Genomic DNA, 110,657 nt, shown 5'->3' with positions numbered 1-110,657 from the left:
TCACCCATCCACTACGTGCCATGGGAAAAGATTAACACATCATGAATCTAAGTAAACGGTATTGGGTCTAGGCCCGGGTCCTCAGCGCTGTACGTCGGACGCGTAGAGCCGCTGCGGGTGCTCGTCGCTGAAGAGCGCCGCGCGCAGCTGCTGGGCCTTGGCCGCGCGGTCCTCGACGGGGACGCGGTGGCGCAGCTGGCGGTAGAGCTCGTCGTCCCAATACCTCGGGAAGACATGCTGGTGGTAGTGCCAGACATGCTGGTTCCCGGCCGGCTCATTGTGCTGGCGGGTGCTGGTGCCATCGGGCTTCCACGCCAGCTTCATCGCCAAAGCGACGCGGCGGGTCTCGCGCATGATCGCTGCGCCGATCTGCTCATCAAGGTCGTACAGGGATTCCAGATGGGCGGTCGGGATGATCATGACATGCCCGCCGAAGTTCCCGAAACCGTCGCAGGCCATGATCGCAGCGACCTGGTCGGTCTGGTAGATCAGGTCCGTGGGCGCACACAGGTTGTCCTCGCTGAAGGGCAGGTCGTTGACCAGCTCGCAGAAGGGACACTGGTAGCCCAGCGGTTCGTGGGAACGGTAGAGCACTAGTCCTCCAGCTCGGCGGCTAATTCCTCGAAGACCCAGGCGAACATGTCCAGGGTGAACTCGCTGAAGGTGCCTTCCTCGCTGACCCAGTTGCCCTTGGCGTTGCTCCGGCGGTAGACAATGGGATCCGGGACCTCCAGCTGGGACTGCTTGAAGCCCCAAACGAACTTCTCCTCCTCGTCTTCGAGGAACAACAGGTAGCCGTCGTCGATTTCGAGTTCCTCGGGATCGAAGAAGTAGTGGTAGGCCTCCATGAAATCGTCATTGTTGCCCAGGGCGAGATAAAACTCTTCCAGGACAAAGGGGATCTGGACCTTGGACTCCGCCAAGCCGTCAGCCAATTCCCCGGCGGTCAGGCCATCGGCTTCGTTCCACTGGTCCTCAAGGTATTTCGGGACGAGGGAACGGAACTTCTCTAGAAACATGTCAGCCATGGTTCAATCCTATCCAGAACTAGCGCAGCTCAAGTGCACTGAGCGCAATCCACAACTGGACCCTGTCGCTGGTCACGTTCGGGTCGTAGCCGGACAGTTCAGCGATCTGCTGCATGCGGTAGCGCACGGTATTGCGGTGCAGTCCCAGCGATTCGGCCACCGCTCCGACCGAGCCGTCGCGGTTCAGATATTCTCGCAGGGTGCGCATCAGCCCCGAGTCGTGTGACGAGTCGAAATCCTGGATGGGGCCCAGCGCCTCCGCTGCAAGATCCTGCAGCGGCACGTCGCGGGCCGCCAGCAGCAGCGAGGTCAGCGAGAGCTTGGTGGGGACGTTCACCCGTTCGCCGTGGCGCAGGGATTCCAACGCCTCGAAATAGCTCCACCGGATGCCGGTGGTGTTCGAGTAGCGTCCTCCGTAGCCGACCTTGGCCGGGATTCCCGCCGTGGCCAGATACGCGTCCAGCCGGTCGATAGACAGCTGCACCTGCCTATAGGCCACGATGACCACCAGACGGTCCTCGACGATGGCGGTGACCTGCGAGGCGAGATCCGCAGGCAGGGGCAGGGTCTGCAGCCGCTCGGACTGGCCGCTGGCCTGCACCAGCACCACCGAGTGCTCCCGCTGGGATTCCAGGCCCAGCGCGCCCAGGCGCACCGCGGCGTCCGAACCGGAAAGCACGCCGGAGGCGAGGTCCGCCAGCACCTGCCCGTTGGCCAGCCGTTGGGAAGCGCGCAACCGCGACTTATTGGTCAATTCCAAGCCGATCAGCGATTGCGCGTATTCGACAATCGGGTCGTGGGTGTAGGGCTCTGCGATGTGCAGCGTGCAACGGTCGCGCAGCCCGGTGGCCACGGGCAGTTCATGCCAGGAGCGCTCCGGTTCGAAGTCGCCGCTGATCATCTCCCCATGCAGGCTCAGCGCGACGTCCGTATGCAGCATCTTCGACAGTTCGGCGAGCATGCGGTCCAGGTCCGAGGAGAGCAACGACTGGGCCAGCTTCTGGTGGGCGCGCAGCAGATTCTCGACACGCTTGACGTGGTCGGCGTTCAGGGCTTCGGCAATCAGGCGGGAGACGGCGGCGAAAGGGGTTTTGTAGGGCACCTCGATCACTGGAAGGCCAACCTCGCGGGCGGTTTCCAGGACCGGTTCGGGCACGCTTTCGTGCTCAAGGCCAATACCGAATCCCAGCGCCACCACATCGTTTGCCGCCAAGGTGCGGACGAAGTCAATCTGCGCCGGCGCCGACTTCTGACGGACCCCGGTGGTCAGCACGATCTCCCGGCCGGTAAGGAACTTGGAAGGGTCCAGCAGCTCCGTCACCGCACCCCACGTGATCGCGGTCTCCAAAGCATGTGTAGGATCAGTTAAAGCTCTCAGCCCGAGCTCGTCATGTTCCAGTAGTCCGCGTAAACTAATTGCCATAAGTTCATTCTATGGTGCGACCGCTGCTGCAACGATTTGCGCAAAATGCTCAAAGAAGTGAGCGAAAGATGCCGAAAAGTGACCACATTGCGAAATTTTTGCGCTAGCTTAGTGACATGAGCTCTCCATCATCTACTCAGGGCGCTCCGCTCGCATCAGACAAGCGTGAGACATTCTCCTCACGCAAGCTCTTCATTCTCTCCGCGATCGGTTCGGCCGTTGGTCTGGGAAACATTTGGCGTTTCCCCTACGTCGCCTACGAAAACGGCGGCGGTGCATTCCTCATCCCTTACCTGGTAGCCATCCTGTGTGCCGGTATCCCGCTACTTTTCCTGGACTACGCCGTCGGCCACCGCTACCGGGGTTCGGCGCCGCTGTCGTACCGCCGCGCGAACCGCAAGGCCGAAGTGCTCGGCTGGTGGCAGGTGCTGATCTGCTTTATCATCGCCATCTACTACGCGGCCATCATCGCGTGGGCCGCCATGTACTGCTGGTTCTCCATCACGAAGGCCTGGGACAAGAACCCCGACGGTGCCGGCGGATTCTTCATGAACGACTTCCTGAAGGTCCAGGATGAGGTCACCGTCGGCTTCGACTTTGTCGGTCCGGTACTGATCCCGATGTTCGCCGTCTGGCTGATCGCCATCGTGATCATGGTTGCCGGCGTGAACAAGGGCATCTCCCGCGCCAACGCGATCTTCATGCCGCTGCTGATCGTCATGTTCCTGATCCTCGTGGTCCAGTCGGTCTTCCTGCCCGGCGCCATCGACGGCCTGAACACCTTCTTCACCCCGAACTTCGAAGCGCTGAAGGACCCGAGCGTCTGGGCCGCGGCCTTCGGGCACATCTTCTTCTCGCTGTCCGTGGCCTTCGGCATCATGGTCACCTACTCCTCCTACATGAAGCGCAAGAGCGACCTGACCGGTTCGGGCTACGTGGTGGCCTTCGCGAACTCCAGCTTCGAGCTGCTGGCCGGCATCGGTGTGTTCGCCGCACTGGGCTTCATGGCCTACAATGCGAACTCCAGCGTGGACGAGGTCGCCGTCAGCGGCATCGGGCTGGCGTTCATCGCCTTCCCTACGATTGTGTCGCAGGCGCCGTTGGGCTCGGTGATCGGCGTGCTGTTCTTCGGGTCGCTGGTCTTCGCCGGCTTGACCTCGCTGATCTCGATCCTCGAAGTAATCGTGGCGGCGTTCCAGGACAAGCTCGGCTGGCGCCGTGCTCCGGCAACCCTGAGCGTGACCATCCCGGTAGCGTTGATTTCGCTGGCGCTGTTCCCGACCACCACGGGCTTGTTCCTGCTGGACACCATGGACGCGTTCGTCAACCAGTTCGGCATCCTCGCCTGCGCCCTGGTCATCGTGATCGTCCTCGGCGCCGGCCTGGGCATGCTGCCGAAGCTGGCCAAGCACCTGAACCGCCACAGCTCCATCAAGGTGGGCACCGGCTGGAAGGTCTTGGTCGGTGGTGTCGGCCCGGCGGCTCTGGGCTACATGCTCATCAACGAGATCCAGACTAAAATGGCCGAGCAGTACTCCGGCTATCCGGCATGGTTCAACGGCGTCTTCGGCTGGGGCATGGCCGGTGCGCTGATTGTCGGCGCAGTCATCTTGTCGTTGATTCCGTGGAGCAAGAAATCCAAGCTCAATGATCCGGAATTCCACCAGCACAAGAAGAACGTCGAGGCCGAGGAAATTCCGGAACCTGCAGGAAAGGAGTACTAAAAATGAGTACGCTTGCCATTGTCTTCATGATCGTTTCAATGCTCACCATCTGGGGCGGCCTGGCCGTTTCCCTGATCCACCTCTCGCGTCACCCGGAGAAAACCGATGACGACGTGATCGAGCCGGCACACACGCTGTAGCCTCGAACCACGGCACCACCGGCGCGGCCCCCGTTCCCTTCGCGGAACGGGGGCCGCGCCGCGTCTGTGCACTTGCACTACCAAGCCGGTGCCCACTTGTGCTGAATCCGGTAGTGCAACGATTCGCGCCAACATATTCTGCTACTAGAACTTTGCATTCCCCGGCGAATGCAGGAGCCATAGTGAGAGGAAAAGCTGGTGGACGTTACCTACCGCATTGAACAGAAGCGCAAGCTCGAAGGCCCATTCCCAGGCCCCAAGTCGCAGGAGCTGGCCGCCCGCCGCGCCAACGCGGTGGCAGCAGGCGTCGCCTCGACCCTTCCGGTGTACGCTGCAGACGTTGACGGCGGCATCATTGTCGATGTCGACGGCAACCAGCTGATCGACCTCGGCTCCGGCATCGCCGTGACCACCGTTGGCGCGTCGAACCCGGCAGTGGCCAAGGCCGTTGCCGAGCAGGCGCAGCGCTTCACCCACACCTGCTTCATGGTGGCCCCGTACGAGGGCTACATTGCACTGGCCGAGAAGCTGGCCGCGATCACCCCCGGCACCTTCGAAAAGCGCGCCGCGTTCTTCAACTCCGGTTCCGAAGCAGTGGAGAACGCCATCAAGGTGGCCCGTGTGGCCACCGGCCGCCAGGCGGTTGTCGCCTTCGACCACGCCTACCACGGCCGCACCAACCTGACCATGGGACTGACCGCCAAGGCTGCTCCGTACAAGCGCGGCTTCGGCCCGCTGGCACCGGAAATCTACCGCATGCCGATGAGCTACCCATACCGCGAAGAGAACCCGAACATCTCGGGCAAGGAAGCCGCAGAGCGCGCCATCCTGGCCATGGAGAAGCAGATCGGCGGCGACCAGATCGCCGCGATCATCATCGAGCCGATCCAGGGCGAAGGCGGCTTCATTGTTCCCGCCGCCGGCTTCCTGCCGCGCATCGCCGAATGGGCCAAGGAAAACGGCATCGTCTTCGTTGCCGATGAAGTCCAGGCCGGCTTTGCCCGCTCGGGTGCCTGGTTCGCTTCGGACATCGAGGAAATCGAGCCGGACATCATCACCGTGGCCAAGGGCATCGCCGGCGGCATGCCGCTGTCGGGCATCGTGGGCCGCGCCGAGCTGATCGACGCAGTGCACGGCGGCGGCCTGGGCGGCACCTACGGCGGCAACCCCGTCGCCGTGGCCGCTGCGCTGGAATCCATCAAGTTCATGGAAGACCAGGACCTGCCGGGCCGCGCCCGCGAGATTGAAGAGCAGTTCTTCGCCCGCTTCATCGCGCTGCAGAAGGACGTTCCCGCACTGGGCGAGGTCCGTGGCCGCGGCGCCATGATTGCGCTGGAATTCGTCAAGGCCGGCGGCAAGCAGCCTGACGCGGCCCTGACCAAGGCCATCGCCGAAGAGTGCCTGGCCCAGGGTGTCCTGATCCTGACCTGCGGCACCTACGGCAACGTTGTTCGCCTGTTGCCACCACTGGTCATCGGCGACGAACTGCTGACCGACGCGTTCGACGTGCTGGAAGCAGCCATCCGCAAGCACGCCGCCTAAGCGGCAGCAAACGGATAAACCCACCCCAAGCGGCATCCCCGCACGGCCCACGCTGTGCGGGGATGCCGTGCGTTAACCGGAAGGCGGGATCTTGGGTGCTCCCTGCGGCCCGCGCATCCTCCAGCGGGAAGCCCTGGGCCCGGCAGAGCGCCGAGCCTCGTGCGGATGCGCAACGGCCCTGCGGAACGGGTGCGGTCCGCTGAAGGGGCCAGCTAGAGGTTGCAAAGGAAAACCCGCAGCACCGGGGACGATCCGTTGTAGGTGCTGCGGGTCTGGCCCGGCTGGGGCGCGGGGCTAGACGAGCTTCTTGGGCTCCGGCATGCTGCCGGCCTTGGGAGCCCGGAGCATGTCGACCAGCACGATGATGACCGCGACCCAGACCAGTCCGAAGCCGACCCAGCGTTCGGCAGGCATCTGCTCGCCGAAGACCAGCAGCCCCAGGACGAACTGGATCAACGGCGCCAGGAACTGCAACGAGCCGACGGTGCTCAGCGGCAGCCGCCGCGCCGCCCCTCCGAAGAGCAGCAGCGGAACCGCGGTGATGATGCCGCTGGCCGCCAGCAGCAGCAGCGTGCCGGAATCCGCCTGGAACAGGGCCGAGGAGTCGGCGAGGGCCAGCCAGCCGATGAACACGGCGGCTAGGGGCGTGAGCCACAGGGTTTCCATCGTCAGCGTCCCCAGCGCGGTGCCGCTCTGGCCCACCTGGTTCTTCACGAGGCCGTAGAAGCCGAAGGAGAATGCCAGTCCCAGGGATATCCACGGGACGCGGCCCAACCCGATGGTCAGCACGAGCACCGCGGCGGAGGCGAAGCCCACGGCCACCCATTGGAGGGGTCGTAGCCGTTCCTTGAGCACAAGCACTCCGAGCAGGATCGCTACGATCGGGTTGATGAAGTAGCCCAGCGATGCTTCCAGCACGTGTCCTGTCAGCACCGCCACCGCGTACAGGACCCAGTTCGTCGCGATCAGGAAGCTGGCCAGGGCCAGCTGCCACATGGTTTTGCCTTCCTTGAACATGGCCGCGAACTGGCGCATCTGCCGGGTCGCCAACAGAAGCAGGACGCAGAAGATCAACGAGAAGAGCACCCGGACCGCAACGAATTCAAAGGCGGAAATCTGCGGGAGCATGAGGAAGTACACCGGAAGCAGGCCCCAGATGAGGTAGGCGCTCGTTCCCTGGATCAGGCCGTAGCTGTGCTGCGAACGGATGGGTTTCACGGTGTTTGGTGTCATGCGGTGCGATGGCTTTCGAACGAAGTGGGCTGCGTGGAGCCCGGAAAACTCCCCATGGGAAGTAGATACAAGTCACACCGTATAACATCACCTCGCGCTCCGTATTCCCGCCTGCGCAGGCGGACCGGCAATGTTGCAAAGATCACCGGTCCGGCGCGCAAGTATTCGCCGGCGGGCGGAACGGTGCGGCGTATCCATACGTTGACTAGACTAGGAAGACTTAGTACGGATTCATCTTTAGGGGAGTACGCCATCGTGCATGGACACAACAACGGATTCAAGACAGCCCTTTTGCTCGGCGGCATGTTTGCGTTGCTCCTGGCGATTGGCTCTCTGATTGCCAATGGAACCGGCAACGCCAGCTTCATCTGGATCTTCGCCTTGATCGGCGTGGCCACTACGGCCTACGGCTACTGGAACAGCGACAAGATCGCGCTGCGTTCGATGCGTGCCTACCCAGTGACCGAAGAGCAGCAGCCGCAGATGTACAGGATCGTGCGCGAGCTGTCGATGAACGCCCAGCAGCCGATGCCGCGCCTGTACGTCTCGCCGACCGCTTCGCCGAACGCCTTCGCGACCGGACGTAACCCGGAGAATGCCGCGGTGTGCTGCACCGAGGGCATTATGCAGCTGCTCAATGAGCGCGAGCTGCGCGGCGTGCTGGGACACGAGCTGATGCACGTCTACAACCGCGACATCCTCACCTCCTCGGTGGCGGCTGCCATCGCCGGCGTGATCACGTCGCTGGCGCAGTTCCTGCTGTTCTTCGGCGGCGGAAACAACAACGAGAACCGCAACGTCAACCCGATCGCGCTGATCGCGCTGTCGCTGCTGGCTCCGATTGCCGCGTCGATCATCCAGATGGCGGTCAGCCGCACCCGCGAGTTCGACGCGGACGAGGACGGCGCCAAGCTGACCGGCGACCCGCTGGCCCTGGCCAGCGCACTGCGTCGGCTGGAATCAGGGATCAGCGCCGCCCCGCTGGGCGCGCAGGACCAGAAGCTGGTCAACAGCTCGCACCTGATGATCGCCAACCCGTTCGGTTCCAAGATGAAGCAGATGTTCTCCACCCACCCGCCGATGGACCAACGCATTGCACGCCTTGAGGCCATGGCAGGCGGCCGGCAGTACTAGGCTCCGGCAACGCGCCCGGAAGACAGAAATAGGCGAGGAGCCCCGGCAGGGGCTCCTCGCCAATGTCGTACCGCAGCGGTGAACGCCTAGCGGTAGTTGATGAACTGGAGGTCGGCTTCCTCGAAGTCCTTCAGCAGCGCAATGATGCTCTGCAGGTCATCGCGGGACTTGGACGAGACACGCAGCTCGTCGCCCTGGATGATGGACTTGACGCCCTTCGGCCCCTCGTCGCGGATCAGCTTGTTGATCTTCTTGGCGACATCCTGGGCGATGCCCTCCTTGATGCCCGCTTCGATGCGGTATTCCTTGCCCGAGGCGAAAGGCTCGCCTGCGTCCAGGGACTTCAGCGAGATGTTGCGCTTGACCAGCTTGGACTGGAAGACGTCCAGAACGGCCTTCACGCGCTCTTCCGACGAGGCCTTCATGAGGATCTTCTCGCCACTGAAATCGATCTCGGCGCCTACGCCCTTGAAGTCGTAGCGCTGCTGGATTTCCTTCTGGGCCTGGTGCAGCGCGTTGGCTACTTCCTGGCTGTCCACCTTGCTGACAACGTCAAAACTGGAATCGCTAGCCATGTGAATACTCCTAGATGTAACGGTTCAGATTCGAGTCCAAGACTACCGGTTTTAGACCCCGAAAACCGGCTGTGATCAGGGTTACAGCAAAAAGGCCCCTCTCGATTTCACATCATCGAAAATCTCCTGTAGAGTTATTTCTCGTTCCGACAAGAACAAATGTTCTCAAACGGAGCGGCTCGGCAGATTACCCGAGTGGCCAAAGGGGGCTGACTGTAAATCAGCTGGCAACGCCTTCACTGGTTCGAATCCAGTATCTGCCACAAATAACTCCCAGATCGAAAGATCTGGGAGTTTTTTTGATTAACCCGAAGTTATTCCCGAAATGGCCAAGGCTCGTTAAATCTCCCATTACTGGGTATTCACCGTGTGCGTCCGCTACCGTGTAAGCATGGCAACTAAAAATGTGAGCGAAAACGAATTCGCGCAGCTGATCGAAGAGAACGACATTGTCCTCGTGGATTTCTGGGCTGCGTGGTGCGGTCCTTGCCGCCAGTTCGCCCCAGTGTACGAGCAGACTTCGGAGAAGTTCACCGACGTCGTCTTCGCGAAGGTCGACACCGAGGCTGAACAGGGCCTGGCCCGCGCCGCCAACGTCACCTCCATCCCGACCATCATGGCCTTCCGTGAAAAGGTCCTCGTGTTCTCGCAGGCCGGCGCCCTGAACGCCAGCCAGCTCGAAGACCTGGTCACTGCGGTCAAGGGCATCGACATGGGCGAGGTCCACGCGCAGATCGCCCAGGAAGCCGCACAGGCGGAGTCCTGAATCCCTACGCTTCGGGTTCTAGCGCTCCCGGTGATCCAGCGGCGCATAGCGGGGCCCGAAGCTTTGCTTCCGTTCGCCCGAAAGCTGCAGCAGGCGAACCACCCGCTGGCGATGCGGAGCGAACGGAGCAAGAAGTTCCAGCATTCCGGCGTCATCCACGCGCCTGCCGGTGAGCACCTGGCCCACGAACGCCGCCAAGTGGAAATCTCCCACGGACACTAAATCCGCCGAGCCATGCGAACGCTGCAACGTCTCGGCCACGGTCCAGGGGCCAATGCCCGGCAGCGAGAGCAGTGCAGCCTCCAAGGTTCCGGGTTTTCTCGCGGACGGCTTCGCCTCCTCGATTGGACGTCCGGCCCACCACTGAAGGCTTCCGGCCGCCGCCGCCACCTGGCGCAGCGCCGAAGCCCGCTGCTGGTCAACCCTCGCTGCCTGCCAATCCCACCGGTTCATCGTCGCGATCTGCTCGGCCCCGGGGGCAATACGCAGACCTTCGGGCACCGGACCGGGTGCCGGCCGCCCCTTGTGGCGGATCAGCCACCGCCATGCGAAGTTCGCCTCGATCCCGGTGACGCGCTGCTCCAGCACTGCGCCCAGCAGATGCTCGAAAATCCGGTTGGTCCGCGGCAAGACGACATCCCGGTGCAGGGAACGGGTATGCCGCACGATCTGTGGCAGCAGCCCGTTGAATTCCGGGGCGTCGAAAGCGCTCCAGTCGTCACTGGCGCCCAGCAGATCCGGGGCGAACTCCACCGCCCACCGGGCTCCGGGGCCCCACGCCTGGAATGTTGCAGGCGAGTTAAGCGCGGATTTGAGAATTCGCAGCGAGGCATCCCCGTCGGGAGTTGCGAACACCAGCCAGGCTTCGGAGCCGGACAAGCGAATCGTTGGATCACCCAGCCCTCGGCGCAGAATCCCCAATGACTTGCCCAGAGACACCGGGCGCTGGGGATCGAAGTTCCCTGTCGCGGCATTCTGATCCAACTGCATCGGCGGCAGAATCCTCTCTTTTCGCTGGGCGCAGGCGTCTCATTCTGTTAGCACCGCGAAAGTGCTCCGGGAACTGCGTGACGTAAGACTACGGGCGGGAACGACAAGTGTGACACCCGCCGGTAAAGTTCTTGACATGAAGTATGCGCCTACCGTTCTGGACCTGATCGGCAACACGCCGCTCGTGAAACTCAACCGCGTGACTGAAGGCATCAAGGCCACGGTACTCGTGAAGCTCGAATACTTGAACCCGGGCGGTTCCATCAAGGACCGCATCGCGCTGAAGATGATCGAGCGTGCAGAGCAGAGCGGCGAGCTGAAACCGGGGGGCACCATTGTGGAGCCCACCAGCGGCAACACCGGCGTCGGCCTGGCCATGGTGGGCCAGCTCAAGGGATACCGCACCGTCTTCGTCACCCCGGACAAGGTCGGCGAGGAAAAACGCGACGTGTTGCGCGCCTACGGAGCCGAGGTCGTGGTGACCCCCACCGCGGTCGCCCCGGATTCGCCCGAGTCGTACTACGGGGTTTCGGACCGTTTGGTCACCGAGATCGACGGCGCCTACAAACCCGACCAGTTCTCCAACCCCGGGGCGCCGGACAGCCACTTTGAAACCACGGGCCCGGAAATCTGGACCGACACCGACGGCAAACTGACCCATGTGGTGATCAGCGCCGGCACCGGCGGCACCATCACCGGCACCGGCCGCTACCTCAAGCAGATCTCCGCCGACCGCGCCTCCGGCCCGGTGAAGGTCATCGCCGCGGACCCGGACGGCTCGGTCTACTCCGGCGGCACCGGCCGCCCCTACTTCGTCGAGGGCGTGGGAGAAGACATGTGGCCGGGGAACTACGACCCTGCCGTGCCCGACGAGGTCCAGGCCGTCACCGACGCCGAGGCCTTCGCCATGACCCGCCGGCTGGCCAAGGAAGAGGGACTGCTGCTGGGCGGCTCCTCGGGCATGGCGGTCGCAGCGGCCCTGCGCATCGCCAAGGACCTGGACGAGGACGACGTCATCGTCGTCATCGCCCCGGACGGGGGCCGCGGCTACCTGGCCAAGATCTACAACGAATCGTGGATGCTGACCCAGGGCTTCACCGGAGACGGCGACGCCGAGCTGCGTCGCGTGGCTACCGCGCTGGCGGCCGACCCGGTGATGACCATTCCGCTGGACACCACGCTGGCCCGGGCCGCGGCATCGCTGCGCGAATCCGGAGCGGACGCGCTGGTTGCCGCCACGGCACAGTTGCCGGCCCGCATCGGCGAGGTTCGCGGGGTCGTCGGCGCCGCGCAGCTCACCGAGGCGTTGCTGGCCGGGGCCGCGCCGGAGAGCACCCTGGCCGACCTGGACTCGCTGCCCGTCCCGCTGCTGGGAGTGGGGGAGAGCCTAGAGCGCGCCCACCAGCTGCTGGCGGATCACCCCGCTGTGCTGCTGGCCGACAACGGCGAAGTCGTCGCCGCCCTGACCGCATCAGACCTGCTGGCCTACGTCACCCGCTAGAGATTTCGCAAAGGACACACATTCAATGACTCGCAATGCCCAGGGATCCAACACCCGCTTCGTCCACGCCGGCCAGGCCTTTGAACCGGTCACCGGCGCCGTGGTGCCTCCGCTGCACTTCTCCTCGACCTATGCGCAGGAAGCCATCGGCCAGCTGCGCAGCGGCTACGAATACGGCCGCGGCGGCAATCCGACCCGCGACGCGCTGCAGGAGCAGCTGGCCTCCGCCGAGCATGGCACCCACGCCTTCTCCTTCGGCTCCGGCCTGGCCGCCGAAGATTCGCTGATCCGCGCGATCCTGCGCCCGGGGGACCACATCGTGCTGGGCAACGACGCCTACGGCGGCACCTTCCGCCTGATCGACCGCGTGCTGGGCGCCTGGGGCATCGGCAACACCCCGGTGGACATGGGCGACGAGGCGGCGCTGACCGCAGCGATCGAAAAGAACAAGGCGAAGCTGGTGTGGGTCGAGACCCCGTCGAACCCGATGATGAAGATCACCGACATCGCCAAGGCCGCGCGGATCGCCCACGCAGCCGGCGCGCTGCTGGTCGTGGACAACACGTTCGCCAGTCCCTTCCTGCAGCAGCCGCTGGCGCTGGGCGCGGACATCGTGGTGCACTCGACCACCAAGTACATCGGCGGCCACTCCGACGTGGTCGGCGGGGCGGTCATCGTCAAGGACGCCGAACTGGCGGAGAAGATCGGGTTCATCCAGTTTGCCGTGGGCGCGGTCTCCGGCCCGATGGACGCGTTCCTGACCACCCGCGGCCTGAAGACCCTGGGCGTGCGCATGCGCACCCACTCGGAAAACGCGGCGCAGGTGGCCGCCTGGTTGGGCGAGCGCAAGGAAGTGGAGCGGGTGCTGTACCCGGGCCTGGAAAACCACCCGGGCCACGAGATCGCCAAGACCCAGATGAGCGGCTTCGGCGGCATGGTCTCCGTGCAGTTCGCCGGCGGCGAGGCGGCGGCCCGCACCGTCGCGGAAAGCACCAGGCTGTTCACCCTGGCCGAGTCGCTGGGCGGCATCGAATCGCTGATGAACTACCCCTCGGAGATGACCCACGCATCGGTCAAGGGCACCGAGCTGGCCGTGCCGGTGAATCTGCTGCGCCTCTCGGTGGGCATCGAGGACGCTGCTGACCTCATTGACGACCTGGACCGGGCCTTCTCCGCGCTGTAGGAGGCAAGGACACCCGATGCCGGAGGAATAGGCAACGGACGGAAATGAAAAATGCGCGCTGACCCGTCACCGGGTTCAGCGCGCATTTGCCGTCCTGCCCGCGAACCTGCAGGTCCGGGTGCTGGGCGGCGCGGGAGTTGTCAGCGCGGGGGCAGCGGGCGGCGTTTGCGCGGCTTGGGGGAGACCACCTTGAAGTAGCGGTTGCTGGCCGGCGCCCACATCAGCGCGACGCTCAACAGCACGATGGCCGCCAGGATTGAATACCGTCCCATGCGCAGCACCATGGGCAGGGCCGCGATCAGCCCGACCCAAGTCAGCTGGGCCCGCGCCGCGCGCTGGCCGAGGAACAGCCGGTACGCCAGAATGCCGAACGCGGCCCCGGCGGCCAGCAGCAGCACGACCAGGGCCATCGCGCCGAGGTCGAAGGAACCGCGTTGGGTTTGTTCGTAAACCAGGAATGCGCCGAAGCCCAAGAAGAGCACTCCGGCCAGCACCCAGAGCAGCTGCGAGATGAGCAGCCCGCCGGGCACGGGCTCGTCCGGACGCCTTGGAAAATCACGAATATTCACGGTTCCAACCCTACTGGTTTAGCTGCGGTGCCCGATCTCACACACCCCTGACGCTGACAAACAGGCTCCGGATTCGTTAGCATTAGGTGTTCGCGAACATCAGGGTATCCCTTGCATCTGGCCCAATTTTTGAGGTTAGAGCCTTCTCGTGTTGTATCTCCGCAAAGTGTGTGCGGGTCTTTATGTCATAGGGGAGCGCTTGATGAGCGTGACTTGTTTTCTGACTGTGCAGCCTGGCGTCGTTTCTTATGGGGACGGCTAGGCCTTTCCCCTAACGATTGAGGTAATTCTTCTTGTCTTCTGACATGCCCGTAAACACTGCCGACGCCCAGACCACCGAGGAACCAACGGTTACCTTCAGCGAACTTGGTCTTGATGCCCGCGTGCTTGCAGCACTGGCCGACCTGGGCTACGAAAAGCCGTCGCCGATCCAGGCCGCCACCATCCCACTGCTGATCGAGGGCCGCGACGTTGTCGGCCTGGCCCAGACCGGTACCGGCAAGACCGCCGCGTTCGCACTGCCTGCCCTGTCCCGCATGGCAGAGCTGGCCGACCTGAACGGTCCGGCCCGCACCCCGCAGATCCTGGTGCTGGCACCGACCCGCGAGCTTGCGCTGCAGGTTGCCGAGGCTTTCACCTCCTACGCCAAGTACCTTCCTGATTTCACCGTGCTGCCGGTCTACGGCGGCTCGCCATACGGCCCTCAGCTGGCTGGCCTGCGCCGCGGCGCACAGGTTGTCGTTGGCACCCCGGGTCGCGTGATCGACCACATCAACAAGGGTTCCCTGGACCTGTCCAACCTGCAGTACATGGTGCTGGACGAGGCCGACGAAATGCTGCGCATGGGCTTCGCCGAAGAGGTCGACAAGATCTTGGAAGCCACCCCGGCGGACAAGCAGGTTGCCCTGTTCTCGGCCACCATGCCGCGCACCATCCGCCGCATCGCTTCCGAGTACCTGCGCAACCCGCAGGAAGTCGCCGTGAAGTCCAAGCAGACCACCGGCGCCAACATCACCCAGCGCTACCTGCAGGTGATGGGCGCACACAAGCTGGACGCCATGACCCGCATCCTCGAATCCGAGCCATTTGACGGCGTCATCGCCTTCGTGCGCACCAAGATGGCCACCGAGGACCTCGCCGACAAGCTGAAGGCCCGCGGCTTCACCGCTGCAGCCATCAACGGCGACATCCCGCAGCAGCAGCGTGAGCGCACCGTCGAGAACCTGCGCTCGGGCAAGATCGACATCCTGGTCGCCACCGACGTCGCCGCTCGCGGCCTGGACGTCGAGCGCATCTCGCACGTCGTGAACTTCGACATCCCGCACGACACCGAGTCCTACGTGCACCGCATTGGCCGTACCGGCCGTGCAGGCCGCACGGGTGACGCGATCCTCTTCATGACCCCGCGTGAGAAGTACCTGCTGCGCGCCATCGAGAAGGCCACCCGCCAGTCGGTGACCCAGATGCAGCTGCCTTCCCTGGATTCGGTGAACAACCGCCGCATCCAGAAGTTCACCGACCGCATCGATGCCACCATCACCGGTCAGGACCTGGGCACCTTCCGCGAAATCGTGGAGCAGTTTGCCTCGCAGCACGAGGACCTGGACCACCTGGAAATCGCTGCAGCTCTGGCCCTCATGGCCCAGGGCGGTCGTCCGCTGCTGATGACCGAACCGGTTATCCCACCTGCCAAGAAGGCCCGTCTTGAGCGCGACCGTGCAGACCGTGGCGATCGCGGAGAGCGCGGCCCTCGCCGTGGCAAGACCGCTGCCGAAGGCAACGCCATGTACCGTCTGGCTGTCGGCCGCCGCAACCGCGTGCAGCCGGGCTCCATCGTTGGCGCACTGGCCAACGAGGGCGGCTTCAACTCCTCGGAAATCGGCGGCATCGAGATCCGTTCGGACCACACCCTGGTCGAGCTGCCAGCCGAGCTGAGCAAGGACCAGTGGCGTGCGCTGTCCAACACCCGCATCGGCGGAGAGCCGATCAACCTGGAGCTGGACTCCGGCCGCAAGCAGCACGGCGACGACGATTCGGATCGTGGCGGCTACCGCGGCGGACGAGGCGGCGGCTTCAACGACCGCAAGCGCTCGGGCGGCTTCCGTGGCGATGACCGCCGCGGTGGCGGAGAAAAGCGCTTCGGCGGACGCAGCAAGGATCGCTTCAGCGATTCGGCTCGTCGCCGCGACTACTAAGCCTCCAGCGGCTTAGCCAGCGTGAACTGGGAACCCCCGGAAAGGACCACTTGGTCCTTTCCGGGGGTTCTCGTTTTCCCTGCACCTGCTTAGCAACGGTGTCCACAGAACCCGGCGGTGCACGACAGCGGACAGCAGGCGCGCATTGACAGGGAAGACCGCTCTTCTGCGGCCGCACAGCGCTTGATCTGCAGGCGCCAAGGACGGGCGGGGTCGGGATCGTGCCGTCTTGGGCGCTGCGAAGGCCTCTCACGGGCTCTGGCGGGTGGAAGCTCGGTCCACAGCCCTGCTCGGGTCTGCGGGCAAGCATGCATGTACGGGGGCATCGGAATGCTCCCGGCGGCAGCCTCTGCTCGCCGGGTCCGCCGGCCGATGCCTGGAACGCCTCCGGGGAACAGCACGTGGGGAAGAAGGACGCCTGCCGGGTGGAGAGCAGAGGCAAGTGGCCGGTTGGAATGCGGTCCAACGGCTGCAAAACCGATGACTAGTGGCATGGAGCGGCTAGGGATTACAGGACCTTGATTGTTCCCGGGCGAGGCCTGAAAAACGGCAAAGAATCCCGCAAGCAATGGAGCAGGAAATGGCGCAGGGAAACTAAAAGAGAGGCAATCTGAATTCAGATTGCCTCTCCTATTTCGAGCCCCCTGCCGGAATCGATCCGGCGACCTCGTTCTTACCAAGAACGCGCTCTACCACTGAGCTAAGGGGGCAACGAGTAATAACTTTACACAGCTTTTGAGTGATTGCAAAATTCTGCAGCAATTTGTAGCTGAGGTCACATCGCTCCTACTCAGGTCGACAATGACAGCGGTAGTCGCATGGGGGATCGGGGGTGGGTGGATCCATGGCGCCAGAATTCTTGCCGGCGTGGGAATCGCCCGGAGAAGCGGAATTGCCGGGGCCGCGTCCGCATGCGTGGCGCCTGGGTTAATCGCGGTGAATTGTGAATGGGGGCCCGCAAATATCTTCGATAGCTCGGGCATTAGCCAGCGGATCGGGTCGTCATTTAATGACTGTGCGCCAATGGCTTGTCAATTCCTGGACCCCGAAACGGCAGTGAGCATCGTCACTGTGGGTGTTTTTGTCCCGGGCATCGTTCCCTGATGCCCCGCGGCAAACATAAAACATTATCTGACTTGGGGTGATGTGTGATTTTGCGTGGCATTTCCGGGGGTAGTTGACGATTTTTGTTTCCACGGAAACCCGTGTAGAGTATTTACTCGTTGCCCCCTTAGCTCAGTGGTAGAGCGCGTTCTTGGTAAGAACGAGGTCGCCGGATCGATTCCGGCAGGGGGCTCTGAGTGAGAAGCGATCTTGGCTTCTACTGGAAAGCTTCTCACTTGTGGCGGCGTAGCTCAGCTGGTTAGAGCGCACGACTCATAATCGTGAGGTCCCGGGATCGAGTCCCGGCGCCGCTACAAGAATGGCCCCGGTTCATCCGGGGCTTTTCTCGTTAAGAGGAAAAATCCCGGGTGGATCCTGCCGCAGGCCGGGGAGCGGGATACGCGCGGGCCGGTTCGAGACCGATCCGCGCATACCCGGGTCAGTTGCGTTTCTTCTGGGACTCGGGTTGTTCCGCCGTCGCTCCCTGCTGTGCGATCATCAGCAGTTCCTGCAGCACGGAATCATCGAAACCGCGTTCGTTTTCCGACTCGGTGCTGTTGACGTCGTGACCGTGGACTTCCGTGTGCAGCCTTTGCATTTTCATGTCGAGGCTCTCAGCGACCCGTGCAGCTTCAGCAAGCTCTTCGACGAGATGCTCAGGCACCGCGCCCTCGTACTTGTAGAAGATCTTGTGCTCGAGCGTCGCCCAGAAGTCCTGCGCGATCGTTCTGATCTGGATTTCCACGGTGATGTCTACCGGCCCCTCGGACAGGAAAACAGGGACCTTCACGATGGCATGCAGGCTCTTGTATCCGTTGGGTTTTGGATTCTTGAGGTAGTCCTTGATCTGGATGACTTCCAGATCGCTTTGCGAGGTCAGCGTGTTGAGCACCTTGTAGATGTCTTTCACGAAGCTGCAGGTAATGCGAACGCCGGCGATGTCGCTGATGTTTTCGCGAATAGCCTCGAACGTTGGAGTGATGTGCCGCTGGGCAACCTTTCTCATGATGCTTTCCGGGGACTTGACCCTGGACGTGACATGCTCGATCGGGTTGTACTTGTGCAGGTACAGGAATTCCTCGCGGAGGATCGACACCTTGGTAAGGATTTCATCGACCGCAAACTGGTGCTCCATCATGAAACGCTGGAACTGGTGATGGAACGTGCGTGCCATGTTCTGGAGTTCAGGGTTGTTCATCGCTGCGGTAGGCAGTGCCACCGGGGACGGGGACGGCCGGTCTGAGCTTTGAGTTGGAATCTCGATCACCTCTGAATAATCACTGTCGCGAAGCCGGGAGCGCGCGCCTGTATGTACCTCCAGCGTAGAACGCGCTCCTAAGAAAATGGCCAGAACCCCTGGAGCGCCGCCCGAAAGCCATCGGTTTACACGGCGGCCGATACGTAGCTGGTAAGAAATCCTGGCCAGGGCCGTGAGAATGGCAACCCCGCTCGGGTCGGCAATGTTCCGCGAGGGCGGCGGCCGTTCTGGTGGGCTACGTTCTCCGAACCGGTTGGCACTGGCCTAGGCTTGAATGCGACTCTTCTCTTGAAAGGCCTCCATGGAATTCCCCAGCGAATCACGACAGCTCTGCCACGGGATTAGTTTTTCCCACTACGAGCCGGCGCCGAGCCTGAGCCTGCGCCGTGATTCACAGTGGAGCCATGAGTCGCTGTCGGTGAACCGCACCCTGCGCCTGCAGGTCAGCGACCTGAAATTCTGTCTGGGCTATATCACCATGAACCCCGATGGAAGCCGCAACAACTTCCCCTGCCCCAAGAACAAAGCCGTGCGGACCGGAAGCCAGTGCGACCGATGCCGGCGCCTGGACCACTCCAAATTCATGCACCATTTCCATACGACCGGTGAAGCGCCGGCGGGGATGCGCAAGTACCTGGAGCAGCCGCACTTCCTGTACGTGGCAAGCTTCGCCCACGGAGCCACGAAGGTCGGCACCACCTCAACCCAGAGCAAATGGAGCCGTCTTGCCCAGCAGGGGGCCGTAGTCGCCCGCTACATTGCCGGTGCGGCGGACGGTGCGGCCATCCGCGTGCTTGAAGATCTCATCACCGAACACGTGGGACTGGGCCAGCAGGTGCGGCAGAAGTCAAAGGTCAAGGGGCTGACCAGCTGGGAACTGAATTTGGCCAGCCTCGATGAAATCAACGATGCAGCGGCGGCGGAAGCCCGCAGCTTCCTGTCCGCGCAACGCGGCCTGGAGACCTACGGCATCGAGCTTCGGGACGAGCAATGGGAACAGCCCGAGTATGCGCAACGGGTGGTTGAGGCATGGGATGCGCATTCGCTGCATCCGTGGGATCAGGAGATCGCCGACAACCAGTTCAACATCAGGGTGCGCGGAGTTCTCGGGCAAACCATCATGGTCGACAGCGGCCCAGCGACAACCCTGAGGCTCATCGACGCAGCGGAACTCAAAACCCATGAATTGGACGTAGCCGATGAACGCGGGGACTTCCACGAAGAACAATCAGCCTTGTTCTAAACGATCGAGCCTACGGGGAAGAAAGCGCCACGGCTGCAACTAGCATCCACTGCGGCCCCCGAAGGAAATTTCACAGCAGGGAAGTCCCCGAACCTCTCCCCGGAATCTTCTCTGGGCCGCTGCGTGCGTTGCCTGCCCAACGCCTCGAACATGCGAACGTGCTCGGCCTCGCCGCGAGGCCATTCGTGTTCGAGGAAGCGGGCAGGGTTTTCGACCACTAATACCGGGGACGGCGAGTTCGCTTCGCCCTGCGTGGGCACTGCCATCCGTGGAGGCTAGCGCCGGCCGGCGCGTCAGAGCAACGAACGCAGCGCGAAGAAACGATCCGATGGCATGGGCGCCCCTTGTACCGACGTCACCTAGACTCGGTGAATAGGTGACGGGAAGAAATGCCAAGTCGTCTGCGGAATGCTGATCCTCAGCAAGCCGTGAACTACTGGTTCTACCGGCAACAGGATCCTGAATTGCAGCTGTCGACGGAGCGCTGCCGCCGCATACTGGGCAGTCCACTCTCGCTGGCCGGCGCCATCACCTCGGAGCACCTAGCTGGTATCCGGATAGATTTTTGAGTTGAAGGAGGAACCATGGAGCAACTCGACAGCACGGAGAACGCCGTAAGCCCGCGGGTGAACCGCTTGTCAATCATCGCCCTCTGCCTTGCCATTGCCGAAATCGCGGCCCTGATCTTCCTTGGCGGCACCGGCCTTGCCGTCTTCGCGGTAGGTGCCGGCCATGTGGCGCTGAACCAGATCAAGGCGAGGAAAGAACAGGGAGCGAAAGCAGCCATCCTGGCCCTGGCCCTCGGTTACGCGGTGGCGATCTTCGGGGTCTTCAGCACCCTGCGAGCGCTGCCATACATCTTCGCCTAAGCGTCGCGGGCGTCCGGCCCGCCGATGCGTCCTGCCGACGAGCTTGCCGGATATCCCTGAATGAACCGGCGGTTCCGGGGTGTCAGCAGAAATACCCTCGTACCGTCCGCGGTCCCTCCCGGCCCTGAACTAGACTGGTGGGTATGACCAATACGCCTTGGGAGGCGGCCTCCCAGCACTACAAGAAGATCGTCTTGATCGCGATCGGAACCATCGGTCTGGGCATCGTCCTGACAATCATCGCATCGGTCAGCCACAACCGGCCATTGGCCTACATGGCCATCGGGCTGCTGGTCATCGGCATGCTCTGCCATGTGGCCGGTCTCGTGGTTCGAGCCAAGGATGTCCGCAACTGGCGAATCGTCAACGGGCTGGCCGTTCCGCGAGCCAAGAAGAACAAGGACAACGGCGGCAATTAGCTCCGTACCCCAACGGTTTTGCGTTCCGCAGGGTCTGTAGCCCCGAGCGGCTGGGCCTTGCGCGGACAGCAATCAATACACAGTCACAAAGTTCAGGAGAACTAATGGGCATCAACCCTGATCTGGTGGGGCGCATCTACCCTGCCGGCGAGTCCTACCAGGTAGGACGAGAGAAGATCCGAGAATTCGCCGCAGCCACCAAGGCCACCTCGCCGGCCCACTACGATGTCGAATCCGCGCGCAAGCTAGGCTTCAGCGACGTGGTGGCCCCGCCGACCTTCGCCATCATCGTCGCACAGCGCGCCGACGCCCAGCTGATCGCAGACCCTGCCTCGGGGATCGACTTCTCCCGCGTGGTGCACGCCGACCAGCGCTTCACCCACCACCGTCCCATCGTCGCCGGCGACGAGCTGCTGGCCGAGCTGTACGTCGACCAGATCCGCGAAATGGGAGCCGGCGCGATGATCACCACCCGCGCCGAGATCACTACCGTCGGCGGGGAAAAGATCGCCACCACTGTTTCATCGCTACTGGTTCGAGCTGAGGACTAATCATGATCGTTTTCGACACCCTTGAAAAGGGACAGGTTCTCGGCACCCATACCGTCAAGGTCAACCGCGCCGACCTGGTGCGCTACGCCGGTGCTTCCGGGGATTTCAACCCGATCCACTGGAACGAGCGTTTCGCCAAGGAAGTTGAACTGCCCTCGGTGATCGCCCATGGCATGTTCACCATGGGTGCGGTCATCGACCTCGTCTCCACCTGGGTCGGCAACCCGGGCGCGGTCATCGACTACCAGACCCGCTTCACCAAGCCTGTTGTCGTCGAGGATCCCGAGGGGACCAACCCCTCGGACTTCGAAGGAACCACCATCGAGGTCGAGGGCAAGATCGGTGCGCTGGACGCCGAAGCCCGCACCGCACGCGTGGACCTGACAGTCTCCGCCAACGGAACCAAGGTACTGCTCAAGTGCCAGGCCGTGGTGCAGCTCTGAACCAGCAAACCGCCGCCGACGTGCCGGTCGAGGTCAGGCATTGGCGCAACGCGCTGATGGCCGCCTACATGGCCAGCGGCCTGCTGCTGGCCACCTTGGTCTCCAGGCTTCCGGCCCTGCGCGACGAGCTGGGACTGGACCACTCGCAGGTCGGGCTGCTGCTGCTCGGGATGAGCGCAGGATCCTTCCTGTCGGTGTCCCTGGCCGGGCACCTGGTCATGCGTTTCGGGGCCACCAACGTCATGCGCTACGGCGCACTGATTTCAGGCCTCGCGCTCATGGGCGTCGGCTCCACTTCGGGGTTGCTGCATTCGAGCATCCTGACCGCGACGGTGCTCTTCTGCCAGGGGCTTGGCGCCGCCTCGTGGAACGTCGCCTCCAACATCCAGGGCGCGGCCATGGAACGCGCGCTGGGACGCAGCATCATGCCGGCCCTGCACGGGTTCTTCTCCGTGGGCACCGTCCTCGGCGCGGGAATCGGGGCTGGTGCCGCAGCGGTCGCGCTGCCGCTGCCGTTGCACTACGGATTCATGGGGATCCTGATCATCGCCATGGTGCTGTACTCGACCCGCTTCTACGGAGAGGACAGGAGCCGGACCTCCAAGGATTCGAAGTCCAAGGGGCATTCGCTGCTGTCCACCTGGAAGGAACCGCAAACGGTCCTGCTGGGTGTGCTGGTGCTGGGCATGGCGCTCGCCGAAGGCGCGGCCGGGGACTGGGTGGCCTTGGCCCTCGCCGACGGCTACGGGACGACCGAGGCCACCGGGGCGCTGGGCTATGCGACCTTCGTGACCGCCATGACGCTGACCCGGCTGCTGGCAGGGGACCTCATCCTGCGCATGGGCCGGGTCTGGATGATCCGCGCCAGCGCCATTGCCGCGTTGGTGGGCCTGCTGATCTTCGCGTTCGGCGGGAACCTGCCGCTGGCCTTCGTCGCACTGGCCGTGTGGGGCATGGGCGTGGCCCTGACCTTCCCGCTGGCCATGAGCGCCGCATCGGATGATCCGGAACACGCTGCAGCCCGCGTGGCAGTGGTCTCCACCATCGGCTACGCGGCGTTCCTGGGCGGCCCGCCGCTGCTGGGCCTGCTGGCAGGGTTTATCGGTCTGCTGCCGGCCCTCGGTTGCATCTCGATCCTGGTTGTCGTGGCATTCCTGCTGGCCAAGAATGCCGCAGGCTATCCGCGCGAGCCCGAGACGGCCGGCTAGATCCGCCAGGATCACTGAAACTCCAGAGACAAATCGAAAGTTAGTAGTCCAATGCTGAAGAACATGACCACCACGGCCGTCGGCGGCGAGGCCGCCCGCACCGTGACCGCTTCCACCGAAGCCGAGCTGATTGCGGCGATCACCGCCGCGGACAACGCCGGCGAGGACATCCTGTTCATCGGCGGCGGCTCGAACCTGGTCATCTCGGACGAGGGATACCCGGGCACCGCCATCCGTATCGCCACGAGCGGCCTGGTTGCCGAGGAACAAGGCGGAGGGCTGGCGCTGTTGCGTGCCGCGGCCGGCGAGAACTGGGACGCGACGGTCGAGTACTCGCTGGCCGAAGGCCTGAGTGGACTCGAAGCCCTCTCCGGGATCCCCGGCTGTGCCGGGGCCACTCCGGTGCAGAACGTCGGAGCCTATGGGGCGGACGTCTCCCAGACCCTGGCCTGGGCCCGCGTCTGGGACCGCAGCGCGCAGGAGATCCTGCAGCTGTCGAAGGAGGACCTGGCGTTCGCCTACCGGGATTCGCTGATCAAGCGCACCAGCACCCACGGCTCTCCCCGCTATGTGGTGCTGGAAGCCGCGTTCCTGCTTCAGCAGAGCAACGAGTCGGCGCCGATCCGCTATGCGGAGCTGGCCCGCCGTCTGGGCGTCGAGGCCGGCCAGAACGCCGATGCGGCGCTGGTCCGGCAGACGGTTCTGGAGCTGCGCCGGTCCAAGGGTATGGTCTACGACCCGCAGGACACGGACTCGCATTCAACGGGCTCCTTCTTCACCAACCCGATTGTCGAGGCGGAAACGCTGGCACGGCTGCCGCAGAACGCTCCGAACTACCCGGTCGAGCAGGGCGGCATGGTCAAGCTGTCGGCCGCCTGGCTGATCGACCAGGCGGGTTTCGGCAAGGGCTACGGCCTGGAGGGGACCGACGGGTTCCACCTTGCCGGGGGACGGGCTTCGCTGTCCACCAAGCACACCTTGGCCATCACGAACCGGGGCACCGCCACCGCGGCGGACATCTTGGCCATCGCCCGCGCAGTGCGCGCCGGGGTTGCCGAGCGCTTCGGCATCACGCTGGTCAATGAGCCGCTGCTGATCGGCGTGCAGCTCTAGGCGGCAAGCCGCTGCACGAACAAAAGCGTGGGGGCGAACAGTTCAACAAACTGTTCGCCCCCAGGCTTTGAATCTTCCGGAACCGCTACAGGCGGCCCTGCGCGATGGCCAGCATGCGGCGCAGCGGCTCCGCAGCGCCCCAGAGCAGCTGGTCGCCCACGGTGAAGGCGGAAATGTACTCCGGACCCATCTCCAGTTTGCGGATGCGGCCCACCGGGATATCCAGGGTGCCGGAGGCCGCGACCGGAGTCAGCTGCTCCATGGTCGCTTCCTTCTCATTCGGCACGACCTTGGCCCACTCGTTGTCCTCGGCCAGCAGCGACTCGATCTCGGAGACCGGCAGGTCTTCCTTCAGCTTCAGGGTCAGCGCCTGCGAGTGCGAGCGCATGGCGCCGATGCGCACGCACAGTCCGTCCATGGCGATGTGGCGGCTGCCGGAGGTCTGCAGAATCTTGTTCGTCTCCGCGCCGGCCTTCCACTCCTCGCGGGACTGGCCGTTGCCCAGGTCCGAATCGATCCACGGGATCAGCGAACCGCCCAGCGGCACGCCGAACTGCGAGGCGTCCAGGCCGCCGCGCTGGGTTTCAAGCACCTTGCGGTCGATGTCCAGGATCGCGCTGGCCGGATCGGCGAGCTCGCCTTCGACCGAGGCGTTGATGTCCCCGAACTGGGTGAGCAGCTCGCGCATGTGGCGGGCGCCGCCGCCCGAGGCCGCCTGGTAGGTCATGGAGGTGCCCCACTCGACCAGGTTGTTCTTGAACAGCCCGCCCAAGCCCATGAGCATGCAGGAGACGGTGCAGTTGCCGCCCACGAAGTCCTTGACGCCGGCGACCAGCGACTGGTCGATGACATTGCGGTTGATCGGGTCCAGCACAATCACCGAGTCGTCGTTCATGCGCAGGCTTGATGCGGCGTCGATCCACAGGCCGTCCCAGCCGGCCTTGCGCAGCTCGGTATGGACCTTGGTAGTGTAGTCGCCGCCCTGGGCAGTCACGATAATCGGCAGCTTGGCCAGGGTCTGGATGTCAAAGGCGTCCTGCAACGGGCCTGCACCCTCGGCGAATGCGGGGGCCTGGCCGCCGGCGTTCGACGTCGAGAAGAAGACCGGGTCGATCTGCGCAAAGTCGCCCTCGTCGAGCATGCGCTGCATGAGCACGGAACCTACCATGCCGCGGTAACCTACAAAACCAACAGATGAAGTCATACATCAATGGTAGGGGTGAATTACGTTATTATCCCGGTTCGTTACAGCTCTTAAAGCAGAATCACACCCAAGCCCCAGAAGGGCCGGGTGTGATTCTGCGGCAGCGAAAGTTCTACTTTTCCTCAAGCAGCAGCTTGCGGTTCTTGATGGCCCAGAACGCTGCGAAGATGAAAATCTGGGTCGGCACGAAGAGCAGGACCACACCGAAGATCTTGTGTCCGCCGAGCACCATGAAGAACCCGAGCACCGCGACAACCAGTGCGAGCAGCGGGAAAAGCATGTAACCGAGGATGAACAGGGCGTCCGAATGCTGTTTGAGATCAGCGAGGTATTTTTTCATGGGATGTTACTAGTCCTTTTCGCGGATCCAGGTTTCAAAACGGTAGCGGGTGCCGGTGGTGGACTCGTGCCAGTGGTTCTCCGGTCCGTCGAGTCCCGGGTCGCTGAGCCCCAGAGTGAAATCGGCAGAAAGCTCGGGTGCGCTGGTATCTCCCTCGACCTGCAGGTCGAGCTTGGTTATCACCGCCACATCCAGCAATTCCAACGACTGGGCGTAGACCTTGCCTCCGCCGATGATCCAGATTTCCTGACTGCCCTCGCAGGTCCTGGCCAGGGCCAAGGCCTCTTCGAGGTCCGAGACCGGCAGCGCGCCGGCAGCACGCAACGCCTGGTGGGACTCGTCCCGGGTGGTCAGTACGATGTTGCTGCGTCCGGGCAGCGGACGGAACTTGGGCGGGAACGAATCCCAGGTGGCGCGCCCCATGATGACGGGGTGCCCGGCAGTGATCCGCTTGAAATGGGCGAGGTCTTCCGGGACATGCCATGGCATGGTTCCCCGATTGCCGATGACAGCGTTGTCCGCCTGGGCCCAGATGGCGCCAAGCAGCGGCGTGAGGTCGGCGGTGTGGCGCGGTTCAGACGTCATACGGCGACGGTTCCCTTGATGGTCGGGTGGTGCTTGTAGTCGTTGATCACGAAGTCTTCCAGCGTGTAATCGAAGACGGATCCGGGCTTCGAGGCGAAGTCGAGCGTCGGGTACGGGTACGGCTCGCGGGAGAGCTGTTCGCGCACCTGTTCCAGATGGTTGGTGTAGATGTGTACGTCGCCGCCGGTCCAGATGAACTCGCCCGGCTCCAGATCCAGCTGCTGAGCCAGCATCCGGGTTAGCAACGCGTAGGACGCGATGTTGAACGGCACGCCGAGGAACATGTCTGCGCTGCGCTGGTACAGCTGGCAGGACAGTTTCCCTTCTGCCACGTAGAACTGGAAGAAGACGTGGCAGGGAGGCAGCGCCATGTTCTGGATTTCGGCGACATTCCACGCCGAGACGATATGGCGGCGGGAATCCGGGTTGCTGCGCAGCGAGTCGACCAGCTGGGAGATCTGGTCGATATGCCCGCCCTCGGGTGTGGGCCATGAACGCCACTGGACGCCGTAGACCGGCCCCAGTTCGCCGTCCTCGTCAGCCCATTCATTCCAGATGCGCACGCCCTGGTCCTGAAGCCACTTCACGTTGGATTCGCCGCGCAGGAACCACAGCAATTCGGCGGCGACCGAGCGGAAATGCACGCGCTTGGTGGTGATCAGCGGGAAGGAATCGGCAAGGTCGAAACGGATCTGGCGTCCGAAGACGGACAGCGTACCGGTTCCGGTGCGGTCTTCCTTGGCGGCGCCGTTCTCCAGAACGTCGCGAAGCAGGTCTTCGTATGGGGTAGGGATGCTCACCCCATCAGTTTAGTCCACCGATGAACGGCGCCGGCGGTCGCGTGGCACAGGCCACTGGCACCGGCGTGGTGGGGGTTCAGCCCTTGACGACCATGTCCTGGTATTCCGGGTAGCGGCGCAGGTAGTCCTGCACGTAGCTGCACTCGGGAACGATCTTGGCACCCTCGTTGGCCAGCCGGTCGAGCACCAAGGTCACCAGCGCCCGGGCATAGCCGCGGCGTCCGAACTCCTCGTTGACGATGGTGTGCTGGATGGTGACTACATCGTCCTCGCGGTGGTAGCCGATGAAGCCGATGTAGGTCGACCCGTGCCACAGCGAGAAGCGACCGCGGTCTTCGTCATGGTCCAGGCGCAGACCCTGATGCACGATCTTCTCAACCGGTTGTTGGGGCTGATTTGCACTCATGGCTTGGCCTTTCTCTGGGTGACGAGAGTCACTGAGGATTCTTATTAACAGTCATAGTCGCATTTGTACGCAGATGCAACGGAGGGCACCCTCGCGGCGTCATGCACCGGGGATGCCCGTCCGCCGACCTCGCCGCAGCGATGCACGCGGAGCGGTCAGTCGTGATACGGGGTGTGGATTTCCAGCGAGATGATCCGCGGAGTCGCACCGGGAATCTGGTGCGCCACGATCACTCCTCCGGGATCGAGGTACGGGTCCTTGGCGGGGAGCACTTCTGCGATCTTCGCCGAGGTGTTGTCCTTGAGAACTTTCAGCACCGTGGGAAGCACCGGGCGGTGCGTGCACAGCACCTGGGAGCGGTTCTTGTCCAGGAGCTTCTGGACCGCCTTCGCAGCCCGCTTCGGGTGCCGCTGGGCAGCATGTTCGGTCACCGCCCGCACGGTGCTGAGCTTGAGCTGGTTCACCGTGACGTACGGCGCTACGGTCTGCACGCAGCGCATCCACGGGGAGGAGGCAACATGCCCCGGCCCCCAGGCCTCCAGCAATCGCGAGACCGTCTGGGCCTGGCGCCGTCCGGTGGCCGCCAGTGGGCGGTCGCCTTCGGCCCGGGTCCACTTGCTGCGCGGCTTGGCCTTGGCATGGCGGACCAGGATGAACGGCTTGGCTTCCAGATGGCCGTCCTTGTGGGCGGCGATCAGGTCCAATAACGGTGCGGCATCCGAAGGATTGCTCAGCATGCCCATGGCCTGCTTGGCAGAGACCCAGCGGACCTCGTCGCATTCCGAACCGTCCGGGATGACCTCCGCCTCGCTGCCCGCGGCGGCGGCCCAGTAGTAGACGACCTTGGTCCGTTGCTTGACGGAGTACGCGGTGGCAGCCAGCGGCAGGCCGAGCGTGATCCGCAGCCCGATCTCCTCGCGGACTTCGCGCACCGCGCATTCGGCAATGGCTTCGCCGTCATCCAGCTTGCCCTTGGGCCAGGACCAGTCGTCGTACTTCGGCCGGTGGATCACCAGCACGCGCAGCTTCCCGTGCTCCAGCCGCCACGGGATGGCCCCCGCGGCGATGATGTCGAAATGGCCCAGACGGATTTCCTCGGCATCGGATGAACGATGCAGTTCCAGCACCCGGTCGAGGGCGCGGTGGACATTCGATTCGGTCACTAGCTGTTTCGCCCGCTATTTCGTCGCTGGGCGTGGTCCTGGATCAGCCAGAACTGGACATCGGAGAGCGGGTTGCCGTCCTCGTCCTTGAAGTGCCGGTCCCACTTGCCGTCCGAGTGCAGGTGCCAGGAGGAGGTCCCGTCGTCCATGTAGCGTTCCAGCAGGGAGATCATCTCATCGATGTCTTCCTGCTGCCCCAGGGCGACCAGCGCCTCCACGCGGCGGTCCAGGTTGCGGTGCATCATGTCCGCCGAGCCGATGTACACGATGGGGTCCCCGGCATTGGCGAAGGTGAAGACGCGGCTGTGCTCCAGGAAGCGGCCGAGGATCGAGCGGACCCGGATGTTTTCGCTCAGCCCCGGGACGCCCGGGCGCAGGGCGCAGATGCCGCGAACGATCACATCGACCTTCACCCCGGCCTGGCTGGCGCGGTAGAGCGCGTCGATGATCGCTTCGTCGACGATCGAATTGACCTTGATGACCACCTTGGCGTCGATCCCGGCCTGGGCGTTGCGCACTTCCTGCTCGATGTGCGCCAGCAGCCCGGTGCGCACCGAGCGCGGGGCGACCAGCAGACGCTTGTAGGTGGAGCGCGGGGCGTAGCCCGAGAGCTGGTTGAACAGCTTCGTGACGTCCTCTCCCACCTCCTCGTTGCAGGTCAGCAACCCGAAGTCCTCGTAGTAGCGGGCGGTGCGCGGGTGGTAGTTGCCGGTACCGATGTGGCAGTAGCGGCGCAGCTTGTCGCCCTCGCGGCGTACCACCAGCGAGAGCTTGGAGTGGGTCTTCAGGCCCACGATGCCGTACACCACGTGCACGCCGGCCTGCTCCAGCTTGCGCGCCCAGGAGATGTTCGCCTGCTCGTCGAAGCGGGCCTTGATCTCCACCAGCGCCAGCACCTGCTTGCCTGCTTCGGCCGCGTCGATCAGGGCGTCGACGATCGGCGAGTCGCCGGAGGTGCGGTACAGGGTCTGCTTGATGGCCATGACCTTCGGATCCGCCGCGGCCTGTTCCAGGAAGGCCTGGACCGAGGTCGAGAAGGAATCGTACGGGTGGTGCAGCAGGATGTCGCGGCGGCGCACCGCGGCGAACACGTTGGCGGCCTTCGCGGTTTCCGACTCGTTCAGGAACCGCGAGGTATGCCCCATGTGCTTGGGGTAGTGCAGCTCGGTGCGGTCCAGCGAGGCGATGACGCCCAGGCCGCGCAGGTCCAGCGGGGCGGGCAGCTTGAAGACCTCGTCCTCATCCACGCCCAACTCGCGGGAGAGCAGGTCCATGATCTGCGGGTTGATGTCGTGAACCACTTCCAGGCGGACCGGTGGGCCGAAGCGGCGGCGCAGCAGCTCCTTTTCCAGGGCCTGCAGCAGGTTTTCGGCGTCGTCTTCCTCGACTTCCAGGTCCTCGTTGCGGGTGACGCGGAAGAAGTGGTGCTCCACGATTTCCATGCCCGGGAACAGCTGTTCCAGGTGCACCGCGATCAGATCCTCCAGCGCGATGAAGCGTGCGGCGCGGTGCGAGGAGTGCGCGGCGCGCGGCCCGTCGATGCTGATCAGGCGGTCGATGGTGTCCGGCACCTTGAGGCGGGCGAACAGCTCCTTGCCGGTCAGCGGGTTGCGCACCACCACGGCCAGGTTCAGCGACAGGCCCGAGATATACGGGAACGGGTGGGCGGGATCCACCGCCAGCGGGGTGAGGATCGGGAAGACCTGTGCCACGAACCACTCGGAGAGCATGTTCTGCTCGGAGGCGGACAGCTCGTCCCAGCCGGTGATGCGGATGCCGTGGGCGGCCAGGTCGGGGGAGACGGAATCCGAGTAGACCCTGGCATGGCGGGTCTGCAGCTCGTGGGCCGAATTCAGCAGCAGCTCGAGCTGGTCCACCGGGTTCATGCCGTTGGCGGCCGGCACGGCGAGGCCGGTGACGATGCGGCGCTTCAGGCCAGCGACACGCACCATGAAGAACTCGTCCAGGTTGGAAGCGAAGATCGAAAGGAAATTGACGCGTTCGAGCAGCGGCAGGTCCGCGTCCTCGGCCAGTTCCAGCACGCGCGCATTGAAGTGCAGCCAGCTCAGTTCCCGGTCGAGGAATCTCTCGTTTTCGAAACCCCCTTCCGGATGGAGGTCGGGCAGGAGTCCTGCCGGTTCGATGCGGTCTTCATTGACCTTGGAGGAAGGGACATCCCTCAGCTGTGCCGGGGGCTGTTTAGGGGTGGTTGTCATCTGCTGAACTCACTTCTTCCTGCAGGTGGAGGCCATCTTCACCGTTAGCCGGCAACATGGGGAAATCCCGGGTTGCCATGCGTTATTAGTCTATCTGTTCGGGGCCGTACATGATGTCTGCGGACCACAGCGTGAAGCCGAGCGACCGGTAGAGCTTCACCGCGGCCTCGTTCTCGGCGTCCACGTACAGCAGCACCGACCCGACGCCCTGTTCCAGGAGATAGTTGATGCCGACCGTGGTCAGCGCGCGGCCCAGTCCCAGGCCCTGCGCCTCGGGGACCACCCCGACCACGTAGACCTCGCCCATCGGGCGGATTTCGTCGACGCCGGCAGGGTGGATCTTGGTCCAGTGGTAGGCGACGAGCCGGTCGTCCGGATCGAAGGCCAGGAAGAAGCCATGCGGGTCGAACCAGTTCTCGTTCATGCGGGCATCAAGATCGGTGAGGGTCAGCGAACCCTGCTCCGGATGCTGCGCGAAGGACTTGGTGTTGGCCTCAAGCCAGTCAGACTCGTCCTCGCCGACCCGGAAGCTGCGCAGTGTCAGGCCGCGCTGCAGCGGGGTCTCTTCCAGGGAATCGGTGCCTTCGCGCCGCATCCGGTACAGCTCGCGGTTGCGCGACAGGCCGATCGACTCGGCCAGCTTGCGGGCCGCTTCGTGGTCGCCGTGCGCCCAGGTCAGGATCTGGCTCAGATCCAGCTGTTCGCCAAGGGCCTGCAGGAGCTGGCGGCCGATGCCGTGGTTGCGGAACTGGGGGTGCACCACCAGCTCGACGACCCAGCGCCGGGATGCAGGGTCGTCGATTGCGACGATGACGCCGCTGAGCTGGGCCTCGGTTCCTTCACCCGAGTAGGCCAGCAGCGTGATGACGTTTTCGCCGGATTCTTCCGCGCCCAGCGCAACCAGCGTCTGGTCGCTCAAGGGCGGATTGCCGTCGTATTGCAGGGCGGCGGCGGCGAGATCACGGACCTCGGCCAGCGAACTCTGTTCCAGCTCGCCGAGGACCTTCTGGATGGACACAGTTTTCTGGGGCAGCTCGTTCATGCTCTCAGGTTATCCGTTCGATGACCGGGCCCGCCAGAGCCCCCGTCATGTTAGGCCTCGTTGTGGAACCGGTAGCCCACGTTTCGCACGGTGCCGATTAATTGTTCGTGGTCGGTGCCCAGTTTCGCACGCAGGCGCCGAACGTGGACGTCCACGGTGCGGGTGCCGCCGTAGTAGTCGTAGCCCCAGACCTCGTGCAGCAGCTGTTCGCGGGTAAACACCCGGCCGGGGAACTGCGAGAGGTACTTGAGCAGTTCGAATTCCTTGTAGGTGAGATCCAGGATCCGCTGGTCGATTTTGGCGGTGTAGCTCAGCTCGTCGATGCGCAGCCCGGAACGGTTCTGCGGTGCTTCCGCCGGAGCGGCAGGCTCCGGAGCGGAGGAGAGGATCAGCCGGATGCGGGCCTCCAGCTCGGCGGGAACCGCAGTGGGCAGGATGAAGTCTGCCGCATGCCACTCGGAGTTCAGGATGCTCAGTGCGCCTTCACTGGCTACCAGCAGCAGCGGGAGCTTCAACGTTGAATGGATGACCTGTGCCAGTGCACGGGCCGCCACCAGCTCGGTGCGGGCATCGAGGATGACCGCGTCGCATTCGGAAATCTGGCTTAGGGACTGCGTTTGCGCCGGTAGGCACTGGATCTGATGCAGTAGTAATTCGAGCGCCGGAAGCACTTCAGCTTGGGACTGTCCGTTGTTCGTCAGGAGCAGCAGGTTCGCCACAGCGGTCTTCCTCCTGCCAGATAGATGCGAGAAAATCGTTTTTACGTGTCAAAGTATAGAGAATGGAATAGTCCAAGCTCGCATGTGAAGTCACAAGTGCGCATAAATTACCGTCAGGAATTCTGGTTTGAGGATCAAGGTATTAATAAGCGGCCTGCTGGCTTCGGCCCTGCTCATGGGGGCGGCCAGCATCCAATCCGTCGATTGGGCGATGGGTGCTGTTGCGGTCATTTTGCAGCTCGTTTTCGCTTATGCCTGGCCTCGGCTGATCCGTGCCGAAGCACCGTGGCCGTTGACGGTCATCCTGTCCGTTTGCTCCTTGGCTTCGACTGCGGCGGTGCTGTTCATGCCCGGCGTGTCGCCGATGTCCCATGGCGTTGAAGTCATCGCGGTCGGCGTCCTGCTGGTCTTCATCAGCCAAGTGCTGCGCGGGGCCGACGCCGAGGGCCGCATGGCCGGCACGGTCAGCGGCATCACCGGCGTGGTCATGGCGGTGCTGGGTTCGGCTTGGGCCGCCGCCGGAACCGTCAACTACGGGTTCGCGCTGACCTTGGTCACCGTCATCGGGCTGGCCGGCTCCGGCCTCGTGGCGATGACGCGGCTTCCCAACCGCATCACCATGTTCCTGGCTCCGCTGGTTTCCCTGGTCCTCGGCGCGATCGCCACGGCGCTGCCGCTGGGGCTGCATGTCGTCGAAGGGGTGGTCCTGGGGTTGCTGGCAGGAATCCTGGTCAGCGCCCTGCGCGCCTTGGCGCTGTCCACCCGCAGCGTCCGGAACCTGACCGGTGTACTGGGATTGGCCAGCGGCATCGTCCTGATCAGCGGCGCCGCGAGCTGGTATGCCGTGGACTTGATGGTCTTCAGCTAGCGGATTGCACCGCTGGCGGCGCCGAAACCGGGGCCGCGTCATGCATGTCGCGGTTCACCGAAAGCTCGCGCTAAGATGAAGCCATGAATGATAATTTTCTTGCACTCGAAATTTTCTTCCAGGCTCTCGTAGTCATCGCCGGACTGGGAATGGCAGCGTTTGCCGGACTGGTCGTCAAGCGTCTCTTCCAGGGCCAGAAGTAGTAAACAGCGCACACAATAGAGTGTGCGCTGTTTTATTTCACCAACGACTAAGGAGCGAGTAGTCCATGGCCTTTGAGCTACCGACTGATCTCACCCCGGAACTCGTGCCTTTGGCCTGGCTCATTGGAACCTGGGAAGGCATGGGACGCCTTGGAGAAGGCGAAGCCGAGGACGAATACTTCTGGCAGCGGGTCACCTTCCGTGACATCGGCGGCCCCTACCTCGAATACCGCAGCGAATCCTGGCTCACCGACGCCGAAGGCAACAAGCTGCGCGTGCTGACCGCAGAGACCGGATTCTGGTCCCTGGACCGCGAGCAGCTCGAAGCCGACGCCGGACCCGGCATGATTCCGGGCGACGTGTTCCCTGTCCTGCGTTCGGCGGACGACGTGCAGAAGCTGCACACCAAGGACGGATTCAAGATCCAGGCGCACATCGTCCAGCCCGGCGGCATCTCGGAGCTGTACTACGGCCTCATCGACGGTCCGCGCGTCCAGCTGGCCACCGAAGGGCTGCTGCGCAGCAAAAACGCCAAGCAATACGCTTCCTCGACCCGTATCTACGGGCTGGTCAACGGCGAGCTGTTCTGGCGTTGGGACGTGTCGCAGGGGAATCTCGAACTTAAAGCCCACGCGTCAGCCGCATTGCAGCGTGTTGCCGCCAACGAAGCAACGAAGTAGCCATGACTGAAACCTATCGTTCCCGGCTGCTGCAGCGCGAGGGCGCAGTGGAAGCCGGAGGAGTCGACGCAGGGGTTGCCGCGCACTACGGTGCGCCCACCCGCGAAGCCCGCCGGCTGTTCCAGGGCGAGGCAATTGCCGACCTGTCGCATTTCGACGTCCTGGAGATCACCGGGGCGGACAGGCAGAGCTGGCTGAACACCCTGAGCACCCAGCAGACCACGGCGCTCAAGCCCGGGGACAGCAGCCAGGCGCTGCTGCTCTCAGTCCAGGGGCGCATTGAGCACGAGATGAAGCTGCTGATCGACCGGGAGCGCCTGCTGCTGATCGTCGAACCAGGCCGTGGACCGGCGCTGGAGGAGTTCTTGAACTCCATGCGCTTCATGCTCCGCGTCGAGGTCAACGACCTGTCCGCCACCCACGGCGTGCTCGCGGCGACCCGGCGCATCCCCACCGCGGGGGATCTGGTCTGGACCGATCCGTGGCCGGGGGTTGCCGAAGGCGGCTGGGCCTACTCGCGCGCCGACCACCCGGGCGCCGAGCGTCCGTGGCTGCTGCACGTGGTCGAGCTGGACCAGCTCGTCGAGGCGGCGGGCGAGGAGCAGCTGGCCGGCATGATGTCGGTGGAAGCGCTGCGCATCGCCGCCTGGGAGCCGCGCTTCGGCGCGGAAATCGACGAAAAGACCATCCCGCACGAGCTGGACTGGCTGCGCACCTCGGTGCACCTGGACAAGGGCTGCTACAAGGGCCAGGAAACGGTCGCCCGCGTGCACAACATCGGGCACCCTCCGCGGCGCATCGTATTCCTGGACCTGGACGGCTCCATGCACACGCTGCCGTCGCCGGGTGCAGAGATCAAGCTCGGCGAGCGGACCGTCGGCCGGGTGACTTCGGCGGCGCTGCACTACGAAGCAGGACCGATCGCGCTGGGTGTCGTCAAGCGCAACGTGGATCCCGGCGAGGTGCTCAGCGTGGTGGACGGCGACAGCGTCTACCCCGCCAGCCAGGAGGTCATCGTGACCCCGGACGCCGGCCAGGTGGCCGGGCGGTTCACCGGATTCCTGCGCACCCCGCCTGCCAAGTAGGCGGCCTGCACAACGGCACGAGCCGTGAAGTCTGCAAGGACTTCACGGCTCGTGCTGCTGTTTAACGCGGTTTCCGGGCTTTGCAGGCTATCCGAACAGGATCTTCGCCTCGTTGTAGCGATCCATGGGAACCCGCTTGAGGTTGTTCAGGGCCGCGCGCATCGGCACGCGGTTGATCTTGGTGCCGTGCAGCGCCACCATGGTTCCCCACGCCCCGTCGTCCACCGAGTCCACCGAGGCCATGCCCAGCCTGGTGGCCAGCACGCGGTCGAAGGCGGTGGGCACCCCGCCGCGCTGGATATGGCCCAGCACGGTGGCCCGGGTCTCGATGCCGGTGCGCTCCTCGATCAGCGGGGCCAGCATCTCGCCGATGCCGCCCAACCTGGCCCGGCCGAAGGTGTCCACGCCGCGCACGGAGAAGGCTTCCTCCATGCCCTCGGGCACGAAGCCCTCCGCGACGACGATCAGCGGCGCGCGGCCGCGGTCGTGGGCCTCGTTGACCCATTGGCAGATCTGCTCCATGCTCGTGGAGACCTCGGGGATCAGGATGGCGTGCGCGCCGGAGGCCATGCCCGCATGCAGCGCGATCCAGCCCACGTGCCGGCCCATCACCTCGGCGACCATGCAGCGGTGGTGCGAATCTCCGGTGGTGCGCAGCCGGTCGATCGCCTCCACGGCGATCTGGTTCGCGGTGTCGAAGCCGAAGGTGTAGTCGGTGGCGTCCAGGTCGTTGTCGATGGTCTTGGGAACACCGACGATCGGCAGCCCGGCCTCGCACAGCCGTTGCGCGCCGGCCAGGGTGCCCTCGCCGCCGATGGCGATCAGTGCATCAATGTTGTTGTCCTTGAGCACGGCGGAGATGTTCTCCGGCCCGCCGTTCTCGCCTTCGAAGGCGTTGGTGCGGGAGGTGCCCAGGATGGTGCCGCCCTGCTTGGCGATGCCGCGGACCGCGGTGCGGGGCAACTCGAAGAAGTCGGCGTCCTTCACGCCGCGCCAGCCGTCGCGGAAGCCGACAAATTCATGCTCGTAGCTCTTGATGCCGTTGAGCACGGCACCGCGGATCACTGCGTTCAGGCCCGGGCAGTCTCCGCCCGAGGTCATGATTCCAATGCGCATTTACCCTCACTTGGTCATGATGGGACTGCACCTGCGGCGGAGCCTGGGCCGGGAAGTTCGCTCATCCCCGAGGGGCAGCGGTGCAGGGAATCCATCTGGATGTCATTCGATATCCGCGCGCCTTTGAGCATCGAGTTCGAAAAATAGTCTACGTGTTTAAGGCCACAAGGGCGAGTTTGCGGACCAGTGGTGATCCGCAAACCCGCCCCGGGGCGCTGTGCCGCCTCAGGCGGCGCCGGCTAGAGCTTCCTGAGCCATTTCTGCAGGATGATGGTGTCGTCCTGGGCCGGGATGAGCAGCCAGGCCACGATGTAGGCGCCGATGCCGAGCACCGGCAGCAGGAACGAGACCAGCATGATGATGCGCACGATGGTGACGTCCCAGCCGAACTTGTCGGCCAGTCCGCCGGCCACGCCGCCGGCCATGCGGGCCGGGCCGCGGCGCAGCGGGATTGATCGGATCGAGTTGAAGAACTTGTCCATGTTCGGGCTCCTGGTTTTTCGGGGTGGAAGTCTAGTAGTTGGGGTTGGCCGGGGGCGGAAGCTCGTCATCCCGGTTGCCGCGCTTCATGGCCGAGGCGATGCCGGAAACGATCATCACGATACCTGCCAGGGCGATGAGGGAGATGAAGAACAGCGGGGTGTCCAGCGTCCAGTCGAAGAGCGTGTTGCTCAGCGAGACCACGGCGACCACGACGAGGATGAGTCCGAAGACCAGGGTTCCGGTGGGGAACTTGGTCTCCCGGGTTGGTTTGGCGTTCATGTGTCCGTTCCTTAGAACTGTGGTGAAGTGGCGGGGCTGGAACCGGTGGAAACCGTTGATTCGAAGCTGGAGAAGACCCCGTCGATGTCCACGGTGAGGGTCGGGGCGTTGGACGGCAGCTGGCGCAGTTCCTGGGGCAGCTGGCCTTCGAGATCCGAGATGAAGACGCCGTCGCTCTTGATCTTCACCGGAACGTTGTCCGGAAGTTTCAGTTCCAGCTTGGAGAAGACGGAAGAGACCTCGACGGTCGTATCCGAGGCGATGTTCTGCTTGTCGGTCAGGTCCAGGGTGGAATTGCTGAAGACGGCGCTGTAGGAATTCTCGGAACTGCCGGTGTGCACCAGTCCCTGGTTGCCCGATGCGAGGGAGCTGCCGCCGAAGACGACGGTCAGCACCAGCAGCGGAATAGCCAGCCCCAGCAGACCCCCGCTGGTGCGCTTGGTGGCGGAGATCAGGATCAGGCTCAGGCCCACCAGCAGCAGCCCGCAGGCCAGGGCGACGGACCAGCCGTTGCCGGGCAGTTCCACGAGGTTCAGGTAGTCGATGCTGAGCACCGCGGCGATCACCAGGATGGTCAGGCCCACGATGGTGGTGGCGATCCAGCCCGGCACCGGAGGGGCCAGGCGTGCCCGGCGGGCGTCCTTGGCCTGCTTCGAGGGATTGGGCCGCGGCGGGTAGGCCTGGTGCTCGAACGGGGTGGTGTAGTCCGCGTCCGGCCGCGAGGTCGAGGCGGGGCCCTCCTGCGGTCCGGCGGGACCCGGTTGCTCAGATTCCATGGTGTGCTCCTCAGAAGCCGAAGTGGGTGTCTGCGTGAAGTCGAAGTGGTCGGCGGCGCCGGCGGGTTCGCTGCCCGGAACCCGGGCCTGCGCGCTGAACGACGTGCGCTCGGAACGCCAGGGTTTTTCAACCACGGTTCCGGTCGGGGTTTCCCCGGAGTCCGGGGCCGGCTGGTAGGAAGCGCCGGGCCGCGAACCGTCGTACTTGGTGTTGCGGCGCTTGAAGATCAAGAAGACGATGGCCGCGACGATGGCGATGGGCCACAGGATCGGTGCCAGCGAGTCCAGGAACCAGGGGGCCGGGAAGATGCCGAGCGCCACGGTGATGACCGCGCCGGTCATGCCGCTGGTCCACTCCTTGTTGATGGCGCGTTCCAGATGGATCCGGTTCTCGGTGTCCGGCAGCAACGCCCAGGCGATGCCGTAGAGCACCAGCCCCAGACCGCCGAGGATGCTCAGCGCCACCAGCACGCCGCGCACCAGCACCACATCGATGTCGAAGCGCTCGGCGATGCCCGCGGCAACGCCGCCGATCCATTTGGATTCCTGGCGGACGATCTTCGGCTTGCGCATCTGGGCGAAGAACTTGTCTTCGTGACCCGGGCTCTGGTTCCTCATGTTTCAATTCTCGTGCCGAGGGCGCCGTGCCCGCTATGAGGGGCTACCCTGATTTATCCCTAGGGGTGCCCCCGGTTGTGCCCAGAAGCCGCCGGAACCCGGGCATTCCATGCTTGACTTAGAAGCATGGCAAGTCCGGAACAACGAAAATTCATCGTGCGCAGCGAGAACCGGTTCATCGCCGGCGTCTGCGGGGGACTGGCCGAGCACCTGAACATCCCGGTCGGCTATGTGCGCCTGGGCTTCCTGGCCTTGAGCGCCCTGGGCGGGGTCGGGCTGCTGCTGTATGGGTGGCTGTGGGTCTTCACCCCCAGCGCGGACGAAACCCAAGCCGACGAGCTGCGTTCCTGGGGCACCCGGAACCGCAGCCTGGCCGAGGAAATGGCCCGCGTGCAACAGGGGTTGTTCAGCGGCCGCGACAATGCGGTGTCGCTGAGCCGCTGGCGCGATGCGCTGATCGGTGCGGGCCTGCTGGCGCTGGCGGTCCTGGCCCTGGGCCAATGGGCTGGCTGGAACTTCCGCTGGGACCTGATCTGGCCGGTCATCGGCATCCTCGGCGGCATCCTGCTCGCCTGGATGCAGATCGACCGCAGCGCCGTGCGGCCGGAGCGCAAGCTGGGCGCCACGCTGGTCATCCGCCTGGCCCTGGGCCTGGTGTTGGTGATCGGCGGGCTGCTGGCGATCCTCAGCGGCACCGTCTCGGTGGGGGACCTGCTGGGCGGGTTCTGGGTGGCCCTGGCGATCATCGCCGGCGCCGTGGTGGTGCTGCTGCCCTGGGGCGCGAAGCTCTGGCGCGACTACCTGGCCGAGCGCAGCAACCGGCAGGCCACCGCGCAGCGCGCGGAATTCGCGGCGCACCTGCACGACTCGGTGCTGCAGACCCTCGCGGTGATCCAGAAGCGCAGCGAGGAGCCGGCCGCCGTGCGCACACTGGCCCGGGTGCAGGAACGCGAGCTGCGACAGTGGCTGTACGGCGAGCAGCACCTTGACGCCGAGGACGTGGTGGTCGAAATCCAGAACGAGGCGGAGGGCATCGAACAGCTGATGCTGCGCGACGTCGACGTGGTGGCAGTGGGCAACGCCCAGGGCTTCGCCGGACAGCAGGCGCTGGTGGCCGCCAGCCGGGAAGCCATGATGAACGCCGCGAAGCACGCCGAGGGCAAGATCTCGGTGTATCTTGAATGCTCGCCGGCGCAGGTCGAGGTGTTCGTCCGCGACCGCGGCACCGGGTTCGACCTCGGCGCGATCCCCGAGGACCGGCACGGGGTGCGTGAATCCATCCTCGGGCGCATGGAACGCGCCGGCGGCTCCGCGCGCATCCGCAGCGACCAGGACGGCACCGAAGTACAGTTGAGCATGCCGCGCGGCAACGACCAGGAAGAACAGAAAACATCATGAGTGAAAACATCGAACCGGCCTACCGGGTAGTGCTGGTCGACGACCACGCGATCTTCCGCTCCGGACTGCGGGCGGACCTGGCCGAGGACCTGCAGATCGTGGGAGAGGCCGGCAGCGTGGAGCAGGCCATCGAGGTCATCGAACGCGAGCGCCCGGACGTGGTCCTGCTGGATGTCCACCTGCCCGGCGGGCGCGGCGGCGGAGGAGCAGAGGTGCTCGCCTCCTGCGCCCACCTGTTCGCCCAGACCAAGTTCCTGGCGCTGAGCGTCTCGGACTCGGCGCAGGACGTGGTGCTGGTGATCCGCTCCGGGGCGCGGGGGTACGTCACCAAGAGCATTTCGGGCCAGGAGATCTCCGACGCGGTGCGCCGGGTGGCCGGGGGCGACGCGGTGTTCTCCCCGCGCCTTGCAGGGTTCGTACTCGACGCCTTCGGTTCCTCGGCGGCCCCGGGGCCGATCGACGAGGAATTGGACCTGCTCACGGACCGCGAACTGCAGGTGATGCGGTTGATCGCCCGCGGCTACAGCTACAAGGAAGTGGCCAAGGAACTGTTCATCTCGGTCAAGACCGTGGAATCGCATGTCTCCAACGTGCTGCGCAAGCTGCAGCTGTCCAACCGCCACGAGCTGACCCGCTGGGCCGTGGAGCGCAAGATCCTCTAGGCCCCGGGAGAAAACAAGCCGTGGCGCCAACCTGGAAAGGTTGGCGCCACGGCTTGTGGTGTTCAGGGGCTTACTTGGCTTCGCCCAGCAGCTTGACCATGCGCTCGACGCCCTCGGCCAGATCCGCGTCGCCCAGTGCGTAGGACATGCGGATGTAGCCGGACGGGCCGAAGGCCTCGCCCGGAACCACGGCGACCTCCGCCTGTTCCAGGATGAAGGCCGCCAGCTCGGCGCTGGTGTTGTTCACGACACCGCGGATCTCGCGGCCCAGCAGGCCCCGGACATCCGAATAGGCGTAGAAGGCGCCGTCCGGGGTCGGGCAGTGCAGGCCGTCGATGGTGTTCAGGCCTTCGACGATCGCCAGGCGGCGGCGGTTGAAGGCGGTCTTCATCTCCTCCACGGCATCCAGCGGACCGGCTACCGCGGCCAGCGCGGCGCGCTGCGAGACGTTGGCGACGTTCGAGGTGGCGTGGGACTGCAGGTTGGTGGCGGCCTTGATGACGTCGTTCGGGCCGATCATCCATCCCACGCGCCAGCCGGTCATGGCATAGGTCTTGGCCACGCCATTGAGCACGACCACGCGGTCTTCGAGCTCCGGCACCAGGGTGGCGATGGAGCTGAACTGGGCATCGCCGTAGGTCAGGTGCTCGTAGATCTCGTCGGTGACAACCCACAGGCCGTGTTCCGCGGCCCACAGGCCGATCTCCCTGACCTGCTCCGGGGTGTACACGGCGCCGGTGGGGTTGGAAGGGGAGACGAAGAGCAGGATCTTGGTGCGCTCGGTGCGCACGGATTCCAGCTGCTCAACGGTGACCTTGTAGCCCTGCTCCGGCCCGGCGAAGATGTCCACCGGCTTGCCGCCGGCCAGCCGGATGGCTTCCGGGTAGGTGGTCCAGTACGGAGCCGGGACGATGACCTCGTCTTCGGGATCCAGCAGCGCGGCAAAGGTGTTGTAGACGGCCTGCTTGCCGCCGTTGGTGATCAGGACCTGGGACGGGGCAATCTCGTAGCCCGAATCGCGCAGGGTCTTCGCTGCAACGGCTTCACGCAGCTCGGGAAGTCCGCCGGCCGGGGAGTAGCGGTGGTTCTTCGGGTCGCGGGCGGCCTGGACGGCTGCCTCGACGATGTAATCCGGGGTTGGGAAGTCAGGCTCACCAGCGCCGAAACCGATGACCGGGCGTCCCGCGGCCTTCAGGGCCTTGGCCTTGGCATCAACAGCGAGGGTTGCGGATTCGGAAATGGCGCCGATGCGGCGAGAGATTCTAGACATGGAAGATTTCGTCCTGAAGTCAACGAGGGTTGGTGATGCCTCTAGTCTAGATCCCGCGGGCGCGGTTCCCACGCCGAACCGTAAAAATGACCTCTCACGACCGGTCCAGCGGTGGCGAAAATGCGTTATGCGCCACACCACATCTGTCCAGTTCGACATTTTGGATTTCGTTGCGTAAAGTTATTTCTCGTTGCAAAGACATCGCAACGGACAAGGCACAACGCTAAATCCGCTGATGGAAGTGCGACAGGGCATTCAGCTCTAAAGGGTAGTGGCGCAATTGGTAGCGCAGCGGTCTCCAAAACCGCAGGTTGCAGGTTCGAGTCCTGTCTGCCCTGCGCAGCAGCGATCTATCGCTCAGCGAGAATCTCACGTCACGGTGTGTTGTGGTCAGAACGGCTGCGGCACACCGTGATTGTTTCAACTGGCCAAAAAATTGAAACGAGGAACAGCGTGACAGAGGCTGTAGTGAACCCGGGCAAGGGCAAGCAGAAGAAGGGCATCTTCGCCCGCATCATGCTGTTCTTCCGCCAGGTTATCGGCGAACTGAAAAAGGTCGTCACGCCAACGCGCAGCGAACTCGTGAACTACTTCTTCGTCGTTCTTGGCTTCGTCGTGGTGGTCATCGCGATCGTCACGGCCTTGGACTTCGTCTTCGGGCAGGGATCGATCCTCCTGTTCACCCGGCAAGTAGAACAGTAATTTGATTGCCTCGGCGGTATAATCGCTCCGAGGCAATTTTAGTGTCATCCAGTCAAAGAAAGCAGGATCCGCAGTGTCCGACAAGGAACTCGAACCGCAGATTAATGACGAGGTCGAAAACGAGTTCGTTGAAGCCGCCGGCGATCAGGTGGAGGCAGCTGAAGAAGCTGCCATCGACGAAACCGAAGAGGCAACCGTAGCGGTTGACGAATCCTTCGAGGCTTTCGTTGCGGACGTGGATGCCGATGATGCAGACGCCGAGGAAGAAGCTCCAGTTGAAGAGGACGCTGCCGACAAGGTGGCCAAGCTCAAGGAAGAATTCCGCGCCAAGCTGCGCCGCCTTCCGGGCGACTGGTTCGTAATCCACACCTACGCAGGTTACGAAAACCGCGTCAAGGTCAATCTCGAAACCCGTATCCAGACCCAGGACATGGAAGATTTCATCTACGAAATCCAGGTCCCGATGGAAGAGGTTGTCGAGGTCAAGAACACCCAGCGCAAGATCGTGCGCCGCGTACGTATCCCGGGCTACGTCCTGGTCCGCATGGAACTGACCGACGCATCATGGGGTGTTGTTCGCCATACCCCAGGCGTCACCGGCTTCGTGGGCAACGCCCACGATCCGAACCCGCTGAACCTCGACGAAGTGTTCTCCATGCTGGAGCACACCGTGGTCGACCCGACCGAGCAGCCAAACGCCGCGAAGCCAGGTCGCGCCCCGATTACCGAGGTCACGGTGGACTTCGAGGTCGGCGAATCGGTCATCGTCAACGATGGTCCGTTCGAGACCATGCCGGCCACGATTTCCGAGATCAAGCTGGAAGCCGCGCAGCTGGTTGTGCTCGTTTCGATCTTCGAACGCGAGACCCCGGTGACCCTGAACTTCAACCAGGTCACTAAGATCCAGTAGTATTAAGTCTTCGTGCCCCGCTTCGAGTGCTTTCGAAGTGAGGGCGCGTTCGGCTGTCGCGCCACGATAGCCACAACCCGCACCACGCTCCTGTGCTGTGGGAACTGCAAGAGTAGAAGGACCCGACATGGCCCCAAAGAAAAAGGTCACCGGACTCATCAAGCTGCAGATCCAGGCAGGTGCTGCTAACCCAGCTCCTCCAATTGGTCCTGCACTTGGCCAGCACGGCGTCAACATCATGGAATTCTGCAAGGCTTACAACGCTGCCACCGAGTCGCAGCGCGGTAACGTGATTCCAGTTGAAATCACCGTGTACGAAGACCGTTCGTTCACTTTCATCACCAAGACCCCACCTGCAGCTGAGCTGATCAAGAAGGCTGCCGGCATCGCCAAGGGTTCGGGTGTTCCGCACACCGACAAGGTTGCAAACCTGACCCAGGCACAGGTTGAGGAAATCGCCACCTCCAAGATGGCTGACCTCAACGCCAACGATCTGGCTGCAGCAGCCAAGATCATCGCCGGCACCGCTCGCTCCATGGGCGTGACCGTAGAAGGCTAATAACGCCTTCGGTCATTCACCCCATGGGTGAAGGACACTCAAGAATTCAAGAAAAGGCGAACAGTTCACCTGGACTTTCGCCCGTGGCAGGACCCCGCGCGGTCCATACGACCACGACTGCATAAGGAGATAACGCAGATGGCAAAGCGCAGCAAAGCATATGTAGCCGCCGCGGCTAAGATCGAGGCTGACAAGTTCTACGCTCCAGCCGAGGCAATCGCCCTGGCCAAGGAGATCGCTGGCGACAAGACCCAGTCGACCGTTGAGGTTGCATTCCGCCTGGGTGTTGACCCACGTAAGGCCGACCAGATGGTTCGCGGCACCGTGAACCTGCCACACGGCACCGGCAAGACCGCTCGCGTGGTTGTTTTCGCCAACGGTGACAAGGCTGAGGCAGCCCGCGAAGCCGGCGCCGACTTCGTTGGCTCGGACGACCTGATCGAGAAGATCCAGGGCGGCTGGACCGACTTCGACGCAGCGGTTGCTACCCCGGACCTGATGGGCAAGGTTGGCCGCCTGGGTAAGATCCTCGGCCCACGTAACCTGATGCCAAACCCTAAGACCGGCACCGTGACCATGGATGTGGCCAAGGCTGTCAACGACATCAAGGGCGGCAAGATCGACTTCCGCGTCGACAAGCATTCGAACCTGCACTTCATCATTGGCAAGGCTTCGTTCGATGCCAAGCAGCTGACCGAGAACTACGCAGCTGCACTGGATGAGGTTATGCGCCTGAAGCCTTCGGCTTCGAAGGGTCGCTACATCTCGAAGGCCACCATCGCCACCACCTTCGGTCCAGGCATCCCTGTTGACTCGAACGTAACCCGCGTTGAGGCCTAGGCTTTAGAGCTTGGCTGAGCCCGCGGGCTCCATCACTGATCGTGGTGGAGCCCGCGGGCTTTTGCGTTACAGCTTCGGTCTGTCCCGGGCCCAGCCGGTCCGTGCCAAGCAGTGCTCGGGCCTGCAGCGCAGGTTGGCGATCCGCTGCGCCGGCTGCCCCGGCTACACATGGTGGGGGAGAGCTTGCGAGCGGAGATGCGTCGAGGGCGCCTTCTGGGCCCAGGTTCCGTTTTGCCCCGGACCGGAGTCGGAAGGTGGAGAACCCGCCAGGAAGCGCGGCCGCGGGAATCCCGAGAAAGCGCCGAGATTGGCCGCTAGCGCATAAACATGCAAATGAGTTCAAATTATTTCATCATGCGTTTAACCCCATGATCTCGCGGTTTCCGGGCTCCCAACCCCTGAAAACATGGGAAATTCATTGGAATTTGCCAGCTTTCGGTTCTGTGTCGCGAGCAAGAAATGTTACCATTGAAGCACTGAGTTATTCAGCGGTGTCTGCATGGGACCCCCAAGACTATGCAGGCGCTGGATGGGTAAGTTTCCCCAAAGCTTATTCATCGACAAGTAGCCTGCATCTAGCGTCCCCCAAGTGCTAGATGCAGGCCTTGTCTTTTTAAATCGCGAATCGCGTGGGCAGGATCACCTCCCTGTCGATGTCGCTGAATTTGGATGAGGGCATGACGCATGCCTACAATAGAAATACCGAAGACCGTCGGTTGAGCATTTATGCTCCTAAAGGTCCGCAAGGACAACCAACGCAGGTTTCATAGATTTGCTTTGACTTGAATGAGTTAAACTGCCCTGTGCTCCTGCGCGGGGCCTTTTTTATGGCCTCGCCGGTTATGAAACGGTACCGAACAAATCCCCGGAAGGAGTGTTATGGCAACCCCGAGCAAGACTGCAGCGATTGAAGAGATCACTGCTGACTTCAAAGATTCGTCTGCGGCTGTCTTGACCGAATACCGTGGGCTTACCGTTGCACAGCTCAAGGATCTGCGCCGCTCGCTTGGTCAGGAGACCAAGTACGCCGTTGTGAAGAACACCTTGACCGCTATCGCAGCGAAGGAAGCCGGCATCGAAGCTTTCGATGACCAGCTTTCCGGTCCGACCGCTATCGCCTTCATTAAGGGCGATGCAGTTGCTGCCGCAAAGAGCCTCACGGAGTTCGCCAAGGTCAACGAAAAGCTGGTTATCAAGACCGGTTGGTTCGAAGGCAAGGCACTTGACACGGCTGGCATCGAAGCCCTGGCTGCACTGGAATCGCGCGAGACTCAGCTGGCACGTGTTGCTGCCGTGCTGCAGGCTCCAGCTTCCGCCGCTGCCCGCGTCGTCGACGCCCTGCGTGCAAAGCTCGAAGAGAACGGTGGCGCTGCCGCCGAGGAAGCCCCGGCAGAAGCCTAAGCTTTCGAGATTCTCTCGCAACGTAACCCAAATTCATAGGCCGCAAGGCCAAAACCGAAAGGACGCCGACCATGGCGAAGCTCACCAACGAAGAGCTGCTTTCCGCATTCAAGGAAATGACCATCATCGAGCTCTCCGAGTTCGTTAAGGAATTCGAAGAGACCTTCGACGTTACCGCTGCTGCTGTTGCAGTTGCAGGTCCGGCTGCCGGCGCAGAAGCCGCTGCTGAAGAGCAGACCGAATTCGACGTAGTTCTGGAGGCGGCTGGCGACAAGAAGATCGCAGTCATCAAGGAAGTTCGCGCACTGACTTCCCTGGGCCTGAAGGAAGCTAAGGAGCTCGTTGACGCAGCTCCTAAGGCTCTGCTTGAGGGTGTTGCAAAGGACGCTGCTGAGAAGGCCAAGGAAGCCCTCGAAGCTGCCGGTGCAACCGTTACCGTTAAGTAAGTTACGCGGTCACTCGCAACTTATTACCAAGGGTCCACAGATTTCGATCTGTGGGCCCTTGGCCGTTAACTGAATGAATACTTAGAAATACCTTTATAACGTTTCTATTAACAGCGTTTTTATAGGTTCAGTGTTTAAGCTTGTTAGCGTGCCAAAAAGCGATACCCTTCAGAAGCGTAAACCAGCCCCGCGCTTGGGTTTGCTGGACGGTCTACGCATCACCGCCGCAGTGGTCGTAGTCCTCTATCACTACACCGCGTGGGGCCACAATTTTTGGGGCCAGTATGCCCCCGATGCCTGGCCAGTGCTCTCCGTGGCAACCCGCTACGGCCAAATCGGCGTCCAACTGTTCTTCCTGATCTCCGGATTCGTCATCCTGATGTCGTTGCAGGGGAAATCAGTCATCCAGTTCATCGGATCGCGCGTGGGCAGGCTCTATCCCGCCTATTGGGTCGCCGTGCTCGCCGCGGCCCTGTTGTCCTTCGTGATTTGGCCATCGATCGCCGATGGACGCGCCCCCTCTGACATCCTGCCGAATTTGACCATGATGCAAACGGCTTTCGAGGTGCGGCATCTCGACGGCGTGTATTGGACGCTCTGGGTCGAGCTGCGCTTCTACATCCTGCTGGGCGTGATGCTGCTTTGCGGCTTGATCACCAACAAATCGATCATGCTGCTCTCGGTGCTCTGGCCGGCTTTGGGCCTCTACCTGCACTTCACCAGCTACGCCAAGCTCCAGGAATGGATCGCGGGCCCTTATGCTGCACTGTTCGCCGCAGGCATGGTGCTCTACCTGATCTACCGCAGCGGACACAGCGTGCTGCGCTGGTTGGCCGTGGCATTCAATACGGTGATTGCCGCCTACTTCACGGGCCTGAAGGGCAGTGAAGACGCGTTGCAGTTGTCGAACATGCACGTGCCCGCATGGCATTTCCAGCTGCTGATCGTGCTCTGCGTGGGCCTGCTGGCCCTGTGCACACTAACCCCGCTGAAACATGTCCAAGCCAAATGGCTGGCCGTGGCGGGGTCCCTGACCTTCCCGCTGTACTTGTTCCATCAGCTTTGGGGATGGTGGATTATCGAGCAGCTGCATGGCCATGTGAACAAGTATCTCCTCTTGGCCGGCACCATCGCGGTGCTGATGCTGTGGTCCTACGCGGTCGTGCGGTTCATCGAGAATCCGCTGGGCCTGCTCCTGCGCAATGGCACCATCGCGGGACTGACCAAGGCCAAGGCCGCAGTCCGGATCGTCTTTGCGAAGCCCGACGTGGCTATTCCGGAGTCGAAATATCGGCAATCGTGGCCTCAAAGCCGCTGACCAGGTCTTGGGGATCCACCAGCAGCCCATGCAGCGGATCACCGCTGCCCATGGCCACGCGTTCCGGTACCGGCTCTGCGAAAACGCTGGCGTCGATGATGACCGGCAATGCGGTATGGGAGCCAAAAGGCGTGATGGTGCCGCGCGCGTAATGCGTCACGGCCAATGCGGTCTGCGCATCGGGTAAGGAGAGCTTGTTGACCTGGAGCACCGCGCGGATCTTGGGCCAATCCAGCTTCCGGCCGCCCGGAATCAGGGCGAAGACGAAAGAATCGTCCGAACGCTTGAGCACCAGGGTCTTGAGCAGGTGCTCGGGAACCACACCCAGCAGTTCGGCGGCTTCCTCTAGGGACTTCGCCGCAGCGCGGGGCACGATGTCGATCGGCACCTCGCGCCGCGCGGCATCCAACAGAACGCGGGTCATTGCTTCCGACGACTTCAGATCCGACATTGAAACTACTCCTCATCACGTGACCAGGCTGGTCGCAATCCAGATGCGCAGCGCAGCGACCGCGGCGTGCTTATAGCTGAGCCTAGTGCAGAAGAATCGGCAAGGGGCGTATGCCGATGCGATACTCGCCGTAGCGATGCCCAGTTGCGGGCGGGGCGAGCCGTAAGAAAAGCACCAACACCCGTTGCCGCGATGATGGGGCCGATCGCCGAGGTTCGGAAGTCACGAAGCGGGAAAATTTTCGAAGGTCGCAGAAAACCGCGTCATTCTGGCCCCTGGATGCAGCACCAACGGCCGCACTGCGCTGCTGTGACTAATCGCACGTTGAGGTTTTCCCGCGAATCCGCGCGATTGGAATGTGAACCAGTTCATATGCGGATGATGCTTTCGGCGCGTAAAAAATGCCGGAATCATCTGGGAAAAGTGTCGACCCGGGGGAGTGGGGCGCGCGGAATACCGCGGGAAACCCGGGATCCAGGGATGCGTGGGGGCCGACCTGCGTGAGCAGAACCCAAAACTATAGCACGGATTCCGGGCGGAGGTGTCGACAAGTGCAAATTCCTCCGGTAAGGTTGAAATTTGCGCCTTACTGTTTGCGCGCGCGGCCTTCATATAGCGGTGGGTCTCGTGGACGAAAAATGAGGGCCTGTCCTATGACAGGCACCTTAGCACGGTAAGCGTTCGGAAACCTGACGGTCTTTGGAAGGATCCATCTTGGTCGCCTCGAGCAACCCTAACAACCAAACCGCTAGTTCGGCTCGCGATGCTGCATACGCTGGCCGACTTTCTTTTGCAAAGATTCACGAACCACTTGAAGTGCCTAACCTGCTGGCATTGCAGACCGAGAGCTTTGACCGCCTCGTCGGCAACGAGCGCTGGGTAGAGCGCCTGACCAAGGCTGAAGCCGCTGGCGACTCCAGCGTGCCGAACACCTCGGGTCTGGCAGAAATCTTCGAGGAAATCTCCCCGATCGAGGACTTCCAGGACACCATGTCCCTGAGCTTCTCGGATCCGGAGTTCGCTGATCCGAAGTACACCATTGCGGAGTGCAAGGACCGCGACGCCACCTATTCGGCACCGCTGTACGTCAAGGCCGAATTCATGAACAATGAAACCGGCGAAATCAAGCAGCAGACCGTGTTCATGGGCGATTTCCCGCTGATGACCGAAAAGGGCACCTTCATCATCAACGGCACCGAGCGTGTCGTCGTGTCCCAGCTGGTCCGCTCCCCGGGCGCCTACTTCGAGTCCGCACCGGACAAGACCAGTGACAAGACCATCTACTCGGCACGCATCATCCCGTCCCGCGGTGCATGGTTCGAACTGGAAATCGACAAGCGCGACCAGATCGGCGTACGCCTTGACCGCAAGCGCAAGCAGTCGGTCACCGTCCTGCTGAAGGCCCTGGGCTGGAGCGAAGAGCAGATCCTGTCCGAATTCGGCCAGTACGACTCGGTGCGCGCCACCCTTGAGAAGGACAACATCAAGGACCAGAACGAAGCGCTTCTGGACATCTACCGCAAGCTGCGTCCAGGCGAGCCTCCTACGGTCGAAGCGGCCCAGGCCCTGCTGAAGAACATGTACTTCGAGCCTAAGCGCTACGATCTGGCCAAGGTCGGCCGTTACAAGATCAACCGCAAGCTCGGCGTCGAGACCCCGGTCAACGCGGAGAACGCCTCGGTGCTCTCGATCGACGACCTGGTCGCCATGATCCGCTACCTCGTTGCGCTGCACGCCGGCGAGAAGACCGTCCAGGGAACCCGCAAGGGCGAGATCGTCGACGTTCCGGTGAACGTGGACGACATCGACCACTTCGGCAACCGCCGCATCCGCGCGGTGGGCGAGCTGATCGAGAACCAGATCCGCACCGGCCTGTCCCGCATGGAGCGTGTTGTGCGCGAGCGCATGACCACCCAGGACGTCGAGGCGATCACCCCGCAGACCCTGATCAACATCCGCCCCGTGGTGGCTGCGATCAAGGAGTTCTTCGGAACCTCCCAGCTTTCGCAGTTCATGGACCAGAACAACCCGCTGGCTGGCCTGACCCACAAGCGCCGTCTGTCGGCCCTGGGCCCGGGCGGCCTGTCGCGCGACCGCGCCGGCATGGAAGTTCGAGACGTCCACCCGTCGCACTACGGCCGCATGTGCCCGATTGAAACCCCCGAAGGCCCGAACATCGGCCTGATCGGTTCGTTGGCGACCTACGGCCGCATCAACGCCTTCGGCTTCATCGAGACCCCGTACCGCAAGGTGTCCAACGGGGTCGTGTCCAACGAGGTCGAGTACCTGACCGCGGACGACGAGCTGCAGCACTACATCGCGCAGGCCAACGCCCCGCTGGACGATAACGGCGCGTTCACCGAAGACGCCGTGCTGGTCCGCGAAAAGGGCGGCGGCGGCGAGCCTGTCATCGTCGACGCCGACGAAGTGACCTTCATGGACGTTTCCCCGCGCCAGATGGTGTCCGTGGCTACCGCCCTGATCCCGTTCCTGGAGCACGACGACGCCAACCGCGCACTGATGGGCGCCAACATGCAGCGCCAGGCTGTGCCGCTGCTGAAGTCGGACCGTCCGCTGGTGGGCACCGGCATGGAGAAGTACGCCGCGATTGACGCCGGCGACTCCGTGGTGGCCAACAAGCCGGGCGTCGTGACCGAGGTATCGGCCGACCTGGTGGTTGTCATGAACGACGACGGCACCGAGTCGATGTACCCGATCATGAAGTTCGCGCGCTCCAACCAGGGCAACGCCTACAACCAGCGCGTGCGCGTGTCCGAAGGCGACCGCCTGGAGTACCAGTCGATCATCGCCGACGGCCCGTCCACCGACAAGGGCGAGCTGTCCCTGGGCAAGAACCTGCTCGTGGCATTCATGTCCTGGGAAGGCTACAACTACGAGGATGCGATCATCCTCTCCCAGCGCATGATCTTCGAGGACGTGCTGACCTCGATCCACATCGAGGAGCACGAGGTCGACGCCCGCGACACCAAGCTGGGCGCCGAGGAAATCACCCGCGACATCCCGAATGTCTCGGAAGACATCCTCTCCCAGCTCGATGACCGCGGCATCGTGTACATCGGTGCAGAGGTCGAGGCCGGCGACGTGCTGGTGGGTCGTGTGACCCCGAAGGGCGAAACCGAGCTGACCCCGGAGGAGCGCCTGCTGCGCGCCATCTTCGGCGAGAAGTCCCGCGAAGTGCGCGACACCTCCCTGAAGGTGCCGCACGGCGAGTCGGGCACCGTCATCGGCGTGCGCATCTTCGACCGCGACAACGACGACGAGCTGAGCCCGGGCGTGAACCAGCTGGTCCGCGTGTACGTGGCCCAGAAGCGCAAGATCACCAACGGTGACAAGCTCGCAGGCCGCCACGGCAACAAGGGCGTCATCTCGAAGATCCTGCCGCTGGAGGACATGCCGTTCCTGGAGGACGGCACTCCGCTGGACGTCGTGCTGAACCCGCTGGGTGTGCCAGGCCGTATGAACGTCGGCCAGGTCATGGAAATCCACCTGGGCTGGGCTGCCAAGCAGGGCTGGAACATCGAGGGAGAGCCGGCTTGGGTCAAGGACCTGCCGAACCTGCCTCGCCAGTCGGGCCCGACCACCGTGGCAACCCCGGTCTTCGACGGCGCCTCGGAAGAGGAAATCCGCGGAATCCTGGATTCGACCAACAAGACCCGCGACGGCGTGCGCCTGATCGGCAATACCGGCAAGGCCCGTCTGTTCGACGGCCGCTCCGGCGAGCCGTTCCCGGATCCGGTTGCTGTCGGCTACATGTACATCCTGAAGCTGCACCACCTGGTGGACGACAAGATCCACGCCCGTTCCACCGGCCCGTACTCCATGATCACCCAGCAGCCGCTGGGTGGTAAGGCGCAGTTCGGTGGCCAGCGCTTCGGTGAGATGGAAGTGTGGGCCCTGGAGGCCTACGGCGCCGCCTACACGCTGCAGGAAATCCTGACCATCAAGTCGGATGATATCCACGGCCGCGTGAAGGTCTACGAAGCCATCGTGAAGGGCGAGAACGTCCCGGAACCAGGTGTTCCGGAATCGTTCAAGGTTCTGATCAAGGAAATGCAGTCGCTGTGCCTGAACGTCGAGGTGCTCGGCACCGACGGCCAGACAATCGAAATGCGCGAATCGGACGAGGAATCATTCCGTGCCGCAGAAGAGCTCGGCATCGACCTGTCCCGGTCGGAACCGAACTCCGTAGAGGAAGTGTAGTCCGGCGCAGCCGCCCGGACTGCACAGCCCGGGCGGCCGCGCCGCACACCGACTTATTCGTATCGACTTCAGACACCAAAGAAGAGAGAAAAGGACCATATGTCCAACGATTCCTCATTCGGCCTCATGCGCATCAACCTCGCCACCGCGGACGAAATCCGCGCTTGGAGCTACGGCGAGGTCAAGAAGCCTGAAACCATCAACTACCGCACCCTGAAGCCGGAGAAGGACGGTCTTTTCTGCGAAAAGATCTTCGGTCCTTCCCGCGACTGGGAATGCTACTGCGGCAAGTACAAGCGCGTGCGCTTCAAGGGCATCATCTGCGAGCGCTGCGGCGTCGAGGTCACCCGTGCCAACGTGCGCCGCGAGCGCATGGGACACATCGAGCTTGCCGCTCCGGTGACCCACATCTGGTACTTCAAGGGCGTTCCATCGCGCTTGGGCTACCTGCTCGACCTGGCTCCGAAGGACCTGGAAAAGGTCATCTACTTCGCTGCCTACATGATCACTTCGGTGAACGAGGATCGCCGCCACGCGGAGATGCCGAACCTGCAGGCACAGCACGACCTTGAGCTGCGCCAGCTGGCCAACAACGCCGAGGCCGACAAGAAGGCTGTTGCAGCCGACCTGGAAGCCGAGCTGGAGCGTCTGGAAGCAGACGGCGCCAAGAACGCCGAGCTGAACAAGGCCCGCACCCTGGCCGAGAAGACCGTGCTGCAGATCGACAAGCGCGCCAAGGCCGAGTCCGAGCGCCTGCGTGCGGTCTGGGAGCGCTTCAAGGGCCTGAAGGTCGCCGACCTCGAAGGCGACGAAGGCCTGTACCGCACCATGCGCGAGAAGTACGGACTGTTCTTCGAAGGCTCCATGGGCGCCGAGGCGATCCAGAAGCGTCTGGAGAACTTCGACCTTGAAGGCGAAGCCGAAGAGCTCAAGGGCATCATCGAGAACGGCAAGGGCCAGAAGAAGGCCCGCGCCCTCAAGCGCCTGAAGGTCGTCAACGCATTCCTGGCCAATGGCAACTCGCCAAAGGGCATGGTGCTCGACGCCGTTCCAGTGATCCCGCCGGAGCTGCGCCCGATGGTCCAGCTCGACGGTGGCCGTTTCGCCACCTCGGACCTGAACGACCTGTACCGCCGCGTGATCAACCGCAACAACCGACTCAAGCGCCTGCTTGACCTCGGTGCGCCGGAGATCATCGTGAACAACGAAAAGCGCATGCTGCAGGAAGCTGTGGACTCGCTGTTCGACAACGGCCGCCGCGGCCGTCCGGTCACCGGACCGGGCAACCGTCCGCTGAAGTCGCTGTCCGACATGCTCAAGGGCAAGCAGGGCCGCTTCCGCCAGAACCTTCTGGGTAAGCGTGTTGACTACTCGGGCCGTTCGGTCATCGTGGTCGGCCCGCAGCTGAAGCTGCACCAGTGCGGTCTGCCAAAGCAGATGGCCCTGGAGCTCTTCAAGCCGTTCGTGATGAAGCGCCTGGTTGACCTCAACCACGCGCAGAACATCAAGAGCGCCAAGCGCATGGTTGAGCGCTACCGTCCGCAGGTGTGGGATGTCCTCGAAGAGATCATCACCGAGCACCCGGTACTGCTGAACCGCGCACCTACCCTGCACCGCCTGGGCATCCAGGCCTTCGAGCCACAGCTGGTCGAAGGCAAGGCCCTGCAGCTGCACCCGCTGGTTTGCGGCGCGTTCAACGCCGACTTCGACGGCGACCAGATGGCAGTCCACCTGCCGCTGAGCCCCGAAGCCCAGGCTGAAGCACGCATCTTGATGCTGTCCTCGCACAACATCCTGAAGCCTTCGGACGGCCGTCCGGTGGCTCTGCCTTCGCAGGATATGATCATCGGCCTGCACCACCTCACCACCAAGCGTGAGGACGAGACGGGCGCCGGTCGCGTGTTCTCCTCGGTTTCCGAGGCCATCATGGCCAAGGACCGCGGCGAGCTGCACCTGAACGCCCCGATCAAGGTGCGTGTCGACAACTTCGTTCCTTCGGACGAGCAGCCGGCCCCCGAGGGCTGGGAGCCGGGCACCCCGGCACTGCTGGAGACCTCGCTGGGACAGGTGCTGTTCAACGACACCCTGCCTGCGGACTACCCGTGGGTTTCCCGCGTGGCCGGCAAGGATGCGCTCTCGGACATCGTCAACGACCTGGCCGAGCGCTACCCGAAGATTGTCGCAGCGGCAACGCTGGACAACCTGAAGGATGCCGGTTTCCACTGGGCTACCCGCTCGGGCATCACCGTGGCGATCTCGGACATCACCTCGAACATGAACAAGGCCGAAATCCTTGAGCCGTACGAGGAACGCGCCCGCAAGGTGCAGGGTTCGTACGACAAGGGCCTGATCTCCGACATCGAACGCCGCCAGGACCTGATCGACATCTGGACCAAGGCCACCGACGAGGTTGCCGAGGCCATGAAGAACGGCATGGAAGAGCTGAACACCATTAACCGCATGGTGACCTCCAAGGCTCGTGGTAACTGGCTGCAACTGCGCCAGATCGCCGGTATCCGTGGCCTGGTGTCCAACCCTAAGGGCGAGATCATCCCGCGTCCGATCAAGTCCTCCTACCGTGAGGGCCTGTCGGTGCTGGAGTACTTCATCGCAACCCACGGCGCCCGCAAGGGCCTGGCGGATACCGCGCTGAAGACCGCCAACTCGGGTTACCTGACCCGTCGTCTGGTGGACGTCTCGCAGGACGTCATCGTTCGCGAAGAGGACTGCGGCACCAAGCGCGGCCTGACCGTCGCGATCGCGGACTCCTCCTCGGGCATCCGCATCAAGCACGAGACCGTGGAGAACTCGGCCTACACCCGTACGCTGGCCGCCGACGTCAAGGACGCCGAAGGCAACGTACTGGCCGCCGCCGGTTCGGATGCAGGCGACGTGCTGATCGACGAGCTGTACGCTGCAGGCGTGGATGAAATCCGCGTCCGCTCCGTGCTGACCTGCGACTCGGCTGTTGGAACCTGTGCCATGTGCTACGGCCGTTCGCTGGCCACCGGCAAGACCGTGGACATCGGCGAGGCCGTGGGCATCATCGCCGCGCAGTCCATCGGCGAGCCCGGTACCCAGCTGACCATGCGTACCTTCCACACCGGTGGTGTGGCATCGGCCGACGATATCACCCAGGGTCTGCCCCGTATCCAGGAGCTCTTCGAAGCCCGTACCCCGAAGGGTGTGGCTCCGATGTCGGAGGTCTCCGGTCGCGTGTCGATCGAGGACGACGAGAAGCAGCTGCGTGTTGTGGTGACCCCGGACAACGGCGACGAGAAGCAGGCCTACCCGGTGCTGCGTCGTGCCCGTCTGCTGGTGGAAGATGGCCAGTCCATCATCGCCGGTACCCAGCTGACCAGCGGTACCCTGGACCCGAAGCAGGTACTGCGAGTTCTGGGCCCACGCGAGGCGCAGAAGTTCCTGGTCCGCGAGGTCCAGGACGTGTACCAGTCCCAGGGTGTGGGCATCCACGATAAGCACGTGGAAGTCATCGTCCGACAGATGCTGCGTCGCGTCACCGTCATCGAGTCCGGCGAGACCGAGCTGCTCCCGGGCGAGCTGGCCGACCGTTCGCGCTTCACCGCTGCGAACCGCAAGGCCGTCGCCGAGGGCAAGCGTCCGGCCGCAGGCCGCGACGAGATGATGGGTATCACCAAGGCATCGCTGGCCACCGACTCGTGGCTGTCGGCTGCTTCCTTCCAGGAAACCACCCGCGTACTGACCCAGGCCGCGATGGAGGGCAAGGAAGATCCGCTGCGCGGTCTGAAGGAGAACGTGATCATCGGTAAGCTGATCCCGGCTGGTACCGGTCTGGATCGCTACACCCAGGTCGACGTCGAGCCAACCGACGAGGCAAAGGCAACTTTGTTCACCGGCACCTCGGCATTCTCCTCGGGTCTGTACGACGATGCGCTGGAAGGCGGGCTGTCGCCCGAATTCCGCGCCATCTCGATGGACGACTACGACCACGGCTCGGACTTCCGCTAAACCGGACGGCACCGAGGCTGGCAGCTAGCTAGCTCGTAGGGCGCCCGCCGCACACGCAAGTGTGCGGCGGGCGCTTCCGCATTTAAGCCGGAAAGCATCTGTTCACCGTGCAGTTACCCTTTGCTCATCCAGGGATGAAACGGTGCAGTGGTTGACCGCGGGCGGGGGAGATCCCCGACACCCGCCACGAACCGCAAAGGAGACTCGGAGAAGTTGAACACGACATTGAAGGCCATCGCAGCAGGGGCCATGGGACTCGGTCTGCTCTTCAGCACCCTGCCGGCACAGGCCGCGCAGCGGATCGACCCAGGCAAGCAGCCCGAATTGCCCTGCGCCGCGGCGCCGCTGGTGAAGGTGGAAACCGGCGCGGTGTTCTCCGATCCGTTGCAGGATACGGCCGGAGCGGTTGCCGAACGGCTGTGCTCCTACTTCAAGCAGGCCGATGCAGGTTCCACCATTTCGCTGGCGGCCTTCGTGATCTCGGGGCAGAGCGGTGAAGACTACGTCGACCAGCTGCTGGCGGCCCACGCGCGCGGAGTCAATATCCAGGTGGTGATGGACGGCTGGCAGATTTCCAAGGCCCCGGCGGCGCGGCTGATCAAGACGCTGGGCACCGACACGAGCCAAGGCTCCTGGGTGGCGGTGTGCTCGAACAAGTCGCCCGAAGGCAACACCAGCTCCTGCCAGGGGACCAAGGGCATGCACAACAAGTTCGCGCTGTTCTCCTCGGTCTCCGGCCAGCAGAACGTGGTGGTGCAGTCGTCTGCCAATGTCACGGATGTGAACCATGTGAGCTACTGGAACAATGCGTTGACCGTGACCGGCGATGACGGGCTGTACCGCGCCTACCATTCCTACCATGCGGACATGGCCCGCATGGAGCAGACCCCGGATTACCACCGCACCGAGGCCTCGCGCGGCCCGTCCGGAGCAACGGTGGCGCGCTTCTTCCCGGCGGCCGCTGCCGACCCGGTGGCGCAGCGGCTCTCTGAGCTGCAGTGCAAAAACAAGAACAGCACGGTGGCGGTCGCCATGAGCGAGTGGGACGATACGCGCACCGCCATCGCCGAAGAACTCGGACGCCTCAAGAGCCAGGGCTGCGCCGTCAGCGTGGCCGCCGGACCGGTCGGCGAGCAGGTCGCCGGTGTCCTGGCTGCAGCGGGTATCGAACACCGCTCAGTAGAGGATACGTCTACTACAGGACGTGTGCACTCGAAGTACCTCGTGGTTTCCGGAATGCGGGACAACGCCTCGCCGGAAGGACGCCGCGGGGACTCCTCATTCGTCTTCACCGGCAGCCACAATTACAATTCCACCAGCCTGCGGCGCAATGACGAGGCCATCCTGGAACTGCACAACCGCAAGGCGGTCAAGGCCTACCAGGACAATGCCCGGAGGCTGGTGCAGGTCGGCATGCCGGTCAGCGAGTAGCATCGGGATCGTCAAAGTAGATTTATCTTCTGCATGAGTTAGCTACTAGTTCCAATGGCGAATCCTTCCATGTCCTGTTCAACGGAGCGCCATCTCGTGGCGGCGGCGCGTTCACGCGCGGGGGATAGGTTGGAGCCAAGTTCCTCGCCGGCCGGTGGCATCAAGCAGCAATCGCACGGTGCCCGGACGGTGAGATAGCTTACTGTTCATGGTGCAGGGGCCGATTAATGCTAGAGTTAAGGCAATTGTTTTATGTGTGGCAAAATGGACACGGTCCGGGTTGCGGGTAGGTTGCGCAACGAATGCCACACTTTCGCACGCCTAGGGACATTCTGATCCTGGATGGGCGGTAAAGCAAGCAGTTAGTGCTGCAGAGGAAAGTGTCAGCCCCCATAAGGCCGCCGCTCCGATGCCGTGCCGAAGAACTTAGACAATGGAAGGACACGAAAGTGCCTACTATTCAGCAGCTGGTCCGCAAGGGCCGCTCGCCTAAGGTCGTAAAGACCAAGGCTCCTGCCCTTAAGAGCAACCCAATGCGCCGTGGCGTGTGCACTCGCGTGTACACCACCACCCCGAAGAAGCCGAACTCGGCACTGCGTAAGGTCGCACGTGTGCGCCTTGCCGGTGGTATTGAGGTCACCGCTTACATTCCAGGTGTCGGTCACAACCTGCAGGAACACTCCATCGTGCTCGTTCGCGGTGGTCGTGTGAAGGACTTGCCAGGTGTCCGCTACAAGATTGTTCGTGGTGCTCTGGATACCCAGGGTGTGAAGGATCGTAAGCAGGCTCGTTCCCGCTACGGTGCAAAGAAGGATGGTAAGTAATGCCTCGTAAGGGTCCGGCGCCAAAGCGCCCACTAGTTTCTGATCCAGTTTACGATTCCCCATTGGTCACTCAGCTGATCAACAAGGTTCTCGTGGACGGCAAGAAGTCCACCGCAGAGCGCATTGTTTACGGTGCACTCGAAGGTGCAGCTGCAAAGTCCGGCGCCGACGCAGTGTCGACCCTCAAGAAGGCCATGGATAACATCCGTCCGGCCCTTGAGGTTCGTTCCCGCCGTGTTGGTGGCGCGACCTACCAGGTTCCTGTTGAGGTCAAGCCAGGCCGTGCAACCGCACTGGCTCTGCGCTGGCTGGTTGGCTACTCGAAGGCTCGCCGCGAGAAGACCATGATCGAGCGTCTGATGAACGAGATCCTGGATGCTTCGAACGGTCTGGGTGCAGCTGTGAAGCGTCGCGAAGACACTCACAAGATGGCCGAGTCCAACAAGGCATTCGCCCACTACCGCTGGTAAGAACCGCTTGGAATTGCTGGGCGTCTACCGGCGCCCAGCAGTTCCAGCATCACCTCTTAGGGAGACAACGTGGCACAGGACGTGCTGACTGACCTGAACAAGGTCCGCAACATCGGCATCATGGCTCACATTGATGCCGGTAAGACCACTACTACCGAGCGCATCCTTTTCTACACGGGTGTAAACCACAAGCTCGGTGAGACCCACGACGGTGGCGCAACCACCGACTGGATGGAGCAGGAAAAGGAACGCGGTATCACCATTACCTCCGCGGCCGTGACTTGCTTCTGGAACAAGAACCAGATCAACATCATCGATACCCCGGGCCACGTTGACTTCACCGTTGAGGTGGAGCGCTCGCTGCGCGTGCTCGATGGCGCCGTTGCCGTGTTCGACGGCAAGGAAGGCGTTGAGCCTCAGTCCGAGACCGTTTGGCGTCAGGCTGACAAGTACAACGTTCCACGTATCTGCTTCGTGAACAAGATGGACAAGCTCGGTGCTGACTTCTACTTCACCGTAGACACCATCATCAACCGCCTGGGTGCCAAGCCGCTGGTCATGCAGCTGCCAATCGGCTCCGAGTCGGAGTTCACCGGCGTGGTGGACCTGCTGACCATGAAGGCATTCGTCTGGGAAGGCGACTCCAAGGGTGACGTCACCATGGGTGCCGCCTACGAGACTCGCGAAATTCCTGCAGACCTGCAGGAAAAGGCCGAAGAGTACCGCGCCAAGCTGATTGAAGATGTCGCAGAGGCATCCGAAGAGCTCATGGAGAAGTACCTCGAAGGCGAAGAGATCTCCATCGACGAGCTCAAGGCCGGCATTCGCAAGCTGACCGTGAACTCGGAAGCCTACCCGGTCTTCTGTGGTTCGGCGTTCAAGAACCGTGGTGTCCAGCCGATGCTGGACGCCGTGATCGACTTCCTGCCAACCCCGCTCGACGTGGGCGCCATGGTGGGTCACGATCCAAAGAACGAGGAAATCGAGCTCACTCGCGAGCCTTCCGAGGATGCACCATTCTCGGCACTGGCTTTCAAGATCGCTGCTCACCCGTTCTTCGGCCAGCTGAACTTCATCCGCGTTTACTCCGGCAAGGCAGAGTCCGGCGCACAGCTGCTGAACTCGACCAAGCAGAAGAAGGAACGCGTTGGCAAGCTCTTCCAGATGCACGCCAACAAGGAACAGCCGGTAGACGAGATCCACGCAGGTCACATCTACGCTGTGATCGGCCTGAAGGACACCACCACCGGTGACACCCTGTGCGATCCGCAGAACCCGATCGTCCTCGAATCGATGACCTTCCCGGATCCAGTGATCTTCGTGGCCATCGAGCCAAAGACCAAGGGCGACCAGGAAAAGCTGTCGACCGCTATTCAGAAGCTGTCGGCGGAGGATCCAACCTTCACCGTCTCGCTGAACGAAGACACCGGCCAGACCGAAATCGGCGGCATGGGCGAACTCCACCTGGATATCCTGGTGGACCGCATGAAGCGCGAATTCCGCGTGGAAGCCAACGTCGGCAAGCCGCAGGTTGCATACCGCGAAACCATCAAGAAGGCTGTGGAGAAGGTCGACTTCACCCACAAGAAGCAGACCGGTGGTTCGGGCCAGTTCGCAAAGGTCCAGGTCTCCTTCGAGCCTCTGGAAGTTGTGGACGGCGTTACCTACGAGTTCAAGAACGCCGTCACCGGCGGTCGCGTGCCTCGTGAGTACATCCCGTCGGTTGACGCTGGTATCCAGGACGCCATGCAGTACGGCATCCTCGCCGGCTACCCGCTGGTCGGCGTGAAGGCCACCCTCATCGACGGTGCCTACCACGACGTTGACTCCTCGGAAATGGCGTTCAAGATCGCCGGTTCGCAGGTCTTCAAGGAAGGTGCACGCCGCGCCAACCCTGTTCTGCTTGAACCGCTGATGTCCGTTGAGGTTCGTACCCCGGAAGAGTACATGGGCGACGTTATCGGCGACCTGAACTCCCGCCGTGGCTCGATCCAGGAGATGTCCGACGCCGCAGGCGTCAAGGTCATCCGCGCTGGCGTTCCACTGTCTGAGATGTTCGGTTACATTGGTGACCTGCGTTCGAAGACCCAGGGTCGTGCAGTCTACTCGATGACCTTCGACAGCTACTCTGAGGTCCCGAAGGCAGTTGCCGACGAGATCATCCAGAAGTCCCGCGGCGAATAATCGCCGAAGGAACCAAAACTTGGCCGTGACCCCCGTGTGGGGAAGTGGCCGATCGCAAGGCCGGCGGAGATCCGTCGACGCCGGCCTTGCAAACGGCCAACGAGGGATTTGCATCACATGCAGGGCCCGCAGAGGACCGAAATTTCCATATTTATCCACGCCCCCAGTAGACTATTTGAAGTTCGTTTGCGAACCGCGCAGACGAAGAAAGTCTTCTGTAAATGTTTCTAGGAGGAACTTGTGGCAAAGGCAAAGTTCGAGCGCAGCAAGCCGCACGTCAACATTGGTACCATCGGTCACGTTGACCACGGTAAGACCACTCTGACCGCAGCGATCTCCAAGGTCCTGGCTGACAAGTACCCGGATCTGAACGAGCAGCGCGACTTCGCTAACATTGACTCGGCTCCGGAAGAGCGCCAGCGCGGTATTACCATCAACATCTCGCACATCGAGTACCAGACCGAGAAGCGTCACTACGCACACGTTGATGCTCCAGGCCACGCTGACTACGTCAAGAACATGATCACCGGTGCTGCCCAGATGGACGGCGCGATCCTGGTTGTTGCCGCAACTGACGGCCCAATGGCTCAGACCCGCGAGCACGTTCTGCTGGCCCGCCAGGTTGGTGTTCCTACCCTGATGGTCGCACTGAACAAGTCCGACATGGTTGACGACGAAGAGCTGCTCGAGCTCGTGGAGATGGAAGTTCGCGAACTTCTGTCCTCGCAGGGCTTCGATGGCGACGACGCACCAGTCATCAAGGTTTCCGCTCTGAAGGCGCTGGAAGGCGATCCAAAGTGGGTTGCAGCTGTTGAAGAACTGATGGACGCTGCTGACACCTTCATCCCGGATCCAGTTCGCGACCGCGACAAGCCATTCCTGATGCCGATCGAGGACGTCTTCACCATTACCGGTCGCGGTACTGTGGTGACCGGTCGCGCCGAGCGTGGCACCCTGGCCATCAACTCCGAGGTCGAGATCGTTGGCATCCGCCCGATCCAGAAGACCACCGTTACCGGTATCGAGATGTTCCACAAGCAGCTCGACGAAGCTTGGGCAGGCGAGAACTGTGGTCTGCTGCTTCGCGGTCTGAAGCGCGACGATGTTGAGCGCGGCCAGGTTGTCGTAGCCCCAGGCTCGATCACCCCGCACACCAACTTCGAAGCCAACGTCTACATCCTGTCGAAGGACGAAGGCGGACGTCACAACCCGTTCTACTCGAACTACCGTCCGCAGTTCTACTTCCGCACCACCGACGTTACCGGCGTTATCACCCTCCCAGAGGGCACCGAAATGGTTATGCCAGGCGACAACACCGAAATGTCGGTTGAGCTGATCCAGCCAATCGCCATGGAAGAGGGCCTCGGCTTCGCTATCCGCGAAGGCGGCCGCACCGTTGGTTCGGGCAAGGTCACCAAGATCACCAAGTAGTTTCTGCTTGACGATCTAGACCCTGGTGGTCTATCGGCAATCCCCGCCACTCATTACGAGTGGCGGGGATTTCTGTCTTAAACGGCGCCTAGAGTAGCGAGTAATTCTAAAAGGTGGTCTAATTGATGCGGGCGGGGTTTTACCGCCAGATTGAAGAATCATTTGCGAGGGGAGCGCCGAGGCGATGGAAATAGTCGTGGCACTGGTATTCATCGCGGCGGCATACTTTGTCGGCCGCAACAGGGGCCGTCAGGCTCCCTCCAGCGACGCGCCGGCCCTGCGCGAGGCCCGCGCGACCGCCTGGCGGGAAGGCTATGACGCCGCGGTCCAATACCTCGGCGAGCCACGCGGTGCAACAGCACCGCAGCACGCCGACCACGCTCCCGCACCAGCCGCTCCCGAACCGGCGACTCCCGAACCGGCGGAGCAACAGCCTGCCGCAGTCCTCCCGCTTGATGCGATACAGCCGCCGCTTGCCACCTCCTCAACTGCTAATGGGGATCCGGGCTCGTGGCGCGAGCGGCCGCGCATCCTGCAGACCACCGGAAACCGGGCGGCGGCCCAGCCTCCGGCTCCGGCCGCGGCGGCCAAGGTTCTGAGCAAGCGGGAACGCGAGCTGCGCAATATCAACGTGACCCTCTATGTTGCCGCCCTGATGATCGTGGCAGCGGGCGCGCTCTTCCTCAGCTTCGCCCTGCCGCCATTGGCCAAACTCGTGGCGCTCTTCGCGCTGGCCGTTGCCTTCTACGGCGGGGGATTGGTGGTCCATGCCACCCGGGAATCCCTCCGGCCCGCGGCTGCAGCATTCGCCGGCACCGGACTGGCCCTGCTCCCGCTGTGCGCCATAGCGACCTACAACACCGTGCACCTCAGCGGGCCGACAGTGTGGCTGGTTTTCTCCGCCATTGCCACAGTGGCGGTCGGCTACGCCACGGTGCGCTTCCGTTCCCGCGTGCTCGCATGGCTTGCCGTGCTGATCCTGGTCAGCACCGCCATGGCCGGCGCGGCGAGCATGCAGCGCGGCGTGTTCTATTACCTGCTTTTCCTGCTGGTGCTCTCGATCATCCTGCTGCTCGCGGCCACGCGCAGCCCGGCGGTGCGCGCCTCCATCTTCTTCCAGGCGCTGCAGGCCACGGCCCAGCTGCTTCCCGCGCTGGTGCTGGCCCTGGCTGTCGTGCTGTCCCCGGACTTGGCGGCCCGGGACTTCCTCTGGGTCTTCTTCCTGCTGACGATTCAGCTGCTGCTGTCCGTCCGGCTGTTTGCCACGGCGCGGCACTTGCGCTTCCTGGCCGCCCGGGCCAGCGCCCTGCTCACGGTCATCGCCGGCTGCGCACTGCTGGAGCTGCCGGCCTCATCCACCGCGCTGGTTGTGGCGGTACTGTTCGCCGCCCAGGCGCTGCTGGTCGTACTGGCCGGCGAAAGCTACCGAGCCATCTTCAAGCTCGACGTAACGCTGTGGCGCATCGAGCGGGCAACGCTGTGGATGCTGACGGTTCTGTCTGTGGTCACCGCCTATGAGTTGGCGGGTTTTGGCGCTGCTATCTGGCTGATCAGCTTCGCGGTGGTGCCGGTGCTCATGCTCGCTGCGGTCCCCGCGCTGTGGTGGCAGGCCAAGATCGAACTCGCGGCCCTGCTGGTGCTCGCCGTCCTTCCCGGAATGGATGCGGCCGGAGAGCCATGGCGGCTGCTGCCCACGCTGGGAGCGGCCCTGCTGGTTGTGCTCGCCCTGCGGCCGCGGATCGCGGGACCGTGGAGCCTTGCCTACCGGATGATCGCGTGGGCATTGTGCCTGTCGCTTGGCGTCACCTCTGGCGCCGCGGTGGGCGAGCTGCTGCACCCGGCGCAGCCCGCGGCATCCGGCATGGCCGGCGTCCTGGGCCTGTGGGCTGTCCTCTTCATCTGGTGGGCCGTTGACATCGCGGCCGCCGGAAACCAGACGCTGGTCTTCCGAAGTGTCGACCTGCGCCTGCTACGTATGGCCGCCAGCGCGGGCCTGGCGCTGGCGAGCCTGACCCTGCTCGTCGGCCTTGACGCCGCGGACACCGCATCCTTCTACGGCCTGGAGACGGTCGAATGGTTTGTTGCGGGCGCGGCGCTCACCATCGGGCTGACCATCGTGGCCGCACTGCGTGCCGCACCCGTGAGCCGGAACGTGGAACAGGCGGTGCGCTGCATCGCGGCCGGTGTCCTGGCCCTGGTCTACCTGCTGAGCCTGGGCGTGAGCCTGTGGCAGCCTGCACCGGTGTTCGCCCTGGTGATCTTGGCCTATTACCTGGTCGAATCCCGACGGTCTCAGCTTGCCGGCTGGAAGATGGCCTACGCGGGCGCCGCCCAGCTCACCTTCTCCAGCGCCGTCTGGTGGTTCACCGAGCATATGGACTTCGACCGCCACGGGCAGTTCGCCATGTTCACCGTATCCCTGATCCTGCCGCAGCTTGCCCGGCTCGGAACCGCATGGCGTCGGCGCCGGGAACTGCGCAATGAACTTCGCTTTATCGCGTGGGGCATGCTGGCCTTCATCCCCGTATCCACGCTGGCCTACGCCGGCTGGGGGCTGGCCGCGGACAGGGGAGTGCTGCTGCTGGAAAGCCTGCTGTTCGGGTTGTACGGGGCAGTGCTGTATCTGGCGGAACGTTCGGAGGGATGGCGGCGGCAGTACTATCTGATCGCGCCGCTGCTTGGCCTGCTCGCGCTGATCCAGGTTCCCGCTTGGAACCTGCCCGTGCAGACCGGATGGATCCGCAGCTCGTGGTGGGATACCACCGTTGCCTTCGTGCTGTTGCTGGTTCTTTCCGCTTCGGTGGCGGCCGCGGAGTGGCTCCTGCGAGACCGCCAGAACCTGGGGGTAGCGCTCGGCGCGGGGATGTTCCTCCCGCTGCTGGTGCTCAACGCCTGGAACCCCGCCGAGGGCTGGGTGATTGCCAGCGCCGTGCTGGCCGCAGCGATCTTCGCCCTGATGGTGCATACCCGATCAGTCGCCTGGTTCGCGCTAGGCGCCGGCATCTTCGCCAGCGGCGCTCTGCTGTACTCGGTGCAGCTATGGCGCGACAAGCAGCTGCTGAACCGGTTGCAGAGCATGGACGTGGTCTGGGCGCTGCTGGCCGCCGCCTTCATCTTCTATATCATGGCGGCAACCCACGGCCGCTTTGCCGGGACGCGGCCGAGCTATCCCGCAGCGCAGTACCGGGCGGAAGATGCCAAGGGATCCTCCTCGCGGCTGTATCTGCTGATGGGGCTGGCTTCGGCCTTCGCCGCCGGAACCTTGGCGCATCTGGAGAATCACAGCCCCGGCTCGGTGCTGGGCGGCGCCGCACTGGTCTTCGCAGTGGCAGTGGCCCTGCGGGTCTTCGAATGCCCGCCGCGGTTGCAGCCGTTCACCGTCGACCTGCTGCTTCCGCTGGCCGTCTACCTGGGAGTCAGCAGCTATGCGACCCTGGCTCACCTCCCGGCGGCCAGCATCCTGGCGTCCTATGCAAGCTTGGTGCTCGTGCTGCTCGCCGTCTGGCGCCACCTGCAGAAAACACCGGTGCTGGCGCACCGGTATCTTGTCGCCGGAGGCGTCATGGCGAACCTGGCGATGTTGGCGAACCTCGCCGATGCCAGCCAAGTCGCCAGGATCTACGCGCTCGTCTTCTTCGCGGCATTGATTGCCTACGGACTGAAGCAGGGCCGGAGGCTCTACATCTGGTGGGGCGCAGCCACCGTAACCCTGGCGGTGCTCTGGTCGCTGCGGTCACTGGCATTCTTCTGGCTGGTGATCCTCGGGGCGGGGCTGATCGTCGCCGCGGTCATTAAGCTCTCCCGGGTGGACGGCTCCAAGCAGGGTGGGGGACCGGCCGACGCTGCGGCGTCGCGGGATTCCCGGCCGGGCCAGTTCCCGGTTGCCGATGCTCCACAGCCGCCGCGCGGCAGGCCTGGGGCAGACGGCGACGAGCAGGAGCCGGGGCAGCTTGGCTAGCCCTTGAGGGCGCGTGAGGTCAAGATCACGCGCCCGGATGCGCATAAAAGATTTGCGCGATCCCCGCCGACCTGTCAGACTAGATAAGTTGCTTCGGTGCAACCCGATCCCCGATTTTTGGGGTAATCGGCTGGTTTGAACGACCGGGATCGACTCTCACGCAGGATAATGCCTGGGGTTCGGGATCGATACAACTGCTTCAAGCTATAAGGCCCTCGTTGAAAGTGAAAACTTTTGCGAGCTGTCGTGACTAAAATTTTCGCGACACGCCCGACTTCGGGGGTCGGAGCCTCCTGAGGTTGAGGAACCCGGATTTCATTCGGATTCAGCCGCAGCGTAAGGCGTGCCGGTTCGTAAGAGCCCGTATTAGGCACAGAACTTGTTAATAGTGCTATCAGAAAGAGGCATGACGCCATGGCGGGACAGAAAATCCGCATCCGGCTGAAGTCGTATGACCACGAGGTCATTGACGTTTCAGCCCGGAAGATCGTTGAGACGGTAACGCGCGCAGGCGCCACCGTAGTCGGCCCAGTGCCGCTGCCAACGGAGAAGAACGTGTACTGCGTTATCCGTTCGCCACACAAGTACAAAGACAGCCGTGAGCACTTCGAAATGCGCACGCACAAGCGTCTGATCGACATCGTCGATCCGACCCCGAAGGCTGTTGATTCGCTGATGCGTCTCGACCTGCCGGCGGACGTCAACATCGAAATCAAGCTTTAAGGGGAGGTGGCGAGAAAACTATGACCGCAACCCGCAATGTTAAGGGCCTGCTGGGCACGAAGCTCGGCATGACCCAGGTTTGGGACGAGAACAACAACCTGATCCCTGTCACCGTCGTGCAGGCTGATAGCAACGTTGTCACCCAGCTTCGCAACGCTGACCGCGATGGCTACACCGCAGTTCAGATCGGCTACGGCCAGATCGATCCGCGCAAGGTAACCAAGCCACTGGCAGGTCACTTCGAAGCTGCAGGCGTGACCCCACGTCGTCACCTGGTAGAGCTGCGCACCGCAGACGCTGCCGAGTACGCAGCTGGCCAGGAATTGTCCGTAGAGCTCTTCGAAGCCGGCCAGAAGGTCGACGTCGTTGGCACCTCCAAGGGCAAGGGCTTCGCCGGCGTTATGAAGCGTCACAACTTCGCTGGCGTCTCCGCTTCGCACGGTGCTCACAAGAACCACCGTAAGCCAGGTTCCATCGGCGGCGCATCGACCCCAGGTCGCGTTTTCCGTGGACAGAAGATGGCCGGTCGCATGGGTGCTGAGCGTGTAACGACTCAGAACCTGACCATCCACGCCATCGACGCTGAGAAGAACCTCCTGCTGATCAAGGGTGCCGTTCCAGGCGCCCGCGGCCGCGTCGTCCTCGTACGCACCGCCGTGAAGGGAGCATAAGTAAATGACCAAGGCACTTAACGTCGAACTGCCTGCAGAGATCTTCGACGTACAGACCAACGTCCCGCTGCTGCACCAGGTTGTCGTTGCACAGCTGGCTGCTGCCCGTCAGGGTACCCACAAGGTCAAGGACCGCTCCGAGGTTTCGGGTGCAGGTCGCAAGCCGTTCAAGCAGAAGGGTACCGGCCGCGCCCGTCAGGGTTCGATCCGCGCTCCTCACATGACCGGTGGCGGCATCGTCCACGGCCCAACCCCGCGCGACTACTCGCAGCGTACCCCGAAGAAGATGAAGGCTGCTGCACTGCGCGGCGCCCTGTCGGATCGCGCACGCTTCGATCGCGTCCACGTCATTGAAAACCTGGTTGCCGGTGAAACCCCGTCGACCAAGGAAGCACTGGCAACCCTGCGTTCGCTGACCGAGCGCAAGAACCTGCTTGTCGTCATCGATCGCGCCAACGATGTTGCTGCACTCTCCGTGCGCAACCTCGCCGCTGTGCACGTTCTGTACGTCGACCAGCTGAACACCTACGATGTTCTGGTTTCGGATGACGTAGTCTTCACCAAGGCTGCATTCGATGCCCTGGTCCAGAAGGAGGAAGCCAAGTGAGCACCTTCTCCAAGGCTCCACACGACGTGGTCATCGCACCGGTCGTATCGGAAAAGAGCTACGGTCTGATCGACGAAGGCAAGTACACCTTCCTGGTCGACCCGCGTTCGAACAAGTCGGAAATCAAGAATGCCGTTGAAGCGATCTTCAACGTCAAGGTTGATTCCGTGAACACCATCAACCGTACTGGTAAGCGCAAGCGCACCAAGTTCGGGTGGGGTGCACGCAAGGCTACCAAGCGTGCAATCATCACCCTCAAGGACGGTTCGATTGACATCTTCGGCGGTCCGCTTTCCTAAGCGGAGACCACTTTAACGAGGAATAGAATAAATGGGAATTCGTAAGTTTAAGCCGACTACCCCGGGCCTGCGCGGCTCGTCGGTAGCCGACTTCGCAGAAATCACCCGATCGACTCCGGAAAAGTCGCTGGTTCGCCCGCTCACCAAGAGCGGTGGCCGTAACAACTCCGGTAAGATCACCACCCGACACAAGGGTGGCGGACACAAGCGCGCATACCGCGTGATCGACTTCCGTCGTCACGACAAGGACGGCGTTCCGGCAAAGGTTGCTCACATCGAGTACGACCCGAACCGTACCGCTCGTATCGCCCTGCTCCACTACGTGGACGGCACCAAGCGCTACATCGTCGCACCGAACAACCTCAACCAGGGTGACACCGTTGAGGCCGGTCCGAACGCTGACATCAAGCCAGGCAACAACCTGCCGCTGCGTAACATCCCGGTTGGTACCGTGATTCACGCTGTGGAGCTCCGCCCAGGCGGCGGCGCCAAGATGGCTCGTTCCGCTGGTGCTTCGATCCAGCTGGTAGCCCGTGAGGGTCGCTTCGCCCAGCTGCGTCTGCCTTCCGGCGAAATCCGCAACGTTGATGTGCGCTGCCGCGCAACCATCGGCGAAGTTGGCAATGCCGAGCAGATCAACATCAACTGGGGCAAGGCCGGCCGCATGCGCTGGAAGGGCGTTCGCCCAACCGTGCGTGGTGTAGCCATGAACCCGATCGACCACCCACACGGTGGCGGTGAGGGTAAGACCTCCGGTGGTCGCCACCCGGTCAACCCTAACGGTAAGCGTGAAGGACGCACCCGTCGTCCGAACAAGGAAAGCGACAAGCTCATTGTGCGTCGTCGCAAGACCGGCAAGAACAAGCGATAGGAGCCTGGAAACATGCCACGCAGCCTGAAGAAAGGCCCCTTCGTCGATCAGCACCTGTTCCTGAAGGTCGTTGCTGAAAACGAAAAGGGCACCAAGAACGTCATCAAGACGTGGTCCCGCCGTTCGATGATCATCCCGGACATGCTGGGACACACCATCGCCGTGCACGACGGTCGCAAGCACATTCCTGTGTTCGTTACCGAATCCATGGTTGGTCACAAGCTCGGTGAGTTTGCTCCAACCCGCACGTTCCGTGGCCACGTAAAGGACGACAAGAAGGGCAAGCGCCGCTAGGCCCCGCAAGGGAACTAGTGATCGCTTAGCACTTCTTCGATAGACGAGAGAAGGATAGCAATGGAAGCCAAGGCAATTGCGCGTCACATCCGCGTAACGCCTATGAAGGCCCGGCGCGTCGTCAACCTTGTTCGTGGTCTGCAGACCAACGAAGCACTGGCCATTCTGAAGTTCGCCCCACAGGCAGCTTCGGAGCCGGTATACAAGGTTGTCGCATCGGCAGTGGCTAACGCCCGTGCCGCCGCGGACCGCGCAGGTGAAGCATTCAATGAGGACGAGCTGATTATCAGCGAGGCGTTTGTTGACGAAGGCCCGACCATGAAGCGGTTCCAGCCGCGAGCTCAGGGTCGCGCATTCCAGATCAAGAAGCGCACCAGCCACGTGACTGTGGTTGTTTCAACCCCTAAGAAGGGTGGGGAGAACTAAATGGGACAGAAGGTAAACCCGAACGGTTTCCGTCTCGGCATCACCACTGACCACGTGTCGCACTGGTTCGCTGATTCCAGCAAGCCAGGTCAGCGTTACAAGGATTACGTGAAGGAAGACGTACAGATCCGTGCGCTCCTCTCCGACGGCATGGACCGCGCCGGCATCGCCCGCGTTGAGATCGAACGTACCCGTGACCGCGTGCGTGTGGATATCCACACCGCTCGTCCCGGCATCGTTATCGGTCGTCGCGGCGCCGAAGCCGACCGCATTCGCGGCGAGCTCGAAAAGCTCACCAAGAAGCAGGTTCAGCTGAACATCCTCGAGGTCAAGAACCCTGACATGGAGGCCCAGCTGGTCGCCCAGGGCATCGCCGAGCAGCTTGCTTCCCGCGTGGCTTTCCGCCGTGCGATGAAGAAGGCAATGCAGTCGGCAATGCGTGCAGGTGCCAAGGGCATCCGCGTGCAGTGCTCCGGTCGTCTGGGCGGTGCAGAAATGTCCCGCAAGGAGTTCTACCGCGAAGGCCGTGTGCCGCTGCACACCCTGCGCGCGAACATCGACTTCGGCAAGTTCGAAGCCAAGACCACCTTCGGCCGTATCGGCGTGAAGGTCTGGATCTACAAGGGTGACGTCACCGCCAAGGAACTGGCTGCACAGCAGGCTGCTGCTGCTCCAGCTCGCGGCGGCCGCGGCGGCAACGATCGTCCACGTGGTGGAGAGCGTCGTCGTCGTAACGACCGCAACAAGGGCGCTGCAGCTCCGGCTGCGGAAGGAGGAGAGGCTTAAATGCTTATCCCACGTCGAGTAAAGTTCCGCAAGCAGCACCACCCGAAGCGTTCGGGTGCTGCAAAGGGCGGCACCACCGTAGCATTCGGTGATTACGGTATTCAGGCGTTGACCCCGGCTTACGTGACTAACCGTCAGATCGAGGCCGCTCGTATCGCCATGACCCGTTACATCAAGCGTGGCGGTAAGGTGTGGATCAACATCTACCCAGACCGTCCGCTGACCAAGAAGCCAGCCGAAACCCGCATGGGTTCCGGTAAGGGTTCGCCGGAGTGGTGGGTCGCCAACGTCAAGCCAGGACGAGTCATGTTTGAACTCGGTGGCGTCAGTGAAGAGGTAGCTCGTGAGGCCCTGCGTCTCGCGATCCATAAGCTGCCGATGAAGGCACGCATCGTGCGTCGTGAAGGTGGTGAATAGGGATGTCTATCGGTTCTAAGGACCTTAGCATTGAGTCCCTGGACGGCTTCGATACTCCTCGTCTGAACGAGGAATTGAAGAAGGCCAAGGCAGAACTGTTCAACCTGCGTTTCCAGTCGGCCACCGGCCAGCTGGAATCCCACGGTAACCTGAAGTCCATCAAGCGCGACATCGCCCGCATCTACACGGTGCTGCGCGAACGCGAGCTGGGTATTCGTCAGGATGTCGTCGTCCCGGTTGAAGAAACCAAGAAGGACTCCAAGTAATGAGCGAGAAGGAGAACGGTGTGGCTGACGCAACCGAGCGCAACGACCGCAAGACCCTCCGTGGTTACGTGGTTTCCGACAAGATGCAGAAGACCATCGTCGTTGACGTTGAGGACCGTGTGAAGCACGCCCTCTACGGCAAGGTCATGCGTCGCAACAAGAACGTGAAGGCTCACGACGAGAACAACGAAGCCGGCATCGGCGACTTGGTTGTTATCGCTGAGACCCGCCCGCTGTCTGCTGACAAGCACTGGCGTCTGGTCGAGATCGTCGAGAAGGCTAAGTAAGCTTTCTTGGTGATTTCACGGATAACGTGAATTGCACAAAACGCCCCGAACACTTCGAAAGAAGAGTTCGGGGCGTTTTTGCGTACCCGGAAGAACCTGGACATCATGGCCGAGACCGCGATTCTATGCAACCATGCCTCATGGCACAGATACAGTACCTCCGTCCCGAGGGGCTCATCCGCTCACCGGCCTTCAGCCACGCCGCGGTCGTTCCACCCGGGATGGCCACGATCTACCTCGGCGGACAAAACGCGGTAGACGCGCAGGGACAGCTGGTAGGCGCAGGGGACATCGCAGCGCAGGCCGCGCAGGCGATGGACAATGCCGTCACCGCGTTGACTGCCGCCGGGGCGCAGTTGGTCGACGTGGTCCAGTGGACGGTGATGATGCTCCAGGGCTGCGACGTCAACGCCGCCTACGGAGCCATCGCTCCACGGCTTGTACGGGATGATCCGCCTCTGGTGGTGGCCAGCATGGTTGCTGGACTGGGAATGCCCGGCGCGATGATTGAGATCAGCGCCATCGCCGCCATCCAGCCCTGATCCCCGCTCAACAATTGTGCGCCGAGTCCAGCGCACCATGCCGCTCATGATTCGTACTCGGACTGCGGGCCTGCGGACTGGCTGTGCGCACGGTAGGTGCTGGGACTGAATCCAAGGATTTTCCGGAAATCCGCGGCCAGGTGCGCTTGATCCGTATACCGCAGCTCGGCGGCGATCTGGGCGATGGAAGCCGACGGGTTCTCCCGTACCCGCTGGGCTGCTTCCTGCAGGCGGTATCTGCGGATCACCGCTAAAGGCGGCAAGCCCACATAGCGAAGCGAAAGCCGCTGCAGGCTCCGGACGCTGAATCCCAAGGCTTCGGCAACCTGCTCGACGCTGACGGCGCTGCGGGTGGCCGCGACGTAGTCGATAAATTCATTCGCGCGCAGCCCGTTTGCATCAGGGGCGGGGCACGAGCGCGTGAACCACGCACCGAGCGCCCGAGCGCTCTCCGGATTAGCCGCAGGACCGTTGCGCTTTCCCAGGATGCGGTTGATGTCCTGCAACAGTTCCGGGGTCTCGAAGCCGACTTCGCGATCGATCAGCGTCGCGGGGGACAGCGCCAGGGCGGTTGCCGCAGCGGGCCGAAGCAAGGCGGCCACGGCCCAGCCCTTGCCGGCCAGATCCCGGTGCGATGCCGCCGAGGCTGGTCCGGAGAGCGTCACGCCTTCCCGCTGCACCACCAGATTCATCAGCGGGAAGGGGAGCAGCTGCTGCCGCGAGGTCCGGCCTGCGGCGATATCCCAGTGCACCAGCCAGAACCAGCCGACCAGGTCCTTCAACTCGGGCGGCGGGAGAATGCGTTCGAACTGGGGGAGCCGCGCCGGGTACAAGACACCCCGGCGATCACGTTCATCCGCCACCGGCCACCGCCTTGAAGTTGTCGCGTATTTACAAGTCCAAGGGTGCCACAGGGGAATACCGTGGTGGTATGAAAACAGAGAATGAATCAACCCGGGGCGTCACTGGCAAGCACACCACCGACGGGGTGCCTGATGGCGTGAGCAGCCTGACCCCGTTCCTGGCGATCGCCAATGCCGCCGGCGCGCTGGAGTTCTACCGCGACGTGTTCGGGGCGCGGATTATCGATACCACCGTCATGGGCGGGGTTCTCGCGCATGCCGAGATCGATTTCGGGCAAGGGCACCTGCAGATCGGTGAACCGAGCCCGGAGTACGGCCTCGTTCCGCCGGCCGCCGCGCCGAACGCCTGCTATTCGATGGGGCTGTACTGCCAGGACGTCGATGAGGTCCTCGCCAAGGCGGTCCAGGCCGGGGCAACTATCCGCGAACCGGCAACGAATTTCGTCTCGGGGGACCGTTTCGCGTCCATCATCGATCCCTTCGGCATCCGCTGGTCGATCCTCAGCCGCGTGGAGGACCTGTCCGAAGAAGAAAGCGCACAGCGAGTAGCCCAATGGGCCGCAGAACAATAGGGACACGCCAACGCTAGCGGGTGCATGCACGCTCACCGCGTAGTCTCGAGGCATGGAGCGCACTCGGACGACAACCAAACATCGCTGGGCGTGGTCGCTGGTGCTGACGGCAAGCATACTCGTCGCGGTTCTCGTCTGGCTCCCTTGGCTTGGTGGCGGTTGGATCCCCAAACTGCAGGCCTTCGGGCTGTGGTTGCTGGTGTTGCCGCTGGCCCTCGGCCTCATCGCCCTTTTTCAACGCCGCTGGGCGGTAGCCGCCGTGCTGTTCACCTGCCTGCTTGCCGGCTCCGCGGCCAGCATCAACCCGCAGGTGCCTCCGGCGTCCACCGACGCGGGCGGTGCAACGCTGACAGTCATGTCCTTCAACGCGCTCAAGGCCGGCGCGGACCCTGATGCCCTGGCCGAGGCGATCCGGCAGGCCGACCCCGACGTGCTGGTGCTGGTGGAAACCAGCGAGCCGCTGCATGCCGCCCTGGCTCGGCGAGGTGCCATAGCTGCATTGAAATTCCGGAGCGCGCAGGCACCGGCCGGCGGAGAACGGGATACCGTGATCTTCTCCCGTTATCCGCTCACGGAACGCAGCGAGGAGCTTGCCAGCGCCGCAACAGGATGGCATTCGCTTCCCGTCGCTGAGCTCCAGCTGCCGCAGGGACCGATCACCGTGGCAGGCATCCACATCTTCCCGCCGCTGCATGACGCCACGCGGTGGAACCAGGGCCTGGAAGCCCTCGCACAGTGGTCGCAACAAGAGCATGGAACACCGGTGATCCTTGCCGGGGACTTCAACGCGGTCCGCGCCCACCCGCAGTACCGCCGAGCGACCACCGGTTTCACCGAGTCGTCGGGCCTGTGGCCCAACACGTCATGGCCAGCACTGGGGAAGGTGCCGGCAGTCATTGAGATTGATCATATTCTGGTCAAGGATGCCGCCGCCCAGAGGTTCGAAACCAGTGCCATCAAGGGTTCGGATCATCTGGGTGTGGTGTCCGAGCTGATGATCAATCCTTGATTTTCCGCGGATCTTCTTCCTGTCCGATGTGACCAACAACGCGTCTTTCGGCCCTACCACACCATTTCGGTTTCGCGCCACTCTAGGCTAAACTTAAGAATCTGTGCGCATCATGTTCGGGGACTATCCACCTTCGGCCTGGTGCAGTGCGGCCGGAAATCAATTCCGCGGCACACACAGCCTCGATATTTTACGCCTCGGCCCTGCCGCCAATTGGGATCAGCATTCGGTGCGCCCGCGTCGGTGGGGGTAAGCGATCGTATCGTGGAGACCATATCCGTTCCGCAAGGCTCATTTATGAGAACCAGCGAGACGACAGGAGTAAGAAGTGATTCAGCAGGAGTCGCGACTCAAGGTTGCCGATAACACCGGTGCTAAGGAAATCCTTACCATTCGTGTTCTGGGCGGCTCGAAGCGTCGCTACGCAAGCATCGGCGACACCATCGTCGCAACCGTCAAGGATGCAATCCCTGGCGGCAACGTAAAGAAGGGCGACGTCGTCAAGGCTGTCGTCGTTCGCACCAAGAAGGAAATCCGTCGCGCCGACGGTTCCTACATCAAGTTCGACGAGAACGCTGCAGTCATCCTCAAGGGTGACGCTGCCGATCCTCGTGGAACTCGTATCTTCGGCCCAGTGGGTCGTGAGCTTCGCGACAAGAAGTTCATGAAGATCGTTTCCCTGGCTCCGGAGGTGCTGTAAGCATGGGCGCAAAGATCAAGAAGGGTGACCTGGTTCAGGTCATCGCCGGTAAGGAACGTGGCAAGCAGGGCAAGGTCCTGAAGGTCATCACTGAGACCAACCGCGTGCTGGTTGAGGGCGTTAACCGCGTCACCAAGCACACCAAGGCTGGCCAGACCGAGCGCGGCACCCAGACTGGCGGCATCGAGGTTGTTGAAGCTCCAGTACACGTTTCGAACGTTGCTGTGGTTGATCCAGAAACCAAGAAGCCAACCCGCGTTGGTTTCCGCGAGGAAACCGTAGAAAAGAACGGCGTGTCCAAGACTGTACGCGTACGTTACGCCAAGGCTTCCGGAAAGGATCTGTAATGACTGAAGCAGCCACCAAGATCCAGCCACGTCTGCGCGCTAAGTACGCAGCTGACATCCGCCCTGCCCTGCAGGAGCAGTTCAACTACGCCAACCCGATGCAGGTTCCTAACCTGACCAAGGTTGTCGTGAACATGGGTGTCGGCGAAGCAGCCAAGGATTCGAAGCTCATTGAAGGCGCCGTACGCGATCTGACCGCTATCACCGGTCAGAAGCCAGTGGTTACCCGTGCCCGCAAGTCGATCGCCCAGTTCAAGCTGCGCGAAGGCATGCCGATCGGTACCCACACCACCTTGCGTAACGATCGCATGTGGGAATTCGTTGATCGCCTGATCACCCTGGCACTGCCTCGTATCCGCGACTTCCGCGGCCTGAGCGACCGCCAGTTCGATGGCAATGGCAACTACACTTTCGGTCTGACCGAACAGTCGATGTTCCATGAAATCGATCAGGACAAGATCGATCGCGTGCGCGGTATGGACATCACTGTGGTGACCACCGCCAAGACTGACGATGAAGGCCGCGCCTTGCTCAAGGCTCTGGGCTTCCCGTTCAAGACCAACAACTAATCTCACTACGTTACAGGTCCGCAAAGGAAACCGTAACGAGGAAGGGCTGAAGCCCACATGTCTATGACAGATCCAGTCGCAGATATGCTGACTCGACTGCGCAACGCCAACTCGGCTTACCACGACACTGTGTCGATGCCGTCGAGCAAGCTCAAGCTGCGCATTGCCAACATCTTGAAGGAACAGGGCTACATTGCCTCCTTCGAGGAAGAGGCTGCCGAAGTCGGCAAGAAGCTGACCATCACTTTGAAGTACGGCCCATCGCGCGAGCGTTCGATCGCCGGCGTACGTCGTATCTCCAAGCCAGGCCTGCGTGTATACGCAAAGTCCACCAACCTGCCTCACGTGCTCGGTGGTCTTGGCATCGCAATCCTGTCCACCTCCTCCGGTCTGCTTACCGACCGTCAGGCTGCAAAGAAGGGCGTGGGTGGGGAAGTCCTCGCCTACGTCTGGTAACGGGAAGGGAAGGAAAACACTATGTCACGTATTGGACGTCTTCCGATCACCGTTCCTGCCAACGTTGAACTGAATGTCGATGGCCAGCTGGTCACCGTCAAGGGCCCGAAGGGTGAGCTTTCGCTGACCGTTTCGGCTCCGATCACCGTTGCCAAGGACGAGAACACCGTTACCGTCTCCCGTCCGAACGACGGCCGCGAGGCCCGTTCGCTGCACGGTCTGACCCGTACCCTGATCAACAACCTGATCATCGGTGTCACCGAGGGCTACGAGAAGAAGCTCGAAATCCACGGTACCGGCTACCGCGTTCAGGCCAAGGGCAACTCCCTTGAGCTTGCTCTGGGTTACTCCCACCCGGTTAGCGTTGACGCCCCTGAGGGCATCACCCTGACCGTTGAGGGCAACAACAAGATCACCGTTGCTGGCATCGACAAGCAGCACGTCGGTGAGGTTGCTGCTAACATCCGCAAGCTGCGCAAGACCGAGCCTTACAAGGGCAAGGGCATCCGATACGCCGGCGAGCGTATCCTGCGCAAGGCTGGAAAGGCTGGTAAGTAATCATGGCTATCGGAATCAAGGGCAAGAGCAAGTCCGCTCAGCGCGGTCGTCGTCACCTGCGTGTGCGCAAGCGCATCACCGGTACCGAGGCCCGTCCACGCCTGGTCATCAACCGCTCGGCTCGTCACATGTTCGTTCAGATCGTGGACGACTCGAAGGGTCTGACCCTGGCCAGCGCTTCGACCATGGAAGCAGATCTTCGCGCAAGCGATGCAGACAAGACCGCAAAGTCCAAGCGCGTTGGCGAGCTCGTTGCAGAGCGTGCCAAGGCAGCCGGCATTGAGGCTGTTGTATTCGACCGCGGCGGCAACAAGTACCACGGTCGCGTGGCTGCTGTTGCTGACGGCGCACGTGAAGGTGGGCTGGCACTGTGAGCGAAGCAACCAACAAGAAGGAAACTCAGGTGTCTGAAGCTACTGAGGCAGTCGAGACTGCAGCTGCTCCCGCTACCGAGAACACCGGATCCCGCCGTGGCGAGGGTCGCGGTCGTGGCGAAGGCCGCGGTCGTGGTGAAGGTCGTGGCCGCGGTCGCGATCAGAAGGATAACCGCAACGAAGACAAGGACAAGTTCCTTGAGCGCGTTGTAGCTATCAACCGCGTCTCCAAGGTCGTCAAGGGTGGTCGTCGCTTCAGCTTCACCGCTCTGGTAGTCGTCGGTGACGGCAACGGCATGGTCGGCGTCGGCTACGGCAAGGCCAAGGAAGTTCCTGCTGCTATCGCCAAGGGCGTTGAAGAGGCCAAGAAGTCCTTCTTCCGCGTTCCACGCGTTGGCACCACCATCCCGCACCTGGTCAAGGGCGAGGCCGCCGCTGGCGTTGTCTTGCTCCGTCCAGCCGCTCCGGGTACCGGCGTTATCGCCGGTGGTCCAGTGCGCGCCGTGCTGGAGTGCGCAGGCATCCATGACATCCTGTCGAAGTCGATGGGTTCGCAGAACCAGATCAACATCGTTCAGGGCACCATTGCCGCACTGAAGGCTCTGGAAGAGCCTCAGGCTGTTGCAGCTCGCCGCGGTCTTCCGCTGGACGAGGTTGCACCGGCAGCAATGCTGCGTCACATCCAGACCCAGAAGGCAGGTGCTTAATTCAATGGCTAAGAACATTGTTCCAAGCGATGCCCAGCTGGAAATCACCCAGATCAAGTCCATCATCGGTGGTAACCAGGTACAGCGCGACGTTGTTCGCTCGCTGGGCCTGAAGCGCATCGGACACACCGTTGTCCGCTCCGCTGACCCTGTGACTGTCGGCATGGTCAACAAGGTCCCACACCTGCTGAAGGTTGAGGAGGCGAAGTAAAGATGGCTCAGAAGGAAAACGCACTTAAGGTACACCACCTGCGTCCAGCTGAAGGTGCCAAGACCGCCAAGACCCGTGTTGGTCGTGGTGAGGCATCGAAGGGTAAGACCGCCGGTCGCGGTACCAAGGGTACCAAGGCTCGTTACCAGGTGAAGGCAGGCTTCGCAGGTGGACAGCTTCCGCTGCACATGCGTCTGCCAAAGCTGCGCGGCTTCAAGAACCCGTTCCGCGTCGAGTTCCAGGTCGTGAACCTGGACAAGATCTCGGAGCTGTTCCCAGAGGGTGGCGAAGTCACCGTCGAGGCACTCGTTGCCAAGGGCGCTGTTCGCAAGAACCAGCCCGTCAAGGTGCTGGGCACCGGCGAGATCTCGGTCAAGGTCGACGTGAAGGTTGATGCCTTCTCGACTTCCGCAGCTGAGAAGATCGCTGCTGCCGGCGGCTCGGCAAACACCCTCTAATCCAGGGTCAAGCCAAGGCGAAGCCCCCGTTCACGTTGAGTTTTCAAAGTGAACGGGGGCTTTCCATTTCTCAAAGTTTTTCGGCTGACCGTCGGAAATTACTTCGCTGATATGGCAGTTCTTATTACAAATGAGAAATTCCGGGCATTTTCCGTGTCTTGTATTTGGCGCGGAGCTACCTCGGAACGCTAGAATCATTAGGTCGTAGTCGTATCTGGCTTAACGACTCAGGAACATACTTCAGGAGGACGCTTGTTCAGCGCCATAGCCCGAGTTTTTCGGACGCCTGATCTGCGCAACAAGTTGCTGTTCACGCTGGGGATCATCGCGATCTACCGTATCGGCGTATTCATCCCGACCCCGGGCATTGATTACAGCAACGTTCAGCAGTGTCTGGCAATGGGTGACACCACCGGTGGACTTTATTCATTTGTGAATCTGTTCAGTGGCGGCGCCCTGTTGCAGGTCTCCATCTTCGCGATGGGCATCATGCCGTACATCACGGCCGCCATCATCGTGCAGCTGCTTCGTGTGGTCATCCCGCACTTCGAGACCCTGCACAAGGAAGGCCAAGCCGGCCAAGGCAAGCTGACCCAGTACACGCGTTACCTCACCATCGCCTTGGCACTGCTGCAAGGCACCACCCTGGTGACCCTGGCCCGTACGGGCAACCTGTTCCCGAGCTGCAGCCTTCCGCTGGTTCCGGACGACAGCCTGATTGTTATCCTGCTGATGGTCATCACCCTCACCGCAGGCACCGGCCTGATCATGTGGATGGGCGAGCTGATCACCGAGCGCGGCATCGGCAACGGCATGTCGATCCTGATCTTCATCTCGATCGCCTCGGGCTTCCCGGCCTCGATGACCTCGATACTGCAGACCCAGGGCTGGGTGACCTTCATCGGCGTCATCGCCATCGGCCTCGTCATCATCGGCCTGGTCGTGTTCGTGGAGCAGTCCCAGCGCCGTGTGCCGGTGCAGTACGCCAAGCGGACCATCGGTCGACGCACCGTGGGCGGCACCTCCACCTACATCCCGTTGAAGCTGAACATGGCCAACGTGATCCCGGTGATCTTCGCCAGCTCGATCCTGGCGCTGCCGCAGATGATCGTGCAGTTCAACCAGAACCCGGACGGCACGCTGCCGGAATGGGCGATGTGGCTGCAGACGCATTCCTCGACTTCCTCGCCGTGGTACATGCTGGTGTACACCTTGCTGACCATCGGCTTCACCTACTTCTACGTGGCCATCACCTTCAACCCGGTTGAGGTGGCTGACAACATGAAGAAGTACGGCGGCTTCATCCCGGGCATCCGGGCAGGCCGTCCGACTGCCGAGTACCTGCAGTACGTGATCTCACGCATCACGTTCCCAGGCTCGCTGTACTTGGCATTCGTCGCGTTGATTCCATTGATTGCTTTTGTGCTGATCAACGCAGACCAGAGTTTCCCATTCGGCGGTACCTCCATCATAATCATGGTTGGTGTTGGTCTTGAGACCGTCAAACAAATCAATGCTCAAATGCAGCAACGAAACTACGAAGGGCTACTGCGATGAGTCGACTGCTTATCATTGGACCGCCGGGTGCCGGCAAAGGAACCCAGGCCGTGAAGATCTCCGAGCGCCTGGAGATCCCCGCGATCTCCACCGGCGACATCTTCCGCGCGAACGTCAAGGGCGGCACCCCGCTGGGTATCGAAGCCAGCAAGTACATCGACAATGGCGACTTTGTACCTGATTCGGTCACCAACAACATGGTCGAAGACCGCCTGAACCAGGACGACGTGGCTACCGGCTTCCTGCTGGACGGCTACCCGCGCACCAGCGCACAGGTCGACGCGCTGGACGCAATGCTGGAGGCCAAGGGCATCGCCCTGGACGCAGTGCTGCAGCTGACCGCCGACGACGACGAGCTGGTGGCACGCCTGCTGAAGCGTGCAGAGATCGAAGGCCGCGCAGACGACACCGAAGACGTCATCCGCCACCGCCTGGGCCTGTACAACGCAGAGACCAAGATCGTGGTCGACCGCTACGAAGAGCGCGGCATTGTGCGCAAGGTCGACGGCATCGGCGCCATCGACGAGGTCACCGACCGCGTCATGGCCGCATTGAACGTCAACGCCTAAGACACAAGCGTTTTCACGCGCAGGGACCGTGCACGGCAAGCCTTCGGGCTGGCGGCACGGTCCCTGTGCGATTTTTAGACTGAAGACTCGCACCCGAGCCGGCGCCCGCCGGCGGCGAGCAACCCGTGAACACCTAAGGGAGTTACCTTGGCACTTGGACAGCCGCGAATTGAGTACAAATCCAACTCGGAAATCCTGAAGATGCGCGAAGCCGGCCTGGTGCTGGCAGAGGCGCTGGATGAGGCCGTCGCCATGGCACGCCCGGGCGTCACCACCGCAGCCGTCGACAAGGTCTTCGCAAAGGTGCTTGAGCGCCACGGAGCGACCAGCAACTTCCTCGGCTACCACGGGTTCCCGGCGAACATCTGCGCCTCGGTCAACCACGAGGTTGTGCACGGCTTCCCGTCGGACTACGAGCTGAAGGACGGCGACGTGCTGAAGATCGACGGCGGCGCCATCGTGGACGGCTGGCACTCGGACTCTGCGCGCACCGTGCTCGTGGGCAAGAACATTGACCCAGCCGACCAGCGACTGAGCGACATCACCGAGCAGGCCATGTGGGCCGGCATCGCCGCCGCGGCCAAGGCCCGCTTCATCGGCCAGATCGGCACCGCCATCGACGACTACGTCACCAGCCAGCCGGGCGACGAGCTGGGCATCCTGGAGGACTACTGCGGCCACGGCATCGGTTCCGAGATGCACATGGCCCCGGACGTGCTGAACTACAACTCCGGCCACCGCGGCCCTCGGATTAAGCCGGGCATGGCCCTGGCCATCGAGCCGATGCTGGTCCGCGGCGGCATCGAGACCTCGGTGCTGGAGGACGACTGGACAGTGGTCACCAACGACAAGTCCAACGCCTCCCAGTGGGAGCACACCGTCGCCTTCACCATGGGCGGCATCTGGGTGCTCTCGGCGCATGACGGGGGAGAGGCCGGCCTGGCTCCGTTCGGCGTGGCCCCCTCGCCGATCCTCCCGTAGGGGATCTTTCGAGTGTGGATCCAGCACCCCGCGTTCACGCGGAGTGCTGGATCTAACAGTTTAAAACACGGCCCGAATTGGCGAAGGCCGTGGTGATGGCGTAGTGTTGTCTGTTGGTTCGTCATTTAAGTGCGCCCAAAACCCTAGGTTTGGGATGCGCCGGTGTCGGACTTGAACCAATTACTTGCTGAGGGAAACCAAAGCAACCAAAGTTAGCGGGGAAAATGGGCAAGAAGGAAGGTGTCATCCAGGTAGAGGGCACTGTGGCCGAAGCGCTGCCGAACGCGATGTTCCGCGTGGAGCTGCCGAATGGACACGTGGTGCTCGCCACTATCTCGGGTAAGATGCGTCAGCACTACATTCGAATCCTCCCAGAGGACCGAGTGCAGGTTGAAATGAGCCCATACGACCTCAACCGAGGCCGTATCGTTTACCGCTACAAGTAAACAGCACTCTTTGACTTTCCCGGCGGACGTTGTGCGATTCATCGCAAAGCGCCCGCTAGAGGATTGTTCTTGGATAAGCTTTTTACTGCTCCACATTTAACTGCAACCGCAAGAGGAGTAAACCCTTGAAGGTTAACCCTAGCGTGAAGCCGATCTGCGACAAGTGCAAGGTGATTCGCCGCAATGGTCGCGTCATGGTGATCTGCGAGAATCCACGCCACAAGCAGCGTCAGGGCTAATTCCGTTTTTCGGGATATCCCACGCGTAGTCATTTAGGCAGTACCGCGGCAACCCAGGTTGCCGTTCACCCCCGGGTTCGGAGGCCGGGGCCGCGAGTAAATCGCGGAAGGTGCTGCTCCAGACCTCCGTTGGTTGAAAGGTAGCCACTTGGCTCGTTTAGCAGGCGTGGACATCCCACGCGAAAAGCGCGTAATCATCGCGCTGACTTACATCTACGGCGTGGGCAAGACCCGTGCAGAAGAGACCATCGCAGCAACCGGGATCTCCCCGGATACCCGCGTGAAGGATCTCACCGACGCTGAGCTCGTTCAGCTTCGTGACTTCATCGAAGGCACCTACAAGGTGGAAGGTGACCTGCGCCGCGAGGTTCAGGCCGACATCCGCCGCAAGGTTGAAATCGGATCCTACGAAGGTCTTCGTCACCGTAAGGGCCTGCCGGTCCGCGGTCAGCGCACCAAGACCAACGCTCGTACCCGTAAGGGCCCGAAGCGCACCGTAGCCGGTAAGAAGAAGACTCGCTAAATCTTAGCGGTCTAGTTCATAAACCTTTTTCGTAGGAGAAAAAATGCCCCCAAAGACTCGTGGAGCGGTACGTAAGCCGCGTCGCAAGGACAAAAAGAATATCGCGCAGGGTCAGGCGCATATCAAGAGCACCTTCAACAACACCATCGTTTCGATCACCGATCCGACTGGCGCTGTGATCTCGTGGGCTTCGGCCGGCGAGGTTGGCATGAAGGGCTCGCGTAAGTCGACCCCATACGCTGCCCAGATGGCTGCTGAGTCCGCTGCAAAGCGTGCACAGGAGCATGGCATGCGCAAGGTTGACGTTTTCGTCAAGGGCCCGGGCTCGGGACGCGAAACCGCGATCCGTTCGCTGCAGGCTGCTGGCCTTGAGGTTGGATCCATCCAGGATGTTTCCCCAAGCGCACACAACGGTTGCCGCCCATCGAAGCGTCGCCGCGTCTAATTGACTCGCTAGGCCAAGCTTGAGAAGTCACCGAAGCATTCTTCTGAGTGCTCCGGTGACTATCTTGGACTTATCAGCCTGCAAAAGACGAACGGCCACCTGAAGGCTACCGTCGTTTCCACCCCCGTGAGGCGTCATATAGCGGACGCTCGCTGAAAGGAAATGTAAGTGCTCATTACGCAGCGCCCAACCCTGACCGAAGAAGTAGTTGCCGAAAACCGCTCCCGTTTCGTTATCGAACCGTTGGAGCCAGGCTTTGGTTACACCCTAGGTAACTCGCTCCGCCGCACCCTGCTGTCCTCGATTCCTGGTGCATCCGTCACCAGCATTCGTATCGACGGCGTGCTGCACGAGTTCACCACCGTAGCCGGTGTCAAGGAAGACGTCACCGAACTGGTTCTGAACATCAAGAACCTGTCCGTGTCTTCCGAGCACGACGAGCCAGTCGTCGCCTACCTGCGCAAGCAGGGCCCAGGCGTCGTCACCGCAGCGGACATCACCCCGCCAGCCGGTGTGGAGTTCCACAACCCTGATCTGCACATCGCGACCCTGAACGCCAATGGCAAGTTCGATATGGAACTGACCATTGAGCGCGGCCGCGGTTATGTGTCTGCCGCTCAGAACAAGAGCGCTGATGGCGAGATCGGTCGCATCCCTGTGGATTCGATCTACTCCCCAGTGCTGAAGGTGACCTTCCGCGTGGAGGCCACCCGTGTTGAGCAGCGCACCGACTTCGATCGTTTGATCGTTGACGTGGAGACCAAGGAATCGATCACCCCGCGCGATGCAGTTGCATCCGCAGGTACCACCCTCGTTGAACTGTTCGGTTTGTTCCGCGAACTGAACACTGCAGCAGAGGGTATCGAAATCGGCCCATCGCCAACCGACGCAGCCCTGGCTGCCGACATGGCGTTGCCGATTGAGGATCTGGAACTCACCGTTCGTTCGTACAACTGCTTGAAGCGTGAGGGCATCCACTCTGTGGGTGAACTTGTCACTCGCTCCGAGGCCGACCTCATGGACATCCGCAACTTCGGCGCGAAGTCCATTGACGAAGTCAAGGCCAAGCTTGTTGAACTGGGTCTGGCCCTGAAGGATTCCCCTCCAGGCTTCGATCTGGCCGCTCGTAGCGCCATCGACGATGGCGACGACTACGACGAGGGTCTGTAAAGACCTGAGTCTCGCGACACACTACTTCATCCGTCCGCACGGTATGACCGTTCGGAACGGGTTATTCATCTAGGAGAACCACTATGCCTACCCCTACCAAGGGTCCGCGTCTCGGCGGCAGTGCAGCACATGAGCGACTGATCTTCGCTAACATGTCGGCACAGCTCTTCGAGAACAAGAAGATCACCACCACCCTGACCCGCGCCAAGCGTCTGCGTCCACACGCAGAGCGCCTGATCACCTTCGCAAAGCGCGGTGACCTGGCTTCGCGTCGTCGCGTCCAGTCCGTGATCGCTTCGCGTTCGCGCACCAACAAGTCGATCGTTCACGAACTGTTCGAGAACATCGCACCAGCCATGGCTGACCGCAACGGTGGCTACACCCGCATCACCAAGATCGGCAACCGCAAGGGCGACAACGCTCCTATGGCTGTCATCGAGCTCGTGATGGAGCCAGTTTCGCCTAAGCAGGCCGTCGTCAAGGAAGCCACCAAGGCTGCCGAGAAGGCTGCTGAAGCTACCGAAGAGGCCTAAGCCCTAGCGCTTAGCATCTTCGGCGCGTGAAGCGTCAAAAGATCCCCGGAATATCGTTCAGATATTCCGGGGATCTTTGTATAAGCCCTGCCGTGCACTGGCTGATGCGAAACGGGAGGATGAACCACTAGCGATTCATCCGCCCGTCCGCAATGGGCCCGCGGGATTGTTCGCCCGCAGGGCGGCCAGCCTAATCCAGTGCCGGCATGCTCGGGCAGGCCGTCGTCAGGTACGTCGAGGCTTCGGTGAACTCCGGCGTCTGGAATTCCTGCATCTTGGCGGCCATTGCCACCAGGTCAAGGCTGTCATCGCCCATAGCCTCCGCCATCTTGTTCGACAGATCCGCGGAGCGAGTCAGGGCGTCGGCGAGTTTCTCATCAGACGTCTTTCCCGCAGCATCCTTCATCACGGAAGCGAGCTCAGCGGTGGCATCCCTGAACTTGGACGCATCGCCCGTAGCGATGGCGGAACCCGCATCGGTCATCTTCTGCTTGAGGTTCTGTTCTTGCGCCTGGTCGTTGATGTAGTTGCAGGTTTCTTCGGTGGAGAGCTTGCCGCTGCAACCGGTCAGCACAGTGCCGGCAATAGCCAGTACTGCGGCGCTGGCAGAAATCTTTTTCAGCATGGGTTTCCTTAGCTTGGTGATGGGGAGAGCGAGTACGGCCACCAGGGGACCTCTCGGCGTCCGATTAGTTTACCTTGGATAAATCCTGCACTTGTATTATTTCTACGCACGGCCGATCCAACGTGTCCAGGGCTTGAAGCGGAAATGACAGGGCTGCCGGAGGAGGGTGGCAGCAGGCGGGTGAACCGCGCCACCGGATTCGGTGAGATGAAAAGGCATTGCGCATAATGGTATTCATGAGTGCGCAGTCTGAATTATTTGATCCGATGGGAACCACAGCCTTGGGGGAGGCCCGGACCCCGGCATGGATCCGGATGCGCATGGTTCTCGGATATGACGGTGCAGCCTACAACGGGTGGGCCCGTCAACCCAATGTCACCGGCGTCCAGCAGCTTGTCGAAGAAGCACTGGAAATGCTGATCCGCCGGCGTGTTCGCGTGGTGGTCGCCGGCCGCACCGACGCAGGAGTGCATGCCCGCCGTCAGGTGGTCCACTTGGACTTGACCCAGGAGGAGTTCGACGGACTCCCGCGTCGATCTTCCCTGGAGCCCGGCCCTGCCTTGGTTCGCCGTATCAACGGCATCCTGGGGCGGCAGGATGGAGCCGTATGGGTGCATGAGGCAGAAGTGGCCCCGGACGGCTTCGACGCCCGGTTCTCCGCGTTGGCCCGCCGCTACTCGTACCGGATCGCCGATGGCATCCATCGCTGGGATCCGTTGACCCGCCACCTGACAACCTGGCACCGCGAGCCGCTGGACGTCGACGCGATGAACCGCGAAGCGCGGACAGTGCTCGGCCGCCATGACTTCTTGACCTACTGCAAACCTCGTCCCGATGCGACAACTATCCGCACTCTGCAGGAGTTCAGCTTCACCCGCACGGAGGACGGACTGATCCTCGCCCATCTGAAAGCGGACGCGTTCTGCCACAATATGGTCCGGGCGCTGATCGGCGCGGCCATGATGGTGGGTGACGGACGCGAGCAGCCTGGGTTCCTGGCGAGCCGCCTCGAGGAGATGGTCCGAGATTCCAAAACCAAGCTGGCCCATCCCCGGGCGCTGGTGCTCGAAGAGGTCTACTACCCGGACGCCGACCAGCTGGCTGCACGTGCGTTGCAGACCCGCGCCAAGCGCGAAGAGCATGACGTGGACCCGCGCGGAGCCGCTGCGGTCCAAAGCAGCGAAAACTGCGCCGATTAAGGGTGTTCTTACTCACCAGCACCGAGCATTTTTGGCCGGAAAGGCTTTAATCAGCTAAACTTTTATGAGTTGTGTATGTCCACGTTCGACACTACACGCCCAAGCGTGACGGCTTAGTTGCATAGTCGCTGGTCTGCTGGGCGCGCGAACAATCCTGGACGGCCGGTCTATATCAGTCCTCACCTGACGTACTGGTCCAAACACAAGAACAACACGACAGTGCTCGTCACCGGGGGATCTCACCGCTTCCGGCCAAGCGACTGTTTGACCAGAAACGAATCAACGTAAGGCAATTACTGTGCGTACGTACACCCCAAAGCCGGCTGATCAGACTCGTCAGTGGTTCGTCATCGACGCCACCGACGTAGTGCTCGGCCGCCTCGCCGTTCAGACCGCAACCCTGCTGCGCGGCAAGCATAAGCCAACCTATGCTCCACATATGGACATGGGCGACCACGTCATCATCATCAACGCCGAAAAGGTTGCTCTGACCGGCAAGAAGCTGCAGAACAAGCGCGCTTACCGTCACTCGGGCTTCCCGGGCGGCCTGAAGAGCATGAACTACGCCGACCTGCTGGAAAAGAACCCAGTGCTGGCTGTTGAGAAGGCCGTGCGTGGCATGATCCCTAAGAACAAGCTGTCTGCTGTTCAGATGTCCAAGCTGAAGGTTTACCGCGGCGCCGAGCACCCACACGCTGCTCAGGCTCCAAAGGCACTGGAAATCACCCAGGTCGCTCAGTAGTCCTGGCCCCGACAACAAACACTTAATAGGAGATTATCGTGGCTCAGAACGCTGAAGAAACCACTGAATTCGAAGGCGAGACCCCTTCGTCTTACACCACCGAGACCGCTGCCTCGACCGTTGTGGCCGAGACCGAGCGTGCTCCGCTGACCGTTCCAGGTGGAGCAGTTGGCCGTCGCAAGCAGGCTATCGCCCGCGTTCGCCTGATCCCAGGCTCCGGCAAGTGGACCGTCAACGGTCGCGAACTGGACGACTTCTTCCCGAACAAGCTGCACCAGCAGGATGTTAACGAGCCTTTCAAGGTTCTGGGTCTGGAAGGCGCATACGACGTTATCGCCCGCATCCACGGCGGCGGCATCTCCGGTCAGGCTGGCGCACTGCGCCTGGGCATCGCCCGTGCACTGAACGAGATCGACCGCGACGCTAACCGCCCAACCCTGAAGAAGGCCGGTTACCTGACCCGCGACGCACGCGTCATCGAGCGCAAGAAGGCTGGTCTCAAGAAGGCCCGCAAGGCTTCGCAGTTCTCGAAGCGCTAAACCTTACTTCGAGGTTTATCCAACGGCTCCACAACCCTTCGGGGTTTGTGGGGCCGTTGGCCGTTAACCGCCGGTTGAACGGCGCGGAATTCTTGGCAATCTTCGTAAATTGGTAGCGCCCCGGGCACCGTGCAAGTCCGGTAAATCGAAGCGCAGGGCTTATGATTGATTACGATGGCAAGGTTATTTGGGACCGATGGGGTCCGAGGAAAAGCAAACGAATTGTTAACCCCCGAGCTGGCGATGGAACTCGCGCAGGCAGCTTCGGTGGTATTGGGTTTGAGCCAGCCTGAGGACGGGCACAAACCAGTCGCTGTGGTAGCGAAGGATCCGCGTATCAGCGGCGACTTCCTCTCTGCCGCAATCGAAGCGGGTCTGGCCGCCTCCGGCGTCGACGTCAAGGACGCAGGCACGCTTCCCACCCCGGCCGCGGCCTTCCTGGTCGGCGACCTCGACGCGGACTTCGGCGTGATGATCTCAGCATCCCACAACGCCGCACCGGACAACGGCATCAAGTTCCTGGCCCGCGGCGGCAAGAAGCTCGACGACTCGCTGGAAGACGCTATCGAGGCATGCCTGAAGATGCCCAAGCCGCGTCCCGTCGGCGGGGAAGTCGGACGCGTCTCGCGCTTCGCCGATGCCGAGGACCGCTACATCGTGCACCTGCTGCAGTCGCTGCCCAACCGTCTGGACGGCCTGAAGGTCGTGCTGGACTGCGCCCACGGCGCGGCTTCGGGTTGCTCGCCGGAGGTCTTCAAGGCCGCCGGCGCACAGGTCATCGTGATCGGCGCGGAGCCGGACGGTATCAACATCAACGACGGCTATGGCTCCACCCACCTGGAGAAGCTGCAGGCCGCCGTGCTGGAAAACAAGGCAGACCTGGGCATCGCCCACGACGGCGACGCCGACCGCTGCCTGGCAGTGGACCACGAAGGCACCATCGTCGACGGCGACCAGATCATGGCCATCATGGCCATCGACATGAAGGAACGCGGCGAGCTGAAAGACAACACCCTGGTCGCCACCGTGATGAGCAACCTCGGCCTGAAACTGGCCATGGAGGCTGCCGGCATCACCGTGAAGCAGACTGGCGTGGGCGACCGCTACGTGCTGGAAGGCATGCAGGAAGGCGACTACTCGCTGGGCGGTGAACAGTCCGGCCACGTCATCTTCAGCAAGTACGCCACCACCGGCGACGGCGTGCTCACCGGCCTGAACATCGCAGCCCGGGTCAAGGCCACCGGCAAATCCCTGAAGGAACTTGCCTCGGTGCTGACCGTGCTTCCGCAGGTCCTGATCAACGTGCGTGGAGTGGACAAGGCCGCCGTGCCTGACTGCGAACCGCTGCAGCTGGATATCGAAGCCGCCGAAGCGCGTCTGGGCTCCACCGGACGCGTGCTGCTGCGCCCTTCCGGTACCGAGCCGGTAGTCCGCGTGATGGTCGAGGCCGCCACCCAGCAGCAGGCGCAGGCCGAAGCTGAGGCCTTGGCCGCATCCGTATTGGAGCATCTGGCGCTGGGTTAATGCCACGTTGATCTAGTGGACTAGCAAGTAGATCTTCAGTAAATTCTCACATCCCCGTAGCGTGTTCCCCAAGGGTTCGCACTGCGGGGATGTGGCATGCTGAAGAGAGAATTCGAAGTCAGGTCCCGCCGTGCGGCGAGGGCACGGACGAAAAGGGAATGTCGTGACTCTACGCATCAGCGTTATCGGTACCGGTTATCTGGGAGCTACCCACGCAGCCTGCATGGCGGAACTGGGATATGAAGTCATCGGCCTCGATGTCGATGCCTCCAAGCTCAAGGCCTTGGCATCAGGGATCCTGCCCTTCCATGAACCGGGCTTGCCGGAGCTGTTGCGCAAGCACGTGGCCAGCGGACGGCTGCGCTTCACCGATTCCTACGCCGATGCCGCGGCCAACGCGGACATCCACTTCATCACCGTGGGCACGCCGCAGCGCGCCGATTCCCAATCGGCGGACATGAGCTACGTGGATGGCTCCGTCGACAGTTTGCTGGAGCACATCACCGGGCAGGCGCTGATCGTCGGCAAATCGACCGTACCGGTGGGCACCGCCCGGCGTCTGACCGAGCGCATCGCCGCCAAGGCGCTGCCCGGCAGCGAGGTCACGCTGGCCTGGAACCCGGAGTTCCTCCGCGAGGGCTTCGCCGTCAAAGACACGCTGACCCCCGACCGCCTGGTCTACGGACTGAGCGACACGGATCCGGAAAGCTTCGGCCTGCGCAAGATCCGCGAGGTCTACGCCCCGATCTTGGAACATGGCACGCCGGAAATCGTGACCGACCTTGAGACGGCGGAACTGGTCAAGGTCGCGGCCAACGCCTTCCTCGCCACCAAGATCTCCTTCATCAACGCCTTTGCGGAGGTCACCGAAACCGTTGGCGGCGATATCAAGACCCTGGCCGATGCCATCGGCCACGATAGCCGCATTGGACGCCGCTTCCTGAACGCCGGGGTGGGCTTCGGCGGCGGCTGCCTGCCCAAGGACATCCGCGCGCTGCAGGCACGCGTCTCGGAGCTCGGACTGAGCCACACCATGGGCTTCCTTGCCGAAGTGGACCAGATCAACCTGCGCCGCCGCGACCGCGTCGTTTCGCTGGCCTCCGGCATGCTGGGCAACGAACTGGCAGGAAAGCACATCTGCGTACTGGGCGTGACCTTCAAGCCGGACAGCGATGACGTGCGAGACTCGCCAGCCCTGGACATCGCCGTGCGCCTGTACAACGCCGGGGCCGACGTCTCGGTCTACGACCCCCAGGGCAACAAGAACGCCGCGGGACGCTTCCCTCGCCTGCACTACGTGGACTCCTGGCAGGAGGCGGCTCAGGACACCGATATCGTCCTGCTGCTGACCGAATGGCAGGAATTCCGGGACCTGGATCCCGTGGAGCTCGGCAGCGTGGTTTCAAGCCGTGTGCTGATTGACGGGCGCAATGTGCTGGACCGTCCTACGTGGCGCGAAGCCGGCTGGACTATTACCGGGCCGGGGGAGTACTTCGAAGTCGTGAACACTGCCCCGGGCACGGCACAACTGCCTCTTCAGGTCTCGAACCAAGCATAGTTCTGCTGAATTGGGCCGTCCCTAACAGGGGGGCGGCCATATTCATGTCCGGGTGATCACGCGGTTTTGTCGATGGTGGCACATCTCCAAGCACCGGTGGTCGGAAAATTTTCTGCTGTGCCTGCTACAAAGTCCTATTGTGTGTGCAACGGCCGTAGAATGCCCGACGGCGCCTTTATCCATGCCTCGCATCTGCATACTGCCGCCATGTCATCGACGAAACCGAGGGTGCGGAGTTTCCCGGAAACCGTCCCGGCATGCCTTCGCGCACACAGCAGGAATCTCGGTGCTAGCTGTGAAAATCATTCGACTGCCAGTGCGGTTCGAGTCTAACGGGTTACGGTGCGGTTGATAACAGTCACTCCTCGCTAGCCCCTTGGAAGGCCTCAATGCACGAACATCTCGAATCGCGGCCCTCGGCAGATCCTTTGCGCATAGCGGTACTTGCCCACCTGCACCATCCGATCAAGTCTCCCTTCGCCGGAGGGATGGAAGCACACACTTCCCACTTGGTTGCCGAACTGTGCGCTCGTGGCCACGAAGTGACGTTATTCGCCAAGGCCGGCAGTACACGCTTCGGCCAAGACGGCCAGGGCCACGTGCGGGCGGTGCTGCCCGCGGATTACCAAGTGCAGGGCTATCCGGACGAGAGCCATCGCGACGAACAGCACCGACGGCTCGACGGAGCCATGTCCTTGGCGATTTCAGCTGTCCGCACTGGAGCTTTCGACGTGGTGATCGACAATTCCCTCAGCCCCATTCCCCATGAGCAGCTTGATGGAATCCCCACGTTGCATGTGCTCCATACTCCTCCCTTGCCGCGCATCACCGCGGTGTTGGCTACTCGCTCGGGGCGCCCCCACGGTCATCGCTATGTCACCGTATCGCACAGTAACGCACGCGCATGGAGAGCATGGATCCCTGATCTGGCGATCATCCCGAACGGCGTTGACCTGCGCCGATGGGAGCCAGACAGGAAGGACCGCAGAGTCCCGGGCACCGCAGCATGGAGCGGACGCATCACCCCCGAGAAAGGCACCCATCTGGCCATTGCCGCGGCCCGGGCCAATGGCATGCGGCTGCGACTTGCCGGACCCATCCAGGACCCCGAGTACTACGAATCGCTCATCCGGCCGTCCTTGGACGACCAGATCCGCTATATGGGACACCTCGCCCAGGACCAACTGAGGGAGGTCATCTCCTCCGCGCAGGTCTTCATCTCTTCGCCTCTGTGGGAGGAACCTTTCGGCCTGACAACATTGGAGGCGATGGCCTGTGGAACTCCGGTAGCGGCAACTCCGAACGGTGCGATGGCCGAGCTGGTCGGCTTGTCCGGGGGAATCGTGGCCTGTACGGCCGACGCGACCGGGCTCGCGGAGGCTGTCCGCCAGGCCTCGGGCCTGCGGCGCACCGCGGTGTTGCAACGTGCAGCCACCTTCTCCCTAGACCAGATGATCCGTTCCTACGAAGACGCTCTCTACGATATCCACGCGGCTCAGAGCTTGGGACAGGTGCAATGAAACGCAAGCTGAGAATTTCCTATTATGCGCACCATATGGGATCCGGGCATTTGCGCCATGCCCAGCGGCTGGCCGCCACCGGACTCGTGGAGCTGCAGGTGGCCAGCACCGGAGCTTCATCCCAAAGGCTCTTCGAGGACAACGTGCAGTACGTGCCACTGGCAGCGGACGAGGGATCGAGCCAGCTGCGCTTCGCCCCAACCAGCGGCCATTTGCACTATGCCCCGACCGGAAAACCCATCGTGGAACGGTTCACGACGCTGAACGCGGGATGGGAAGCCTTTGAACCCGATCTGGTGATGGTGGACGTCTCGGTCGAAGTGGCGCTCTTCGCCCGGCTGAGCGGGTATCGCGTGGCGCTACGCAGGATGCCCGGGGTGCGCACGGACCGCCCGCATCGCATGGCCTACGATCTCGCAGATGCCCTGTTTGCGTACTATCCGCAGCACCTCGAAGAACCCTTGCATCGTGACTCCTACGCACAGAAGAGCTTCTACCTGGGTACCCCTGCACCGCATCCTTCCCAACGTGCCGCAACCCAGTCCTCGGATCAAATTCCCGTCCGGGACTGCGGGGACACACGGCGTGTAGTCGTCCAGACCTCTCTGGCCGCTTCGGTGGACTCCTCCAGGCTCGTACAGGCCGCGCTCCGCAGCCCGAGCTGGAGTTGGGAAGTCATCGGGTCCGTCCACGGGGCGACTGACAAATTACCGGAGAACCTGCGGCTGCACGGCACGGTCGAGCAGCCGGAGCAATGGCTGGATGCCGCAGACGTGGTCATTTCCTCCTCGGGCCACAATGCCGTCGCTGCGGCGGCCGCGAGCAAGCGGCCCACCATGCTGATCCCCGAAGAACGGCCCCACGCGGAGCAGGCAGTCTTTGCCCGCATGCTGCATGAAGCCGGGGGATGCGCCATGCTGGAGTCCTGGGACGAACCGGTGGACTGGGAGAAGAAACTCACGCACGTCGCAGACACGGACGGTTCATCCTTGGCACGGACCCTGCTTGTCACCCAGGACGAGTTCACCGCAGGGTTGCAGCGCATGTTCTCCAGCCTGTGCGACTCATGACCCGCCTAGTAGGGATCCATGCTGTGCGCGGCGCGGATCTCTTCAGCACTCGGGTGGCGCAGAATCCTCAGGTCTTCGCCCTGCGGATCCCATGCGACCAGGCCGCGCTCTTTGAAAGCCCGCAGCCAACCGGACATCGGCCAGCCATGCCAGGTATTTCGGAAAGTACGTGCATTCTGGATGATATCGTCGAAATGGTTCAGCGGGGGCTTGACCACCCCATGATGCTGATGGAATACGGTGCCCTGCGTGAATACCACCGGCAAGCCCAAGGCACGGGCCTTGAAGCCGAAATCCGTGTCCTCCGCCCCGTAGCCGGCATAGCCGGTCGAGAAGCCGCCAAGGCGAACGAAGTCCTCGGCGCGGATTCCGAATCCCAGCGACCAGAACATTTCATGGCGCTGACAGTGAGTATCCATGGGCAGTTCGGCGCGCAAATGGTGGGATGCGGAACGACGGGTCAGCTCCTCGGCGTCCGGGGTAGGCCCGGGGCCCAGAGGCTGGGCGAGGTATCGGGGTTCGGCCATGGCAAGCACCGGTTGCCGGCGAAGCCAGTCAAGCAGGATTCCGAAGGCGTCAGGGGCAGGAATGCAGTCCACGTCCAGGAACACGAGGTACCGGCTTCGCGCGTGCTTCGCGGCATGGTTCCGGGCCCGGGCCAAAGGCAGTCCCTGTTCACCAGGATACGAGGCCACGTGCACGGAGGTCACCGGCAGTGCGGATTCAACGGGTTCCGGGTCGGGCTCGTCCATGTAGGCGACGATGATTTCCGCCGGCAGAAGGGCGCTGCGATTCACCCCGTCAAGCAGGCGTTGCAGGTGCCCGTGCCGCTGGTGGGCGATTACCAGAACCGAGAAATCCAGAGCCATCTTCCAACCTTTCCACGCTGGCGGGGCCGCGTGCTTACGTGATGCTTCCGCCTCCCAACGTAGCCGTCCCACCACGATCTCCGCAGGAGAAACCATGAGTTCACAGAAGATCCCCACGCTGATCCGCGTGGCCTCCGTGCCATACAGCCAGGTCTACATCCGCCATCTCGAGCTGCCCGACGAGGATCGGGCCGGAATGGTGCAGCGCTTGCAGGATCCGGCACCCGCCGGGGGACCACGAAGCCAGCAATCCGCCTGGTGGCCGCCGCGCATGCTCGAACCGGACTGGATCCGGGAGAACAGCGACAGCTTCGATCTCATGCACATGCACTTCGGTTTCGATGCCTTGGATCCGCAGACTCTCCGGCAGACGGTAGCCGAGCTTCGCGCCGGCGGCAAACCCCTGGTGTACACCGTGCATGACCTGATCAATCCGCACCAGCCGGATCCCCACGCGCACGAGGCCCTGTTAGAGGTGCTGATCCCGGCAGCCGATGCGCTCATCACCCTGACTCAAGGGGCGGCGCATGAGATTTCGGAGCGCTGGGGGCGCAGCTGCCACGTCTTGCCGCATCCTCACGTGATCGACTTCGCCACCATGGAACGCCTTCGCGAGCAACGGATGCAGTCACGCAGAGATCGCCAGCGAGTCCGTAGAATCGGGGTGCACTTAAAGGAGATGCGGCCCAACCTGTCGGAGCAGGTGATCGAGCCGTTGGCGCAGATCGTGGAGGACCTGCCGGAGTGCAAGCTGCAGGTCAATATCCACCGGCAAGTAGTGGACCCGCAGAACAAGGAATACCGTCAAGCGCTCGCCGAGTTCCTGGCGGCAGGTCATGACGCTGGGCGCTGGGATCTCGTGGCGCACGAGTACTTCAGCGAAACTAAATTGTTCGACTATTTCGGCAGTCTCGACGTGAATGTCCTGCCTTACCGCTACGGCACGCACTCCGGATGGCTTGAAGCCGCCCTAGATGCGGGCACGGCAGTCATCGCCCCGGACTGCGGCTACTACTCGGATCAGGACGCCTCGGTGGCCAGTTACCGCTGGGACGGCGAGCAGGTGGACGCGGACTCATTACGCCACGCGGTCCAACGCCAACTTTCCCTGCCGTACATCCCGGGGATGGACGCGCAAGGACGCCGCGAGCAACGCGAGGCCCTTGCCGTAGCCCACCTGCGGCTCTATCGATCCCTGCTGGGTTCCGGCCGGTTCGGCCAGCGTCCGGAACCGGAGCTGCGCCAAGGGCACACCGCGTCCGGACGGTAGCAGGTCATCGGGATGCTAGAACCCGAAACGCTTCATGATTCCGGGCAGCAGCTCGATGAGGCGCGACGCGTTGACGGTTCCACAGGCGGCCGCGGCCCGGCCGGCCTCTCCGTGGATGACCGCGGCGCACGCGGCCAGTTCCATCATGCGGCGGTTGGAGACAGTCTGCACCCCATTCACGCCGGTCAGCGAGCTGTCCGAGAGCAAGTAGCCCAGGATTCCGGTCAGCACGTCGCCGCTGCCAGCCGTGGCGAGCTGCGGTGCGGTATGGCTAACCACCAGGCTGCTGCCGTCCGGAGCCACGATGTAGTTGGTCGGCCCCTTGAGCAAGACAACTGCGTTGTACGACAGCGCGGCCCAGCGAGTCCAGCGGATCGGATCCGCCGTGATCTCTTCGATGGTGACGGTCACGCCGGCACGCCGCAGCAGCATCCGCAATTCCTTGGCGTGGGGAGTCAGCACGCGTGGCTGCTCGCTGGGGCCAGCGGGCACGAGCTCCAGCCCCGACGCGTCGATGACGGCTGGCTGGCGGCTGGCGAAGACCTCGGCGATCGCGCCGGTCGGGGGAGTGCGGCTGTCCAGGCCGGGCCCGATGGCCCAGGACGAGATCTTGGCGCCGCGCCCGTGCACGTACCGGCGGGCCGAGGAGAGTGCTTCCCGGATCTGGTCATCGTCCAGCGGAACGGTTTCAGGAACGGCCACGGCCAGCAGCGGGGCAATGTCCTCCGGCACATGGGTACGCAGCAGACCGACGCCGCAATTCACCGCTGCCCGGGCGGTCAGCTGCGCGGCTCCCGGATACAGTGACGAGCCTGCGATGAGACCGAGCACGCCCCGCTGGTACTTGTGGCGCCCGGCATCACGCCAAGAGCGGTGGGCGTCAAGCAGCTGCAGGGCCGCCTGCTTGTCGATGAGGTTCGTCCGGGGTGCTTGGCCGGTGAAATCGAAATCCAGCGGAACCACTGTAATGTCCCCGGTGACCAACGGTCCGTCGCCGGTCAGCAGGCCGGACTTCATCGCGCCGAAAGTGACGGTCCGTTCTGCCAGCAGCACCTTGTCATCGGCGACGCCGGTTTCAGGGTTCAGGCCGGATGGCAGGTCGCAGGCCAGCACCCGGGAACCCCGGGGGATCCGGGGCAATTCTGCTCCGGAGCGGTAACCGAGACCGTACAGGGCGTCGATGATCAGCGTTGCATTGGCGAGAGGCTGATTGTCCTGTGAATATGGCGCAATCCGTCCGCCAGCCGATTCGTAGACTGACAGTGCATCGGAGTGGACCGAGGGACCGCACTGCAGCGCGGCAGTTGCGTAGCCTTGGTCTTCCAGCTGGGCCAGGGCATAGAGCCCGTCCCCGCCGTTGTTGCCCGGACCGATCAGGCCTACTACCAGAGTTCCGGGAGCGACTGGTTGTTCGCCGAGCATGTCTACGGCTTCCGCCGCCAATGCGCTGGCTGCCTGTTTCATCAGGGCAGCGTCAGAGCGCCGTGAAATCTCCTGGGCTTCTACCGCACGAACCTGGGCAAGACTGTAGACGGGGATCATAAATCAAACAATACTCATCCTTTACCTGCAACGCTGGTTTTATTCGAGTTCGTGTCGCAAAGATGGTTATGAGCGTTCGGCGACAACCATCGCAATGGCCATGTCGCCGTCATGGGACAGGCTCAGATGCCAGGAGGTGATGCCCCGCTGGGCACTCGCCTCCGCGACCGTCCCGACGACATGGATCTGGGGATCCCCGGCTTGGTTCTTGATGATGCTGCAGTCCTGCCAGTTCATTCCCGCCGGCGCACCGAGGGCCTTGGCGATGGCTTCCTTGGCCGCGAAGCGTGCCGCCAGCGAACGGAGGGGGAGCCCGCGCTCATCCACGGTGAACAGCCGTTCGTGCAGTCGCGGTGTCTTTTCCAATTGCCGCCCGAAGCGCGGCACGTCGACAATGTCTACACCAATTCCTGCAATCATGCCTCCCAGTTTATCCAGAGCCGCCGCGGGGCAATAAAAAAACTGCGGGTGCCCTCCCATCATGAGGACACCCGCAGCTCGTGGCTAGGAAACCGGTGGATTACTCCACGGTCACCGACTTGGCCAGGTTGCGTGGCTGATCGACGTCGAAGCCCTTGGCAGTTGCCAGCTCGCAGGCGAAGATCTGCAGCGGCACGGTGGCCAGCAGCGGCATCAGCAGGGTCGGGGTCTCCGGCACGTAGAACACGAACTCGGAGAAGTCCTTCACTGCGTCGTCGCCGTCTTCCGCGATGACCAGGGTCTTGGCGCCGCGGGCGCGGACTTCCTGGATGTTGGAAACGACCTTGGCATGCAGCGAGTCGCGGCCGCGCGGGGATGGAACCACCACGAAGACCGGCTGGCCGTCGTCGATCAGGGCGATCGGGCCGTGCTTCAACTCGCCGGCGGCGAAGCCCTCGGCGTGGATGTAAGCGATCTCCTTGAGCTTCAGCGCGCCTTCCATGGCGACCGGGTAGCCGACGTGGCGGCCCAGGAAGAGCACGGAGGAAGCATCGGCCATGGAACGGGCAAGTTCCTTGATCTCCCCGCTGCGGTCCAGAATGTCCTGGATCTTGGCCGGGATCTTGCCCAGGTCTGCCAGAATGTCCTTGATCTGGCCGGAGAACAGGTTGCCGCGCAGCTGTGCCAGGTACAGGCCGAGCAGGTAGGTGGCGGTGATCTGCGCCAGGAACGCCTTGGTGGAAGCCACCGCGATCTCCGGACCTGCATGGGTGTACAGCACGGCATCGGATTCACGCGGGATGGTGGACCCGTTGGTGTTGCAGATGGACATGGTCTTGGCGCCCTGCTCCTTGGCATAGCGCACCGCCATCAGGGTGTCCATGGTTTCGCCCGACTGGGAAATCGACACGATCAGGGTCTTCTTGTCCACGATCGGTTCGCGGTAGCGGAACTCGTGGGAAAGCTCCACCTCCACGGGGATGCGGCACCAGGATTCGATGGCGTACTTGGCGACCTGGCCGGCATAGGCGCTGGTACCGCAGGCAAGCACAACGATCTTGTTGATCTTGGTCAGGTCGTCGGCATCGATGCGCAGCTCATCCAGGGTCAGGCGGCCCTCGGCGTCCGAGCGGCCCAGCAGGGTGTCGGCCACGGCGGCTGGCTGGTCGAAGATTTCCTTCTCCATGAAGGACGGGAAGCCGCCCTTCTCGGCGCTGGCTGCGTCCCAGTCGACGGTGAATTCCTTGCCTTCGGCAGGGTTGCCGTCGAAGTCGGTGATGGAATGGGCATCCGGGGTAATGGTCACGATCTGGTCCTGGCCCAGTTCCACGGCACGACGGGTGAAGTCGATGAAGCCGGAAACGTCCGAACCCAGGAAGTTCTCGCCGTCGCCCAAGCCGAGCACCAGCGGCGAGTTACGGCGTGCTGCCACGACCACGCCCGGGTGGTCCTGGTGGACTGCCAGCAGGGTGAAAGCGCCTTCGAGGCGCTGTACAGCCAGCTGCATGGCACGGGTCAAATCGCCCTCGGCACCGTTGGCGTACACCTTGCCCAGCAAGGCGGCAGCAACTTCGGTGTCGGTCTCGGAAAGGAACTGGACGCCGTCGGCCAACAGCTCGGCCTTGATGCTGGCGAAGTTCTCGATGATGCCGTTGTGGATCATGGCCAGCTTGCCGCCGTCGGCCAGGTGTGGGTGGGCGTTTCCGTCGCTCGGACCGCCGTGGGTTGCCCAGCGGGTATGGCCGATACCGGTCATGGATGCCGGCAGTGGATCCTCGGCAATCTCGTTCTCCAGGTTGACCAGCTTGCCGGCCTTTTTCCTGGAATGAATAGCACCGTCAGCGACGACTGCTACACCGGCAGAGTCGTAGCCTCGGTATTCCAATCGGCGCAAGCCTTCAATCAGAACGTCAAGGGCGCCGTGGTCGGCGTTCGCGCTTGAGGTTCCTGCATATCCTACAATTCCGCACATGAAAAAAAGACTACCGGCTCATGGTCAAACGATGGAACTAATCGTGGCAGAGCACTCAAAAAAAGCTGTGCGATAGGTCACCTTGGCGCGCGGCAGCGGCGACGACCGCCCGAGTGTTAAATCAGAGTTATTTGGGTTGTGGCACTAGTTGTTGGCAGAATTTGTCCTCGTGGAACCACACGACACACTCGAATCAACAGTTACGCCTTTCGTAGACCTCGAACGCGAAACCTGGGCACGGCTTTCCAACCAGATGGAACAGCCGCTGAATCAGGACGATATCGAGCGCCTTCGCGGCTTGGGCGACTCCCTGGACCTGCAGGAAGTGCGTGACGTGTACCTTCCACTCAGCCGCCTGCTGTCCCTGTATGTCGAGGGGGCGGGAGCGACCCATCGGGCGACCACGACCTTCCTGGGGGAGCAGACCCGGCGGACCCCGTTCGTGATCGGCGTGGCCGGTTCGGTGGCAGTGGGCAAGTCCACCACCGCACGTGTGCTGCGGGAAATGCTGCGCCGCTGGCCCGAAACCCCTGACGTCCAGCTGATCACCACCGACGGCTTCTTGTATTCCAATGCCGAACTGGAGCGCCGCGGCATCATGCAGCGCAAGGGCTTCCCGGAATCCTATGACCGCCGTGCGCTGCTGCGTTTCGTCTCCGCAGTGAAGTCGGGCGTGCCGGAAGTCAGCGCCCCGGTGTACTCGCACCTGACCTATGACATCATTCCCGGCCAGCGGCAGTACGTGCGCTCGCCGCAGGTGCTGATTGTCGAAGGCCTGAACGTACTCCAGCCGGCACGTACCCGCTCGGACGGAACCGTGGGTCTGGCGCTGAGCGACTTCTTCGATTTCAGTGTCTACGTGGATGCCAAGACCCAGTACATCGAGGAGTGGTACATCCGCCGCTTCATGAACCTGCGCTCCGGTGCCTTCTCGGATCCAGCTTCCTATTTCCATCGCTATGCGAAGCTCACCGACGAGGAAGCGCGCACTACCGCCCATGACATCTGGTCGCGCATCAACGCCCCGAATCTCAAGGAAAACGTGCTGCCTACCCGTGGACGCGCCCAGCTGGTACTGCGCAAGGCGGCCGATCATTCGGTGCGCCGGATGCTGTTGCGCAAGATCTAACCCGCCGTTAACAGTACGTGTGATTTTATCGAACAAGTCGAATTCGGGTAGCCGATATCCTGTCGAACTGAGAAATGCCTGTGTATGATCGACCCATGCTTAAGGGTTTCCGCGATTTTATTATGAAGGGCAACGTCGTCGATCTGGCCGTTGCCGTGGTGATCGGTGCAGCTTTCGGCGCCGTAGTGACCGCGCTGGTGGACAACGTGCTGATGCCGTTGATTGCAGCGCTGGTCGGGTCCCCGAACTTTGATGGCTTCCTGCTCTTCACCATTGACGGGGTGGACATCAAGGTTGGCGTATTCATTACCGCTCTGGTCAACTTCCTGCTCATCGCCGCCGCCGTGTACTTCGTGCTGGTCATGCCAATGAACAAGGCAACTGAGGCCTTGAAGCGCCACCGAGGCATCGAGGAAGAAGAGCCGGAACCGGATCCGCAGCTGGCTCTGCTGGAACAGATCCGCGACGAGATCAAGTCTCTGCGTTAGCAACCTTCAGCGTCATCATCACTCGCTTTCAGGGGCGGGCCGCCAGACCTTCGGGGCCGGGCAGCCCGCCCCACGAATTTAACACCACAGGGTGATGCACCTCGGGGCACGGGGGAGATGACGGCATGAAAAGACGAAAAGTGGGAAGATGGAACGGTGAACTCTGAAGCACTTGAGCAAAGCAATGACACTGCCGCGATAATGCCCTCGACCTCCGCCCCGTGGGAACGCCGAGCAGTCATCGATCTCTCAGCGATCCGCAACAACGTCAAGCAGGTAGTCGACCTTGTCGCCCCGGCCGCGGTCATGGCCGTCGTCAAGGCGGACGGGTACGGGCACGGCGCCCTGCAGGTCGCCACCGCGGCGCTGGAAGCCGGCGCCGGCTGGGTTGGCTGCGCTCACGTCACCGAAGCACTCGCACTGCGCGAAGCCGGGCTCGATGCCCCGATGCTCGCCTGGCTGCACACCCAGGACACCCCGTTTGACGACGCCATCGAAGCCGGTATAGACCTCGGTGTCTCCGGCTGGGACCTTGACGCCATCGCGGCGGCCGCCCGGCGGCTGCAGGCCCCCGCCCGCATCCACCTGAAGGTGGACACCGGACTGGGCCGCAACGGCTCCACCATGGCAGACCTGCCAAGCCTGTTGCAGCGTGCCAGCGAGTACCAGGAAGCCGGACTGCTGCGCGTGGTCGGGGTCTTCTCCCACCTGGCCGTGGCCGATGAGCCCGAGCGCCCGGAAACCGACATGCAGCTGGCCGTCTTCGACGAAGCCATCGCCCTGGTGGAAGCCGCGGGCTTCGACCTGGAAGTGCGCCACATCGCCAACACCCCGGGCATCCTCTCCCGCCCGGACTCTCACCACGAACTGGTACGCCTGGGCCTGGGCCTCTACGGCCTGAGCCCCTTCGAGAACGAATCCCCGGACTCCTTCGGCCTGCGCCCGGCCATGAAACTGGTGACCCGTGTGGCCAACGTCAAGAAGGTCCCGCTGAACCAGGGTGTCTCCTACGGGTTGAGCTACCACACCGCTGCGGAGACCTACCTGGGCCTGATCCCGCTGGGCTACGCCGACGGCCTGCCGCGCATCGCCACCGGAGCCCCGGTGACCATCAACGGCAAGACCTACCCGGTGCGCGGCCGCATCGCCATGGACCAGTGCGTCATCGACCTGGGCCCGGACGTTGACCCGGCGGACTTCCTGGGTGCCGAGGCCATCATTTTCGGCGAGGGCGGCCAGAGCGTCAACACCTGGGCCTACGCCGCGAACACCATCAACTACGAGGTCGTCACCCGCATCTCCCCGCGCGTGCCGCGCTACTACGTCCAGGGCAGCTGGGGAGAAGCCGGTGAGTGAGACCGCCAAGGAATTCACCGTACAACTGACCGATCTCGCCGCCACCGAAGCGCTGGGCACCGCACTGGGTACCCAGCTGCGGGCCGGGGACCTGCTGATCCTCACCGGCGCCCTGGGTGCGGGGAAGACCACCCTGACCCAGTCGCTGGGTGTGGGACTGAAGGTCCGCGAGGGAATCATTTCCCCGACCTTCGTGCTCGCCCGCCAGCATCCCTCGCTGGTCGAGGGCCCCGGGCTGATCCACGTGGACGCCTACCGGCTCAAGGACCAGAACGACGTGGACACCCTGGACCTGGAATCCACGCTGGCCGAATCGGTCACCGTGGTCGAGTGGGGACTGGGCAAGGTCGAGCACCTGACCGACTCCCGCCTGGAACTGCAACTGGACCGCGAAGCGCTCACCGCCGCCGCGGAGAAGCCGGCCGTTAACCCCTGGGAAGAAGAAGCGGACCTGGACGAACCACGCCTGTTCACCCTCAAGGCCATCGGCCCGCGCTGGGACGAACCAGCCTTTGAACATCTGAAGAGCACGTTGCTTGATGCCGTGCACACCGGAGAGCTACATGCCTAACTACCTGTCCATCGACACCTCCGCCCACGCATCGGTCGCGCTGATCGATGCGGACACCGGAGCGGTCATCGCCGCCCATACGTCGCCCAAGGGCAATGACCAGACCGAAACCCTGGCCGGTTACGTCCGCGACCTCATGGCCGACCACGGCCAGCAGGGCCCGGAGCTGGCAGGCGTCATCGTGGGCGTCGGCCCCGGCCCGTTCACCGGCCTGCGCGTGGGACTGGTCGCGGCACGCACCTTCGGCTTTGTCTGGCAGGTTCCGGTGCACGGCGTGATGTCGCTGCATGCGCTCGCCGAACGGGTGCTGGAGCTGGACGAGATTCCGGAAGAATTCATCGTGGCTTCGGACGCACGCCGCAAGGAAGTGTACTGGGCCACGTACAACCGCCAGGGAGCCTTGACGGATGGCCCGCACGTGGCCGCCGCCGCGACCCTGCCGGCACTGCCGGTGTACGGCGTGGGCGCCGGGATCTACGAGGAAGCCCTGCGCGAAGCCGGCGCCGCCCCGCAGCCCGAGTCCTTTGCATGGATCGCCGAGTCCGCGTACCTGGCCAAGCATGGCCTCAAGGACCTGGCCGCCGGCAAGGACCTGTCCAATACCGCCCCGCAGTATCTGCGCGAGTCTGATGCTCAGGTGCCGGCCTTTATGAAGCAGGCGCAGGCCAAGGAAGCCACGGCATGAGCGTCGAACTGCGCCCCATGACCAGCGCCGACATCTCCGAAGTGCACCAGCTGGAAACACGGCTGTTCCCCGAGGATGCCTGGCCGGTGGCCGCCTTCGAATCCGAGCTGGCCCAGCACGAAACCCGCAACTACTGGGTTTACGAAGACCAGGGCAAGGTCGTCGGCTACGCGGGCTTGTGCACCGTGCTGCCCATCAGCGATGTGCAGACCATCGCCATTGATCCGGCGTACCAAGGACAGGGATTGGGCCGGAAACTCATGAACCTGTTGATCGACACCGCACGGGAGTCCAAGGCTCTGGATGTCATGCTGGAAGTCCGCTTCGACAATCCGACTGCCATTGCACTGTATGAATCCCTGGGATTCACCACCATCCACCGGCGCGCACGCTACTACAAGGGCGGCGTGGACGCACTGATCATGAGACTACAGCTGGATGCACTGCAGGAAGAACGTACGCAGGAAAAAGAGGAACCCACCGCATGAGCACGAAAGAACCGGTAGTACTGGGAATCGAATCCTCCTGCGATGAAACCGGTGTCGGCATCGTGCGCGGCACCCAGCTGCTGGCCAACGCCGTCTCCAGCTCCATGGACGAGCACGTGCGCTTCGGCGGCGTGATCCCGGAGATCGCCGCCCGTGCCCACCTGGAAGCCTTCGTGCCCACCCTGCAGCAAGCCCTGGATACCGCGAAACTGACGCTCGATGACATCGACGCCATTGCAGTGACCAGCGGACCGGGGCTGGCCGGTGCGCTGATGGTAGGTGTCTCTGCCGCCAAGGCACTGGCGCTGGCCACTGGCAAGCCGCTGTACGGCATCAATCACCTGGTCGCCCACGTGGGCGTCGGCGTGCTGGAAGGCACCGTGCTGCCCCCGACCTTTGGCGCGCTGCTGGTATCCGGCGGCCACACCGAGATCCTGAAAGTCACCTCGCTGACCAAGGATGTGCAGCTGCTGGGCTCGACCATTGACGACGCCGCCGGCGAAGCCTACGACAAGGTCGCCCGCCTGCTGGGTCTTGGCTACCCGGGTGGCCCCGCCATCGACAAGGCCGCCAAGGACGGGGACCGCAAGGCGTTCCGTTTCCCGCGCGGCCTGTCGCTGCCGAAATTCGTCGGCAGCGCAGAGAACCCCGGCAAGCACCGAAACAACTTCTCGTTCTCTGGCCTCAAGACCGCGGTGGCGCGCTGCGTCGAGCACTTCGAAGCCGCGGGGGAGCCGATCCCAGTGGCCGACATCGCCGCGTCCTTCCAGGAAGCTGTCGTCGACGTCATTACCTCCAAAGCTGTTCGTGCAATGGTCGAGAACAACCTGACCACCGTCCTGCTGGGCGGGGGAGTAGCCGCAAATACACGGCTGCGCGAACTGCTGGCTGCTCGGTGCGCTTCGGCTGGCATTGCTTTGGTTGTGCCGCCGTTCAGCCTGTGTACGGACAACGGCGGCATGGTTGCCGCTCTTGGTGCGCAATTGGTTGCTGATGGTGCAAAGCCATCAGGCCTGGAATTCGCGACCGACTCCTCACAGCCGGTGACACAGATTGTGCTGACGCATTAGGAATTCGCAGTTCAGGACTGCTGCCGGGTAGATATTTCGGGGGCTGGATCCGATACGCTGAAGGTGCCGTGCATTGAATAATGCACGGCACCTTCAATTTTGGAGAATTGCCTTATTATTTGGCAGCAAGATTTTCATGCATCGGTGAGCGGGCCCAGCAGGTGTTGGAATCGTAGCTCCACAGCCACGAATCGGTCAGTTAGTTTGTGTGAGCATTCGGCTGACATTAGTCCTGACGATTTCGCGGAAATCGCCCCCTGACGCGGCAAACACCTCTCGCTGTAGCTGATATTCAGCACCGCGTTCGATTAAACGGATGATGCCCTGCAACTCGTCCGCACAACCCAGCTGTTCAGCTATTGGCATCAATCTCTTCACTTCGCTACGCAAATGATCGCTGACAAGCATTTCATCGCCCTGGGCGTTGAGAATGATGATGGCGTCCAGACCGTAGCGCGCTGCGCGCCATTTATTTTCGACTCGGTACCAGTCAGGCATGACCGGGATTTTGTTTCCGGCTTCAAGGCTCAACGACATGTCGTGTACCAAGCATTGGGTTAGGGCAGTGATGGCGCTGATATCTTCCAGAGAGCTCATGCCGTCGCAGATCCGCATTTCTACGGTGCCGAGGCGCGCCACCGGACGAACATCCCAGCGGATCTCCGAGATATCGTCGATGACGCCCGTGTACAGCATGTCGGCGACGTACGATTCGTACTCCGACCAGGTATTGAAATGAAACGGGATTCCAGCGGTGGGAAGCTGCTGGAACATCAGGGCGCGCTGCGACGCGTAGCCCGTGTCCTCGCCACCCCAGTAAGGGCTGGACGCGCTGAGAGCTTGGAAATGCGGCTGGTAGTTGACCAGTCCGTCGGTGATCGGCAGGGCCTTTTCGCGGTCATCCAGGCCCACATGCACATGCACACCGTAGATCACCATTTGTCGTCCCCACCACTGTGTCCGGTCGATCAGGTTTGCGTAGCGTTCTTTGTCGGTCACAGGCTGGGATGTGGGCGCAGCGAATGGGTGCGAGCCGGCGCAGTACAGGTCCACGCCCATCGGAGTCGTGACTTCGCTGAGGGTACGGACGTTTTCGCGCAGTTCTGCCGCGGCCTCGGCGACGGTGTGGTGAACGCCGGTGACGATCTCCACCGTGTTCAACAGAAGTTCCGGCTTGATAGTCGGGTGCTCTTCCTCATGCGGGATCCCGGCATCATCCTTGAGCTTGCACAGCACCTTCTCGGCGACGGAACACAGATCAGCAGTGTCGTGGTCAACGAGCGCAATTTCCCATTCGACACCGATGGTGGACTGGGCTGAGTCGGCAAATTCGATCTTCTGCACGGAACTCCTTCATTGCAAGGTCGATCCAGACAGGGCCTGAACCGGCATGTATAGAAACCGGTGTACCCCACACCCGATTGGAGGATAACCATAACCATTGTATTTGGTGCGCGGGGTTTGTCAGCTCACTGCATCAACGGCCGCAGATTGCATGTAACAAACACGTGGTTAGTGGGGCTGTACCTCGAATGCTACGCGCTTGTCGCCAAGGCGAGCCAGGATGAGCGTTGCCTTGTTCTTGGCGCTCTTGGGCGAGCCCGCAAGCAGGATCCGACGCAGCTCTTCAGGAGTCACGTCCACACCGCGCTTCTTGATATCCAGGGTGCCGATGCCGTTGGCCTTGACCCAGCTGCGCAGCTTCTTCACGTTGTAATCGTGGACTGCCACGACCTTGTATCCACGCGCGAAGGGAGTGGAGATCTGCTTCGCATGGGTGAAGTAGGCAATGTGCTCGTCAAGCAGGTGCCCGCCGGTGGACTCCAGCAACGCGGAAATCAGATGCGAGCGGATGACTGCGCCATCGGGTTCGTAGACATGTGCTTCGAGCTCACCCACTGGCGACGGCACATCAGCCTGCGCCACCACAGGACTTGTCAATTCGTGCGCGCCGTCCTTGTCGATCACCAGCGCGGCGCGGGCGATGCCTTCACGCTTGAGCCGACCGAACCACAGGCATGCTTCGATGACCGAGCCGTGGTCTGAGATCCATACGGCCTCGGCGGTACCGGGAATGGCATCGTGCGGCAGGCCCGGGCCGAGCTTGACCCCGACATCCTTGCCATCGTCGACAAGCTTCTCGACGAAGGACAGGGGAGGGGAGAAAGCTTCGGGGTCAAAGAGGCGGCGGGTGCTTCCTGCCTGATCGGTGCGGCGGGCAGGGTCCAGCCAGACGCCGTCGATTCCGGTCAGGTTGGTTTCCTCGGCACTGCCGTGGACTACCTTGGCGTTCTCGAACGGCATCAGGTTCAGCGTGGTGGCAGCTGCTGTGGTTTCATCTTTTTCCACGGCGGTGACTTGCAGGCCCGCGCTGGCCAAGGCGATTGAATCGGTGCCAATTCCGCAACCAAGATCGGCTACGTGGGTGCAGCCTGCCGAGGTAAACCGGCGCGCGTGAAGCCCGGCGATGGTCAGCCGCGTAGCCTGTTCCAAACCAGCCGGAGTGAAGATCAGCGAATCGGCGAAAGGGCCGAATTTCACCCTGGCCCGGTACCTCAGTTCTGCTTGGGCGATGACCGCGCGGATGACCTGTGCGTCGTGCCCGTCCTTGCGCAGCTTCTCATTCAGCGTCCACGCCGCGTCCTTGGTGGACACCATGGACGGGTCGATGGTCGAGAGAAGACTCCAGCCGTCGGCCGACAAGAGTGCGGCAAATTGTTCATTGAGTGTTGAGTCATTGGAAGCCTGAGCCATGCTCCAAGACTATCTGGGTTTGGTGGTCAGTATCGTTCCGGACTGCTGCCAGGCGGAGTGGGGCGAGAGGCTCGCTGGTACAAGGTGATCCCATGAGGTAGCGACTACCCTTCAGACTTGTCGCACATGCTGCCTTTCGGTGTCTTGTCACCTACAGGAAATACCTGTGCACTCAGTCCCGCGGATACCGTCTCGCTACCTGTCCACCTTGGACTGTCATATTCCAGATTTACGGACTCGATCACTCCTGATTTGAGAGGATCTATCAATGCCACTGTGAGTTGGATAGTGGCGTTTTCGCCCGCGGGCACTTCATGGTTATCCGAAATCTGGGCATCCGAAGGCAGCAAGACACCGCGAAAGCCGTCCTTGCCATCCTCAATAACTCCGAAGCCCTCAATTCGAACGTTGTCGGAATGCTGGAGTGTCACGGCACGTATGAGTGCAGGGTCTGAGCCGTCCGCTTGGACATGTACCTGCGCAATGGCCAGTCGCCCTTGCTCGTCCGATGGTGCACAGACCATCGATGA

113 protein-coding genes, 5 tRNA genes and 1 pseudogene (1 of these 119 running past the window's edge) are annotated in these 110,657 nt (G+C 62.6%); 86 read left to right on the top strand and 33 right to left on the bottom strand.

Annotation, left to right across the window (positions count from 1 at the left end):
- Nucleotides 1–81: 81 nt before the first annotated feature.
- Genes IEY43_RS12850 through IEY43_RS12840 form a run of 3 tightly spaced genes read right to left on the bottom strand, consistent with a single transcriptional unit; the run spans nucleotide 82 to nucleotide 2,451 of the window.
- A complete protein-coding gene (locus tag IEY43_RS12850) occupies nucleotides 82–594 on the bottom strand; it encodes an HIT family protein (protein WP_188948976.1) in 513 nt (170 codons plus the stop codon).
- The gene (locus tag IEY43_RS12845) at nucleotides 594–1,028 is read right to left on the bottom strand and encodes a hypothetical protein (RefSeq protein ID WP_188948975.1); all 435 of its coding nucleotides are present in this window, start codon (nucleotides 1,026–1,028) and stop codon (nucleotides 594–596) included. Before IEY43_RS12845 ends, IEY43_RS12850 begins: the two co-directional genes overlap by 1 nt.
- 19 nt (nucleotides 1,029–1,047) lie before the next feature.
- The gene (locus tag IEY43_RS12840; protein ID WP_188948974.1) at nucleotides 1,048–2,451 is read right to left on the bottom strand and encodes a PucR family transcriptional regulator; all 1,404 of its coding nucleotides are present in this window, start codon (nucleotides 2,449–2,451) and stop codon (nucleotides 1,048–1,050) included.
- 116 nt (nucleotides 2,452–2,567) lie between these two features.
- Here IEY43_RS12840 and IEY43_RS12835 point away from each other — a divergent pair, with 116 nt between their 5' ends.
- From IEY43_RS12835 to gabT, 3 genes are all read left to right on the top strand, one after another.
- The gene (locus IEY43_RS12835) at nucleotides 2,568–4,175 is read left to right on the top strand and encodes a sodium-dependent transporter (protein ID WP_188948973.1); all 1,608 of its coding nucleotides are present in this window, start codon (nucleotides 2,568–2,570) and stop codon (nucleotides 4,173–4,175) included.
- Nucleotides 4,176–4,177: 2 nt separating this feature from the next.
- Nucleotides 4,178–4,315 carry a methionine/alanine import family NSS transporter small subunit gene (locus tag IEY43_RS12830; protein ID WP_188948972.1) on the top strand — a complete coding sequence of 46 codons (138 nt, stop codon included), beginning with the start codon at nucleotides 4,178–4,180 and terminating at the stop codon, nucleotides 4,313–4,315.
- A 198-nt stretch (nucleotides 4,316–4,513) separates the two neighbouring features.
- Nucleotides 4,514–5,857 (top strand): 4-aminobutyrate--2-oxoglutarate transaminase, encoded by a 1,344-nt coding sequence (gabT, locus tag IEY43_RS12825; protein ID WP_188948971.1) that lies wholly within the window; start codon nucleotides 4,514–4,516, stop codon nucleotides 5,855–5,857.
- 294 nt (nucleotides 5,858–6,151) lie between these two features.
- Here gabT and rarD read toward each other — a convergent pair whose 3' ends face one another.
- Nucleotides 6,152–7,090 (bottom strand): EamA family transporter RarD, encoded by a 939-nt coding sequence (rarD, locus tag IEY43_RS12820; protein WP_188948970.1) that lies wholly within the window; start codon nucleotides 7,088–7,090, stop codon nucleotides 6,152–6,154.
- Nucleotides 7,091–7,345: 255 nt separating this feature from the next.
- Between rarD and htpX the strand changes: the two genes are divergently transcribed.
- Nucleotides 7,346–8,224, top strand: a complete 879-nt coding sequence (htpX, locus tag IEY43_RS12815; protein ID WP_188948969.1) for a zinc metalloprotease HtpX — start codon at nucleotides 7,346–7,348, stop codon at nucleotides 8,222–8,224.
- An 86-nt stretch (nucleotides 8,225–8,310) separates the two neighbouring features.
- On the opposite strand, the gene IEY43_RS12810 is transcribed toward htpX, so the two are convergent.
- The gene (locus tag IEY43_RS12810; protein WP_188948968.1) at nucleotides 8,311–8,799 is read right to left on the bottom strand and encodes a YajQ family cyclic di-GMP-binding protein; all 489 of its coding nucleotides are present in this window, start codon (nucleotides 8,797–8,799) and stop codon (nucleotides 8,311–8,313) included.
- A 181-nt stretch (nucleotides 8,800–8,980) separates the two neighbouring features.
- Here IEY43_RS12810 and IEY43_RS12805 point away from each other — a divergent pair.
- Both IEY43_RS12805 and trxA read left to right on the top strand, forming a co-directional pair.
- A tRNA-Tyr gene (locus IEY43_RS12805) sits at nucleotides 8,981–9,062 on the top strand.
- Between the two features lie 128 nt (nucleotides 9,063–9,190).
- Nucleotides 9,191–9,565: a thioredoxin gene (gene trxA, locus IEY43_RS12800; RefSeq protein WP_188948967.1), complete on the top strand. Its 375-nt coding sequence runs from the start codon at nucleotides 9,191–9,193 to the stop codon at nucleotides 9,563–9,565.
- A gap of 18 nt (nucleotides 9,566–9,583) precedes the next feature.
- Here trxA and IEY43_RS12795 read toward each other — a convergent pair whose 3' ends face one another.
- The gene (locus tag IEY43_RS12795; protein ID WP_188948966.1) at nucleotides 9,584–10,555 is read right to left on the bottom strand and encodes a DNA-3-methyladenine glycosylase family protein; all 972 of its coding nucleotides are present in this window, start codon (nucleotides 10,553–10,555) and stop codon (nucleotides 9,584–9,586) included.
- Nucleotides 10,556–10,691: 136 nt separating this feature from the next.
- Between IEY43_RS12795 and IEY43_RS12790 the strand changes: the two genes are divergently transcribed.
- Together IEY43_RS12790 and IEY43_RS12785 are read left to right on the top strand one after the other, a co-directional pair.
- Complete coding sequence (locus IEY43_RS12790; RefSeq protein ID WP_188948965.1) at nucleotides 10,692–12,056, top strand: cystathionine beta-synthase; 1,365 nt, start codon at nucleotides 10,692–10,694, stop codon at nucleotides 12,054–12,056.
- Nucleotides 12,057–12,081: 25 nt separating this feature from the next.
- Nucleotides 12,082–13,239, top strand: a complete 1,158-nt coding sequence (locus IEY43_RS12785; RefSeq protein ID WP_188948964.1) for a cystathionine gamma-synthase — start codon at nucleotides 12,082–12,084, stop codon at nucleotides 13,237–13,239.
- Between the two features lie 140 nt (nucleotides 13,240–13,379).
- On the opposite strand, the gene IEY43_RS12780 is transcribed toward IEY43_RS12785, so the two are convergent.
- Entirely contained in the window at nucleotides 13,380–13,808 is a 429-nt protein-coding gene (locus IEY43_RS12780) for a hypothetical protein (protein WP_188948963.1), read from the bottom strand.
- Between the two features lie 305 nt (nucleotides 13,809–14,113).
- On the opposite strand from IEY43_RS12780, the gene IEY43_RS12775 reads away from it, so the two are divergent.
- On the top strand, nucleotides 14,114–16,003 hold the full coding sequence (locus IEY43_RS12775) for a DEAD/DEAH box helicase (RefSeq protein ID WP_188948962.1): 1,890 nt from the start codon (nucleotides 14,114–14,116) through the stop codon (nucleotides 16,001–16,003).
- Nucleotides 16,004–16,641: 638 nt separating this feature from the next.
- Here IEY43_RS12775 and IEY43_RS12770 read toward each other — a convergent pair.
- Nucleotides 16,642–16,713 (bottom strand) — tRNA-Thr (locus IEY43_RS12770).
- A gap of 515 nt (nucleotides 16,714–17,228) precedes the next feature.
- Between IEY43_RS12770 and IEY43_RS12765 the strand changes: the two genes are divergently transcribed.
- Together IEY43_RS12765 and IEY43_RS12760 are read left to right on the top strand one after the other, a co-directional pair.
- Nucleotides 17,229–17,300: transfer RNA gene (locus IEY43_RS12765), tRNA-Thr, on the top strand.
- A 47-nt stretch (nucleotides 17,301–17,347) separates the two neighbouring features.
- Nucleotides 17,348–17,421, top strand: a tRNA-Met gene (locus tag IEY43_RS12760).
- 125 nt (nucleotides 17,422–17,546) lie between these two features.
- Here the strand turns inward: IEY43_RS12760 and IEY43_RS12755 are convergent.
- The gene (locus IEY43_RS12755) at nucleotides 17,547–18,305 is read right to left on the bottom strand and encodes a GTP pyrophosphokinase (RefSeq protein WP_188948987.1); all 759 of its coding nucleotides are present in this window, start codon (nucleotides 18,303–18,305) and stop codon (nucleotides 17,547–17,549) included.
- A 361-nt stretch (nucleotides 18,306–18,666) separates the two neighbouring features.
- Between IEY43_RS12755 and IEY43_RS12750 the strand changes: the two genes are divergently transcribed.
- The 7 genes from IEY43_RS12750 (at nucleotide 18,667) to IEY43_RS12720 (ending at nucleotide 24,211) form a co-directional block, all read left to right on the top strand.
- Nucleotides 18,667–19,608, top strand: a complete 942-nt coding sequence (locus tag IEY43_RS12750) for a DUF2797 domain-containing protein (RefSeq protein ID WP_188948961.1) — start codon at nucleotides 18,667–18,669, stop codon at nucleotides 19,606–19,608.
- A 584-nt stretch (nucleotides 19,609–20,192) separates the two neighbouring features.
- A complete protein-coding gene (locus tag IEY43_RS12745; RefSeq protein WP_188948960.1) occupies nucleotides 20,193–20,477 on the top strand; it encodes a hypothetical protein in 285 nt (94 codons plus the stop codon).
- A gap of 143 nt (nucleotides 20,478–20,620) precedes the next feature.
- On the top strand, nucleotides 20,621–20,896 hold the full coding sequence (locus tag IEY43_RS12740; protein ID WP_188948959.1) for a hypothetical protein: 276 nt from the start codon (nucleotides 20,621–20,623) through the stop codon (nucleotides 20,894–20,896).
- A 104-nt stretch (nucleotides 20,897–21,000) separates the two neighbouring features.
- Nucleotides 21,001–21,447, top strand: coding sequence for an FAS1-like dehydratase domain-containing protein (locus IEY43_RS12735; RefSeq protein ID WP_188948958.1), 447 nt, complete (start codon nucleotides 21,001–21,003; stop codon nucleotides 21,445–21,447).
- A gap of 2 nt (nucleotides 21,448–21,449) precedes the next feature.
- A complete protein-coding gene (locus tag IEY43_RS12730) occupies nucleotides 21,450–21,890 on the top strand; it encodes a MaoC family dehydratase (RefSeq protein ID WP_188948957.1) in 441 nt (146 codons plus the stop codon).
- Nucleotides 21,866–23,098, top strand: coding sequence for an MFS transporter (locus IEY43_RS12725; RefSeq protein ID WP_229777389.1), 1,233 nt, complete (start codon nucleotides 21,866–21,868; stop codon nucleotides 23,096–23,098). The genes IEY43_RS12730 and IEY43_RS12725 overlap by 25 nt, the downstream gene beginning before the upstream one ends.
- 51 nt (nucleotides 23,099–23,149) lie before the next feature.
- Nucleotides 23,150–24,211 carry a UDP-N-acetylmuramate dehydrogenase gene (locus IEY43_RS12720; RefSeq protein ID WP_188948956.1) on the top strand — a complete coding sequence of 354 codons (1,062 nt, stop codon included), beginning with the start codon at nucleotides 23,150–23,152 and terminating at the stop codon, nucleotides 24,209–24,211.
- A gap of 85 nt (nucleotides 24,212–24,296) precedes the next feature.
- On the opposite strand, the gene asd is transcribed toward IEY43_RS12720, so the two are convergent.
- From asd to IEY43_RS12675, 9 genes are all read right to left on the bottom strand, one after another.
- Nucleotides 24,297–25,415: an aspartate-semialdehyde dehydrogenase gene (asd, locus tag IEY43_RS12715; RefSeq protein WP_188948955.1), complete on the bottom strand. Its 1,119-nt coding sequence runs from the start codon at nucleotides 25,413–25,415 to the stop codon at nucleotides 24,297–24,299.
- A 112-nt stretch (nucleotides 25,416–25,527) separates the two neighbouring features.
- The gene (locus IEY43_RS12710) at nucleotides 25,528–25,755 is read right to left on the bottom strand and encodes an NF038396 family protein (protein ID WP_188948954.1); all 228 of its coding nucleotides are present in this window, start codon (nucleotides 25,753–25,755) and stop codon (nucleotides 25,528–25,530) included.
- A 9-nt stretch (nucleotides 25,756–25,764) separates the two neighbouring features.
- Nucleotides 25,765–26,340: a dihydrofolate reductase gene (locus IEY43_RS12705; protein WP_281065249.1), complete on the bottom strand. Its 576-nt coding sequence runs from the start codon at nucleotides 26,338–26,340 to the stop codon at nucleotides 25,765–25,767.
- On the bottom strand, nucleotides 26,337–27,140 hold the full coding sequence (locus tag IEY43_RS12700) for a thymidylate synthase (RefSeq protein ID WP_188948953.1): 804 nt from the start codon (nucleotides 27,138–27,140) through the stop codon (nucleotides 26,337–26,339). Before IEY43_RS12700 ends, IEY43_RS12705 begins: the two co-directional genes overlap by 4 nt.
- A 76-nt stretch (nucleotides 27,141–27,216) precedes the next feature.
- Nucleotides 27,217–27,546 carry a GNAT family N-acetyltransferase gene (locus IEY43_RS12695; RefSeq protein WP_188948952.1) on the bottom strand — a complete coding sequence of 110 codons (330 nt, stop codon included), beginning with the start codon at nucleotides 27,544–27,546 and terminating at the stop codon, nucleotides 27,217–27,219.
- Nucleotides 27,547–27,701: 155 nt separating this feature from the next.
- Nucleotides 27,702–28,709 carry an NUDIX hydrolase gene (locus IEY43_RS12690; RefSeq protein WP_229777387.1) on the bottom strand — a complete coding sequence of 336 codons (1,008 nt, stop codon included), beginning with the start codon at nucleotides 28,707–28,709 and terminating at the stop codon, nucleotides 27,702–27,704.
- Nucleotides 28,709–30,925, bottom strand: coding sequence for an RNA degradosome polyphosphate kinase (locus IEY43_RS12685; RefSeq protein WP_188948951.1), 2,217 nt, complete (start codon nucleotides 30,923–30,925; stop codon nucleotides 28,709–28,711). The genes IEY43_RS12690 and IEY43_RS12685 overlap by 1 nt, the downstream gene beginning before the upstream one ends.
- 85 nt (nucleotides 30,926–31,010) lie before the next feature.
- The gene (gene mshD, locus IEY43_RS12680; RefSeq protein ID WP_188948950.1) at nucleotides 31,011–31,967 is read right to left on the bottom strand and encodes a mycothiol synthase; all 957 of its coding nucleotides are present in this window, start codon (nucleotides 31,965–31,967) and stop codon (nucleotides 31,011–31,013) included.
- A gap of 50 nt (nucleotides 31,968–32,017) precedes the next feature.
- Nucleotides 32,018–32,686, bottom strand: coding sequence for a response regulator transcription factor (locus IEY43_RS12675; protein ID WP_188948949.1), 669 nt, complete (start codon nucleotides 32,684–32,686; stop codon nucleotides 32,018–32,020).
- A gap of 127 nt (nucleotides 32,687–32,813) precedes the next feature.
- On the opposite strand from IEY43_RS12675, the gene IEY43_RS12670 reads away from it, so the two are divergent.
- The 3 genes from IEY43_RS12670 to ygfZ all read left to right on the top strand — a co-directional run bounded on the left by IEY43_RS12670 (nucleotide 32,814) and on the right by ygfZ (nucleotide 35,522).
- A complete protein-coding gene (locus IEY43_RS12670; RefSeq protein WP_188948948.1) occupies nucleotides 32,814–33,554 on the top strand; it encodes a hypothetical protein in 741 nt (246 codons plus the stop codon).
- Between the two features lie 268 nt (nucleotides 33,555–33,822).
- On the top strand, nucleotides 33,823–34,437 hold the full coding sequence (locus IEY43_RS12665) for a heme-binding beta-barrel domain-containing protein (protein WP_188948947.1): 615 nt from the start codon (nucleotides 33,823–33,825) through the stop codon (nucleotides 34,435–34,437).
- 2 nt (nucleotides 34,438–34,439) lie between these two features.
- Entirely contained in the window at nucleotides 34,440–35,522 is a 1,083-nt protein-coding gene (gene ygfZ, locus IEY43_RS12660) for a CAF17-like 4Fe-4S cluster assembly/insertion protein YgfZ (protein WP_188948946.1), read from the top strand.
- Between the two features lie 87 nt (nucleotides 35,523–35,609).
- Here ygfZ and IEY43_RS12655 read toward each other — a convergent pair whose 3' ends face one another.
- The 4 genes from IEY43_RS12655 to IEY43_RS12640 all read right to left on the bottom strand — a co-directional run bounded on the left by IEY43_RS12655 (nucleotide 35,610) and on the right by IEY43_RS12640 (nucleotide 38,794).
- Nucleotides 35,610–36,638: a 6-phosphofructokinase gene (locus tag IEY43_RS12655; protein WP_188948945.1), complete on the bottom strand. Its 1,029-nt coding sequence runs from the start codon at nucleotides 36,636–36,638 to the stop codon at nucleotides 35,610–35,612.
- Nucleotides 36,639–36,877: 239 nt separating this feature from the next.
- Complete coding sequence (locus tag IEY43_RS12650; RefSeq protein WP_188948944.1) at nucleotides 36,878–37,120, bottom strand: PspC domain-containing protein; 243 nt, start codon at nucleotides 37,118–37,120, stop codon at nucleotides 36,878–36,880.
- A 31-nt stretch (nucleotides 37,121–37,151) separates the two neighbouring features.
- Nucleotides 37,152–37,400, bottom strand: coding sequence for a hypothetical protein (locus IEY43_RS12645; RefSeq protein WP_188948943.1), 249 nt, complete (start codon nucleotides 37,398–37,400; stop codon nucleotides 37,152–37,154).
- 11 nt (nucleotides 37,401–37,411) lie between these two features.
- Nucleotides 37,412–38,794: a PspC domain-containing protein gene (locus IEY43_RS12640; RefSeq protein ID WP_188948942.1), complete on the bottom strand. Its 1,383-nt coding sequence runs from the start codon at nucleotides 38,792–38,794 to the stop codon at nucleotides 37,412–37,414.
- 126 nt (nucleotides 38,795–38,920) lie between these two features.
- Between IEY43_RS12640 and IEY43_RS12635 the strand changes: the two genes are divergently transcribed.
- Nucleotides 38,921–40,192 (top strand): ATP-binding protein, encoded by a 1,272-nt coding sequence (locus IEY43_RS12635; protein ID WP_188948941.1) that lies wholly within the window; start codon nucleotides 38,921–38,923, stop codon nucleotides 40,190–40,192.
- Complete coding sequence (locus IEY43_RS12630; protein ID WP_188948940.1) at nucleotides 40,189–40,854, top strand: LuxR C-terminal-related transcriptional regulator; 666 nt, start codon at nucleotides 40,189–40,191, stop codon at nucleotides 40,852–40,854. Before IEY43_RS12635 ends, IEY43_RS12630 begins: the two co-directional genes overlap by 4 nt.
- A 70-nt stretch (nucleotides 40,855–40,924) precedes the next feature.
- On the opposite strand, the gene IEY43_RS12625 is transcribed toward IEY43_RS12630, so the two are convergent.
- Nucleotides 40,925–42,124, bottom strand: a complete 1,200-nt coding sequence (locus IEY43_RS12625) for a pyridoxal phosphate-dependent aminotransferase (RefSeq protein WP_188948939.1) — start codon at nucleotides 42,122–42,124, stop codon at nucleotides 40,925–40,927.
- A gap of 265 nt (nucleotides 42,125–42,389) precedes the next feature.
- On the opposite strand from IEY43_RS12625, the gene IEY43_RS12620 reads away from it, so the two are divergent.
- The 8 genes from IEY43_RS12620 (at nucleotide 42,390) to IEY43_RS12585 (ending at nucleotide 48,300) form a co-directional block, all read left to right on the top strand.
- Nucleotides 42,390–42,462 (top strand) — tRNA-Trp (locus IEY43_RS12620).
- A 115-nt stretch (nucleotides 42,463–42,577) separates the two neighbouring features.
- Nucleotides 42,578–42,826, top strand: coding sequence for a preprotein translocase subunit SecE (secE, locus tag IEY43_RS12615; RefSeq protein WP_188948938.1), 249 nt, complete (start codon nucleotides 42,578–42,580; stop codon nucleotides 42,824–42,826).
- Nucleotides 42,827–42,899: 73 nt separating this feature from the next.
- Nucleotides 42,900–43,736, top strand: a complete 837-nt coding sequence (nusG, locus tag IEY43_RS12610) for a transcription termination/antitermination protein NusG (protein ID WP_188948937.1) — start codon at nucleotides 42,900–42,902, stop codon at nucleotides 43,734–43,736.
- Nucleotides 43,737–43,863: 127 nt separating this feature from the next.
- Nucleotides 43,864–44,295 carry a 50S ribosomal protein L11 gene (rplK, locus tag IEY43_RS12605; protein ID WP_188948936.1) on the top strand — a complete coding sequence of 144 codons (432 nt, stop codon included), beginning with the start codon at nucleotides 43,864–43,866 and terminating at the stop codon, nucleotides 44,293–44,295.
- A gap of 138 nt (nucleotides 44,296–44,433) precedes the next feature.
- On the top strand, nucleotides 44,434–45,135 hold the full coding sequence (gene rplA, locus IEY43_RS12600; protein WP_188948935.1) for a 50S ribosomal protein L1: 702 nt from the start codon (nucleotides 44,434–44,436) through the stop codon (nucleotides 45,133–45,135).
- 879 nt (nucleotides 45,136–46,014) lie between these two features.
- Nucleotides 46,015–46,536 carry a 50S ribosomal protein L10 gene (gene rplJ / locus IEY43_RS12595; protein ID WP_188948934.1) on the top strand — a complete coding sequence of 174 codons (522 nt, stop codon included), beginning with the start codon at nucleotides 46,015–46,017 and terminating at the stop codon, nucleotides 46,534–46,536.
- A gap of 71 nt (nucleotides 46,537–46,607) precedes the next feature.
- Complete coding sequence (gene rplL, locus IEY43_RS12590) at nucleotides 46,608–46,982, top strand: 50S ribosomal protein L7/L12 (protein WP_188948933.1); 375 nt, start codon at nucleotides 46,608–46,610, stop codon at nucleotides 46,980–46,982.
- Between the two features lie 148 nt (nucleotides 46,983–47,130).
- Entirely contained in the window at nucleotides 47,131–48,300 is a 1,170-nt protein-coding gene (locus IEY43_RS12585; protein WP_188948932.1) for an acyltransferase family protein, read from the top strand.
- On the opposite strand, the gene IEY43_RS12580 is transcribed toward IEY43_RS12585, so the two are convergent.
- The gene (locus IEY43_RS12580) at nucleotides 48,254–48,751 is read right to left on the bottom strand and encodes an aminoacyl-tRNA deacylase (RefSeq protein WP_188948931.1); all 498 of its coding nucleotides are present in this window, start codon (nucleotides 48,749–48,751) and stop codon (nucleotides 48,254–48,256) included. The genes IEY43_RS12585 and IEY43_RS12580 overlap by 47 nt on opposite strands.
- Nucleotides 48,752–49,465: 714 nt before the next feature.
- Here IEY43_RS12580 and rpoB point away from each other — a divergent pair.
- The 20 genes from rpoB (at nucleotide 49,466) to IEY43_RS12480 (ending at nucleotide 73,449) form a co-directional block, all read left to right on the top strand.
- On the top strand, nucleotides 49,466–52,972 hold the full coding sequence (gene rpoB, locus IEY43_RS12575) for a DNA-directed RNA polymerase subunit beta (RefSeq protein WP_188948930.1): 3,507 nt from the start codon (nucleotides 49,466–49,468) through the stop codon (nucleotides 52,970–52,972).
- A gap of 99 nt (nucleotides 52,973–53,071) precedes the next feature.
- On the top strand, nucleotides 53,072–56,962 hold the full coding sequence (locus IEY43_RS12570; RefSeq protein ID WP_188948929.1) for a DNA-directed RNA polymerase subunit beta': 3,891 nt from the start codon (nucleotides 53,072–53,074) through the stop codon (nucleotides 56,960–56,962).
- Between the two features lie 213 nt (nucleotides 56,963–57,175).
- Complete coding sequence (locus IEY43_RS12565) at nucleotides 57,176–58,393, top strand: phospholipase D-like domain-containing protein (RefSeq protein WP_188948928.1); 1,218 nt, start codon at nucleotides 57,176–57,178, stop codon at nucleotides 58,391–58,393.
- A 449-nt stretch (nucleotides 58,394–58,842) separates the two neighbouring features.
- Nucleotides 58,843–59,217 (top strand): 30S ribosomal protein S12, encoded by a 375-nt coding sequence (gene rpsL / locus IEY43_RS12560; RefSeq protein ID WP_188948927.1) that lies wholly within the window; start codon nucleotides 58,843–58,845, stop codon nucleotides 59,215–59,217.
- Nucleotides 59,217–59,687 carry a 30S ribosomal protein S7 gene (rpsG, locus tag IEY43_RS12555; RefSeq protein ID WP_188948926.1) on the top strand — a complete coding sequence of 157 codons (471 nt, stop codon included), beginning with the start codon at nucleotides 59,217–59,219 and terminating at the stop codon, nucleotides 59,685–59,687. Before rpsL ends, rpsG begins: the two co-directional genes overlap by 1 nt.
- Before the next feature lie 69 nt (nucleotides 59,688–59,756).
- Nucleotides 59,757–61,871, top strand: a complete 2,115-nt coding sequence (gene fusA / locus IEY43_RS12550; protein WP_188948925.1) for an elongation factor G — start codon at nucleotides 59,757–59,759, stop codon at nucleotides 61,869–61,871.
- A 240-nt stretch (nucleotides 61,872–62,111) separates the two neighbouring features.
- The gene (gene tuf, locus IEY43_RS12545) at nucleotides 62,112–63,302 is read left to right on the top strand and encodes an elongation factor Tu (protein ID WP_113607438.1); all 1,191 of its coding nucleotides are present in this window, start codon (nucleotides 62,112–62,114) and stop codon (nucleotides 63,300–63,302) included.
- Between the two features lie 196 nt (nucleotides 63,303–63,498).
- Nucleotides 63,499–67,260, top strand: a complete 3,762-nt coding sequence (locus IEY43_RS12540; protein ID WP_188948924.1) for a hypothetical protein — start codon at nucleotides 63,499–63,501, stop codon at nucleotides 67,258–67,260.
- A gap of 414 nt (nucleotides 67,261–67,674) precedes the next feature.
- The gene (rpsJ, locus tag IEY43_RS12535; RefSeq protein WP_013349689.1) at nucleotides 67,675–67,983 is read left to right on the top strand and encodes a 30S ribosomal protein S10; all 309 of its coding nucleotides are present in this window, start codon (nucleotides 67,675–67,677) and stop codon (nucleotides 67,981–67,983) included.
- Nucleotides 67,984–68,003: 20 nt separating this feature from the next.
- Nucleotides 68,004–68,654: a 50S ribosomal protein L3 gene (rplC, locus tag IEY43_RS12530; RefSeq protein ID WP_188948923.1), complete on the top strand. Its 651-nt coding sequence runs from the start codon at nucleotides 68,004–68,006 to the stop codon at nucleotides 68,652–68,654.
- 4 nt (nucleotides 68,655–68,658) lie between these two features.
- Nucleotides 68,659–69,261: a 50S ribosomal protein L4 gene (gene rplD, locus IEY43_RS12525; RefSeq protein ID WP_047119680.1), complete on the top strand. Its 603-nt coding sequence runs from the start codon at nucleotides 68,659–68,661 to the stop codon at nucleotides 69,259–69,261.
- Nucleotides 69,258–69,560 (top strand): 50S ribosomal protein L23, encoded by a 303-nt coding sequence (rplW, locus tag IEY43_RS12520; RefSeq protein WP_188948922.1) that lies wholly within the window; start codon nucleotides 69,258–69,260, stop codon nucleotides 69,558–69,560. Before rplD ends, rplW begins: the two co-directional genes overlap by 4 nt.
- Before the next feature lie 31 nt (nucleotides 69,561–69,591).
- Nucleotides 69,592–70,431, top strand: a complete 840-nt coding sequence (gene rplB / locus IEY43_RS12515) for a 50S ribosomal protein L2 (protein WP_188948921.1) — start codon at nucleotides 69,592–69,594, stop codon at nucleotides 70,429–70,431.
- A gap of 12 nt (nucleotides 70,432–70,443) precedes the next feature.
- Nucleotides 70,444–70,725, top strand: coding sequence for a 30S ribosomal protein S19 (rpsS, locus tag IEY43_RS12510; RefSeq protein ID WP_022874134.1), 282 nt, complete (start codon nucleotides 70,444–70,446; stop codon nucleotides 70,723–70,725).
- 60 nt (nucleotides 70,726–70,785) lie between these two features.
- Nucleotides 70,786–71,151, top strand: a complete 366-nt coding sequence (gene rplV / locus IEY43_RS12505; protein ID WP_047119677.1) for a 50S ribosomal protein L22 — start codon at nucleotides 70,786–70,788, stop codon at nucleotides 71,149–71,151.
- Nucleotides 71,152–71,937 carry a 30S ribosomal protein S3 gene (gene rpsC / locus IEY43_RS12500; RefSeq protein ID WP_047119676.1) on the top strand — a complete coding sequence of 262 codons (786 nt, stop codon included), beginning with the start codon at nucleotides 71,152–71,154 and terminating at the stop codon, nucleotides 71,935–71,937.
- Nucleotides 71,938–72,354, top strand: a complete 417-nt coding sequence (rplP, locus tag IEY43_RS12495; protein WP_188948920.1) for a 50S ribosomal protein L16 — start codon at nucleotides 71,938–71,940, stop codon at nucleotides 72,352–72,354.
- A 2-nt stretch (nucleotides 72,355–72,356) separates the two neighbouring features.
- Nucleotides 72,357–72,620: a 50S ribosomal protein L29 gene (gene rpmC, locus IEY43_RS12490; protein ID WP_229777386.1), complete on the top strand. Its 264-nt coding sequence runs from the start codon at nucleotides 72,357–72,359 to the stop codon at nucleotides 72,618–72,620.
- Complete coding sequence (gene rpsQ / locus IEY43_RS12485; protein WP_047119673.1) at nucleotides 72,620–72,907, top strand: 30S ribosomal protein S17; 288 nt, start codon at nucleotides 72,620–72,622, stop codon at nucleotides 72,905–72,907. The genes rpmC and rpsQ overlap by 1 nt, the downstream gene beginning before the upstream one ends.
- A gap of 140 nt (nucleotides 72,908–73,047) precedes the next feature.
- Entirely contained in the window at nucleotides 73,048–73,449 is a 402-nt protein-coding gene (locus IEY43_RS12480) for a RidA family protein (protein ID WP_188948919.1), read from the top strand.
- 44 nt (nucleotides 73,450–73,493) lie between these two features.
- On the opposite strand, the gene IEY43_RS12475 is transcribed toward IEY43_RS12480, so the two are convergent.
- Nucleotides 73,494–74,312 carry a helix-turn-helix transcriptional regulator gene (locus IEY43_RS12475; protein ID WP_188948918.1) on the bottom strand — a complete coding sequence of 273 codons (819 nt, stop codon included), beginning with the start codon at nucleotides 74,310–74,312 and terminating at the stop codon, nucleotides 73,494–73,496.
- Nucleotides 74,313–74,380: 68 nt separating this feature from the next.
- Between IEY43_RS12475 and IEY43_RS12470 the strand changes: the two genes are divergently transcribed.
- From IEY43_RS12470 to rplQ, 20 genes and pseudogenes are all read left to right on the top strand, one after another.
- Nucleotides 74,381–74,884, top strand: coding sequence for a VOC family protein (locus IEY43_RS12470; RefSeq protein WP_188948917.1), 504 nt, complete (start codon nucleotides 74,381–74,383; stop codon nucleotides 74,882–74,884).
- A 52-nt stretch (nucleotides 74,885–74,936) separates the two neighbouring features.
- Nucleotides 74,937–75,893 (top strand): endonuclease/exonuclease/phosphatase family protein, encoded by a 957-nt coding sequence (locus IEY43_RS12465; RefSeq protein WP_188948916.1) that lies wholly within the window; start codon nucleotides 74,937–74,939, stop codon nucleotides 75,891–75,893.
- A 328-nt stretch (nucleotides 75,894–76,221) separates the two neighbouring features.
- The gene (gene rplN, locus IEY43_RS12460) at nucleotides 76,222–76,593 is read left to right on the top strand and encodes a 50S ribosomal protein L14 (protein ID WP_013349674.1); all 372 of its coding nucleotides are present in this window, start codon (nucleotides 76,222–76,224) and stop codon (nucleotides 76,591–76,593) included.
- 2 nt (nucleotides 76,594–76,595) lie between these two features.
- On the top strand, nucleotides 76,596–76,940 hold the full coding sequence (rplX, locus tag IEY43_RS12455; protein ID WP_047119669.1) for a 50S ribosomal protein L24: 345 nt from the start codon (nucleotides 76,596–76,598) through the stop codon (nucleotides 76,938–76,940).
- Nucleotides 76,940–77,509, top strand: a complete 570-nt coding sequence (gene rplE / locus IEY43_RS12450) for a 50S ribosomal protein L5 (protein ID WP_188948915.1) — start codon at nucleotides 76,940–76,942, stop codon at nucleotides 77,507–77,509. Before rplX ends, rplE begins: the two co-directional genes overlap by 1 nt.
- 57 nt (nucleotides 77,510–77,566) lie before the next feature.
- Nucleotides 77,567–77,965: a 30S ribosomal protein S8 gene (gene rpsH, locus IEY43_RS12445; RefSeq protein WP_047119667.1), complete on the top strand. Its 399-nt coding sequence runs from the start codon at nucleotides 77,567–77,569 to the stop codon at nucleotides 77,963–77,965.
- Between the two features lie 21 nt (nucleotides 77,966–77,986).
- The gene (gene rplF / locus IEY43_RS12440) at nucleotides 77,987–78,523 is read left to right on the top strand and encodes a 50S ribosomal protein L6 (protein ID WP_188948914.1); all 537 of its coding nucleotides are present in this window, start codon (nucleotides 77,987–77,989) and stop codon (nucleotides 78,521–78,523) included.
- Nucleotides 78,524–78,525: 2 nt separating this feature from the next.
- A complete protein-coding gene (gene rplR / locus IEY43_RS12435) occupies nucleotides 78,526–78,897 on the top strand; it encodes a 50S ribosomal protein L18 (protein ID WP_188948913.1) in 372 nt (123 codons plus the stop codon).
- A gap of 29 nt (nucleotides 78,898–78,926) precedes the next feature.
- Nucleotides 78,927–79,604, top strand: a complete 678-nt coding sequence (gene rpsE, locus IEY43_RS12430; protein ID WP_188948912.1) for a 30S ribosomal protein S5 — start codon at nucleotides 78,927–78,929, stop codon at nucleotides 79,602–79,604.
- 4 nt (nucleotides 79,605–79,608) lie between these two features.
- Nucleotides 79,609–79,815, top strand: coding sequence for a 50S ribosomal protein L30 (gene rpmD / locus IEY43_RS12425; protein ID WP_047119663.1), 207 nt, complete (start codon nucleotides 79,609–79,611; stop codon nucleotides 79,813–79,815).
- Nucleotides 79,816–79,817: 2 nt separating this feature from the next.
- On the top strand, nucleotides 79,818–80,273 hold the full coding sequence (gene rplO, locus IEY43_RS12420) for a 50S ribosomal protein L15 (protein WP_047119662.1): 456 nt from the start codon (nucleotides 79,818–79,820) through the stop codon (nucleotides 80,271–80,273).
- A 252-nt stretch (nucleotides 80,274–80,525) separates the two neighbouring features.
- Nucleotides 80,526–81,830, top strand: coding sequence for a preprotein translocase subunit SecY (gene secY / locus IEY43_RS12415; RefSeq protein WP_188948911.1), 1,305 nt, complete (start codon nucleotides 80,526–80,528; stop codon nucleotides 81,828–81,830).
- Nucleotides 81,827–82,399 carry an adenylate kinase gene (locus IEY43_RS12410; protein ID WP_188948910.1) on the top strand — a complete coding sequence of 191 codons (573 nt, stop codon included), beginning with the start codon at nucleotides 81,827–81,829 and terminating at the stop codon, nucleotides 82,397–82,399. Before secY ends, IEY43_RS12410 begins: the two co-directional genes overlap by 4 nt.
- A 147-nt stretch (nucleotides 82,400–82,546) precedes the next feature.
- Nucleotides 82,547–83,380, top strand: a complete 834-nt coding sequence (gene map, locus IEY43_RS12405; protein WP_188948909.1) for a type I methionyl aminopeptidase — start codon at nucleotides 82,547–82,549, stop codon at nucleotides 83,378–83,380.
- Nucleotides 83,381–83,604: 224 nt separating this feature from the next.
- Nucleotides 83,605–83,826 carry a translation initiation factor IF-1 gene (gene infA / locus IEY43_RS12400; protein WP_188948908.1) on the top strand — a complete coding sequence of 74 codons (222 nt, stop codon included), beginning with the start codon at nucleotides 83,605–83,607 and terminating at the stop codon, nucleotides 83,824–83,826.
- A gap of 125 nt (nucleotides 83,827–83,951) precedes the next feature.
- Nucleotides 83,952–84,065 carry a 50S ribosomal protein L36 gene (gene rpmJ / locus IEY43_RS12395; protein ID WP_071894985.1) on the top strand — a complete coding sequence of 38 codons (114 nt, stop codon included), beginning with the start codon at nucleotides 83,952–83,954 and terminating at the stop codon, nucleotides 84,063–84,065.
- Nucleotides 84,066–84,213: 148 nt separating this feature from the next.
- A complete protein-coding gene (gene rpsM, locus IEY43_RS12390; protein ID WP_047119657.1) occupies nucleotides 84,214–84,588 on the top strand; it encodes a 30S ribosomal protein S13 in 375 nt (124 codons plus the stop codon).
- Nucleotides 84,589–84,631: 43 nt separating this feature from the next.
- Entirely contained in the window at nucleotides 84,632–85,033 is a 402-nt protein-coding gene (gene rpsK, locus IEY43_RS12385) for a 30S ribosomal protein S11 (protein ID WP_038992179.1), read from the top strand.
- Nucleotides 85,034–85,201: 168 nt separating this feature from the next.
- Complete coding sequence (locus tag IEY43_RS12380) at nucleotides 85,202–86,203, top strand: DNA-directed RNA polymerase subunit alpha (RefSeq protein WP_188948907.1); 1,002 nt, start codon at nucleotides 85,202–85,204, stop codon at nucleotides 86,201–86,203.
- Between the two features lie 83 nt (nucleotides 86,204–86,286).
- A pseudogene (gene rplQ, locus IEY43_RS12375) lies at nucleotides 86,287–86,733 on the top strand (50S ribosomal protein L17); the annotation flags it as partial.
- Nucleotides 86,734–86,926: 193 nt separating this feature from the next.
- On the opposite strand, the gene IEY43_RS12370 reads toward rplQ, so the two are convergent.
- Nucleotides 86,927–87,361 carry a hypothetical protein gene (locus IEY43_RS12370; RefSeq protein WP_188948906.1) on the bottom strand — a complete coding sequence of 145 codons (435 nt, stop codon included), beginning with the start codon at nucleotides 87,359–87,361 and terminating at the stop codon, nucleotides 86,927–86,929.
- A gap of 266 nt (nucleotides 87,362–87,627) precedes the next feature.
- Between IEY43_RS12370 and truA the strand changes: the two genes are divergently transcribed.
- The 7 genes from truA (at nucleotide 87,628) to IEY43_RS12335 (ending at nucleotide 95,513) form a co-directional block, all read left to right on the top strand.
- Complete coding sequence (gene truA / locus IEY43_RS12365) at nucleotides 87,628–88,560, top strand: tRNA pseudouridine(38-40) synthase TruA (protein WP_188948982.1); 933 nt, start codon at nucleotides 87,628–87,630, stop codon at nucleotides 88,558–88,560.
- Between the two features lie 298 nt (nucleotides 88,561–88,858).
- The gene (rplM, locus tag IEY43_RS12360) at nucleotides 88,859–89,302 is read left to right on the top strand and encodes a 50S ribosomal protein L13 (RefSeq protein ID WP_188948905.1); all 444 of its coding nucleotides are present in this window, start codon (nucleotides 88,859–88,861) and stop codon (nucleotides 89,300–89,302) included.
- 38 nt (nucleotides 89,303–89,340) lie between these two features.
- Nucleotides 89,341–89,841, top strand: coding sequence for a 30S ribosomal protein S9 (gene rpsI, locus IEY43_RS12355; protein ID WP_047119652.1), 501 nt, complete (start codon nucleotides 89,341–89,343; stop codon nucleotides 89,839–89,841).
- A 174-nt stretch (nucleotides 89,842–90,015) separates the two neighbouring features.
- Nucleotides 90,016–91,365, top strand: coding sequence for a phosphoglucosamine mutase (gene glmM / locus IEY43_RS12350; protein WP_188948904.1), 1,350 nt, complete (start codon nucleotides 90,016–90,018; stop codon nucleotides 91,363–91,365).
- A gap of 163 nt (nucleotides 91,366–91,528) precedes the next feature.
- Nucleotides 91,529–92,923, top strand: a complete 1,395-nt coding sequence (locus tag IEY43_RS12345; RefSeq protein WP_188948903.1) for a UDP-glucose dehydrogenase family protein — start codon at nucleotides 91,529–91,531, stop codon at nucleotides 92,921–92,923.
- Between the two features lie 389 nt (nucleotides 92,924–93,312).
- Complete coding sequence (locus IEY43_RS12340) at nucleotides 93,313–94,443, top strand: glycosyltransferase (protein WP_308425063.1); 1,131 nt, start codon at nucleotides 93,313–93,315, stop codon at nucleotides 94,441–94,443.
- Nucleotides 94,440–95,513, top strand: a complete 1,074-nt coding sequence (locus tag IEY43_RS12335) for a glycosyltransferase (protein ID WP_188948901.1) — start codon at nucleotides 94,440–94,442, stop codon at nucleotides 95,511–95,513. The genes IEY43_RS12340 and IEY43_RS12335 overlap by 4 nt, the downstream gene beginning before the upstream one ends.
- Nucleotides 95,514–95,518: 5 nt before the next feature.
- On the opposite strand, the gene IEY43_RS12330 is transcribed toward IEY43_RS12335, so the two are convergent.
- Nucleotides 95,519–96,382 carry a glycosyltransferase family 2 protein gene (locus IEY43_RS12330; RefSeq protein ID WP_188948900.1) on the bottom strand — a complete coding sequence of 288 codons (864 nt, stop codon included), beginning with the start codon at nucleotides 96,380–96,382 and terminating at the stop codon, nucleotides 95,519–95,521.
- Between the two features lie 94 nt (nucleotides 96,383–96,476).
- On the opposite strand from IEY43_RS12330, the gene IEY43_RS12325 reads away from it, so the two are divergent.
- Nucleotides 96,477–97,652 (top strand): glycosyltransferase, encoded by a 1,176-nt coding sequence (locus tag IEY43_RS12325; protein WP_188948899.1) that lies wholly within the window; start codon nucleotides 96,477–96,479, stop codon nucleotides 97,650–97,652.
- 15 nt (nucleotides 97,653–97,667) lie between these two features.
- Here the strand turns inward: IEY43_RS12325 and IEY43_RS12320 are convergent, their stop codons facing one another.
- The 3 genes from IEY43_RS12320 to glmS all read right to left on the bottom strand — a co-directional run bounded on the left by IEY43_RS12320 (nucleotide 97,668) and on the right by glmS (nucleotide 101,586).
- A complete protein-coding gene (locus tag IEY43_RS12320; RefSeq protein WP_188948898.1) occupies nucleotides 97,668–99,116 on the bottom strand; it encodes an NAD(P)H-hydrate dehydratase in 1,449 nt (482 codons plus the stop codon).
- A gap of 144 nt (nucleotides 99,117–99,260) precedes the next feature.
- Nucleotides 99,261–99,614 carry a holo-ACP synthase gene (locus tag IEY43_RS12315; RefSeq protein ID WP_188948897.1) on the bottom strand — a complete coding sequence of 118 codons (354 nt, stop codon included), beginning with the start codon at nucleotides 99,612–99,614 and terminating at the stop codon, nucleotides 99,261–99,263.
- A gap of 100 nt (nucleotides 99,615–99,714) precedes the next feature.
- Nucleotides 99,715–101,586 (bottom strand): glutamine--fructose-6-phosphate transaminase (isomerizing), encoded by a 1,872-nt coding sequence (glmS, locus tag IEY43_RS12310; protein WP_188948896.1) that lies wholly within the window; start codon nucleotides 101,584–101,586, stop codon nucleotides 99,715–99,717.
- A gap of 169 nt (nucleotides 101,587–101,755) precedes the next feature.
- On the opposite strand from glmS, the gene coaA reads away from it, so the two are divergent.
- The 7 genes from coaA to tsaD all read left to right on the top strand — a co-directional run bounded on the left by coaA (nucleotide 101,756) and on the right by tsaD (nucleotide 107,373).
- A complete protein-coding gene (coaA, locus tag IEY43_RS12305; protein ID WP_188948895.1) occupies nucleotides 101,756–102,715 on the top strand; it encodes a type I pantothenate kinase in 960 nt (319 codons plus the stop codon).
- Between the two features lie 95 nt (nucleotides 102,716–102,810).
- Nucleotides 102,811–103,203, top strand: coding sequence for a large conductance mechanosensitive channel protein MscL (gene mscL / locus IEY43_RS12300; protein ID WP_188948894.1), 393 nt, complete (start codon nucleotides 102,811–102,813; stop codon nucleotides 103,201–103,203).
- A 201-nt stretch (nucleotides 103,204–103,404) separates the two neighbouring features.
- Complete coding sequence (gene alr / locus IEY43_RS12295; RefSeq protein WP_188948893.1) at nucleotides 103,405–104,559, top strand: alanine racemase; 1,155 nt, start codon at nucleotides 103,405–103,407, stop codon at nucleotides 104,557–104,559.
- Nucleotides 104,552–105,130: a tRNA (adenosine(37)-N6)-threonylcarbamoyltransferase complex ATPase subunit type 1 TsaE gene (gene tsaE, locus IEY43_RS12290; protein ID WP_188948892.1), complete on the top strand. Its 579-nt coding sequence runs from the start codon at nucleotides 104,552–104,554 to the stop codon at nucleotides 105,128–105,130. The genes alr and tsaE overlap by 8 nt, the downstream gene beginning before the upstream one ends.
- The gene (gene tsaB, locus IEY43_RS12285) at nucleotides 105,123–105,815 is read left to right on the top strand and encodes a tRNA (adenosine(37)-N6)-threonylcarbamoyltransferase complex dimerization subunit type 1 TsaB (RefSeq protein WP_188948891.1); all 693 of its coding nucleotides are present in this window, start codon (nucleotides 105,123–105,125) and stop codon (nucleotides 105,813–105,815) included. The genes tsaE and tsaB overlap by 8 nt, the downstream gene beginning before the upstream one ends.
- On the top strand, nucleotides 105,812–106,303 hold the full coding sequence (gene rimI, locus IEY43_RS12280) for a ribosomal protein S18-alanine N-acetyltransferase (RefSeq protein WP_188948890.1): 492 nt from the start codon (nucleotides 105,812–105,814) through the stop codon (nucleotides 106,301–106,303). Before tsaB ends, rimI begins: the two co-directional genes overlap by 4 nt.
- Nucleotides 106,300–107,373: a tRNA (adenosine(37)-N6)-threonylcarbamoyltransferase complex transferase subunit TsaD gene (tsaD, locus tag IEY43_RS12275; RefSeq protein WP_188948889.1), complete on the top strand. Its 1,074-nt coding sequence runs from the start codon at nucleotides 106,300–106,302 to the stop codon at nucleotides 107,371–107,373. Before rimI ends, tsaD begins: the two co-directional genes overlap by 4 nt.
- Before the next feature lie 195 nt (nucleotides 107,374–107,568).
- Here tsaD and IEY43_RS12270 read toward each other — a convergent pair whose 3' ends face one another.
- The 3 genes from IEY43_RS12270 to IEY43_RS12260 all read right to left on the bottom strand — a co-directional run.
- Complete coding sequence (locus tag IEY43_RS12270) at nucleotides 107,569–108,717, bottom strand: glutamate--cysteine ligase (protein ID WP_188948888.1); 1,149 nt, start codon at nucleotides 108,715–108,717, stop codon at nucleotides 107,569–107,571.
- Nucleotides 108,718–108,885: 168 nt separating this feature from the next.
- Nucleotides 108,886–110,127, bottom strand: coding sequence for a THUMP-like domain-containing protein (locus IEY43_RS12265; RefSeq protein ID WP_188948887.1), 1,242 nt, complete (start codon nucleotides 110,125–110,127; stop codon nucleotides 108,886–108,888).
- A gap of 104 nt (nucleotides 110,128–110,231) precedes the next feature.
- Nucleotides 110,232–110,657 carry the 3' portion of a hypothetical protein gene (locus IEY43_RS12260; protein ID WP_188948886.1) on the bottom strand. The gene runs 105 nt beyond the window's last position, so 426 of the gene's 531 nt are visible here — the last part of the coding sequence; its start codon lies beyond the right edge, outside the window — the gene reads right to left on this strand; it ends in the stop codon at nucleotides 110,232–110,234.

Origin of the sequence: Glutamicibacter protophormiae, assembly GCF_014647495.1 — a bacterium.
GTDB classification, from domain to species: Bacteria; Actinomycetota; Actinomycetes; order Actinomycetales; family Micrococcaceae; genus Glutamicibacter; species Glutamicibacter protophormiae.
This window is presented reverse-complemented; position numbering and strand designations above follow the sequence as displayed.

Excerpts from the sequence above, each read along its gene's own strand:
- rplR (WP_188948913.1), top strand. The coding sequence starts at position 78,526 with ATGGCTATCGGAATCAAGGGCAAGAGCAAGTCCGCTCAGCGCGGTCGT.
- IEY43_RS12795 (WP_188948966.1), bottom strand. The coding sequence starts at position 10,555 with ATGCAGTTGGATCAGAATGCCGCGACAGGGAACTTCGATCCCCAGCGC.
- IEY43_RS12710 (WP_188948954.1), bottom strand. The coding sequence starts at position 25,755 with ATGAAAAAATACCTCGCTGATCTCAAACAGCATTCGGACGCCCTGTTC.
- IEY43_RS12695 (WP_188948952.1), bottom strand. The coding sequence starts at position 27,546 with ATGAGTGCAAATCAGCCCCAACAACCGGTTGAGAAGATCGTGCATCAG.
- IEY43_RS12750 (WP_188948961.1), top strand. The coding sequence starts at position 18,667 with ATGGAATTCCCCAGCGAATCACGACAGCTCTGCCACGGGATTAGTTTT.
- IEY43_RS12335 (WP_188948901.1), top strand. The coding sequence starts at position 94,440 with ATGAAACGCAAGCTGAGAATTTCCTATTATGCGCACCATATGGGATCC.
- IEY43_RS12470 (WP_188948917.1), top strand. The coding sequence starts at position 74,381 with ATGAAAACAGAGAATGAATCAACCCGGGGCGTCACTGGCAAGCACACC.
- tsaB (WP_188948891.1), top strand. The coding sequence starts at position 105,123 with ATGCCTAACTACCTGTCCATCGACACCTCCGCCCACGCATCGGTCGCG.
- IEY43_RS12635 (WP_188948941.1), top strand. The coding sequence starts at position 38,921 with ATGGCAAGTCCGGAACAACGAAAATTCATCGTGCGCAGCGAGAACCGG.
- IEY43_RS12785 (WP_188948964.1), top strand. The coding sequence starts at position 12,082 with ATGACTCGCAATGCCCAGGGATCCAACACCCGCTTCGTCCACGCCGGC.
- IEY43_RS12810 (WP_188948968.1), bottom strand. The coding sequence starts at position 8,799 with ATGGCTAGCGATTCCAGTTTTGACGTTGTCAGCAAGGTGGACAGCCAG.
- IEY43_RS12370 (WP_188948906.1), bottom strand. The coding sequence starts at position 87,361 with ATGCTGAAAAAGATTTCTGCCAGCGCCGCAGTACTGGCTATTGCCGGC.
- IEY43_RS12315 (WP_188948897.1), bottom strand. The coding sequence starts at position 99,614 with ATGATTGCAGGAATTGGTGTAGACATTGTCGACGTGCCGCGCTTCGGG.
- truA (WP_188948982.1), top strand. The coding sequence starts at position 87,628 with ATGGGAACCACAGCCTTGGGGGAGGCCCGGACCCCGGCATGGATCCGG.
- IEY43_RS12625 (WP_188948939.1), bottom strand. The coding sequence starts at position 42,124 with ATGTCTAGAATCTCTCGCCGCATCGGCGCCATTTCCGAATCCGCAACC.
- rplO (WP_047119662.1), top strand. The coding sequence starts at position 79,818 with ATGGCTCAGAAGGAAAACGCACTTAAGGTACACCACCTGCGTCCAGCT.
- IEY43_RS12410 (WP_188948910.1), top strand. The coding sequence starts at position 81,827 with ATGAGTCGACTGCTTATCATTGGACCGCCGGGTGCCGGCAAAGGAACC.
- IEY43_RS12320 (WP_188948898.1), bottom strand. The coding sequence starts at position 99,116 with ATGAAACAGGCAGCCAGCGCATTGGCGGCGGAAGCCGTAGACATGCTC.
- trxA (WP_188948967.1), top strand. The coding sequence starts at position 9,191 with ATGGCAACTAAAAATGTGAGCGAAAACGAATTCGCGCAGCTGATCGAA.
- IEY43_RS12655 (WP_188948945.1), bottom strand. The coding sequence starts at position 36,638 with ATGCGCATTGGAATCATGACCTCGGGCGGAGACTGCCCGGGCCTGAAC.
- IEY43_RS12645 (WP_188948943.1), bottom strand. The coding sequence starts at position 37,400 with ATGAACGCCAAACCAACCCGGGAGACCAAGTTCCCCACCGGAACCCTG.
- IEY43_RS12845 (WP_188948975.1), bottom strand. The coding sequence starts at position 1,028 with ATGGCTGACATGTTTCTAGAGAAGTTCCGTTCCCTCGTCCCGAAATAC.
- IEY43_RS12265 (WP_188948887.1), bottom strand. The coding sequence starts at position 110,127 with ATGGCTCAGGCTTCCAATGACTCAACACTCAATGAACAATTTGCCGCA.
- rpmC (WP_229777386.1), top strand. The coding sequence starts at position 72,357 with ATGTCTATCGGTTCTAAGGACCTTAGCATTGAGTCCCTGGACGGCTTC.
- IEY43_RS12730 (WP_188948957.1), top strand. The coding sequence starts at position 21,450 with ATGATCGTTTTCGACACCCTTGAAAAGGGACAGGTTCTCGGCACCCAT.
- rpsH (WP_047119667.1), top strand. The coding sequence starts at position 77,567 with ATGTCTATGACAGATCCAGTCGCAGATATGCTGACTCGACTGCGCAAC.
- rpsK (WP_038992179.1), top strand. The coding sequence starts at position 84,632 with ATGCCCCCAAAGACTCGTGGAGCGGTACGTAAGCCGCGTCGCAAGGAC.
- IEY43_RS12790 (WP_188948965.1), top strand. The coding sequence starts at position 10,692 with ATGAAGTATGCGCCTACCGTTCTGGACCTGATCGGCAACACGCCGCTC.
- ygfZ (WP_188948946.1), top strand. The coding sequence starts at position 34,440 with ATGACTGAAACCTATCGTTCCCGGCTGCTGCAGCGCGAGGGCGCAGTG.
- rplX (WP_047119669.1), top strand. The coding sequence starts at position 76,596 with ATGGGCGCAAAGATCAAGAAGGGTGACCTGGTTCAGGTCATCGCCGGT.
- glmS (WP_188948896.1), bottom strand. The coding sequence starts at position 101,586 with ATGTGCGGAATTGTAGGATATGCAGGAACCTCAAGCGCGAACGCCGAC.
- IEY43_RS12480 (WP_188948919.1), top strand. The coding sequence starts at position 73,048 with ATGGCACAGATACAGTACCTCCGTCCCGAGGGGCTCATCCGCTCACCG.
- rplJ (WP_188948934.1), top strand. The coding sequence starts at position 46,015 with ATGGCAACCCCGAGCAAGACTGCAGCGATTGAAGAGATCACTGCTGAC.
- rpmD (WP_047119663.1), top strand. The coding sequence starts at position 79,609 with ATGGCTAAGAACATTGTTCCAAGCGATGCCCAGCTGGAAATCACCCAG.
- IEY43_RS12745 (WP_188948960.1), top strand. The coding sequence starts at position 20,193 with ATGGAGCAACTCGACAGCACGGAGAACGCCGTAAGCCCGCGGGTGAAC.
- rplP (WP_188948920.1), top strand. The coding sequence starts at position 71,938 with ATGCTTATCCCACGTCGAGTAAAGTTCCGCAAGCAGCACCACCCGAAG.
- rplC (WP_188948923.1), top strand. The coding sequence starts at position 68,004 with ATGACCGCAACCCGCAATGTTAAGGGCCTGCTGGGCACGAAGCTCGGC.
- IEY43_RS12665 (WP_188948947.1), top strand. The coding sequence starts at position 33,823 with ATGGCCTTTGAGCTACCGACTGATCTCACCCCGGAACTCGTGCCTTTG.
- IEY43_RS12840 (WP_188948974.1), bottom strand. The coding sequence starts at position 2,451 with ATGGCAATTAGTTTACGCGGACTACTGGAACATGACGAGCTCGGGCTG.
- rplF (WP_188948914.1), top strand. The coding sequence starts at position 77,987 with ATGTCACGTATTGGACGTCTTCCGATCACCGTTCCTGCCAACGTTGAA.
- rplB (WP_188948921.1), top strand. The coding sequence starts at position 69,592 with ATGGGAATTCGTAAGTTTAAGCCGACTACCCCGGGCCTGCGCGGCTCG.
- mscL (WP_188948894.1), top strand. The coding sequence starts at position 102,811 with ATGCTTAAGGGTTTCCGCGATTTTATTATGAAGGGCAACGTCGTCGAT.
- IEY43_RS12325 (WP_188948899.1), top strand. The coding sequence starts at position 96,477 with ATGAGTTCACAGAAGATCCCCACGCTGATCCGCGTGGCCTCCGTGCCA.
- rpsS (WP_022874134.1), top strand. The coding sequence starts at position 70,444 with ATGCCACGCAGCCTGAAGAAAGGCCCCTTCGTCGATCAGCACCTGTTC.
- rpsC (WP_047119676.1), top strand. The coding sequence starts at position 71,152 with ATGGGACAGAAGGTAAACCCGAACGGTTTCCGTCTCGGCATCACCACT.
- asd (WP_188948955.1), bottom strand. The coding sequence starts at position 25,415 with ATGACTTCATCTGTTGGTTTTGTAGGTTACCGCGGCATGGTAGGTTCC.
- IEY43_RS12465 (WP_188948916.1), top strand. The coding sequence starts at position 74,937 with ATGGAGCGCACTCGGACGACAACCAAACATCGCTGGGCGTGGTCGCTG.
- infA (WP_188948908.1), top strand. The coding sequence starts at position 83,605 with ATGGGCAAGAAGGAAGGTGTCATCCAGGTAGAGGGCACTGTGGCCGAA.
- IEY43_RS12330 (WP_188948900.1), bottom strand. The coding sequence starts at position 96,382 with ATGGCTCTGGATTTCTCGGTTCTGGTAATCGCCCACCAGCGGCACGGG.
- rpsQ (WP_047119673.1), top strand. The coding sequence starts at position 72,620 with ATGAGCGAGAAGGAGAACGGTGTGGCTGACGCAACCGAGCGCAACGAC.
- rplL (WP_188948933.1), top strand. The coding sequence starts at position 46,608 with ATGGCGAAGCTCACCAACGAAGAGCTGCTTTCCGCATTCAAGGAAATG.
- rpsJ (WP_013349689.1), top strand. The coding sequence starts at position 67,675 with ATGGCGGGACAGAAAATCCGCATCCGGCTGAAGTCGTATGACCACGAG.
- IEY43_RS12650 (WP_188948944.1), bottom strand. The coding sequence starts at position 37,120 with ATGGACAAGTTCTTCAACTCGATCCGATCAATCCCGCTGCGCCGCGGC.
- IEY43_RS12630 (WP_188948940.1), top strand. The coding sequence starts at position 40,189 with ATGAGTGAAAACATCGAACCGGCCTACCGGGTAGTGCTGGTCGACGAC.
- IEY43_RS12570 (WP_188948929.1), top strand. The coding sequence starts at position 53,072 with ATGTCCAACGATTCCTCATTCGGCCTCATGCGCATCAACCTCGCCACC.
- mshD (WP_188948950.1), bottom strand. The coding sequence starts at position 31,967 with ATGAACGAGCTGCCCCAGAAAACTGTGTCCATCCAGAAGGTCCTCGGC.
- IEY43_RS12685 (WP_188948951.1), bottom strand. The coding sequence starts at position 30,925 with ATGACAACCACCCCTAAACAGCCCCCGGCACAGCTGAGGGATGTCCCT.
- IEY43_RS12735 (WP_188948958.1), top strand. The coding sequence starts at position 21,001 with ATGGGCATCAACCCTGATCTGGTGGGGCGCATCTACCCTGCCGGCGAG.
- glmM (WP_188948904.1), top strand. The coding sequence starts at position 90,016 with ATGGCAAGGTTATTTGGGACCGATGGGGTCCGAGGAAAAGCAAACGAA.
- alr (WP_188948893.1), top strand. The coding sequence starts at position 103,405 with ATGCCCTCGACCTCCGCCCCGTGGGAACGCCGAGCAGTCATCGATCTC.
- rplD (WP_047119680.1), top strand. The coding sequence starts at position 68,659 with ATGACCAAGGCACTTAACGTCGAACTGCCTGCAGAGATCTTCGACGTA.
- IEY43_RS12705 (WP_281065249.1), bottom strand. The coding sequence starts at position 26,340 with ATGACGTCTGAACCGCGCCACACCGCCGACCTCACGCCGCTGCTTGGC.
- rpsG (WP_188948926.1), top strand. The coding sequence starts at position 59,217 with ATGCCTCGTAAGGGTCCGGCGCCAAAGCGCCCACTAGTTTCTGATCCA.
- IEY43_RS12740 (WP_188948959.1), top strand. The coding sequence starts at position 20,621 with ATGACCAATACGCCTTGGGAGGCGGCCTCCCAGCACTACAAGAAGATC.
- IEY43_RS12835 (WP_188948973.1), top strand. The coding sequence starts at position 2,568 with ATGAGCTCTCCATCATCTACTCAGGGCGCTCCGCTCGCATCAGACAAG.
- IEY43_RS12830 (WP_188948972.1), top strand. The coding sequence starts at position 4,178 with ATGAGTACGCTTGCCATTGTCTTCATGATCGTTTCAATGCTCACCATC.
- rarD (WP_188948970.1), bottom strand. The coding sequence starts at position 7,090 with ATGACACCAAACACCGTGAAACCCATCCGTTCGCAGCACAGCTACGGC.
- IEY43_RS12580 (WP_188948931.1), bottom strand. The coding sequence starts at position 48,751 with ATGTCGGATCTGAAGTCGTCGGAAGCAATGACCCGCGTTCTGTTGGAT.
- IEY43_RS12720 (WP_188948956.1), top strand. The coding sequence starts at position 23,150 with ATGCTGAAGAACATGACCACCACGGCCGTCGGCGGCGAGGCCGCCCGC.
- IEY43_RS12340 (WP_308425063.1), top strand. The coding sequence starts at position 93,313 with ATGCACGAACATCTCGAATCGCGGCCCTCGGCAGATCCTTTGCGCATA.
- IEY43_RS12755 (WP_188948987.1), bottom strand. The coding sequence starts at position 18,305 with ATGAACAACCCTGAACTCCAGAACATGGCACGCACGTTCCATCACCAG.
- rplK (WP_188948936.1), top strand. The coding sequence starts at position 43,864 with ATGGCCCCAAAGAAAAAGGTCACCGGACTCATCAAGCTGCAGATCCAG.
- IEY43_RS12775 (WP_188948962.1), top strand. The coding sequence starts at position 14,114 with ATGCCCGTAAACACTGCCGACGCCCAGACCACCGAGGAACCAACGGTT.
- rplE (WP_188948915.1), top strand. The coding sequence starts at position 76,940 with ATGACTGAAGCAGCCACCAAGATCCAGCCACGTCTGCGCGCTAAGTAC.
- rplA (WP_188948935.1), top strand. The coding sequence starts at position 44,434 with ATGGCAAAGCGCAGCAAAGCATATGTAGCCGCCGCGGCTAAGATCGAG.
- tsaD (WP_188948889.1), top strand. The coding sequence starts at position 106,300 with ATGAGCACGAAAGAACCGGTAGTACTGGGAATCGAATCCTCCTGCGAT.
- rimI (WP_188948890.1), top strand. The coding sequence starts at position 105,812 with ATGAGCGTCGAACTGCGCCCCATGACCAGCGCCGACATCTCCGAAGTG.
- rplV (WP_047119677.1), top strand. The coding sequence starts at position 70,786 with ATGGAAGCCAAGGCAATTGCGCGTCACATCCGCGTAACGCCTATGAAG.
- IEY43_RS12640 (WP_188948942.1), bottom strand. The coding sequence starts at position 38,794 with ATGAGGAACCAGAGCCCGGGTCACGAAGACAAGTTCTTCGCCCAGATG.